The following is a 99,316-nucleotide window of genomic DNA, read 5'->3' on the forward strand; positions in this document are numbered from 1 at the left end:
ACGGGGGCGCTACCCCTACATTAAATCCAAATCTTTTATATAATTAATTTTGCCTGCCTACTTATCTATTTACCAATTAAAAGCGTACTATGATTATCAATTAAAGCCGTATTCCCATCATTAACCGCACTATATTCTTCAATATAACGACGGACATGAATTGGAAAGTGTGGATATTCTAACATAGCATCGCCATCGGCAATAGTCGCCCAAAAATCCCGTAAACCGGGGGCTAGGGTTTGTGCCTGTGCTAGTGGTAAACTTAAAGGTGGTAAAGTCAATAATTTGAGGACAAAAGGATAAGAGCGATCGCCCATCCATTGCCGTGATAATGTTTGTAAGTTGGGAAAATCTGGAACTGATTCCACACGATGAGAAACAACTTGTAAAGATTCATTACCCAATTCATCGCGGTTAAATTCCAATACCCGATAAGGATGAGGATAGCTAACTAAAGAACCTGTGGTAATATCATATATTCCTTCTGCATAAGCCACATCTTGAACGTGCAAATGCCCTGTAAATACTAATTTAACTCCATATCTTTGTAACAATGTCCGCAGTTCTGGAGCATTTTCCAGCATATAACGATTTGCCATCGGATGATTTGATTGATTAGGTAAATGTTCAACCACATTGTGATGGATCATTACTAAAACCAATTCATTATCAATTGCTGCTAATTCCCGTTCTAACCACTGGAATTGTTGACTATCTAACCGTCCTATTTGCTGACCTTGATCATCAAATGAGTTAGAATTAAGACCGATTAACCTCACTCCTGGGAATATCTGCCGATTGTAATAATGTTGTTCAGGATTTTCATAACCAAATTGTTGGTAATAATGGGGAAAATCTGCAAAGCCAATTGATTGTTCATTAGCCATTAAAACAGGAACATCATGATTACCAGGAATAACATAAGATGGAAAAGGTAACTGGGATAACCTGTTTGCTAACCAACTGTGATTTGCTGCTTCACCATGTTGGGTTAAGTCTCCAGGGATCAAGATAAAATCTAAATCTAATTGGGTTAAATGTGCTAATACACTATCAAAAGCCGGAATACTCACTTCCACCAAATGAAACCGACTAGGGTGATTCCAGATTGTTTCAGGAAGCGCAATGTGTAAATCGCTAACGATAGCAAAACGAAAATTAAGTTTCATTGATTTTAAGAAAATGTTAAAAATGAAATTGCAAAAATTCTTATTCTCAAAGTATAACTCTCACTGTGTATACCTGTGTAGTAATATTTAGACTTAACAATATTTGTATACATTTGTTTAGAATTGTTGTTTTTTAGGAGAGTAAATTTTGTCACCTGTTCGAGTTCGTCAGCACGTTAACCCCCTTTCCAGTAAGTTTCAAACCCCAGCCGCTTCTCCAGAATGGGAAAAGATTTATATCCAACAAAACCTACCTTTACATTTAGATATTGGTTGTGCGAGGGGTAGATTTGTCCTCAAAATGGCACAAGTAGAACCAAATTGGAATTTTTTAGGTTTAGAAATTCGAGAACCGCTAGTAGTAGAAGCAAATAGAATCCGCGACGAAATGGAGTTAACAAATTTGCATTATATGTTTGCAAATGTGAATAATTCCCTGGATTCCTTATTATCAACATTACCTGTAGGAAGCTTACAAAAAGTTACAATTCAATTTCCTGATCCTTGGTTTAAAAATCGTCACGCAAAACGTCGAGTAGTACAACCGGAATTAGTCACAGAATTAGCAAAATATATAGCGGTGGGTGGAGAAGTTTTCCTCCAATCTGATATAGAATTTGTAGCAGTGGAAATGTGCGATCGCTTTGATGAAAACCCCACATTTGAGAAGCTGGGAACAACCACATGGTTAGCTGAAAACCCTCTTCCTGTCCCCACAGAACGAGAAATAGCAACTCAGAATAAAGGTGAACCAGTTTATCGGGCTTTATTTAGAAAACTGAAATCTGATATCCCCGAACTCTCAGATAAATTGTGATTAAATGGGAAGATTGGGAGAGGAAGTCGGGAATGTTTAAACTAACGAATTAAACCAGCCCGTTGAAAGATAGCATTAGGAGTAATTTCTAATCCTGGTAATATTTCATGGCTGATAATTTGATTTCCTCGAAAAGTTACAGGAAGAGAAGATGCTGTAAAAACAGTGATAGTTTGAGATATTGTATCTACTATCCAAACTAATAAAATCCCCGCTTGCAGATAATAAGTAGCTTTATCAATCATGTCTCCAAAAGTCTGACCAGGAGAAATAATTTCGATAACTAATTCTGGTGTTATAGGACAAGCTTCATCTTTAAGCCAGTCAGCAGAAAGACGGTTATAAGAAATGTATGTTAAATCAGGTACGGGTATCCAATTTTCTTGATTTCTGGTTAATTTGATTCCCCATTCCACAACAACACGACCTTGATCTTGCGCCCATGTAGATAATAGTATAAATAATGCTCCTGTCGTTGAGCCATGAAAAAATTTAGGAGACATTTGATCATTTTTATATTTAGGTACTGCTTCACCGTCAACAAACTCATAGGCAGTATCATTTTCGGGAAGTGCGAGAAATTCTTCGACAGTAAGCTGATTTTTTAGTTGAGTCATAGTTAGTTTTCAGGGATGAATATTCCCGACTTTTATGATAACTAAAGCTGGGGATCTTTGGGTTTGTGAGATCCCCTAATTTGTATTTTGACTGTGTTAATTCCTGCTTTCAAGGAAGTTTATATTTAATTTTAGTTATCAAAAAACAATCCTTGAAGAACAAATTAAGCACCACGTCTTAAGGATGCTTCTACTTGTTTGAATTCTGTATCTAAACGTTTTTTCAGCTTTTCAGGAACGGGACGATTAGGATAAGAACTGTAGTGTCCTGCAAGGGAGTTAAGGGCTGTTCGCATAGTTGTAAAAGAGCCAAGAGTCGCAACAGAGGTATTCCGCTGATAGCGAGCCGAAAAGTCATTGATTTTTTGACGGGCTTCTGCTTGGAGGGCGGCTTTATCAGGAGAATCTTGTGGTAATTCTAGGGCTTGTCTCAAAGTATTGACTACAGCTAAGGTATCTTGACGATAATCTCCAGTTAAACTATCTGGACTACCATTACAACCAACTAAGCCGATAACTAACACTAAAACTAGAGAAAGCAGACGCGACCAATAGCTTTTCATAAGCATTAAGTAAAAAAAACAAGTAAATCAAAATCCATCCTATCTTGAATCGGTATATGGGGGAAACAAGGCAAATCAACTCAAAATTGAAAATTCCAGAAAACTCTTACCCATTACCCATTACCCATTACCCAGTCCCCAGTCCCCAGTCCCCAGTCCCTAGTCCCCAATCCCCATTACCCGATATAAAGTATCCCGTTGTTGGTAAGGTCTTTCTAAAGATGCGATCGCACTTTGTAAAGTTTCCACTTCCATACAAGTACCACCTACAGCCCCGGCCATGGTGGTAATGTGTTCTTCCATTAATGTGCCACCGATGTCATTACAACCCCAATTTAAGGCTTCTTTAGCACCGTCTAGCCCTAATTTTACCCAGCTTGGTTGATGATTGGGGATATAATTTCCGAGGTAAATTCTGGCTATAGCCGTTAATAACAGGGAATCAGCGAGAACCGGTTGATCTCGTCCTACCCGTCTCCGTAAAGATTTGGGTGCTTCTTGTCCCACAAATGGTAAGACAATAAATTCGGTGATTCTCGCAGGATATCCTTTTTCGATGGCGGTTTGTTGGAGCGATCGCAATTTTTCTAAATGTCCAATTTGCTGTTCTGGGGTTTCAATATGCCCAGATAACATTGTGCTGGTAGTGGGTACACCTAATTGATGGGCTGTACTGACAATTTCTAGCCAAGTTGCGGTATCAATCTTTTCGGGACATAATACCCGTCTAACTTCATCATCTAAGACTTCTGCCGCTGTTCCGGGCATAGAACCGACACCAGCATCCCGCAAAGCTATAATTACATCAGTATAGGAAATTCCATCTAATCTGGCGATAAATTGGATTTCCTGGGGTGAAAAAGCGTGTAAATGTAAGTGAGGAAATTCGTCTTTGATGGTTTTTACCAGCTTGAGATAATACGGTAAAGACTTACCATTGATTTGCGCTTGTGGGTGTAATCCCCCTTGCATACAGATTTCTGTTGCACCTCGATGCACCGCATCCGTAGACTTTTCTAAAATTTGCGCCCAGTCTAACCAGTAAGCATCAGTATCACCATCATCTCGCCGGAATGCACAAAAACTACAATGCTGCTCACAAATGTTAGTAAAATTAATATTCCGATTAATTACGTAAGTGACCGTATTGCCAGCTTGTTTTTGCCGTAGTTGATTTGCTGTAAACTGAATTTGAGCGATCGCTTCTGGGTCAGTTTGTTTTAGTAAAAATACTCCATCATCAGGGGATATATTATACTCTGCCAAAGCCGATTGAAGAATAGATTCTAAAGTTATATTAGTCACAGGTCATTAAATATAAACGACTTATTTAAGTTTCATAATAAATTGAAATTTGTAACCTTTAAATATTATTTTGCTGATAAATATTTATCAATTGTTTCTATCATACCAAGAGTATTGTACTCTATGGATAGTTAACTTTTATATAGACGATTTAGCAATTTAAAATTTACTACTGATTTTATGAATATAAACTCATCCAATTCTTTGTTAGCAGTTCCTATTGGTGCATTGAGGATTTCTGAATTTACATCCAAAGAAATAGCCCAAAACAATCTCATTCTCCTATCTTTAGTAATTCCTACTTATAAAGAACGTGACAATATCAAGAATGTGGTCAATATATTAAGTGAGTTATTAGATAAGGCTATTCCTGGTAATTATGAACTTATTATAGTAGATGATGATAGCCCCGACCGGACTTGGGAAGTAGCACAATCTCTGATTTCAGATTATCCCCAATTACGGGTCATGCGTCGTCAAGAAGAACGGGGACTATCTTCAGCAGTAATACGTGGCTGGCAAGCGGCTACAGGGCGTATATTAGGCGTGATTGATGGCGATTTGCAGCATCCTCCAGAAGTATTAACACAACTGTTGCAGAAAATAGAAGAAGGGGCAGATTTAGCCTTAGCTAGTCGTCACCTAGACGGTGGTGGTGTCAGTAGTTGGAGTGTAATTAGACGCTTTTTGTCCCGTGGGGCCCAGGTCTTGGGATTGGTGATTTTACCAGGAGTATTGGGTAGAGTTACTGACCCAATGAGTGGTTATTTTATGGTGCGACGGAGTGCAATCTCTGGGGTAACACTTAATCCTGTAGGGTATAAAATTCTCCTGGAAGTCATTGGCCGGGGACAGGTAGGAGAAATTGCTGAAGCAGCTTATGTATTCCGTGAACGCACAGAAGGTGAAAGCAAAGTCACATGGAAGCAATATGTAGAGTATATTCAACACTTAATCCGCTTACGGATATCTACTGGTAGGTTAGGAAAAATTACTAGAAAAGTTAACTTTCCTGTTGGTCGGTTTCTCCGTTTTGGTGCAGTGGGATTTAGTGGCGTATTTGTGGATTTAACGATATTTCACGTCATGCGTACCGTGATTAATTTGGGTTTGACTCGCAGTACAATTCTCTCTGCCGAAGTAGCAATTCTCAATAATTTTCTTTGGAATGATTTGTGGACTTTTGGTGATATTTCCCGGAAACAGATAGGAAAGCGGCAGCGTTTTAAAAGATTCTTGAAATTTAATATGGTCTGTTTAGCTGGGATAATCATCCAAACCTTAGTAGTCAATTTTCTTTTTAATAGTTTGGGTATGAATCAGTATTTAGCTAAATTAGTAGCGATCGCAGTAGCCACAATTTGGAACTTTTGGGTTAACTTAAAACTAAGCTGGCGAGTAACTGAAGTCAAATAAAATTATCAGCAATTACCTATTTTCAAATAAATAACCTGGTAGTTATTCTCAACTACCAGGCTTTGAATTAATCAAAAATTATGTTACAAAAAAATTACAGAATACCCCAGAAGTGAAGAAAACCTTGACCAGAAAATAGTTCAATCAAAGCTGCTGCTGAAAAACCGATCATTGCTAAACGTCCGTTCCAGATTTCTGCTTCGGGTGTAAAACCCCAGCGCCAACCGTTGCGGTCTGTGGCTACAGGTGCGGTAGCTGTTTTTGTTGCATTAGTCATGGTTAGCACTCCAATTAGGATTTACTAAGCTTTATTGCCTTATGTAAATAAATATAACAAGTTTTTGCAAAAAAAAACATTTATTTATATTTTTTTTTCAACTATGTGTATATCAGTTGCAAATATTAGGCTTTTTCAAACAACGTGGTCTGGTTCTAAAGCACAAGGATAAGCAGAATCGCCTGTTTCTACCTGAATAGTAGAATGTTTGATTCCGAAATGGTGTTCAAGTTCCTGAGTAACTTCCCATAGAAAAGCATCACCAGGATAGCCTCCGGGCATGACTAAATGAACCGTGAGTGCTGTTTCTGTCGTACTCATAGCCCAAATATGAAGATCGTGGATTGTGGACACACCAGGACATTCAATTAAGTAATTTTTTACAGCCCTGGGTTCAATTCCTGCGGGTACGCCATCAAGTGCCAAATTTACGGAGTCTCGGAGTAAGTGCCACGTCCCAACCACGACAACAGCCACCAGCACCAAGCTAACTAATGGGTCAAGCCACAGCCAATTGGTAAATAAAATGGCAATTCCGGCTACCACAACTCCCAAGGATACCAAGGCATCAGCAGCCATGTGTAAAAATGCTCCCCGAATGTTTAAATCAGTTTTGCGTCCTGACATAAACATGAGTGCAGTAGCAGTATTAATGATAATACCGACCAGGGCAACACCAATAATAGTTTCTCCTGATACTGGAGCAGAATTATTGAAGCGGCGAATAGCTTCCCAGGCAATCGCACCCATAGACAAAAGCAGAACTACAGCATTTACTAGAGCAGCCAAAATTGAAGAAGCACGCAATCCATAGGTATAGCGGTGGCTGGGAGGACGACGGGCTAGGGAACTTGCACCCCAGGCTAGGAGGAGTCCCAAGACATCACTCAGGTTGTGACCCGCATCAGCAAACAAAGCCAGGGAGTGCGCTAAGTAGCCATAGGTTGCTTCAACAATGACAAATCCTATATTCAGTGCAGTCCCAATGGCAAAAGCCCGGCTAAATGTTGCTGGGGCATGACTATGATTGTGGTGTCCATGTTCGTGGTGATGATGATGGTCGTGTGTCATAGTGATGAATTGGGAGTAAAGAATGGATTATTTTCACTTATTAGCAAGTTACGAATCAAAAATAATCTGGTTTAATAAATTTTAAACATTCATCGCTTTTAAAGCTCGATTTATTAGTTTTACTCATTTTCTAACTTCTTTAGGATGCAAATTAATTGCTGTTTGCAGATTTTCAATTGCTTGTTCAAAATTACCTTTTAGGGGATTTATTGTACCAAGCTAGGTGATAATCTGGTTTAATTTGAATTGCTTTTTCATGAGACTGTAAAGCTTTTTCATACTGTTCTAATTTTTCAAAACAGTAACCCCCTCCTCGCTTGCGGGGAGGGGGTTGGGGGTGGGGTTCTTATACCTCACTCAAAACCCTACTCTACCTCCACCACACCGATAATCCTCTCATCCCTGTTGAGTTGACAGACACTTTCACCCTTACTATCCTTACTGAGATTAGGAACTGCATCTACCGATACACGAATAACTCGCTCCTTATTTGTCAGTAATGCAACTTCCGAACCTGGTTTTGCTGCTACCATAGCCGCTAAATTGTCGGTTTTATTATTAAATTTCACAAGTTGTACCCCTAAATCCCCCCGACTAGCCGCCCTCAACTGATTTGCTGGCATAATTTTGCCATATCCCTCTTCAGTCACTAGCAATAATTGGTGATCTTTGCTGACATTGACACAACCAACCATTTGCTGATTTTTCAAAAGCCGGAAAGCTTGTAACCCCATAGCAGCCCGACCCATGATCGGTAGTTGTTCATCATTAACGGGAAACCTTAACAAACGACCGCTAGAACTCGCCAAAATTAAATGTTCCCCGCTGTTAAGTAATTGGGTAAACGCTAACTCATCCTTATCTTTAAGCTTCAAAATTGTAATTCCTCTGCGGGAGAGATTCACAAATTCTGATAAAGATAGGCGTTTAATCCGTCCTTCCTTCGTTAACAAAACCATTTCCCCTGTTTCGGGTTTTTCTGGCAGCAAGAACCGGGTAATGATACCTTCCGTGTTACCTTGGGCGGTACTGGTAAGCATCGTAATCAATGGCGTTCCTCGCGCTGAACGTCCAGTAGTTAGAGGGATATCTCCCACGGTAATCGGATAGACTTTACCACCGCTAGTGAGGATTAACAGGTCTTTGTGAGTATTAGTTAATGCGGTTTGGATCAGGAAATCATGATCTAGCAGTCCGTTTTCCCCTTTTGTTTTTTTACCGTTGGGGGAAATCCGCCGCACATAACCCCGGTGAGTAACTTCTAAAATGGTTTCCTCTAGAGGTTGTTCCGGTTTAGGAGTGGGAATTTTCGCTGGGGAAGTTTCCTCTGTGGCTACTGCTGTTTTTTTAGATTTACCCTTATCTTCGGAAACTGGTTTTTCTGTAGTGTGAACTATTTTTGTGCGTCGCGGATCATTGTATTTACGTTTGAGAGTTCGCAAATCTTTTTTCAAAGCTTTGAGTAATTCCCGTCTGTCTTCCAGTAATGTCCGCAATAGGGTAATTTCCTGGTTAAGTTGGTCAAATTCCTGTTGTAAGTTTTGCTGTTCTAACCCAGTGAGACGACGTAATGGCATAGACAGAATGGCATCTGCTTGGACATCAGTTAAATCTAGCCGGCTACAAAGTGTCATCTTGGCGGTACTGCCATCGGGAGCTTGCCGTAAAATAGCAATGACATCATCCAAACTTGATAAGGCTTTTAGCAATCCTGCCAGGATATTTACCCGATTTTCCGCTTTTCCTAATTCGTAACTGTAGCGACGGTTGAGGGTATGTTCTCGGAACTTGAGAAATTCCTCTAATAGTTGTCGTAAGCTTAATTGGCGAGGTTGGCCATCAACTATAGCTAAGAGAATCGCGCCAAAGGTAGTTTGTAAAGCGGTTTGGTGATACAAATGCTGGAGCAATTCCTGGGGATTGGTATCGCGTTTGAGTTCAATAACTACGCGCATTCCCTCCCGATCACTCTCATCTCGAATGTCAGAAATTCCGTGTAACCGACCTTGATTGACTAAATCGGCGATTTTTTCAATCCAACCAGCCTTATTAACTTGAAAAGGCAGTTCTGTGACTATTAATGCTGTGCGGCGTTTAGTTCCCCTGGTAGCAGGAATTTCTTCCATGGTGACTATACCGCGCATGACAATACCACCTTTACCAGTGGTATAGGCTTCCCTGATGCCGCCATGATCAACAATTTCCCCACCAGTAGGAAAGTCGGGACCGGGAATTAATTGAAATAATTTTTCATCCGTTAAATCTGGGTTGTCAATTAAGGCAATTAAGCCATCAACGATTTCTCCCAAATTATGGGGGGGAATGTTTGTAGCCATCCCTACGGCAATTCCTGCACAACCATTCAGTAACAAAAATGGTAATTGAGCCGGGAGTACGGTTGGTTCTTGTTGGGAATTGTCGAAATTGCCAGTAAAATCCACAGTCTCTTCGGCAATTTCTGCCAACATTCCCTCATGTCCCACTGGTGCGAGACGGGTTTCTGTGTAACGCATGGCTGCCGGGGGGTCATTATCCACGCTACCAAAGTTACCATGTCCCCCCAGTAAGGGATAACGGCTAGAAAAGTCTTGGACTAACCGAACTAAAGCATCATAAACTGATTGATCACCGTGAGGATGATATTTACCGAGAACATCTCCCACCACACGGGCGCATTTTCGGTAAGGTCGGTCTGGCGTTAAACCCAGTTCGTGCATGGCATATAAAATCCGCCGATGTACTGGTTTTAACCCATCTCGAACATCTGGTAAAGCCCGCCCCACAATCACACTCATGGCATATTCTAGGTATGACCGTTGCATTTCGGTGTGCAGGGCGGTGGTGATGACCTGTCCCTTGGAGAGAAGGTTTAACTGTTTTGCCATGAGGTTTTTCCCTGAATTTTCACTACACAACAGCCGCTAGAAGATAACACGCTCTGAAATCACAGCATAACGGATCAAATAGAAATACTCACACAATCTTGATACTTACGAATATAAAAAGCAGTAGTATTATCCTTGATGTTATCTATGCTTATGGACTATTAAAAATACAATAGATATTGATCAGATGTTAGCCCTATTAGTATAAAGTCTCATGAAAACTGTTCTAATTGTCGAAGATGATTTAATTAATGCTCGCGTTTTTTCTAAAATTTTGACTAAACGCGGCGGTTTGGGGGTAAAACATACGGAAAATGTAGACGAGGTCATGGAAATTGCCCAAGCCCATGAAATTGACCTGATTTTAATGGATGTGTCTCTTTCCCGTAGTGTATACCAAGGTAAGTCCGTTGATGGTATCAAAATTACACAAATGTTAAAATCTGACCCCCAAACAGCCAACTTACCGATTATTTTAGTGACAGCACACGCTATGGAAGGGGATCGGGAGAATTTTTTGAAACAAAGCGGTGCTGATGGTTATATTTCTAAGCCTGTAGTTGATCATCAACAGTTTATTGACCAAATTATGGCTCTTTTACCACAAGAATAGTTGGGAAATTCAATTTTGGATTTTGGATTTTGAATTTTGGATTAAGGGAAATTCAATCTAAAATCTAAAATCTAAAATCCCCTCTTAAGGTGTTGGTGCTTCCTCCAGCGGCTGTGAAGCTGATTTAATTTCTGGTATTTCTAAGAATTTTTTAGTGTCTGCAAGTAAGCGTTCACCCCAAAGATTCTCTTTCAGAAAATCTAAATCGGCATAACGGGAATCTATGCGAAGTGCAGATACTCCCATCTGTAAACTTTTTTGTCTATCGCCTTTATTATAGGAAGCTACGGCTAAAGCTAATAGAGGTTCTGCTGCTTTTTTGTCAATACTAACTGCTGTTTGCCATTGCTGAATTGCTCCTCCCACATCACCCTGTTCGTATTTGATTAAACCAATATTGTTAATTGCTGGCCAAAACTTTTTATCTTGCTTGACTGCCAAATTAAATTGAGCGATCGCATCTGGAAATTTCTGTAACATAAAGTAAGCATTGCCCAAATCAAACAACCCCCCAGAATAATTGGGTTTTAATTTCAAACCCGCTTGATAATGGGTGATAGATGCTTGGTAATCTTTTTTTTGAAACTTGGCTGAACCCAAGGCAAACTGCACTTCAGGATTTTTGGGATTGAGGGTTTGGGCTTTGTTTAAGGACGTAACAGCTTGATCTAATTCTTTATTTTGTAAATACAAACTTCCTAGTAACCACCAGACTTTATCATTCTGCGGAGCTAGTTTAGCTGCCAACTGCGCCCTGATTAAAGCTGGTTCAACTTGCTGAAATTGAGCTAACTGAGCCGCTTCCTGCGCTAAATTTAAGCCCTGCTTCTCCAACTGTGCATTATCAATTTGCACAGTATGGGGGATGAATGCTTGAGCATGAGCAGCTTTGGGCAAACTCCATAAACTGATTGCTACTAACAGAGAAATTAACCGAATATGTTTTAGCACACTACCACCTCCTAGTTCAAATATGGGAATCTTATGGCTAATGCCACATTACGCTATCAGATAGCTTAACAAAATCAAAGGGATTGGTCATTGGTCATTAGTCAGTTGTCAGTTGTCAGTTGTCAGTTGTTAGTTGTTAGTTGTCAGTTGTCAGTGGGTGATTTTCTTCTGACTTCTCACTCCTGTTATCCGTCGGACATTGGGGGCTTTAGGGGCAGAATGACGGTGAAAGTAGTACCTTCACCCGGAGTGCTGGCTACTTGAATTTGTCCTTGATGATGTTCGATAATGGCTTGAGCGATCGCTAATCCTAATCCTGAACCAGTAGTTGTGGTTGTAGCCGTTTTCCCAGTTCTATGAGTCCGTGCTGGATCAACTCGATAAAAGCGGTCAAATAATTTTGGTAGCGCATCCGTGGGAATACCAATTCCCGTATCACTGACTTTAATTTGTAAATGAGAATTTGTGTAACGTATTCCTGTAACTCGATTTATACCCTCTATTCTTTCTAACTCCACTTTGATTACTCCTGCCGCTGGAGTATATTGCAAAGCATTACCAATCAAATTTGTAAATAATCTCACTAATTGCTCCCAATTTCCCATGAGAGTAAACCAGTTTTCTAGTAATTCGGGATTAACTTCTGTCAATGGAGAATCAACTAAATTCAAAACCAGATTAATTTGCTTTTCCCTAGCTACAAATTGTTGTTCTTCTACAACTTCCATTAATAAAGCATCAAGAGGACAAGATGAAAATAAATCTGTGCTAATTCCGCTATCTTGCCTAGCTAAAAATAGTAAATCATTAACTAGTTTTCCTAATCTTTGGGTAAGTCGTTCTACTACTTTTAATTGTTGTTTATATTGAACTGTATGGTTTTCCTCGGCAACTAAATCTAAATCAGCCAAGGCAATTTGGACATTAGTTTGAATTAACGCAATGGGACTTCTTAATTCATGGGAAGCATCAGCAGTAAATTGTTTTAAGCGTTGGTAAGATTCCCCTACCGGTTCCATGGCCTTTCCCGATAAAAACCAACCACTGGCCGCTACTGCCAATACCATTAAACTAATACCTAAAGCCAAATCAAAAATTAATTGTCGGCTAGGTTTTGTCACCTCAAACCAAGGATGACTTACTCGCAAATATCCTAAAACCTGTCTTCCTATTTCTATCCGTTTCGTAACTTGTCTCAATAACTGTGCAGATTCTCCCCATCCTCCCATGCCCTCTATTCGCACAGTTTCACCTGTATGATTAGTTTGAATAGGAATATCTAATCTTTCCGAAAAAGTTGACCATAGTAATTCACCATTAGGACTAAACCATTCTAAATCAATGCGATCATCTTCGGCATTTTCAGAATTATTAGGAAAACTAGCTGCTACATTTACTCGCAGTTGGGTAGGTTGAAATTTTATTGGTTCAATGACTAAAGAACGCTCGACAACTTCCACCACATGATATAGTGTATCGTCAATTCTTTCAATTAATGTACTGCGAACATATAAATATACTCCACTGGCAAATAGTAATAGTAAAATCGCAGTTATAGCCGTGTACCAAATTGCCAAACGGCGACGAGTAGATTGAAATAGGTAAATGGACATATAGGCTATCCTCCCCAAAATTTCTTCAACCAATTTTGACTAAATACTTGTTTTAAAGTTTTGCTAATTGTCCTAACTGTTATTTTTAAAGTCAATTTGGTATTTGAGCTTTTCCAAGGAGGAAATATTAGCATACTTCTAATAATTAATAGCAACCCCCAAGTATGTCCCCAAATATATCCTTGATGCCAGTAGCTATTAGCTAATGTTGCTAATGCTAATGCTTTTAGTTGTTGATCACCAGTTTCATCAGCGATCTCCATAGCCTGTTTAGATTTATAAATTGCTCTCTGGTGGTCTTTTAGACAGCCGTGGCAATAAGATAAATTGATTAAAATTATGCCTACACTGGATTTTTTACCAATTTCACTGTTGGTAATTAAGGCTAATTGAAAACAATTAATTGCCTCTTTATAGTCTTTTTTAGATATATAAATATATGCAGTACCCAAAGACGCTAGTATGTCAGCCTCTTGTTGTTTATTATTAATCTTACGAACAAGATTTAAGGCTTCCTCGAAGGAATTAATTGCATTCTGATAATCATTCAATAAGATATAGCTAGTACCTAAATTCCTTAATGTATTACAGTATTTATAATGGTTGTAACTGGTATTAATTATTTTTAGTTGTAATCGAATATATTCTATACCTTTATAAGGTTCTCCCATATTAATATAATTAGCTGCTATACCACCTAAAGCATCATATTCTATATCTTTATCACTAATTTCTTGTGCAACTGTTAACGCATCTACATGATATTTCATTGATAATTGATAATTATATGGTGGAAGAATATTGTAACTATATCCTAATCCATGTAGTGATTTTCCTTCTATTTTTCGATTATCAATTTCACGAGAAATTTTCAACTGTTCCTTATAGTGAGTAATTGCTTCTTTAGCTTTTTCTAGACAATAAGCATAAACCCAACCCAAACCACCGTGTGCTTGAGCTTCTGCTTTGCGGTTGTTGATTTTACGAGCAATTTCTAATTGTTTTTCATGGTAATCAATAGCAATCTGAGCTTTTCCTAAATAAGAATAAGCAGTACCTAAGCCATCTAACCAAAGACAATCTAAATCTAAATTAAGCTTCGTTAAAAGTCTGCTGTATATTTCAATTTGTTCATTGTGGTAGCCCCAAATACCTAATTGTTCATGTAGTTCTTTAGTATTGGTAATAGTTAGACGAATAAGTTTACAAGCTGTTTCCCATGCTTCTACTTCACAGAGATGGTGAAACACTTTCAGGTAATGTTTTACCTGTTCTAGGTTAGAAGCATTAAGTTTAGGTTTATACATTAACCAGTTTTTTATCGCCATGTAATGAGCAAATTCCCAAGGAGAGCTATCAGCTAATAGAGATGTTGCTGATTTGATGCCTAATTGAGATAACACTAATTCTCCAGATTGTGTGAAATCAATTGTTTCTAAAGGCTGTTGAGTTTTTAACTCTACTTTATTAAAGTTATTAGTCATACTTACTTTTCATTTTTTGACTTTTTAAGGTGTTCTAAAGCTACAGTACGAATTAAATTATGTTGTCTCAATAAATAATCATTATTGCTATCAATCATTTCTTCAATTAGATAACGATCACGTAATGTATTTAACACTCCATATTGATCTTCTTCTCCTAAACCTAAAGTTTCCAAAGTATTAAGATAAAAATTCTCTCCTACTGGACAGGAATAAACAGAGCCAAATATAAGCATAAAATAAGCATTTGGCACATCATTAGCTAGTCGTTTAAACGTCTTTTCAACGCGCTCTTTTACAGCCCTCTGTAAACTGCTAGTATATCTATCTAGCCTAATCTCATCATGATCTGACTTAACTTTTTCTTCTTCCTGACTTTGTTCAACTTTTTCTACTTCATGTCCATATTTTTTCCAGTAAGCTAAAATATTTCCATAAAAAGGATGACTGATTATTTCTCCGGTAATTACTCTCAATGCTAAGGGATGCCCTTCATAAGCAGCACCAATTCGTTTTAGATAGGTTATACTATCTGACTTATCTAAATTTGTACCAATATCTATCCCTGCTTGTTTAAAAAATTCTAATTGCTCTGGATCAGTAAATCCTTTGAGCGGTTTACAATCCCAATAAGTCGGATAACGCGAGCCAATAATATATAATTTGTTCGGTAAATCCTGAGAAGTAATGATAATTCTACTCTTCCAAGAGTTTGCAGACAGCAAATAATTAAAGAACTTCTCCCAATACTCATCGTGAAAATCACCATTTCCCTTGAGGATGAATTCCAAAGAGTCAATCACCAGCAAATAGGGATTATTTTCTAAGCGGCTAACTATCCAGTTGAACAATAGCTGTGAATTGTTGCGGTCTTCTGGTGTGAGTATTTCGCCCGAACCGGTGAGTATTAAAGCCGCTACACTTGCAAAATCTGTATTTTGGTAATGGTCAAAATTAATTTTAATAGATTTGGGGAAATTCCCTAGCAATTCTACTGCCAATCGGCCAGCAAAAGCAGTCTTACCAATACCGGTTATCCCAGTGAGTATTAATACTCGACAATCTCCCCGAAGTTTAGCAATTAGTGTAGCGATCGCACTTTCCCGACCTACAAAATGATTGTCAATGATAGGTGGGGGTGGTTGTAGATTCCACCTTCTCTCAAAAACCACTTTAAAATTTTCTTGGGTAACTTGTTCTCCTAATGCGGTTTCAGCACTTAGTATTTGCCATAGTTTGCTTCCCACCTTTTTGATGTAATCGTTACTATAGCCACTAAGTAATGCAATATTTTGATAAGTAAGTTCACGATTTAACCACAGTTTACGAATAATAAGAGTTTGAGGCGTGCTTAAAGGTTTATTTGTTTGTTGATGAACTAACCTATTTGCAAAGTTAATAGCGTCTTCTACATTCATGTCTGATTTCACACTGGGTAATCTAAGCTGTAGTTTATCTTATTTTTGAGTCCCAATGTTACTTAATATCACTTCAAGTTACTTGATATCACTTATTAGATTAATTCAACGCAACACTTTAAACCACTGACACACTGAATACACGGTATTAAACTTTAGACATAGAAAAAGGGAAAAATCAGTCAATTAAGAGACAAATCATGAACAAGTTTAATGTTCTTGTATTATTTACGATAGTTAGTACCTTTATTGGTTAAGCAATAAATAAAGGTAAAAATCATGGCTAATAAAGAATCATCAGACATTCACAATACTAACAATGCCGATCTCAAAGAACAGAAAATTGAATGTTCTTCCTGTCAAGGTACAGGGAGAATTCAACCTTACGGTTCACGAAGATCATCCAAATGTCAAAAATGCCAGGGAACAGGTTTTTGTTAAAGTCAAAATTGATCATTAAATTCAGAGATTAATGAACATGAAAAACACAAAACAAACTATCACAGTTCTACATCATTGGGAGATTTAGCTTGGAATGATGCTTATTATGCGCCCTACAACAGTTCATGGACATCTAATCCTGTTCCTAATGTGATTGAATCTGGTAATAAAATCGGTGATATTACCATGTTAAATAGTGCAGAATTAGCTGCTGCTGGATTTGATTTAAGTTCTTTAGGACAAAAAGGTTCTGAGACATTTGGCTTTAAATTTGCTAAATCTCTTTTACCTATTGGTCAATATCTTGCAACTTTGATTTTGGAATGTAATAATGATGCGATCGCTCTCAGAGGAGAAACAACTAAAATTATTGTAGAACCACCCAAAGAAGTACCAGAACCTTCTTCTATTTTCGGAATAATGACAACAGCTTTAATTTTGGTAGCGAATAAATTTAGTAAGCGTTATCAAATCAAATTTAGCAAACATAAAAATTAAATTCAGGGAAAATTAGATACAAATTTAGTCGGGGTAAAGCGCAATGCTCAACCCTTACTAATAAATATCCAGAAGTGTTTAATTTTGCAACAAAACTTTACAAATTTTGAGTTTCTCGCTGAGAATAGAGTCAGTAGCTGATAGAACTTAGTATCACCGACGATGCACAACTTGGCTAATCTCCTCAAAATCGTAACATTCAACACTTCTACTCAAAAAAATAATTATTTTTGATAAAAATAGCAATTACCAGTCAGATACAATATAATCGAGTACGGGTAAACCCTGCCCCTACAGGTTTTGCGATTTACTGACTGGATCTCACTCAAGTACATATCGCTATAAAAGCACTAAATTGAGAACTTATCAGATTTATATACCAAGAATAGTAAAAATCTATGCAGTAGCAATTAAGATATTTATATTCATGCTTTATAGGCAATATTTGCCTTAATCTAGGTGATCATGCCGAAACCAAAAAAAAATTCTGCTCCCATTAATCTGAGTGATCCACAATATTACATTAACCGTGAATTAAGTTGGCTAGAATTTAATAATCGGGTACTACATGAAGCTTGTGATCCCAGAACACCTCTGTTGGAAAGGCTGAAATTTTTGGCCATTTTTAGTTCCAATCTAGATGAGTTCTTTATGGTGCGAGTAGCAGCTTTAAAGCAACAGGTAGAAGCCACTGTTAATTTACTAACTCCCGATGGCCGCACACCAGAAAAACAGCTAGATGATATTCGTCTCCATCTAAATCCCCAACTCAAAAGACTGAATACAGAATTTGAGGAAGTGCTTCGACCACTGTTAGTACAACAGGGAATCTATATTCTCGATTATATAGAACTGAATCAAAAACAGCGAAATTACTTAGATAACTATTTTGAAGAACAGGTTTTTCCGGTTCTGACTCCCCTCGCTGTCGATCCTAGTCATCCCTTTCCCCACATTTCTAATCTCAGTTTAAATCTGGCAGTGGTGGTAAAAAATCCTGATACAGAAGAGGAATTTTTTGCCAGAGTCAAAGTTCCCAAAGTCTTACCAAGATTTTTGCCCATACCCCCAGAGTTGGGAATTCAGGAAGATGGTAAAATTGCTCACTGGACAGGAGTTCCCTTAGAACAAGCGATCGCTCATAACTTAGAATCCCTCTTTCCAGGGATGAATATTCAAGAATATCACCCCTTCCGCATTACCCGTGACGCTGATCTGGAATTGGAAGAAGACGAAGCCGATGATCTGTTATTAGCTATTGAACAGGAACTTCGTAAACGGCGTATGGGTGGAAATACCGTCAGGTTAGAAATTCGCTCCCAAACCCCTGCCTCAGTTCGTTCCCGTCTCTTACAGGATTTGGGATTAACCGAAAGCGATATTTACGAAGTTGATGGTCTTTTGGGACTCCGGGATTTAATGTATTTTATTGCATTACCATTACCAGAACTCAAAGATCACCCCCGTCAATCCGTCGTTCCTTTTCGCTTGCAACGGCTGAGAGAACCCTGTATTGATACTGATGTTCCTGAACTAGAAGAAGGAAAAGACTTCTTTTCTGTAATTCGAGAAAAAGATTTGCTAGTCCATCATCCCTATCAATCCTTCTCTGGTACAGTGGTGCGCTTTATTACTAATGCTGCCCATGATCCTCATGTCCTAGCGATTAAAATGACTCTTTACCGGACTTCTGGAGACTCACCCATAGTCAATGCTTTAATTGCTGCGGCGGAAAATGGTAAGCAAGTCTCGGTATTAGTAGAATTGAAAGCCCGGTTTGATGAAGAGAATAACATTTACTGGGCAAGACGGTTAGAAAGAGTTGGGGTTCATGTTGTCTATGGTTTAGTCGGCTTGAAAACCCATAGCAAAATTGTTCTGGTAGTGCGTCGGGAAAAAGACCGGATGCGCCGTTATGTACATATTGGCACTGGTAATTACAACCCAAAAACCGCACGACTCTATACAGATTTAGGTTTATTTAGTTGTCGGGAAGAATTGGGCGCAGATTTAACAGATGTGTTTAATTTCTTAACAGGCTACTCTCGCCAGAAAGCTTATCGAGAAATCATGGTAGCACCTGTGAATATGCGCGATCGCTTTCTGGAATTAATTCGGCGCGAAATTGAAAATGTCCACAATGGATTTTCCGGCCGCATAGTTGCCAAAATGAACGCCCTTGTTGATCCACAAATCATTTCTACACTATACGAAGCTTCCCGTGCAGGTGTACAAATTGACCTGATTATTCGGGGGATATGTTGTTTGCGTCCCGGAATACCAAATCTCAGCGAGAATATTCGCATCATCAGCATTATTGGCCGCTTTTTGGAACACTCCCGAATATTTTACTTCTACAACAATAGTCAAGAAGAAATATATATTGGTAGTGCGGACTGGATGCGTCGCAATTTAGATCGTCGAGTCGAAGTTATTACCCCCATTAAAGACCAAGATATTGCTAAAGACTTGCAAGAGATTTTAGGAATCATGTTGGCAGATAATCGTCATGCTTGGGAATTACAACCTGATGGTAGTTATATTCAAAGATGTCCTTGTGATAACTGTCCAGAAGCTAATTCGCAAAAAACTATTATGTCTATGGCATTACGCTCTGCTGGCATAAATTAAATTATCATTAGTTGCAGCAAAGGTGAATAATAACTTTAAATTCTGAACTTGAATTTACATACTCTTCTGTAAATTTTTCTTCAGTCAATAGATATATATAGCAATGTGATTTAATTTATAAATTTATTGTCTAGGGAGGTAACGGAAAATAAGGAAAACAAGGTACGAATATTTGTACCTATCTTATAAAAATCAAATGGAATTTCTATCCATTTTAAAATTTCAATAATCCATCGCCATCTCATTATGCAAAAAAATACTTTTTTAATGAATTTTCTGCATCAAAATCACTTTTTAGTAGCTAAAATTCACCCATAAGATAGAGTGAATCATTTCACTTGTACTCATAAAATATAAGAAATCATACCATTTTGGATGTTAGATTTTTCGGAAACAGGGATTGTCAAAGACTTACTAAATAACCTTGACAATTTTCTATCTGTCACAATCATTTTTCAAATTGGTATTATTTTATATTTATTATTTTCCTGGAATGTTAATGTTGTCCTGTGAGTCTTCTAACTTGCGTGTTTTAGTAGTTGATGATCATGAACTCACTCGTTTAAGCCTACAATTAGTTTTTTCTGTCCAAGAAAATATCCACGTTGTTGGTTTAGCTAGTAATGGTCAAGAAGCTATAGAAATGGTTCAATGCTATCAACCTGATGTGATCATTCTCGATTTACAAATGCCAATTATGGATGGTTGGTCAGCATCTCATTACATTAAAGCTATATCTCCAAATACTCAGATTCTGGCTTATTCCTCAGTAGATGAAGTGTCTTTTGGGCAAAATAAAACTAAGCATAATTTTGATAAAGTTTGCAAAAAAGATATTCCCACAAAGGAACTCATTGCTTTAGTCAGACAGTTAGGGCAGCGACTTGGATATTCTTCATTTCCAGAAGAAATATTTAAATCTGCCTAATAACAAATTTATGTAGGTTGGGTTGACCCTCGGAAACCCAACATCATTAATAATTTAAAAAGTGCAAATTAGATCAGGCAAAAGGCAATTGACAATTATCAATTACCTTTTTTCCTGTCTAAATTTAGATAACTAACAACTTAGGTTAATTATTTCCCGCTTCAGGAAGAGTGCGTTTAAATTCATCAATTAAATCATCTAATTCTTCCAAAGCTTGATTGACATCAACTCTTAAAGTCCCTAAGCTGGGTTGTTCTAATAAACTTAGTAACCGCTCACGTTTACCTTGAACAGTGCTAATTCGGTCTTTAATTGCCTGAATATCCATTTTTTTGCTTCCAATTTTGAAACACTTCAAATCTAAAGTTAACGCAAAAAGGAAAAATCTCCATATCCCCTTTCCCAATCTGTCACCAATCAGCGATGATAAGAAAAGATGAAAATAAATTATACTAAGCTTAAATTATGCTGGGCAAAATTTCTTTGGGAACACTTGGTTTAACAATAGGTAGTATACTCACCATCACAGGTTTTGTTGCCTACTTTGCGGATAACGCTACCCTCAATTTAGTGGGATTTTTCTATGGTTTTCCGCTATTACTGGGAGGTTTAGCCCTGAAAGCTAACGAACTTAAACCTATCCCCTTCAGCCAACCCACCACACCATCAATCCTCGAACTCAGAAAGCAACAGGCAACCGTCACACAGACTAAAATCCGCAAGGACATCACCCGGAACTGTTATGGGCAAAAAGCTCACCTAGATGTAGCCCTTGCTTACTTAGGTTTAAGTCCCACTGACGAAGAAAGACCAATAGTAACGGGTTTGCGAGAAACCGAAATCAACGGTGCTTATACCCTAATCCTAGAATTCGATTCACCACTAATCACCTTTGATACTTGGCAACAAAAACAAGAAAAAATGACTAAGTATTTTGGCCCTGGTGTGGAAGTGAGCATTAAACAACCCAGCGAAAACTACATCGAACTGTCTTTAATGAAGCAGTAGGGGCGGGGTTTCCCCGCCCATTTTGAGGGTTTCCCCGCCCATTTTAAAAATCATCAATCATCACTAACAGCGTACTCAATCAATAGAGACAGACGCTGACGCAGAGTTTCCAGTCCTAACCGCTGACTAGCAGAAATAAACACTGCTAAAGGAAACTCTTCCCTAGCCAAAGCCAGTGTTTCACTACTAACTTGATCAATTTTATTAAAAGCTACCAACGCCGGTCCTGGTGTAATCGGCATTTGCGCGAGTATATCCCGAACTGCGCGAATATGATTCAACCAAGCAGGATGAGATAAATCCACCAAATGCAATAAAGCATCCGCTTCTGTCACCTCTTCCAAAGTTGCCCGAAAAGCATCCATTAAAGATGCGGGTAACTCATGGATAAACCCTACAGTATCCGTCATCAAAGTTTCCTGGGGTGCGCCAGTTTCTGCATGAGGAATTATTAATCGTCGGGTTGTTGGGTCAAGGGTAGCAAACAGTTGGTCAGCCGTATATACTTCCGAATTGGTAAGGGCGTTGAGTAAGGTAGATTTACCAGCATTGGTATAACCTACCAATGCTACCGAGGGAACTTGTCGGTCTTGTCGTCTTTGACGTAAGCGACAACGATGAGCTTGTAATTGATTAACTTCATGTTGCAGTTGGGAAATCCGTTTTTGAATAGCCCGACGTTCTGTTTCTAGCTTGGTTTCACCAGGCCCCCTTGTGCCAATACCACCCCCTAATCTGGACATCCCCTCACCTTTGCCGGTCAGTCGTGGCAGCATATACCCTAATTGTGCCAGTTCCACCTGTAATTTACCTGCACCAGATTGAGCGCGTTGGGCAAAAATATCTAAAATTACTTCGGTGCGGTCAATTACTCTGACACCAATTTGTGCTTCTAAATTGCGAACTTGGGAGCGAGAAAGATCACGATCAAATACTACCAAATTAGCACCTAGAGTTTGCACAGCGATCGCCACTTCTTGGACTTTACCTTCACCAATCACTGTTTGGGGATGAATACGCGATCGCTTTTGTTGTAAGGTTTGTAAGACAACACCTCCAGCCGTATCCACTAATCGGCTCAATTCTACTATGATGTCCTGGAATTGTTGCGGCGTGATATTTTCTGTTAATACCCCCACAATTAACACCCGATCATGGTCTGCGTCTACTTTTTGAGCTACAAACTCCCGACTAAATTCCTCTTCCAAACCCTCCACTAAGTCTAGAAAATCCTGGTCGGCTAAAGCATCTAAGCTCAGAGGTGGTGATATGTGGGAATAAATCCCCCCATCTGGAATACTAATGCCAGAGGATTGAGTCGCAACTAACTGTCTGCTATTAGCTACCAGATGCGCTAAATAAGCTTCTTTCACGTACCCAGTTGAACCACCACCACGCTTTGTAAATCCTCCCCCAGTAATATTTAAAACTACTAAAGCATCCAATCTTTGTAAAGCCATCGCCGTCAAAGCCGCTTCATTTGGTGGTTCTGACTTGAGATTGGTAGATAAACAACGAATACCGCTCAAACGTTCTGCACCATAACGAGGCAGTTCTAGGGGCGGAATTTGGGTTTGACGCGGAGTACCTACACCCACTCGAATCACTTGTCCGCGACGGTTAATATAAGTACAAACAGGTTGATTAATTTCTGTACTAACTGCTGCCAAACGTTGAGCAAAATCAGTTGTAGTAATGTAATCACCTGATATCCGCTGGTGGTACAGCCGCTGGAGTTGTTTTAGCTGGCTGGACTTTAAACCTTGAACATTACCAAAGATAGTCTCTATAGGCGTTTATGACCAGTTACCTGGTTCCCCCTGAATCCTTACACTGTCTATTTTACAACAGCAATTGGTTAGTTGTCAGTTGTCAGTTGTCGGTTGTCAGTTGTCAGGTAAGAGTTTTTAAATTATTAATTAATTTTGAATTTGTTTGTAGTTATTATTTATAATGAGTGAAATTTATAGACTTGCAGGCGATTATAGATTTATAATTAACGATTGTGAGTTTTTTCAAAAAACATAAAAGTAATGAACGCGCAAGAAATTATCCGCTCAATTGAAGCGGAACAGATGAAATCTGATTTACCCGATATCTATGTCGGTGACACAGTCAAGGTAGGAGTCAAAATTCAGGAAGGCACTAAATTCCGTGTGCAACCTTACGAAGGTGTAGTTATAGCTAGACGCAATGGCGGCATCAACGAAACTATCACAGTCCGTAAGGTTTTCCAAGGTGTGGGTGTGGAACGAGTATTTTTACTCCATTCTCCCCTAGTTGAAAGCATTAAAGTAGTGCGTCGTGGTAAGGTTAGACGAGCTAAATTATACTACCTACGCAATCTCGTCGGCAAGGCAACCCGCATTAAACAAAGATTTGACCGCCCTCTATAATTCTCAATAGTGAATTAATAGACAAAACCCAGTCTGCAAGCGGCATCCGCCGCTAACTTGCCAAAAGAAAAAAAATAAGTTACAATTAGAATCGAAATTGCGTTAGACTATAAAAGTTCAGCGCAATGACTGTAACAAGAAAAGCTTGTGCGCTCTTAGTTCAGTTGGTAGAACGCAGGTCTCCAAAACCTGATGTCGGGGGTTCAAGTCCTCCAGGGCGCGCTGAAAAAAGAAAAATACTGCCCGAAGCAATAACGTCACTGCCAAGACAGCAGAAAACGTCAATTATTTCGGGTATAATTTTTTTAAAATATAGCTTGACTGTTGCCAGTTAATTGAGGCCGAAGCTGTAGACCTTGAGAAAATCACAGGGTTGGGCTATTTAAGAAACGGGGGTATAACGACTGTGGCCAAAAAAAATGAAGCAGAAATGCCAGAAACCGAAAATGGGTTTAACTTAAACAATTTTTTCCAAGGAACAAAGGAAGAACTTGAAAAAGTAATTTGGCCCAGTCGGAAACAGTTGGTGAGTGAATCAGCCGCTGTACTATTAATGGTTACACTCTCCGCATCTTTGATATATTTGGTCGATGGATTGTTCGCTTGGGCAGCAAAACAGGTGTTCTGATGACTTCTGCAACAGACGAACCACGCAACTCCGAGTTACAGTTAGAGGAAACACTCTTAACAGCGATTAAAGAAGCCCGCTGGTATGCAGTGCAAGTAGCCTCTGGCTGTGAGAAACGGGTAAAGACAAATTTAGAGCAACGTATCCAAACTTTTGATGTCGCTGACAAAATCATCCAAGTGGAAATTCCCCACACCCCAACGGTGAAAATCCGTAAGGATGGTAAACGTCTCCCATCAGAAGAAAAGGTTTTCCCTGGTTATGTGCTAGTCCGAATGGTGATGAGTGATGATACATGGCAGGTGGTAAGAAACACCTCCCACGTTATTAACTTTGTGGGCGCAGAGCAAAAGCGTGGAAGCGGCAGAGGCCGTGGTCACGTGAAGCCAGTTCCCCTGAATCCTTCGGAAGTTGAACGCATATTCAAACAAGCCTTGGAACAAGAGCCAGTAGTCAAAATTGATATGGCTACAGGTGATAAGATAGTTGTGCTTTCTGGTCCATTTAAGGATTTTGAGGGCGAGGTGATTGAAGTTTCCCCAGAACGGAGTAAACTAAAAGCTCTACTCTCTATCTTTGGACGAGATACACCAGTAGAATTGGAATTTAACCAGGTTCAAAAACAGAGCTAATTACAAATGGCGAAGAAAGTAGTAGCGGTCATTAAATTGGCCCTGAATGCTGGGAAAGCCAACCCAGCACCACCAGTTGGTCCCGCATTGGGTCAACATGGTGTGAACATCATGATGTTCTGCAAAGAGTACAATGCCAAAACAGCAGACCAAGCTGGAATGGTAATACCTGTAGAAATTTCTGTTTATGAAGATAGAAGTTTTACATTTGTACTCAAAACCCCACCAGCATCAGTGTTGATTCGCAAGGCAGCGAAGATTGAACGAGGCTCAAATGAACCCAACAAAAAGAAAGTTGGTAGCATTAGCAGAACGCAATTACGCGAAATTGCTCAAACCAAGCTTCCTGACCTCAACGCTAATGATATTGATGCAGCCATGAATATCGTGGAAGGAACTGCTAAAAATATGGGCGTAACAATCACAGATTAGGTGACAGGTGACAGTAAATAACAACTGACAACTGACCAATAACAAAATTTTATCGGGGGAGAAGCACGACTTCGAGATTACCCCAGGAGAAAAAAATGGCAAAAAAAGTATCACGCCGCTTACAGGCGTTACTAGAAAAAGTAGAAGATAGGGATTATACACCCTTAGAAGCATTAGCTCTGTTAAAAGAAACAGCAACCGCTAAATTTGCGGAAGCGGCTGAAGCTCATATCCGTTTAGGTATTGACCCTAAATATACAGACCAACAGTTGCGGACAACGGTAGCACTACCCAAAGGCACAGGACAGATAATTCGGGTAGCAGTTATCGCCAGAGGTGAAAAAGTCACAGAAGCAACTAATGCTGGTGCTGATATAGCTGGTTCTGAAGAACTCATTGAAGATATTCAGAAAGGCATGATGGACTTTGATAAGCTGATTGCTACACCAGATGTGATGCCACAGGTAGCAAAGCTTGGTAAATTATTAGGGCCACGGGGTTTAATGCCTTCACCCAAAGGTGGAACAGTGACATTTGATGTTGCTAGTGCGATCGCTGAATTCAAAGCTGGTAAATTAGAATATCGGGCTGATCGGACTGGGATTGTCCATGTTATGTTTGGTAAGACTGCTTTTTCATCTGAAGATTTATTAACAAATCTGAAAGCATTACAAGAGTCAATTGACCGTAACCGTCCTTCAGGTGCGAAGGGTCGTTATTGGCGGTCATTGTACATATCCTCGACAATGGGCCCATCAATTTCTATTGACATAAGCGCCCTAAGAGAGTTAAAACTAACTGACGCTGCATAGTTTGGTAATGGGTAATTGGTAATTACTGATTATATTCATCTATTACCAATGACCAAAATTAAATAGGCAAGGCCGGAGACAGCAGGTGCTAATAGCTTAATACCCTGCCGAGGTTGTAATTTTAACCGTCTGAAGTTTGAACAGTGAAACTGTGACAACTACAGCATTAAAAATACCACTTTGAAACCCTGGCTAAGTTAGCTGGGGTTAATTGTTTTCGGTAAATCAGTAAAAAGGTGACAGGTAACGGGTGATAGGTGACAGGTGACAGGAAATAGAGTAACAACTAACAACTGACCACTGACCACTGACCACTGACCACTGACCACTGACATTGGAGGTGAGATAAGTATGGGAAGAACGTTAGAAAACAAAAAAGAAATAGTTGCTGATCTTAAAGTTTCTTTGAGTGAATCAACTTTAGCACTGGTAATTGATTATCAGGGGCTAACAGTTGCTGAAATCACAGATTTACGTCGGCAACTCCGTCCTAGTGGTGCTATCTGTAAGGTGACAAAAAACACCTTTATGGGCATCGCTATTAAGGATCAGGAACAATGGCAGCCAATGTCAGAATTACTTAACGGTTCTTCTGCATTTTTGCTAGTTAAAGAAGATTTATCTGCGATCAAAGCTTACCAAGCATTCCAAAAAGCCACCAAGAAATCAGAAATTCGCGGTGGTGTCATGGAAGGTCGTGTCCTGAGTGAAGCTGATGTCAAGGCTCTAGGAGACTTGCCATCTAAGGAACAACTCATGGCTCAAATTGCTGGTGCTATCAACGGTGTGGCTACCAAGCTGGCTGTTGGTATCAACGAAGTTCCCAGTTCCTTGGCTCGCGCTTTGCAAGCTGTCGCTGAAAAAGAAAATAGCGATAGTTCTGAAAGTGCTGCTGAATTAGCGGTAGTTAGTGAAGATTAATCACTGACAACTCACAACTAAAAAACTAACAAATCAAAAATTCTTTAGGAGTTATATCCATGTCTGCTGCAACCGAACAAATTTTAGACCAGTTGAAATCTTTGACCTTATTAGAAGCTTCTGAATTAGTTAAGCAAATCGAAGAAGCCTTTGGTGTTAGTGCTGCTGCTACTGGTGGTGGCATGATGATGATGGCTGCTCCTGGTGCTGCTGCTGCTGAAGCAGTAGAAGAGAAGACCGAATTTGATGCAATTTTGGATTCCGTACCAGCAGACAAGAAGATTGCTGTACTGAAAATCGTTCGTGAAATCACAGGTCTAGGTCTGAAAGAAGCTAAGGACTTGGTAGAAGCCGCTCCTAAAGCAGTTAAAGAAGCTGTAACTAAGGAAGCTGCTGAGGATATCAAGAAGCGGATTGAAGAAGCTGGTGGTAAGGTAACAGTTAAGTAATTGTTATTAGGTGATTGGTGATTGGTGATTGGTGATTGGTGATTGGTGATTGGGAAGAATTTTTACCCAGTCCCCAGTCCCCATTATCATCGCTTCAAAACTGGTAGTAAATATTGAGTTAGTGTGAAAGCATCAACTCCTAATTCTGTTCTCGTTTGTGCTGCTAAAATTCCTGCTTGGGAATGCCACCAAGCCGCAGTTGCGACTATATCTTCTATAACAATTTCTTTATTCATAATTTGCGCTAATAGTCCACCTAATAAACCAGTTAATACATCTCCGCTGCCTCCACGGGCTAATGCCGGGGTGCTTTCGGGATTTATCCAAACACCACCTTGAGGATTAGAGATAGCCGTTCTTGCCCCTTTTAATAGGACTACAGCCCCACTTTCTTGGGCTGCTGTTTGTACGGCTTTGATTCTATCTGTGTGGTCAATATTCGGAAATAACCGCTGAAATTCTCCAGTATGGGGTGTGAGTACGGTGGATGATTTCCGTTGTTTCAAGGTGGGGATAGTTCCTAATTGTGCCAAAATATTTAAGGCATCAGCATCAAGAATTAGGGGACATTCACATTTAATTATTTCGGGAATAATAGATATATTATCTTTAGTTAAACCAGGTCCGCAAGCGATTGTCGTAAATGAATTTAAATCTGTATTTTCTGGTAATTGTAAATTAGCAATTGCTCCTGTTTCGGTTTCGGGACAACCAATAATTAAGGCTTCTGGTAACTGGGAAACTAACAACATTTTCAGAGATTCTGGGACAGCAATTGATAGCATTCCTATACCAGAAGCTCGCGCACCTAAACCTGTTAAAATTGCTCCACCGGCATAACGTTGAGAACCACAAATTAATAGTAAATGTCCTTGTTTGTATTTGTGGGTAATGAGAGGACGAGGTAAAGGTAAAGTTGATAATGCTGTGGTTTTAGTAATACGTTTGATTTTGGGAATATCACCGATAACAGCATGAATATCTGCTAAAGGAATATCAAAGTCAATTAATTCAACTTTACCAACATAAGGTAATGCTTGTTCTTGTAATAAACCTTGTTTCCATAAACCCAAGCAAAATGTATAATTTGCCTGAATAGCTGTTCCTAAAACTTCTCCTGTATCTGTATGTAAACCCGAAGGTATATCAATACTAATAATAGGTTGATTTTTGCCATTAAAATAATTAATTGCCCCAGCGATAGAATCAGTAATTTCTCTTTCTAATCCAAAGCCAAATAAACCATCAATTAAAAAATCATAACTTGGTAATTGGGAAAGTTCTTGATAACAGGGAATTCCTAAATTTTGAATATATTGAAAATGCTGGGAAGTTAATTCTTTTAACTTAGCAAAAGGTTGATAAATCCAAACTTCATAACCTCGAAAATGTAATTCACGGGCTACTACTAAAGCATCTCCTCCATTATGACCAGGACCAACTAAAATTCCCACACATTTTCCTGGGGAAATAATAGCCTGTAAGCGGTGGAAAATTAATCCTGCTACCTTTTCCATTAAAGCTGCTACAGGCATTCCCGCACTAAATATCCTGGTTTCAATCTCCCGCATTTGGGTTGCGGTAACAACAAATTGTTCTTTAGTCATTAGTCATTAGTCATTAGTCATTAGTCATTAGTCATTAGTCATTAGTCATTAGTCATTAGTCATTAGTCATTAGTCAGTTGTCAGTTGTCAGTTGTCAGTTGTCAGGATAAAGACAAATATTTTCTCCAATTACCAATTACCTTATTTTCCATAATAAACTCTAGCATTGCCATAACCTGAATTTTTTAAATAGCTATTCCATTGTTCTGCTTCTAATTTATCGCTAAAAGGGCCTACAGCTATATGCGGTCCTCTTGGTTGATTTCTCCTAAATACATTAATGTTTATGTTAACCTTCTGACGAATTTCTGTACCCAAAGAACGTAAATTATTAGCATTGCCAGGAATAACTATATAGTAATATTTACTTCTTTGCTCTTGAAAGTTATTTGTATAGTTCTGCGGATTATATACAGTGCTATTATCAATTATTACTTGTGGGGAAGAACTAGTTACTTCTATATTATTAGAATTAACAATTCTCGCGCCAGGAATACCATTGAACTCCAATTCTCTTACCCGTCTTTGAGCATTGGATTGTCCATTAAAAACGCCAGATTGAATAACATTACGTCCATTATAATTGCGAATATATGCACTACTTTCAATCTGGCGAACTTGTTGTAACATTTGGGAATTACTGCTATCAACATAAACAAAATAACGATCAAAATCTGGGTTATTTTGACTATATTTTCTGCCCTGAGAAGGCTGATTATATTGATTAAATTCCACTGATTGGATTTGTTGTAACTCTGTTAATGGCTGCTGAGTGGCGGAAATATCATAGAGATATGGCAGTGTTGCTTGTGCCAAGAATAGATTATTTTCAGGTATTTGAGCCTGAACTGGAATATATTCTGACATTAGCACCCAACATCCACTCACAAGCAAGGAAAATATGGGAAAAGGAGTAAAGTGATTTATTCTTAAATTAGGCATATTTGTCCCCAGTTTTGGCAAAAGTTTTTTACTAGCTATTATTGTAATCAGTTAATTGAACATTACGAATATATAATCAGAACCCAAAAAGGAAAATTCCTGACTATTCAGGCTGGATGCGTATGTGTGCTACAATTGGACAGTCTTGCACCTTGTGGTCAGATAAAAAACATCGTTGTCGCAAAAATAAGCCGCAAGCACTTTGAAAAGTGTGAATTATGAAAAAAGTTGTCGTTGGTCTTTCTGGTGGAGTTGATAGTTCTGTAGCCGCTGCTATTCTACATAATCAGGGGTATGATGTAATTGGTTTAACCCTTTGGCTGATGAAAGGCAAGGGGCAATGTTGCTCTGAAGGAATGATTGACGCGGCTGATATTTGTGAACAATTGGGCATTCCCCATGAAATTGTGGATATTCGGGATGTCTTTCAAACAGAAATTATTGACTTTTTGGTAACTGGCTACAGTGTGGGAATTACGCCGTTGCCTTGTTCCCAATGTAACAAAACGGTGAAATTTGGTCCAATGGTGGAATATGCACGGGAAAAATTGGCATCAACAAAAATCGCCACAGGTCATTATGCCCAAATTTGTTACGACGGGGCTACTAATCGTTACCAATTGTTACGAGCAGTTGATCGCAACAAAGATCAATCTTATTTCCTCTATGACTTATCCCAAGACTTATTAGGGGCGACAATTTTTCCCCTGGGTGAACTAAATAAAACCGATACTCGCAGAATTGCTACTGAATACAATTTAAAAACCGCCGATAAACCAGAAAGTCAAGATTTATGCTTGGTGGAAAGTAACGGTTCCATGCGGGCATTTTTAGATAAATATTTAGCTCCCAAACCCGGTGATATTGTTGATGAAACGGGTAAAGTCTTGGGACAACATGATGGTGTTCATCATTACACCATTGGTCAGCGAAAAGGCTTAGGAATTGCTGCGGCTGAACCCTTGTATGTGATTGAACTGGATGCAGCTAATAACAGGGTAGTTGTAGGCGATCGCACCAAAGGAACTCAATCAGAATGTACAGTAAACCGGATAAATTGGGTTTCCATTGCTGAACCCGTTACCCCCATTCGTGCAGAAGTGCAAATTCGTTATCGTTCTCAACCCGTACCCGTGACAGTAATTCCCTTAGCAGATTCCCGCGTCCGGTTAGTATTTGATGAACCTCAGTTCAGTATCACACCTGGACAAGCTGCGGTTTGGTACGACGGAGACAAGGTATTAGGTGGGGGAATTATTGAACAATTTAGTTAAGTTTGCTCGTATTCCTACTTACTAATTAGCAATTTGTGTTATTAGTTGAAAAGCAGATCATGGTAAATGTACTAGGGCATCTCCAAAAATCCGTATGAAAAAACAACTTTTAACAGCAGGGTTTGTTCTCCTGTCTTTCATGTTACCCGTGAAAGCTTCCGCCGCTAATTTTACGCAAATTTATGCTTTCGGTGACAGCCTTGTTGATAATGGTAATGTGTTGGCAGCAGCTACAGCCGCTGATGTCCCTTTTCCGCCATATTACTATCAAGGACGATTTTCCAATGGTCCTGTGTGGACGGAATATTTAGCCCAGGATATGGGTGTACAACTCAATAATTTAGCTTTCGGTGGTGCTACTACAGGTACTAATAATACAATATCACCCGCATTTCCAGGACTAACTCAGGAAATTCAAGGTTTTGTAGCAACTAATCCATCTGTTGATAATCAGGCGCTATATATAATATCAGCCGGTGCTAATGATTATTTGAATGTTACTGATTTTAGCCAAGCAATTAATAATGCAGTTAGTAATTTAGCAAATGCAATAATATCTTTATCTGCTGTCGGTGCTAAAAACTTCTTAATAGCTAATTTACCTAACTTGGGAGGTATTCCTGCTAATAATCAGACTTCCATAGTTAATGATCTCAACTTTTTAACTGGAATTCATAATTCAGCTTTGAGTCAAACTGTCAACGGTTTGAGTCAGCTACAGCCAAACCTCAATATCAAAGTTTTCGATGTTAATTCTCTTGTCAGTCAGATTATAGCATCACCAGGAAAATTCGGTTTCACAAATGTCACTGATGCTTGTCTAAACATTGTTGCACAAACTATTTGTTCTAACCCCAATGAATATTTATTTTGGGATGACTTGCATCCTACAAGTTATGCTCATAGTATAGTTGCCAGATCAGCACAAGCAACTATTCCTGAACCTTCAACAACTTTAAGTTTGTTAGGAATTGCGGCTTTAAGTGCAACAGGAGTTATCAAACGCAAACGCAAGACATTTAATCCAGAAAATCTGGTTCTTGCCGGACAATCATCTCATACAAAGGTTGAAAACTAAACCAACCCAACTCATGAGAACCAACTTGACTATGAGCTATTTTCGCATATTCTGGCTTAATCGGGCTAGGTTCTCCGGCCGCTTCTGCTAATAGTTGGGATTGACAAGAACGCTCCATTGTGATAAACCACCAAGCAGCCTCATCAATAGTATTACCGACAGTCAGTAAGCCGTGATTTTTGAGAATGACGGCTTTATTTTTCCCCAAAGTTTGAGCAATGCGCTTACCTTCTTGGGTATCTAAAACAACACCTGTATAATCAATAAATATACTATGGTCTTGGTAAAAAGCACAAGCATCTTGGGTGAGAGGGTCAAGGAGACGGCCAAGACTCGACCAGCTTTTACCATAGATAGAATGGGCGTGGGCAGCGGCTACTGCGTCAGGACGGGCGGCATGAACTTGAGAATGAATGGCAAAAGCTGCGCGATTTACTGGAAGATTACCGTAAATTACATCACCTTGCTGATTAACTAAAATTAGGTCACTAACTCGAATTAAACCAAAGTGCATTCCAAAGGGATTTACCCAAAAATGTTCGGGGTTTTCGGGGTCACGGGCTGTAATGTGTCCAGCGACACCTTCATCAAATCCAAATCGGGAAAATAGCCGTAATGCTGCTGCTAGTCGCTGTTGACGGTGCAATCTTTCTGCGGTAATTGAAGTGAAAGTGGGAATTTGGGGAATATTTGGCTTTTCTATGGGTTTTTCTATCATATAAAAATCCGATTTATAGGTTATTCTAGCAAATTACCCAAATTAGAAAAGAAAAACCGCAAAATATTACATTTCACGGTTTTAAGTATGGTGTGAGGAGTTAAACTCTCTATCATCATAGAGTATTAGCCCGATAAAAATGCTCTCGTAACAGTTTTAGTAACAAGATTTTTTATTTCTTACTTTTTACTTATAATTACCAACGCAAATTATACCATTTGTGAGATTTTTGATCTTACTAACATGATTAATTATCCTAAAAAATAGCCATAAAAAAATAAAAACCGTGAAAAAACAAATTCACGGCTTAATAAAAATGTGGTGTGAGGAGACTTAACTCTCACTTCATCATACTTCACCTGACAATTAGAACTTCAATTACCCCAAATTTCTTTACAAGATAGTTATTTGATGACATATATATTTTCTTAATCTTTGTTAATTTATACTAATAGCACCACCACAACTAGAACCACAACCCGCAGTACAACCATAGCAATATTCAGCAGTTTGGATTTCATAAATTATATCTAAACTACCAACTTCTAACAATTTGCTCACAGTCAACTTTTCACCATTGCTAGTTTTTGCAGGTAAATTCATCATTTGGTTAAAGTCACAATCATAAATATTCCCTAAATAATCAATAGAAAGTTGCTCACGACACATTAAACCATCAATTGTATTTGCATTAAAGTGAGACTCTAAAAAATGCAAATAGCTAGAATAAAGCTGTTTTCGTTCTAAATGAAACTTTGTTCTTCCCACAGGTATATTAGTAATTGTGAAAAGATGATTAAATCGAATATCAAACTTTTCCACCAAAAAGGTTTTATAAGCCTTTTCTAAATTTTCCTGTGCAGGAGTTAAAGAAAAATCCTCACCATTTGGTAATGGAGGATTATACACCAAATCTAAAACTAAATCTGGGTTTTGACCATAACCAATTTTATTTAACCATTGTAAAGCTTTAATTGATTGATCAAAAACACCATCTCCTCGCATTTTATCCACATTATCTGCCAAATAACAGGGAAGAGAAGCAACAATCTTCACTTGATGTTGAGCAAAGAAATCTGGTAAATCTTCAAATCCCTCCACAAAATAAATTGTCAGATTTGATCTCACAATTACCTGTTTACTTGCCTTTCTAGCAGCTTCTACCAATGGCTTAAATCCATAATTCATTTCTGGAGCGCCACCAGTTAAATCAACAGTTTTGATTTCTGGAAACCTCTCAATTAACGTAATTAACTGTTGACATATTTCCGGTGTTAGTTCCTCAGTTCTCTTGGGACTAGCCTCTACATGGCAATGGTTACAGGCTAAATTACAACGTTTTCCCAAATTAATTTGTAAAACGTTAATTTCTTTTTTTGTTAAAGGTGAATTTAGCTGCTGATGAAAAGGTGTAATTGCTGTTTGTAACATAATAGATATAAATATCTCTTCCTCTCTGTGTCCTCTGCGCCTCTGCGGTGATGCCTCCGGCACGCTGCGCGAACGATAAAAAAATCAACAACATCCCCCACCATCATAATACCATGTAGAATCAGTAATAAAAATTTCTTCGGAATTTGAATTTGCTAAATTACCCGCTGTTTTATCACAAACCGCTGCAGGAATTCCTCTTTGTAAAATATGTCCAGCATGATCATCAAAAAATGCTTCCTTACCCGCATAAATCGCTGTTTTACCAGTGAAGATACAAGCACCGTCGGGGGGAATATCCACTTTAAAAGCCACAGAATCCAGACTTTCTAAAAGCAGATTTTCTGCTAATTGATAATTGTGTTTATCTAATAACCGATAAGGACGACGAGCGCGAATTTCAATTTGTCCAAAACCAGCATTAATAATTAGGTTAGTATACTCTTGATATGTGAGTGCGCCAGATAAACACAAAGCGCGTAAATGTTCATTTTGTTGTAAATGAGCAGGAATTGGACTTGTAGCAATTGGGTCACTCATCTGCAAGCGTCCACCTGGTTTCAATACCCGATATGCTTCCTTTAAAGCGCGAGTTAAATCTGCTGGTTCAAAAATATTAAACAGGCAATTTTGCGCTACTACATCTACAGAAGCATCCGCCACAGGTAAATTAAAAGCATCTCCCGGATGAATCTCGACAAAGCTCGTATCAAACCAAGGATTTTCCTTTGCAGCAATTTGTAAATTACGTGTTGCAGCTTCTCTCATGGCTTCCACAGGTTCAACAGCAATAATCGCACCAGGGCGACGAGAAAAATAAGCAAATTGCAAAGCTTCTAAACCACCACCAACACCAACATATAAAACTGTAGGTTCATTATTAAGTTCATTATGATGAACTGTAGTTCCACAACCATAGTTCATTTCCTGCATAGCCAGAGGAATTTTCAGCCCTGGTAATTGTAAAGGTGTACTTTGGACACAACAAAGACCTATTTCTGGTGTTTGGGCAACTTGGCTGTAAAATTGGGCTGCGGTTTCTAAATATGTCATAATCTTAACTTAGGGTTTCTGCCTTGACTTTTAATATCAAAAAGAGTATTATACATAACTAATAGAAGGGGAGTAGCTGCTGACAGTAAAATAAAATTTTCTGTTCAGTATATCTAAGTCAACATACTGGTGATGAACCTGGTTTAGATAGCGAATAAATAAAGTATTTGAAAGCGAGACCTTCACTGACTACACATTTAACTATGTGGAGTTCAGTGAGGTTTGATTGCTCTCATTGATACTCCACACAGGTAAAAAATCCTTTAGGAGTTTGAGAGAGTGTTAACAGCTTTTACCGCAGGTTTATTACTAATTACCATTTCCGAACTAGGTGATAAAACATTTTTTATTGCTGTAATATTGTCCATGCACCACTCGCGGCGCTTGGTATTTGCTGGTGTGGTGGCTGCTTTGGCGGCTATGACTGTCTTATCTGTAACGTTTGGGCAGGTATTATCTTTTTTGCCAAAAATCTATATTCATTATGCCGAAATAGTTTTGTTTATTGCCTTTGGTTTGAAGTTAATTTATGATGCCAATAAAATGGCTGTATCTGCTACGGAAGAAGTCGCAGAAGAGGCACAAGAGGCTGTAGAAAAAGCAGATTTAGATAATTCCCAGCAAAAAAGCGTTTGGTCAATTTTACTGAAATCCTTCGTATTAACATTTATAGCAGAATGGGGCGATCGCACACAAATAGCCACCATAGCTTTAGCTGCTGGAAATAACCCCATTGGTGTGACAGCCGGCGCAATATTAGGACACGCAATTTGTGCAGCGATCGCCGTTATCGGTGGTAGATTAATTGCAGGTAAAATTTCCGAACGGCAAATTACCTTTATCGGCGGCTTCCTGTTTATAATTTTCGGTATAGTCGCCGCCATAGAAGGAAAATAATTAACATTGAAAACAGATGTTAGAACCCCGATTTCTTTAAGAAGTCGGGGTTCTGGGTTTTTGTGTGTTTTCTTGGTCGCTGAATGTTAAGTGTATTACCCCCCACTATTTATGTTCCTATAAAGTAGGAAAAATATAATTACCTTTTGGTAATACTATGCAAGCTGAAAAACTTTCCATTTCTTTACCATCCTCTTTGGTGCAGTTTATTGAAAATTATAAATTGACTAAAGGCTGTAAATCTCGTTCTCAAGTAATTGAGTTAGCCATAGAATTACTGCGTTATCAGGAGCTAGAGCAAGCTTATCGGGAGGCTGCGGCAGAATTTAACCCAGAATGGGATTTAACTGTAGGAGATGGGCTAACAGATGAAACGTGGTGAAATATACCTTGCAAATCTCAGTCCCGCAGTGGGGTCAGAAATGGATAAACGCCGTCCTGTACTCATTGTTAGCAATGATGCTAATAATAATGCCTCTACTACGGTGACGATTTTACCGATTACATCTAATATGAGTCGTGTATATCCTTTTGAGGTTTTATTAAATCCAGAAGATTCCGGTTTATCTAAAACTTCTAAAGTACAAGCGCAACAAATACGGACAATTTCTAAACAGCGCATTTTAGGATATATGGTAGGGTGTTTAAGTCAAGAGTTGATAGATTTAGTCAATGATGCTATTAAGTTACATTTAGCGTTGGAGTAGCATGACTTCCTGTAATTTCCGCATCTACACGCAATTTATGCTGCGATCGCCGTCATCGGTGGTAAATTAATAGCAGGTAAAATTGATATTAGATTCCCGACTTCTTAAAGAAGTCGGGAATCTGGGTTTTGTGGGTTTTGTGGTGTTTATCCTTCTATAATTTTAATCTCTTCTGCTGTTAGTTCATAAAGTTGATAAACAAGTTGATCAATTTCTGTTTCTAATGCGGTTGTATCTGCATTGGGATCTGATTTTTTTGCTGTGAGAATTTTCTCAACTAATAAAATGATAGGTTTTTGATCTTGTTTGTTTATATCTTTGATTGGTAGTTGTTCAACCTTATATTTTAGCCAGCGATTAGTTCCCATTCCTGAACTTGTGGAAATTTCATTAAAATACCACTTTGCAACTTGAGAATTAAGAATGGCTAATAAATATTTGAGATTATTTCCTGTAATAAAAAAGATAGTATTATTTGAATAATATCCCTGATCATCAAAAGCAAACTTTTGTTGATCTGATAATTCTCCCCAAATTATTTTCTCTTGTTCAAACTCATCATAATACGCGCATGATCTTAACTCCCACCAATAGTTACCTTGATCATCTCTTGCAAATAGTCCTTTTCCTTTACCTGTGATAGATTCACCTATCATTTTTAAGTGTTGATATATTTCTGGATGTTGTTGACTAAAAAAAGTTTCAGCATCAATATTTCCCCGATTGATATTAGTCCAACCTGTTTTTATAATTATGACCCAAATATCTTTCCATAAATAACCATACTTAAAAATATCTTTACCTCTTATTGCTGGTTCAATGAAATTAGCACTTTGAGGATTTTTATGAATTATGTTATTTCTCTGTTCTGTGTTGATATAAAATGCTTCGTTAAACCCAGTTTTTAAGCCATAGTTTATTTGAATATTTAAATCCTTAATCAGCTTTGAATCAGTTTCAAGTTTATGCTTTAAACTTACGACTGATTGAGTTCCTATTGTCCAACCTGTGTCGGGAAGTTCAGAAATAGTATTGGCATTTTTGGAAATATATTTTTCTAAAGAAATGCTAATTATAAATCCTTGGGTAATTGCAGCAGCAATAAGTTTTTTTCCCCAATCGGCCTTTTCAACTATAATAATATTCGATTCTACAGTAGCTTCTTTGAAAATTTGAGCATCTTCAATATTTAATAATAAAACAGGATTAGCTTTTGTAGTTAGAAATTTTCTGAGTAGATTTCCATATTGAGTTTTTATCCATGAGTTAGATGTAATATACGTCAATAAACCTTTATTTTTTAGAATCTGTAGTCCTTTTTCATAAAACAAGCAATAAATATCTGAACCTTTTGTATAAGTTTGATATTTATTTTCAAAATAAGTAGTTTGATATTTATCTTTAATTTTAGATAGTGAAAAATACGGAGGATTACCAATAACCACATCAAAACCAACAAAAACACCATCATTATTCAAAACTTCAGGAAACTCAAATCTCCACTCAAAAGCATTTTCATAAATCTTACCACTTACTATATCTTCAATCTCAACCCGTAACTTATCAATTTCATTATTTAACTTAGCAATCTTTTTCTCCCGCGCTTTCTTCTCAGCTTTAGTTTCCTCAAATAAAGAAGTTTGAGTTTCCAAATTCTCAACCTCACCCTCTAACTTTCTTAACTTAGTTTTATTTGGATCACTTGATCCCAATATTGTCTTTAAATTCCCTTTAATATCATTAATAAATCTTTCCATTTCCCGCTTTTGCTCCTTATTTTCAGCATTGCGGTAGGTTTGTACAGCATTTCTATAACTTTCTATAGTGCATTTACTTCTATTTAAAGCAACTCGCAAATCAGTATCTAAAGAAAAACGACTAATTAAAGAATTACCACATTTGATATTAATATCAATATTAGGTAAAGTCTCCAACTCCAACTCTTGCATTTTCTCTTCTTTGTTCCCCTCTCCTCCCAGGAGAGGGGTTAGGGGAGAGGTTTTATAATAAGCATTTTTTAAAAGTTCAATCCATAAACGCAATCGACATATTTTGACAGAATTGGGGTTAATATCCACACCAAATAAACAACTTTCAATAATCGTCTGTTTTTCATGAAAGAGAGTTTCTTGTACTCGTTGACTTTCTTTGCTTTTGGGATTATATTCAAATAATAAACCATCTTCATCAAGAATAATTAACTCATCATTGACAACTTCAATATCATATTCTTTTAATCTTTTACCTTCCCTATCAAGTAAAATCTTCAATTCGCTTTTTATCGTAATAATTTCATTCAAAGCAGAAACTAAAAAATGTCCTGAACCCACAGCAGGATCACATATTTTTAAACTATTGATAATAGTATTAGCTTCTTTTCTATCTTCTATTTTTTCATACAAATCATTAATATTTTCACAACTCCAATTTTTAACATCATTAAACTTCTGTACAACCGCTCTTCTAATGGTTTCTCGACACATATACATAGTAATGAAACCAGGAGTAAAGAAAGAACCATCTTTATAACCATTGATTTTCTCAAAGATTAAACCCAGTACAGCAGCATTAATTAATCTTTTATTCTCTTCCTGAATTTCCTCCCCAGTTTCACTACTAAAATCATAAGCATTGAGAAATTCAAACAGATATTCTAAAGCATTAATTTCACCAATACGTTTTTTTCCGTTGCTATCTTTTAAGATAGTAGAAGAGAAAATTTGCAGATTCTCATTTCTAAGATTATTAATACAAATAGTTACTTGTTCATTATCCGTCAGTTCAAATAGAGAACTATTCAAATAAGGAACATGAGAGAATATATTTTTTACAGATTCGATTCTTTCTTCTTGCTTGCAAGCTAATACGCTGACGAAAAGACTGTTTAGATCATCATAATTTTGGACTTTCTGCAAATTCAAAAATCCCCAAGATAGATCATTTTTGTGATATTTAATTAATTGCGCTTCTAATAATTTCAGAAACAGGATTCTATTTACCCAAGTAATTGCTAATTCTAAACCAACGTTAAAAAGTTGTTCTTGATAGGTTTCTCCAAATAGTTCTGGTTTTGGTAAACGGTAAATTTTGTCTGAGCTATGAAGTTGATTAATAGCATTTTCTATCAATGAACCGATATTTCTCTCATTTTCTTGTTTGCGTTGAATGAGTTTTTTACCACCTTCCTTAGTTTCCGTTAAACCGATAATATGTAATAACTCGCTATAAAATCCTTTATCAAGAGTATTACTATCATTTGCAAAAGGTAACTTTAATAAATGTTCTGGTGAAAATAACTTAAACAGAGGAATTAATTTATGATCATTAAGATTTTCCCCAGGTTGTAAATATTGCTGATATTCTCGAATATCAAAATGTGTAAAAGTGATGTTGTCTACAATTTCATCAATAGCAGGTTTAGCAATTTCCTTATAAAAAAAATCAGTTTTTCTATTGCTTAATCTTCCAGCTTCAAAATCCGTGAATTGCTGAACTAGGGTTTTATTTTCTACAAATGCTTTCTCAAAACTATTAGCATCAAAAATAAACCATTCATAAATATTAGTAGCTATTAAATATTTAATTTCTAAATTTTTCTCTGTTAGACGTTCCCGCAGAAAATATAAAACCAATTCTTGCAAAGCTTTGGTATTTAAATTATCAGCTTTAAGCATTTCGCTTTTATTGGTGGGCTTTTTAGCTTCTAGAATCACACCAACTTTACTTTTAGCATCTTTACCATTATGAATAACAAAATCATTTCTGCCTTTAGTATTAATAAAATGATTTGCACCATAATATGTACCCTTTAAAAAATCCCCAATCAGATTTTTATGAAACTCTTCTGATTCCGATTCATTAATTTTCTCAATTAAACTATGCAGATTTTTTTTAAAATTCTCAATATCATTTCTATTAGGTTTAACTTTGAGAAAAGCCTTATTTAATGATTCTCTAGGTTGCATTTTATGAAAATTCATTATTCTCAACTCAAACGTGATAAAGTGTAGGTAATAATTGATAATTACTCGCACTTTATCACAAATTCTTCCGTAATGTACCGTTAAAATTAAAAAGGTCTTATGGAGTAGGTGAAGGTGTAGCAGATTCCGTTGGTGATGAAGTGGGAGTAGGATTAGATGCTGCTGCTTTATTGATTTCGTCCTTATACTGAGCCGGTGCTAAAGCCGTCGCACTATCAAACAAAGGTTTTGCTTCATCAAGCTTACCTTGTTCCTTAAACAGCATTGCTTTTGCTAAAACGGGACGAAAATCTTGAGCATCTTTCTTAATTGCTTGATCATAAGCAGAAATAGCCAAAGTGTCATTTTTTTGGAAAGCATAGACACTACCCAAAAGCACTTGCACAGCAACCACATCCACGCTGCCCGGCTGAATAGTATTAGCTTGGGTAGCAGCAGCCAAACTTTCTTGTAATAAACCAATAGCTGCTTCTGGACGCTTTTCGCTTAATTGCAAATTCACCATTCCCTGCAAAGCCTTCAAATCGCCGGGTTTTGTGGTTAAAATATTTCGGTAAGTTTGGGCTGCTCCTTCCTTATCGCCAATTTGTTGTTTAGCTTGTGCCAATAAAACCCCATACTCTGACTGTTGGGGATTGAGTTTAGCAAGTTTTTCCAAAGGTTCAATCACAGCTTGAATATCCGCTGGTTTAACTTCCCCTTGTCCTTTTTGACTCAACAGCCCTAAACGCGCTTGTAAAACTCCCTTGAGTGCAGTTTGATTTTCTGGGTCCTTTTGTAAAACTAATTCATAACCCCGGACTTGATCTTCCAGTTTTGACTTTTGCTCCGATGAAGATACTTTAGTGTCACCGTTGGCCTGATTTTGTGGTGATGATTCCGGTTGATTAACCGCTGTAATGATGGGCATAATAGAAACACCCAAAAAAGCAACCACAGCGAAAGCTAACACTACTCGGACTATCCAGCGATTACGCGATTCAGACACAATATTATTCTGCTCCTAAATGGGAATGAGATAAATTGCAAAGTTAAAAATTTCCAAAACTTTGCGGAATACGGTCATTTGTCTGTGAATTTTATAACAAATAAATATCTATCCTGCTAAAGTAAGTGATGACTTTAGGAAGATCCGTCAGAATTATCGCTATGCTATGCTTCCGATAGCGTAGCTTGGCGTAAGCCATAACTGGATTAAAGACGCTAAATTACACATTTAGTGTATAAATGTGAGATTTTGCGTCTTGATTTTCGTACAGAGCATCAAGGGAGTGGCCAGATTAAAAGGAAATATACTTTGATCAGCCACACACTTGCTCTTTTCAATCGCTTTATTAAATCCCACAATGGGGTATGTCTTGTGCCGCAAGGAGTTTTTATGAATTCCGACCTGATGCCGTCTTCTGAATCCGCAAATTTAACAGCCTCTAACCAAGGCATAAAAGAGATTGAATCCCCTGTTAATGCTAATACATTAGCAGACCAATCCTCTAAACTGGAAAAATCCCTGACTGACTCTAATGGGCATTTGCCTAATCGAGAACAACCAATTCCACCTCCCAGCGAACCGACTCAATACCGAGCTATTGGGTTAATTCGGGGATGTTACCATGCTAGTGATGAACAGTTTACCCAAGGAACACTGATCACCGCTGATGGGGTTGAACTTAATGCCGTCCTCTTAGGTCGGATTATGAGTTTAGTCAAAAATCACTTAGACCTAGAAAAAGAACATCTATGGGTAGTTTATCCCCGCACTAGACAAGAAAATGACGCATTGCACCTGCAAATTGTTGGTGTTTGGGAACCAGAAAATCTGGCAAAATATGAACTAGATGAAGCTGGTACAGATTCGACAGCAGTTTCTGATAACGGTAGTGTAGCGTCAACCATTCATCCAAAACCTTCATCAGCAGTCCCTGATGGTGGTTTTTCTGTGCGTGGTGAGGTAGTTTACCAGTCTTTTGACGAAAAGAGTTTGGTTGTGAAAATCAAACAAGCTCCCCGTAAACCTACTGATAAAGCTAAATATTTTAAGTTGAAACTCAAGGGCGTATTAACCACCAAAGCTGTAGGTAAGTTCTGGGACTTCAATGTTAAACGGGAAGATGACGCATTAGTAGTAATTAATGCCGAAGCGATCGCCGATTTACCCAAAAAACGCAAACCACCCTTCAAAGGAGCGCCTCGTGGTGCCGGTGGTGGTGGTGGTGGTAGAAGGCCATTCCCTGCCAGACGCAATGCAAATGGAGATGCCCCACGTCCCATTAGAAAGACAGCGGGTGATCCCACAGTCATCACCAAACCCGTACCAAAAACCCCCACTCCTATGCCAGTTAAGAAGCCTAAACCTGCTGGGGAATAGGTAATTGGTGATTGGTGATTGGTGATTGGTAATTGGTAATTGGTGATTGGTAATTGGTAATTGATAAAAACTATTACCCAGTCCCCAGTCCCCAGTCCCCAGTCCCCAATCTCAAAACTCCGTCCAACGGTCTTGGGGTAGAAAAGAACGTTCCATAGGAATTGGAGCTACTGGTTCAGTTAGAGTAAAGATCCCTTCTGTAATCCATTGTTTCAACTCTTGGGCTACCTGTCGGGAAAGAAATAAACTAGCTAAAGAAGCTACTCGTACCGTCCTGCCGTCAATAGTGATGCGTCCAGATTTAAGTTGAGCGTAACTCACTAAACCGAAGGTAGGACGGACACGACGAGGAATCGAAAAATCTACAATTGGTGCTACTAAGTCCTTATCTTGGACAGCACAGCGTTCTACCACACCAGCATTTAAAACTGGCAATGGTACACCCACACCCATCATTAAAGATGGGCCATAGCTTTTAAAATAACAGCCTCGTATCCATCGGGCATCCATTTGTTTAGCATCACCAATTAAAGCTAAAGTTGCCGAAGGTCCAATAGGTGTCCGATTTTCCAACCGCTTTTGCAAGGGAAAATGTTGTGTCCCTTCCCAAGCCACATAACCAATACCCCCAGCTAAAAAAATCTTTGTCCCAATACCAACGAGTTGTAAATCGGGGTCATTGAGCAGGGGTGACAGCGAACCGGGGTTAGAATAAACCGCATTTCCTAAGCGGGGTTGCAATGGGCCTAGATAGGTATGCAGTGGGCGATCGCCTCCATTCACACCAACAATAAAATTTTGATAAAGATTGCGCGGATTAAATAAATAAAACTGATTGATAGTATCACGGGTAACGGTGGTTTCAAATGTGGCTCTGGGGTAGCAATCGGTAACTTGTCCCACAGCGCGAACTTGGATAGATTTACCGGCAATTAAATCCTCAATCACATGACCACCACCACGTTCCCGCACGTCTTCCCCATCCAGGGAGTCAACTGGACAACTAGCACCTAAGTATAAATCCACCGCCCCAAAACCAGCATAAGCGGGGACTCCATCTAACCAGCAACGCCGAATTTTAATCGGTGGGTCAGTATGTCCTAAGTTAATAATTGCACCACTTGATTCCATTGGCTCAAATGTGCCAGTGGTAATTACATCTACTTCCTTGGCAGCTTTACTAACACCAATTTCGGCAACTCGCGTTTTTAACTCTTCAGCAGTCCAGACTACCGCCCGTTTTCGGCTGATTTTCTCATTAATTTCCGCAATTGTTCGCATTTTAAATTTATTTGAAGGACTATCGGTACACTGGGGGCGTTGACGATAGCCTGCGTAACGACGGAGGAGTAATTTTAAGACCGTATTTTCAACCTAAGTGTGTCAATCCTCTACCCTGAGTTTAACGGAATCAGCATGAGAAGGTAAACCCTCCGTAGTTGCTAAGATATCAATGGCAGATGCCACTTTTTCCAAAGCAGTTTGTGAGTATTGGATAATACTTGAGTGTTTTAAAAATGTTTCTACCCCTAAAGCCGAAGCATAACGGGCGGCACCAGAAGTAGGTAAGGTATGGTTAGGACCTGCTAAATAATCTCCTACAGCTTCTGGTGTGGAACTACCCAGGAATATTGCCCCTGCATGACGAATCTGGTTAATTAAAGCCCAAGGATCGGCAACTTCTAATTCTAGGTGTTCTGGTGCAAACTCGTTGGAAAGTTCGGCGGCAGCTTCCAGGGATTCCACCACGACGATTAAACCATAATGGGCGATCGCTTTTTCCGTATCTATCCGGCGCGGGTGATCTACCAATTGTCTTTCCACCTCAATTTGCACTTTTTTTGCCAAACCAGCGTCTGTTGTCAGCAGAATTGCGGCAGCCATGGGATCATGTTCTGCTTGAGCTAACAAGTCCGCCGCCACATAAGCAGGATTGGCTGTTTCATCAGCAATCACCAGCACTTCGCTAGGACCTGCTAAAGAATCAATGCCCACAGTTCCGTAAACTAACTTTTTCGCCAAGGTGACATAAATATTACCCGGTCCGGTAATCACATTCACCTTGGGGATAGTTTCTGTGCCATAAGCTAAAGCCGCAATGGCTTGAGCGCCCCCTATACGGTAAATTTCCTGAACTCCTGCTTCTTGGGCCGCTACCAAAACCGCAGGATTCACCATTTTACCGTCTCTAACTGGTGTTACCATCACCACACGAGGGACACCTGCCACTTTTGCCGGGATGGCATTCATTAACACTGTACTGGGATAACAAGCCCGACCGCCGGGTATATATAAACCTGCACGGTCTACGGGGGTGTAGCGTTTGCCCAAAACTACTTCATCATCGCCAAATTGTACCCAGCTTTTGGGAACTCGCTGACGGTGAAAAGCTTCTATTTTTTGGCAAGCTAGGCGAATTGCCTGGAGCAAATCCTTGGATACCTGTTGGTAGGCTGCATCCAGTTCCGATCCTGTTACCTTGAGTTCTTCTGGTTTGAGAATTTGGTGATCAAATTCGGCTGTATAATGTAGTACAGCTTTGTCACCTTGGCGCTTCACCGCTTGCAACACTTCGCGGACTGTTGCTTCTTTATGAAGTACCTGTTCATCCTGGGTGCGTTCGCAGATCCGTTGAAGTTCTGATCTAACGTCTGCCTGCTGAGTAATGATTCGCAGCATGGAGTAATGACAATGCCAAATTTTACAATATTCACAAGACAAGAACTACTTGGGCTTTTTACCTGCTAGGGTATAAAGCTGAATGTAATTCTCTTCTCTAGCTTAACCTGGATTTTTTTTGATACTACTTCATAAAACTCAGACAACCCTAGAAATTTAATCATCCCTGTGTCTGAATTGCTGGAAACTGGTCTGTTTTCCTTGTCAATAAATCATTCTAATCTATTTTTTGAGCCGCAAGCATCAGCTTTTACGCCCAAATAAAATATTTTTCTTCAAAAATTATCACATCAGCAAAAATAATGCTATATTTAGTAAACCTAGTAGTGTGTGTACATAATTAATAGTCTTTTTTGGAATTACTGTGGCGAATACAAAATCTGCTCTTAAACGCGCTCAAATCGGAGAACGAAACCGACTGCGTAACAAAGCGTATAAATCAGCAGTAAAAACGCTGATGAAGAAATACTTTAGTTCTGTGGAAGCTTGTGCTGCCAATCCGACAACAGAACTCAAGCAAGAGGTGGAAGTAAGAATGTCCGAGGCTTACAGCAAAATTGATAAAGCTGTAAAAAATGGCGTGCTTCATCCCAACAATGGAGCCAGGAAAAAGTCAAGTTTGGCTCATAAACACAAAACCCTTACCGCTTAGTCAATAGTTCAGTGGTTTGTTTACCACTGACCACTGACAACCGACAAGCTATGCAACTTATAGATACCCACGTACACATTAACTTTGACATTTTTCAGCCAGATTTAGCAGCCGTTCGTTCTCGGTGGCAAGAAGCAGGAGTAGTCCGATTAGTCCACTCCTGTGTTCACCCCCAAGAATTTGCGAGTATTAGCTGCATAGCCGAGCAGTTTCCTGAACTTAGCTTTGCTGTGGGGCTGCATCCTCTAGATGCTCATAAATGGGATGACCAAACAGCCACCCAAATCAAGTCTTTAGCCAGTTCTCATTCTCAAGTGGTAGCAATCGGAGAAATGGGGTTGGATTTTTACAAAGCAGATAATTATGAGCATCAGCACGAGGTATTTGCATCACAATTAGCGATCGCTTGTGAACTGAATTTACCAGTGATCATCCATTGTCGTGATGCTGCACCTGCGGTGAGAGATGTATTGCAAAAATGGCGGGATTTGCATGGGGAAAGGGTACGGGGTGTCATGCACTGTTGGGGAGGGACACCAGAAGAAACTCAATGGTTTCTAGATTTAGGTTTCTATATTAGCTTTAGCGGAACTGTGACATTTAAGAATGCTCAAACTATTCAAGCAAGTGCCGCCATGGTGGATAGTGATCGCCTACTTATAGAAACAGATTGTCCATTTCTGTCACCTGTTCCTAAACGGGGTGAAAAACGCAATGAACCTGCCTATGTTCGCTATGTAGCAGAAGCACTAGCAAAGCTACGAGAAGAAACTATCGAGGAAATTGCCCAGAAAACCACCCAAAACGCCTGTAGATTATTCGGTCTATCATTGTAAACGACAATCAAATCCACAAGCTTTAGTGCTGATTTAAGAAAGAAGATCCGAATGGATGATAAAAATGTGCTAAAATTATTCCCTCCAAAACATTTAGGTCAAGCCATAATGGTAAAGGAAGGATAATAACTTCTAAAACTCAATTTGTGCTGTTATCAAGCTGATACTAGCCAGTTTGAGAATTTGTGGTTTTAGCCCGCTTAATGAATCGAAGCGACCCAAATCTAAAATCCAACATTGTCTGCCCATCCACTTAAATCTCTACAAACGGATGCTCTCAATAGATAACAAGCAGTGGCAACCAAGGTTTGACTAGAAAAAATTTGAAAAGGTGAAAACAGCAATCCTTTGGTATATCAAACCTATAGAAAATCGTTAAAAGTAATTGTCTTGCCTGTGACAATCATAGCAATATCAAATCCATAGTGCAGCATTAAACGCAACGTTGTGCTATCAAATCCTCCGAAGAGTCCCAATTCCCAGTTTTGGGATCTGACAGCAAGGATCAAGTATCAGGCAGAAAGTGTGAAGTGTGAAATATGAAGAAGTGTGAAGTAGAAAGAAACTTTATGGCTAACGCTATTGCAGCACCATTAGTCAGAAACCTAGCAGCAGATGATTGCCTCTTTCTTATGGACTTCATCACCTGTAAATTCATATTTTAGCACAAAGCCCTTATGGCAGACTCTCAGCTATGGCTGCGCCACGCAAGCTATCGGCTTCCCCAAAGTTTAACCAGGTTGATAAAGGTAAAGGCATGACTAACGACGATAAATACATGGAATCCGCCTTTCTGTTACCCGACTTGATTGAAATTCAGCGTTCTAGTTTTCGCTGGTTTCTAGAAGAAGGGCTAATAGAAGAACTGAACTCCTTTAGTCCAATTACAGACTACACTGGCAAACTAGAACTGCACTTTTTAGGCAATAACTATAAACTCAAAGAACCTAAATACAGCGTTGAAGAATCCAAGCGTAGAGACAGCACCTATGCAGTGCAGATGTACGTCCCTACTCGTCTACTGAACAAAGAGACAGGAGACATTAAAGAACAAGAAGTATTTATTGGCGATTTGCCCTTGATGACAGATAGAGGCACCTTTATTATCAACGGAGCCGAGCGCGTCATTGTCAATCAAATTGTGCGATCGCCTGGAGTTTACTATAAATCAGAAATTGATAAAAACGGACGACGGACTTATTCTGCCAGCTTAATTCCTAACCGGGGGGCATGGCTGAAATTTGAAACAGATCGTAATGACTTAGTTTGGGTACGGATAGATAAAACCCGGAAACTATCAGCCCAGGTACTGCTGAAAGCCCTAGGATTATCAGACAACGAAATCTTTGATTCCCTGCGCCATCCAGAATACTTCCAAAAAACCATTGAAAAAGAAGGGCAATTTTCCGAAGAAGAAGCCCTGATGGAATTATATCGGAAACTGCGTCCAGGTGAACCGCCTACAGTTTTGGGTGGACAACAGCTTTTAGACTCCCGCTTCTTTGATCCTAAACGCTATGACCTGGGTAAAGTTGGTCGTTATAAACTCAACAAAAAACTCCGCCTTTCCGCCCCCGACACCATGCGTGTCCTCACTCCGGGGGATATCCTCGCCGCCATTGATTACCTGATTAACCTAGAATACGACATCGGTAGTATTGATGACATTGACCACCTCGGAAACCGCCGAGTCAGAAGCGTTGGTGAATTACTGCAAAACCAAGTCCGAGTCGGGTTAAATCGTTTAGAAAGAATTATTCGAGAACGGATGACAGTATCCGATGCTGAAGTTCTCACCCCTGCATCCTTAGTTAACCCCAAACCCTTAGTGGCAGCCATCAAAGAATTCTTTGGTTCTAGCCAACTCAGTCAGTTCATGGATCAAACCAATCCTTTGGCAGAATTGACCCATAAACGCCGCCTCAGTGCCTTGGGACCAGGTGGTTTGACTAGAGAAAGAGCCGGGTTTGCAGTGCGAGATATTCACCCCAGCCACTACGGACGCATCTGCCCCATTGAAACTCCCGAAGGACCAAACGCCGGACTCATCGGTTCACTGGCTACCCATGCCCGCGTTAACCTCTATGGTTTCCTAGAAACACCCTTCCGACCCGTAGAAAACGGCAAAGTCTTATTCGATGTTGCGCCTGTTTACATGACAGCAGACGAAGAAGATGACCTGCGGACAGCCACCGGCGACGTTCCTTTAGACGAAAATGGTTACATCAAGGGGCCCCAAGTTCCAGTGCGCTATCGCCAAGACTGGACAACCACCGGACCCGAACAGGTGGATTATGTGGCAGTTTCCCCAGTGCAGATTGTCTCAGTTGCCACCAGCATGATTCCTTTCTTGGAACATGATGACGCTAACCGGGCGTTGATGGGGTCTAATATGCAGCGCCAAGCTGTACCGCTGTTGAAACCAGAACGCCCCTTGGTGGGAACTGGTTTGGAAGCCCAAGCCGCGAGAGACTCCGGTATGGTCATAGTTTCCCGGACTCATGGCGATGTCATCTATGTGGATGCCACAGAAATTCGTGTCCGTGTCAGTGGTCAGATATCCGCAGCCAGTGGCAGCCAAGTGATTGAAAAAGGGCAAGAAATTAGATACACCCTGTCTAAGTACCAGCGTTCTAACCAAGACACCTGCTTAAACCAAAAACCATTGGTGAGAATTGGCGAAAAGGTCGTGGCTGGTCAGGTATTGGCTGATGGATCTTCCACCGAAGGGGGAGAACTGGCCTTGGGACAAAACATCGTTGTCGCCTATATGCCCTGGGAAGGCTACAACTACGAGGATGCGATTCTCATTTCCGAACGGTTGGTGCAGGAAGATGTCTATACTTCTATCCACATCGAAAAGTATGAAATCGAAGCCAGACAAACCAAACTGGGGCCAGAAGAAATCACCAGAGAAATTCCCAACGTCGGTGAAGATGCCCTCAGACAGTTAGACGAACAAGGCATTATCCGCATTGGCGCATGGGTAGATGCTGGGGATATTCTCGTTGGTAAGGTAACACCCAAGGGTGAATCTGACCAACCCCCCGAAGAAAAACTCCTCCGGGCTATCTTTGGGGAAAAAGCCCGCGATGTCCGCGACAACTCCCTGCGAGTTCCCAACGGTGAAAAAGGTCGGGTAGTTGATGTCCGGCTGTTCACCCGCGAACAAGGTGACGAACTGCCACCAGGGGCAAATATGGTTGTCCGGGTTTATGTGGCTCAAAAGCGCAAAATCCAAGTTGGCGACAAAATGGCAGGGAGACACGGTAACAAAGGGATTATTTCCCGGATTCTCCCCGCTGAGGATATGCCCTATTTGGCTGACGGTTCACCAGTGGATATAGTTCTCAATCCCTTGGGTGTACCCAGCCGGATGAATGTTGGTCAAGTATTTGAATGTCTCCTCGGTTGGGCAGGGCATAACCTGGGGGTCAGGTTCAAGATTACTCCCTTTGACGAAATGTATGGGGAAGAAACTTCCCGCCGCCTAGTTCATGGCAAGCTCCAAGAAGCTAGGGACGAAACTACTAAAGACTGGATATATAACCCCGACAATGCGGGCAAAATCATGGTCTACGATGGTCGGACTGGTGAACCCTTTGACCGGGCTATTACCGTCGGTGTGGCCTATATGCTCAAGCTGGTGCATTTGGTTGATGACAAAATTCACGCCCGTTCCACAGGTCCTTACTCTTTGGTGACTCAGCAACCTCTGGGTGGTAAAGCCCAACAAGGTGGTCAAAGATTTGGAGAAATGGAAGTTTGGGCATTGGAAGCCTTCGGCGCAGCTTACATCTTGCAAGAACTGCTCACGGTGAAATCCGATGATATGCAAGGACGCAACGAAGCCCTCAACGCTATTGTTAAGGGCAAAGCTATTCCTCGTCCTGGTACTCCCGAATCCTTCAAAGTATTGATGCGCGAGTTGCAATCTTTGGGCTTAGATATTGCTGTTCATAAGGTGGAAACCCAAGCCGACGGCAGTTCCCTAGATGTGGAAGTAGACCTGATGGCAGACCAAGCCGCCCGCCGCACTCCTCCCAGACCTACCTACGAGTCACTGTCTCGTGAGTCCTTGGAAGAGGAAGAGTAACAATTAAAAATTATCAATTAAAAATTAAAAATTTAAGAGGTTTTTCGCTCTTCATTTTTAATTTTTAATTCTTAATTAATTTGTTCTCCTTTTTTAATTTTTAATTTTTCATTTTTAATTCTCATGAGATCCCCCCAAACTAATCAATTTGACTACGTAAAAATTGGTATAGCCTCACCAGAACGCATTCGCCAATGGGGTGAACGCACTTTGCCTAATGGACAACTGGTGGGTGAAGTTACCAAGCCAGAAACTATTAACTACCGCACCCTCAAACCAGAAATGGATGGGTTGTTTTGTGAAAGGATTTTTGGACCAGCGAAGGATTGGGAGTGCCATTGCGGTAAATATAAACGGGTGCGCCATAGAGGTATTGTTTGCGAGCGCTGCGGTGTGGAAGTTACTGAGTCCCGCGTGCGTCGTCACCGCATGGGCTTTATTAAGCTGGCTGCTCCGGTGGCTCACGTTTGGTATCTGAAAGGGATTCCTAGCTATATTGCTATTTTGCTAGATATGCCTTTGCGGGATGTGGAGCAGATTGTTTATTTCAACTCCTACTGTGTTTTAGCACCGGGGAATGCGGATACTCTCAGTTACAAACAATTGCTGAGTGAAGACCAGTGGCTAGAAATCGAGGATGCTATCTACAGCGAAGACTCTCAGCTAGAGGGCGTGGAAGTTGGCATTGGGGCTGAGGCACTGCTACGGCTGTTGGCTGATATTAACTTGGAGCAGGAAGCCGAAACCCTGCGGGAAGAAATCGAAAAAGCCAAGGGTCAGAAGCGGGCAAAATTAATTAAACGGCTGCGGGTAATTGACAACTTCATCGCTACCGGTTCCAAGCCAGAATGGATGGTCATGGAAATTATCCCCGTCATTCCCCCAGACTTGCGCCCCATGGTGCAGCTAGACGGGGGCAGGTTTGCCACTAGCGATCTCAATGATTTGTACCGGCGGGTAATTAACCGTAACAATCGTCTGGCTAGGCTTCAGGAAATTCTCGCCCCAGAAATTATTGTCCGTAACGAAAAACGGATGTTGCAAGAAGCTGTGGATGCCCTGATTGATAATGGTCGCCGGGGACGGACTGTGGTGGGGGCTAACAACCGTCCCCTCAAATCCTTGTCCGATATTATTGAGGGAAAACAGGGACGGTTTAGACAAAACCTGTTGGGTAAACGGGTGGACTATTCGGGACGGTCGGTAATTGTCGTCGGTCCCAAGTTGAAAATCCACCAGTGCGGACTACCTAGGGAAATGGCCATTGAACTGTTTCAGCCCTTCGTGATCAATCGCCTAATTCGTTCGGGCATGGTCAACAATATTAAGGCGGCGAAAAAACTGATTTCTCGCAATGATCCTAGTGTGTGGGATGTGCTAGAAGAGGTGATAGAAGGGCATCCAGTGATGCTAAACCGTGCGCCCACACTGCACAGGTTGGGAATTCAGGCTTTTGAACCAATTTTGGTAGAAGGAAGAGCAATTCAACTGCATCCTTTGGTCTGTCCGGCTTTTAACGCTGACTTTGACGGTGACCAAATGGCGGTTCACGTACCCTTGTCCTTGGAAAGCCAAGCTGAGGCGCGGCTGCTGATGTTGGCTTCTAATAATATTCTCTCACCAGCAACAGGTAAACCCATTGTCACCCCTAGCCAAGATATGGTTTTGGGAGCGTATTATTTGACAGCGGAAAACCCCAATGCCACCAAGGGCGCGGGTAAGTATTTCTCCTCTTTGGATGATGTAATTATGGCCTATGAGGCGAAACAGGTGGAGCTTCATGCCTATATTTACGTCCGGTTTGATGGGGAAATTGACTCTGGTGAACCAGATACAGATCCTTTGGAGGTGATTGAAGACAAGGACGGTAAGGGCAAGTTAATCAGTCGGACCTTGATTTATAAATTCCGTCGTGTCCGGGAAGATGCCCAAGGAAATTTAATTTCTCAGTACATTTATACGACTCCTGGCAGGGCAATTTATAACAAAGCGATTCAGGAAGCGATAGACGCGTAGAGAAAGGAGTCAGGAGTCACCGAGTCAGAATGAAGAATGAAGAATGAAGAATGAAGAAGGAGGTAGGGGCGCAGGGCGTGCGCCCAGTCAGGAGAATGTTTCTTCTTTATCCTCTTCTTTCCTCTTTCTCCTCTTTTTTCCTCTTCTTTCTTCTTTATTCTCCTTCTTTCTCCTGACTCCTGACTCCTGACTCCTTCTACTAACAACTAACAACTGACAAAATTATGACTAAAGCAGTTTTTCGCAATCTGGTGGTGAACAAGGCTAAACTAAGAGACTTGATTTCTTGGTCTTTTACCCATTATGGTACGGCGCGGACGGCGGTAATGGCGGATAAACTCAAGGAGTTGGGTTTCCGCTATGCGACTAAGGCGGGGGTATCTATTAGTGTGGATGACTTGATGATTCCTCCTTCCAAGAAGGAATTGTTGGAGGCGGCGGAAACGGAAATTCTGGCCACAGAGGAACGTTACCAACGGGGGGAAATTACTGAAGTTGAACGTTTCCAAAAGGTAATTGACACTTGGAACAGTACCTCAGAGGCCTTGAAAGATGAAGTAGTTGTCCATTTCCAGAAGACAGATCCCCTCAACTCTGTGTACATGATGGCTTTTTCGGGAGCGCGGGGGAATATTTCCCAGGTGCGGCAGTTGGTGGGGATGCGAGGACTGATGGCAGATCCCCAGGGGGAAATTATAGATTTACCAATTAAAACCAATTTCCGCGAAGGATTGACGGTTACAGAATATATTATTTCTAGTTATGGAGCGCGGAAAGGGCTGGTGGATACGGCGCTGCGGACTGCGGACTCTGGGTATTTGACCCGGCGGTTGGTGGATGTATCCCAGGATGTGATTGTCCGGGAGTTTGACTGTGGAACTACCAGGGGTTTGACCATTGGGGCCATGGTGGAAGGCAGCAAAACCCTGATTAAACTAGCCACGCGGTTAATGGGCAGGGTGGTAGGTGAGGATGTGGTGCATCCGGAGACGGGAGAGATGATTGCACCGAGGAATACACCCATTGATGATGATTTAGCGATCGCTATTCAAAAAGCCGGGGTGAAAAAGGTGACAGTCCGCAGTCCTTTGACCTGTGAAGCTGCCCGGTCTGTGTGTCAGCATTGCTATGGTTGGAGTTTAGCCCATGCCAAGATGGTGGATTTGGGGGAAGCGGTGGGGATTATTGCCGCCCAAAGTATTGGCGAACCGGGAACCCAGTTGACCATGCGGACATTCCACACTGGAGGTGTATTCACGGGGGAAGTGGCGCAACAGGTGCGGTCTAAGGTGTCAGGAACAGTGAAGATTCCTCGCAAGTTGCAAACCCGTCCCTATCGAACTCGTCATGGTGAGGACGCGCTGTATGTGGAAGCCAACGGGACATTGATGATTGAGGGCGATAAAAAGCAGGGAACGGGGGAAAGCCAGGAGATTGCTGTTACCCAGGGTTCAACTCTGTATATTCACAATGGTCAGCAGGTATTGGCGGAGCATTTGGTAGCAGAAGTAGCACTGGGAGGCAGAACTACCAGAACCAATACAGAAAAAGCCGTGAAGGATGTGGCTTCTGACTTGGCTGGTGAGGTGAAGTTTGCCGATGTGGTGGCAGAACAAAAAACCGACCGTCAGGGCAACACGACGGTGACAGCATCGCGGGGGGGTCTGATTTGGATTCTGTCGGGAGATGTTTATAATTTGCCACCTGGAGCGGAGTTGATTGTTAAAAATGGCGATGCCATCGCTACCAATGGAGTATTGGCTCAAACCAAGCTGACTACGGTTCATGGTGGTGTGGTACGGTTGCCAGAGGCGATTCCAGGGAAGGCCACCAGGGAAATTGAGATTATTACGGCTTCTGTGGTGCTAGACCAAGCGGCAATTACAGTGCAAAGTTCCCAAGGACGCAACAGCTACCTCATTACTACGACTAATAACCAAGAGTTTAACCTGCGGGCAACTCCGGGAACCAAGGTACAAAATGGTCAAGTGGTGGCAGAACTGATTGATGACCATTACCGGACGACCACGGGGGGCTTGTTGAAGTTTGCCGAAGTGGAAGTGCAGAAGAAGGGTAAGGCCAAGTTGGGCTATGAGGTGGTAACTGGAGGAACTCTGCTATGGATTCCGGAGGAAACCCACGAAGTCAATAAGGATATTTCTCTGTTGCTGGTGGAAGATGGGCAGTATGTGGAAGCGGGTACGGAGGTAGTTAAGGATATTTTCTGCCAAACCGGTGGGGTAGTGGAAGTTACCCAAAAGAATGACATTTTACGGGAAGTAGTGATTAAACCCGGTGAACTGTTGATGGTGGATGATCCGGAAACAGCGATTCCTACGGAGCGCTTGGCTATCGCCCATGATAATATTTTCCTGAAGCCAGGGGAAGAGTTGCAAGGGATGGTGGCGACGGAGTTGCGGTATATCCAGTATGTGGAAACTCCTGAAGGCCCGGCGTTGTTGAGCCGTCCCGTAGTCGAGTTTGCTGTGCCAACTAATCCAGATGTGCCGGCGACTACTTCTGTGAGTCAGCACACGGGGCGTTCGATTCAACTCCGGGCGGTGCAAAGGATTCCTTACAAGGATTCGGAACGGGTGAAGTCTGTGGAAGGGGTGGAACTGCTGCGGACACAGATTGTGTTGGAAATTGAGCAGGAGACAGACGGTGAGCATGGGGCTTCGCCTTTGGCGGCAGACATTGAACTGATTACTGATCCTGACAATGAGGAAATTCAGCGGTTACAGTTGGTGATTTTGGAATCTTTGGTGGTGCGGCGCGATATTGCTGCTGATGCGACTCAAGGCAGTACGGAAACTAACTTAGAAGTTACCGATGGTGACACAATTGCGCCGGGGGCTGTAGTTGCCCGCACCAAGATTCTCTGTAAGGAAGGGGGAATTGTCAGAGGTGTGCAGCAGGGTGCAGAAACGGTGCGCCGCTGTTTGGTGTTGCGACCCAATGATTTGGTAACGGTAGGGACAAATGTTGCGCCTAAGATTAAAGGGGCAGATTTGGTAGTGGAAGGTAGCGAAATTGCGCCGGGGGTATTTGCTGCTGAATCGGGGCAGGTGGTGGAAGTTGTCAGTGGTCAGTTGCCAGCGGTCAGTGGTCAAACAGCGGACAATGGACAACTAACTAAGGACAATTACTCTATTACTCTCCGGGTTGGTCGTCCGTATCGGGTCAGTCCGGGGGCGGTGTTGCAGGTAGAGGATGGGGATTTGGTGCAGCGGGGTGATAACCTGGTGTTGCTGGTGTTTGAACGGGCGAAAACTGGAGACATTATCCAAGGTCTGCCACGGATTGAGGAGTTGCTGGAGGCACGGAAGCCGAAGGAAGCTTGTATTTTGGCCCGTCGTCCTGGGGAAGTGAAGATTGTCTATGGTGATGGGGACGAGATAACATCTATTACCCGTGAGGCATATTCTATTAAAATCGTGGAGGCCAATGGAACGGTAACAGATTATCCCCTTGGGCCTGGGCAAAATCTGATTGTTCCTGACGGGGCGCAGATTGTGGCGGGACAACCAATGACAGACGGACCATCTAACCCCCATGAAATCTTGGAAATATTCTTCAGTTTAGGCTCGGAGGATGGGGTTTATGCCTGTGCCAGCCATGCTTTACAGAAGGTACAAACTTTCTTGGTGAATGAGGTGCAGATGGTGTACCAATCTCAAGGGATTGAGATTTCTGACAAGCACATTGAGGTGATTGTGCGGCAGATGACGAATAAGGTACGAATTGACGATGGTGGCGACACTACTATGCTACCGGGCGAGTTGGTGGAACTACGGCAAGTGGAGCAGGTGAATGAGGCGATGTCTATTACTGGTGGAGCAAGGGCGGAATATACCCCCATGCTGCTGGGGATTACGAAGGCATCGTTGAATACAGACAGTTTCATCTCTGCGGCATCGTTCCAAGAAACTACCAGGGTATTAACTGAAGCTGCCATTGAGGGTAAATCTGATTGGCTGCGAGGTTTGAAGGAAAACGTGATCATTGGGCGATTAATTCCAGCGGGAACTGGGTACAATACCTATGAAGAACCTGGGGTAATTGAGGATTACGTCACAGATATAGGCAGTGGTGTATTGGATGAGGTTGATGATCCTCTGGACATGGTATTAGATGACCGCACTGCAAAACTCTATAATCTGGATGCACCCGGAATGGGAGACGGCGGTTTTGGTAGCAAAATAGGAGAACGTCTGATTTTAGATGATGATGATGATGATCTCATTGCTGATGAAATTACTGATCTCGTTGTCGAAGATGATGAATTCGAGGAAGATGATGACGAAGAGGAAGATGATGATGATTTTGATGATGAATAAAATCTAATCATCAGGTAATGGGGACTGGGGACTGGGGACTGGGGACTGGGGACTGGGGACTGGGGACTGGGGACTGGGGACTGGGGACTGGGGACTGGGGTGGGGAATCAGAAGAAAAATATTCTCCCCTACACCCCTACTTCTTCTGTTCAATTCTTAAAAATCACCAAGTTTGATCTTAATTCCTGAATCAAGGGAAGGTACTTTTAGATACTCAACTGGCTCATACAGTCGGCGATTTGAGTTATTTTCGTCTTGACATGATTGAAAGAAAGATTCTGGATTATTGATGTAATTGAGAGGATTTATTTTTTGACATTTGGCCATGACTCCGCTGTCGTTACCCAGGCTATCGTTTATGCTTAAAGGTGATTCAGTATTTAGTTTAAGCGTATGATTCCAATAGCTGTTAATTGTGACGGGTTGTGTAATTAGATTCGCTGCTTGATTCTGTTCAACTATGATGTTAGAAACTGGCTGTGGTTTAGCATTTGCACTCTTATGGTATAGAGATTCACATAAGAAAAAAGTCAGGATGATAAAAGGTAATTTCATGGTATACCAGTGAATAGGGTTGAAAGTTTTTTGGTTTCTGATTACAGTTCTATCTATAAAAATTTTCCATCCTCCTAATCCTCATTAATATATAACATTTCACTTGATGGTTAAAAGTTAGTAAAACTCCAAAGTTCTTAATTTTACTCTTTGACTATAATCTAATATACTAATTCTCAGTAAACATATAGGAATCATCTTTGATTTTGAAAATATGGGTAAGATGAATATTGCCCACCCTAGGCTGCTATACTCAATTATCAATCACTATCTTTAACCACAATGTCTTTAAAAATAGTTGAAAGTTTTGATGCCAGTTTTACCCTAGAACCTCAATGGCAAGAGTCTCTATTTATATTATTAAGGGGTGAGGTGTTTTTAAGCCAAGTTTGCCAAAATTTACAATGGCAGAAAGTTGAATTTACAGAACTACTATTTCAACCAGTTCCCTACAGTTTAATTACCCCTAAAGGAATGCCAGCAGAGTTTGAACAATATCACGAATCGGTGGATTACGCCATTATCAATGTCCCACCAAATTTCATGTTTAATGCTAAAATATTTAAACCGAGTCGTCTGTGTGCAATTTACAAGAAACTTGGGTAAGTAATCATTACTATCACTAAATCTTTAATTCATTTATGACACCAGAAATAAGTTTACCAATCTTAGCTAGTCTGGAATACTATGCTTATATTGATGATTATGGTGAGGTAATAGCAGATTTTCAGGGGAAAATTGGAGTTTATGCTATTTTTAATCAAGATAAAATTATCCAATTTGTTGGCTATTCCCGTGATATTTATCTGAGTTTGAAACAACATTTAGTCCGTCAACCTCAAAATTGTTATTGGGTAAAAGTCCAAACTATAGACCGTCCTAACCGCACAATTTTAGAAAATATTGAAAATGCTTGGATTAATGAAAATCCTCATCCTCCTCTGACTAATGCTGATAGCCTGGGTGGCGTAGCCATGGATAAACAAAAGTGGATTAATGCCATTGATGTGAAAGGATTAATGACACCAGAAGAACAAAATAATTATCAGAACATAGCAATTGATGAATTTGCCAAAAGCAAAGTCTTGAAAAATGTGGCGCGACGCGTTGAAGAAGAAATTTTAGCTATTCTAGAAGCACGAGGCGTAAAAACACAAATCCGCTTTAACCCTAAATTAAAAGAAGCGGGATTATTAGATTTGAAGTGAATGGGGTAAGAGTGACAAACTGTAATTTTTCTGATTAAGAATACTGACAATTGAGACATTAAGGCTGTACACTGTATAACAAAATATCCTTTCCCTGACTGGCGCTAATTTATGCAAACTCTGCTAAATAATCGCTATCAAGTTATTCGTACACTAGCATCTGGTGGATTTGGCGAAACCTTCCTCGCCACAGATTCGTATATGCCATCTAAGCGGATGTGCGTGGTCAAACAGTTAAAACCAGTCCACAATAATCCCCAGATTTATCAGTTAGTACAAGATAGATTCCAACGGGAAGCAGCTATTTTAGAAACACTTGGTGGTCATTGTAACCAAATTCCTGCTTTATATGCTTATTTCTGTTCTGAAGGACAATTTTACTTAGTACAAGAATGGATTGAAGGTGATACTTTAACAAAAAAGTTCCAAAAACAAGGATTATTTACAGAAACTGCGGTTCGAGAAATATTAATAAATATATTACCTATTCTGGATTATATTCATTCAGAACATATCGTTCACCGCGATATTAAGCCGGATAATATTATTTTGCGTCATCATGATGGTAAACCTGTGCTGATTGATTTTGGTGCGGTGCGAGAATCTATGGGAACGGTTTTGAATACCCAAGGGAATCTAACGAGTTCCATTGTTATTGGGACACCTGGATTTATGTCCAGTGAACAAGCAGCAGGTAGACCGATTTATTCTAGTGATTTATATAGTTTAGGGTTAACAGCAATTTTTTTATTGACTGGGAAAAGACCACAAAAATTAGAGACGGATTCCCAAACAGGTGAGATATTATGGCGACATTATACTAGTAATGTAGATCCAATTATAGCCAGAGTAATTGATAAAGCGATCGCCTATCATCCACGCGATCGCTATTCTACGGCCAAAGATATGCTTATTGCCTTGGAAAGTCCAGAAAATTCTCTTTCTATCAGCCAAGTACCATCTATCGTTAATAACCTCATATCTACAGTACAACAATCAACTATTTCTCACTCCAATAACAGTCAAACTCATACTCAACAGACTATTATTCTGGGTAGTTTAATTGCAGGTGGGTTAATTGGAGCATCGGTAATTATTAGTCAATTATTAACACAATCTTTTCAATCTACAACAGAAACTGAGATGTCAAATTCTGCAATCAGAACGATACAAACACCAGCAGTTACTGATACTCCTGTGGTTGTATCAACTGGAGAACCACCGACAAATCCTGAATTCATCGCACCAAGTCTTACCCCACAAGTAACACCAGAAACTAATCCAACTGTCAATAATTATGCTTGGCTATCAGAAAGACCAGTAACAGATATAGATTTAATGAATAAAAATGGTTATGAATTAGATATTATGCGGAACACGATTTTTGCTATCTATGGTCGTCGTTTTGAAAATCCAGGTTTACAAGATTACTTTAATAAACAGTCTTGGTATATTCCCCAATATGCACCAGAGGAATTTCCCATAAATAAATTATTATCAAAGTTAGAAATAGATAATATTGCCTATATTGACAAATTTCAAAACCAGTATCAATTGAGATACTTTCAGAAATGAGTTTTCTATTAATTAGTGGTGGGTATGAATCCCCCACTAATTTATTTTGACTCCTTCTTCAATCTATTAGTTTAAAATTTTCTCAATCATCCGATTAGCTTGAGAAGCATAACCACCACCAAATAAATTAAAATGATTCAAAACGTGATATAAATTATAAAGTGTTTTTCGTGTTTCATATCCTTTATCTAAAGGAAATACTTCTTCATAACCTTCATAAAAAGTTGGTGGAAAACCTCCAAATAATTCTGTCATTGCAATATCAACTTCTCTATCTCCAAAATAAGTTGCGGGATCAAATATTACTGGTTCACCTTCAACAGTACAACCAGCATTTCCTCCCCATAAATCTCCATGAACTAAAGAGGGTTGAACTTGATAATTTGCTAATAATTTGGGAATAGTTGCTAATAACTGATCTTCTAACGGAAAACTACCACCGCGTTTTTTTGCTAACTTAAATTGATAACCTAGACGGTGTTGAGTATAAAATTCAATCCAAGACTTAGATAAGTTGTTGATTTGGGGTGTAGAACCGATGGTATTATTCACATCCCAGCCAAAACCTTGATTACTGGTAGTTTTGTGCATGGCTGCTAATTTACGCCCCATTTCTTGCCAAGATTTGTGATTACCAGTTGTCATTTCCAGCCATTCCAGAACTATATAGCTAGAATTTCCTGTAGTTCCCCAACATAGTGGTTTAGGAACGCGGATAGTTCCCGTGCTATACATTTGCTGTAACCCCAGCATCTCTGCTGCAAACATTGACGCTTGAGAAGCTTGATTAAGTTTGACAAAGTAAGTCAGTTTACCATCACTGACAGCATAACCTTGGTTAATACATCCACCACTGATAGATAAATGCTGCTGACTTACAAATTTTTCGTCAGTAATCTGAGTAATATGGGTATCAATTTCAGTCCAAATCATAGTTTGTCAATGGTTAGTGGTCAGTGGTCAGTTGTTAAGAATAGATTACCAATAACTAATGACTAATAACTAAACAGGTTTAATGACAACGACAGCATAAGCATCAGTCGAAAGATAGTTTTTTGCAGCTTGCATTAAATCAGTTGCTTCCTGTGCTTGAATATATTGGGGGTAATTAAAAGCTGGTTCTAAATCACCAATTAATGACTGATAATAACCATACAACCCAGCGCGATCACTTGGTGTTTCATTCCCAAATATAAACCGATTAGCTACACGTTGTCGAACACGGGCAATTTCTGATTCTTTGACTAATTCTGTTTGTAATCTGCGAAGATGTTGAACGATAACTTCTTCCACAACAGCTAAATTTTCGACATCACATTTAGCGGAAATCGAAAAAATACCCTGCAATAAATTACTCATATTACTCACAGAAACTGAAGATACCAATCCTCGTTCTTCCCGTAAATCCTGCACTAGTCTAGATGTTCTGCCATGTCCTAAAATTCCGGCTAAAACATCAAGTGCATAAGTTTCATCCAATTCCATTAATCCAGGTACTCGCCACATTATCATTAATCTGGCTTGTTGGAGAGTTTCGTCAACAAATTCCCGGCGCACAACTTCTGTAAATGCAGGTTCAGGAATTGCTGCTATTGGTGTTAGTTTGTTGATTGTTTGTTGATGATTTTTACTAAATTCTTCCGCAATAATTTCTACTAATTCTTCTACTGGTAAATTACCTACAGCTACGGCTGTAATTGATTGTGGTTGATACCAATGAGCATGAAATTCTCGCATTTGTTGCGGTTTAACTTGAGAAATAACTGCTTCAGGTCCAAGGACAGCACGACGATAAGGTAAGGAATCAAAAGCGGTTTCCATAGCATGACGATAAATCCGTCGGCGGGGGTTATCCTCAGAACGCCTAATTTCTTCCAAAACTACTAAACGTTCTCTCTCAAAAGCATCATCAGGAATACTAGGATTACAGACAACATCTATTTGTAAAGGTGCTAATTCTGCAAAATCTTTAGGGGCAGTTGTGGTATAATAGTGAGTATAATCTTGGCTAGTGGCAGCATTAGTTACAGCCCCGCGCTCTTCAATGCGGCGTTCAAATTCACCACTAATTAGTTTCTGTGTGCCTTTAAAAATCATGTGTTCTAAAAAGTGAGCCATGCCGTTAATAGCATCTGACTCCATTGCCGAACCAGTTTTTACCCATAAGTTGAGATTCACCGCGTCTATTGGCATTTGTTCGGCGATAATGGTTAAACCATTTGGTAAATGGTGCAGCGTGGGTGCGTTAAGACGCGGAAAATTTAGCAGAGTTGATGTCATTGCTTGTGGTGAGTGAAGAGCTTTGTTACTTCCTATATCTTACAACTTTCTTGATGGTGTAAACATTGTCAAGACTTTTGAAAGAAGTTAAGAATCTTATTGATTAGTTTTTTCCTTAGTCTCAAACCTCATTTATTTTCTCTATAAATTGTTGTATATAGTAAGTATTATTCCCTGGATTCTCCGAAACTAATAAACCGTTTCTATTTTCAAATGTAACTTTTTGTTTTTTAGTTGTTCCCTCATTTGGTATCTGACGACATGAAAATAATAATCCTCTAAATTCAACTTCGGTATTGATTTTATCAAAGATATGAATGCGTTGTAAAACAAAATCAACTAAGCTCTTACCTGCTTTTAATTGATTTAAGTAATTTCCGAGATTTGTAGATTTCATTTCTATCAACAAAACATAAACTTTATTTGATTTTTGCAAAAATAAAATAGCATCATTTTTAGAACAAATACCTTGATATTTGGGATTAAAGAAAGGATATATAGGATCAGTTTTTCCGCCTTGTGTGTGTTTATCTATTGAAAATCCAAAATAAGATATTGATTTCTTTAAATTAATCTTGACAAAACGACATTGTGCTTGTTCATGTTGTTCTTCAATCACAATACTCAAATCATCTTCATTGGTAATTAAATGTAGATCTTCTATAATTACATCCTTTACTATATCAATTAAAGTTTTACTCGGCATCCCCATCTTCCTCTTCTTGAGAAGCATAGTAAATTTCATTGGAAGATTGGTTAAGATTATTAATTACATTATCAAAAGTTTCTGCAATAATACCTTCATTATTATCAACTTCCATTTGTTTGATAGTATTATCAGCAAATAGATAAGCAGATACTTTTTCAGGGTTTAAACACTCATCAGCTTCATAACCATAACGCTGACGCAATTCATCAGATTTTTCAAAAGATTTGCTTAACATAATCAGATTATTTAATTCCCGGACAAAATAAGGACTATGGGTACTTACTACTACTTTAACACCACTATTCACCAATTTCCCTAAGACTCTTGCTAGATTACGTTGATTATCTGGATGTAAACTTAATTCGGGTTCATCAATCATCAAGTAATCTCCTGGTTGAGCCAGATGTTCCAGATAAAAAACTAAGCTGAATAGAGTTTTAACAGTAGATGAAGTAAAATGTAAAGGCATTTTTTTCTTATTACTTTGATCAGGTAAGAAAAATATATCTCCATCACTATCTATTTTATATTTACCTTTAATGATATTTTTTTGAATGGATTGTGCTTGTATTTGATAATTACTTTTTTTCTTTTTAGAATTATTTAAGTCATTCAGAAACTCAAGATAATCAGAAATTGGTTCTGCATAACGAGATTTAACAATATCTTTTAAAACTTCCATCGAATTAATATTGTCTTTCTGTGCATCATGTATTAGACGATTACGAATACTTGACAATTCTTTAAAAAATAAATTGAGTCCCGCACGTTCAGCAGGAATTAAAAAACAATTGTGATTATTAATTCTATCATTTTGGTTTAAAATAAAAAGAGCAATATGGGCAGATATCAACTCTATTAATAATCTAAGGGGAATACCTTTATCTCGCATTGTAAAAGTTATATTAGGATCATTTTCTGATTTTTGAATATCTAAAAACCAGTCTGATTCTTTATTTCCTAAAAATAAGCGATGTTGCCATTTTTGATTAGTTAGATTGGTTAAAATTAAATCAATATCAAGTTCTAATTTAATTTGAGTTTTATTAAATTCATCAAGGTTAGTTCCAAATATATTTGGTAAGTTTTTGTTAATTCCCAGTGTTATTGCTTCTAAAATATCATCTAAATTATCGCCGATTAGATTTTTAATATTGTATTGATAAACTGGTTCTTGACTCAATTGATTAACAAGATTCTCTACAAAATTAAAATTTACTTCAAAACTATAATCAATTAGTCCGTATAAAGAATACATTACATAGGTTTTCCCTGTATTATTAGCACCACAGAGTAACGTAAAATCATTTAGTTCTAAGTTTCCTTTTTTTATAACTCCAAGATTATTAAAAAAAACTTTTGTTTTTAACATAACAAATAACTTCCTCTCATAAACAACCAACCATTGTACCATGTTTCACCGTTTTTCAACATACACTTAGGTAGGGCTTATAGCCCAGGAAACCTATCTATAATGGGCATCTTGACCGCTAGATTTATAAAAATTAAATGCACAAAAACTTATCATTTATCAAGCCTAATTAATAATTAATTTTAGGACTTACGCAAGACTCATGGAATAACGAACCACAGAAGCACAGAGGTCACGGAGAAATGAGAATTTGAGAGATGTTTTGCGTAAGTCCTGAATTTATTCAAGAATAATTAGGTCGGGACAAATGCCCAACCCACACAATAGAAAAATAAGAAATGTCTCTACACTACTTATTTACTCATTTTGAAAATACTGAAGCACTGATTTGTTGTGCTGGGGAAGGGGAAGATGATAAGAATTTCTCGACTAACAATTGCTGGAAAATGTTGACATCATTTTGCCAATTAGCAATTATTTGTTGTAAGTCTTGTATTCTTTCCTTAACGGTATTTCCGGTGAGAGGATAATTCAAGTTACCGGAAAATAAAATAGCTGGTGTTACCTGTTCCCCAAACTGAACATTTACTTGATTAATAGCTAAATTCAAAACTCCTCGTTTTAAGGGATAACTTAATTCCAAAGCGGCATTAACTTTACTACCTCCGAATTCCTGCCATGAGCCAGGGGCTAAAAGTTTACCGCATATATACTGATAAGCATCCGCTTCTGATGGAAAACCCACAAATGCCTTGGGGTTGATTCCCACTGCTTGATACTCTACTTGGGATAACTTTTCTATCAATTGAAGTGCAACTGCTGCTAGTTTAATTTCCGTCGCTGGTTTTTCCCCTATCATTTCTAATACATTGAGTCGGTTAGGTTGAACAATGATTCCCACACCATTTTTATAAACCAACTGGACTAAATTATTGTTGTAAACTGGTTGGTTTGCTAGTTCCCAGTCAGCAGGAATAATCCCTGTATATTTGAGGAAGTCTGGGTTTAAAACTGCGGGATTGAGATTTTTGGCGACAAGAGAAATCGCTACTTCTGTGAGTTGTAAACTATTACTCATAAACTCCTGGTTATGGCTGAATTGATTAGCAGTATAAACACTGTCTAAATTAGTATAAGTAAAAATCAAGCACTTTTAAGTGTGTTGGCAAGAAATAAATTTTTTATTGTAAAATAATAATTAGTAATATTAAGAATTATGACAAATCCTACTCCTACAAAAAATCAATCCCGCGTCATCGTCATTGGTGCGGGTATAGGTGGACTCACAGCCGGGGCATTATTAGCCCATAGAAGTTATAACGTCCTGATGCTTGACCAAGCCATAGTTCCTGGTGGTTGCGCTTCCACATTTAAACGTCAAGGATTTACCTTTGATGTTGGTGCGACGCAAGTTGCAGGTTTAGAACCTGGGGGAATTCATCACCGCATTTTCTCAGAATTAAATATAGAGTTACCCGCAGCTATACCTTGCGACCCAGCTTGTGCGGTATATCTTCCCGGAGAGTCTACACCAATTAATGTCTGGCGTGATTCGCAAAAATGGCAAGAAGAACGCCAAAAACAGTTTCCGGGAAGTGAACCTTTTTGGCAATTATTAGCAACTTTATTTAATGCTAGTTGGGAATTTCAAGGACGTGATCCTGTTTTACCACCCCGGAATTTATGGGATTTAGGACAATTAATTAAAGCAGTGCGTCCGAGTACATTAATTACCGCACCTTTCACCTTATTTACTGTTGGTGATGCTTTGCGATTATGTGGTTTAGGAAATGATCAAAGACTGCGGACATTTTTAGATTTACAACTGAAATTATATTCTCAAGTTAGTGCGGAAGAAACAGCTTTACTTTATGCAGCCACAGCCTTGAGTGTATCCCAATTACCCCAAGGATTATTTCATCTCCAAGGAAGTATGCAAGTATTGAGCGATCGCTTGGTAGAATCATTAGAAAGAGATGGTGGTAAATTATTAATGCGCCACACCGTCGAAAAAATCCAAGTTGAAAATAACCAAGCTAAATCCGTAAGTATTAAAAATCAGAAAACCGGGGAAACTTGGACAGAATCAGCAGATCATATCATTGGTAATGTCACCGTTCAAAACTTAGTCCAATTATTAGGAGAAAATGCGCCATCTGGATATAAACAAAGAGTAGAAAAACTTCCACCAGCTTCCGGTGCATTTGTAGTTTATTTAGGTGTAGATAAAAGTGCAATTCCCCCTAATTGTCCACCGCATTTACAATTTTTATATGATATTAATAAACCCATTGGAGAAAACAATTCCCTGTTTGTATCTGTGAGTCACGAAGGAGATGGCCGCGCACCATTAGGAAAAGCCACAATTATCGCCTCTTCCTTTGTTGATTTTACTCCCTGGTGGGAAACTCAAAATTATGAAGAGTTAAAACAAAAATTTACTCAAGAAGCAATATCCAAACTTTCTGAATATTTCTATTTAAAGCCAGAAACTATTATTTATGTAGAAGCAGCCACACCTCGCACCTTTGCTCATTATACAGGTAGAGAAAAGGGAATTGTTGGTGGTATTGGTCAAAGAATTCCCACCTTTGGCCCCTTTGGTTTTGCTAATCGGACTCCTATTAATAATTTATGGTTAGTTGGCGATTCTACACATCCTGGAGAGGGTACAGCCGGGGTAAGTTATTCAGCTTTGACGGTAGTTAGGCAAATTCAGGCTTAAGAGTAGATTTTGTCTCACGCAGAGGCGCAGAGAACACAGAGAGTAAAATCTACAGAGTGATATTGTCCAAAATTAATTAGGACTTGCTAAAGGCTGAGATTCTTCAACTGTCGGTGTTACTTCCGGTGTAGATTCCACAGATGGAATAGGTGGTGATTTAGGAGTCATAAATTGCCGCCAAGTTTTAATTTGTTCTTTGGCATCAGTATAAGCACTACTACCACGGGGAATTAACTTGGCTGTATCAATGGCTCTAGCAACATCCACTTCACTTTGAGAACGTGCCATTTGCAACAATTGTTGACTCCATTGGTCAATAGCAATATTCACATCTAAACGTAAATTGTTACGATCAGATACCCGATTTGCTAATTGAATAGCTTGAACTAAAGCTTCTGGTGTGCCAGTAACTGCAACTTGCTTGGCTTTTTGCCAACTGTCTTTAGCGCGAATTTGTTCTTGCCAAGTATCTATAGATGTTTGGGCTTCACTTGATAAAGCCCGTCCTGATGAGGCAATTTTTTGGGCTTCACTAATAGCCGTTGTCAAATTACCATTGTCGGCTAATGCCTTGGCTTGATCTAAGTACGGTTGATCTTGAATCCGCTCAATTTTTGCTGTCCATAGTCTAATCTTTTTCCTCGCTTCTGGATATAATGCTCGTCCAGAACGAATTTGATTAAGTTCAGCGATCGCTGTTTGTAATGAGTTAATATCTTCACCGATGGCTATTTGTTCAGCCCTTTCTAAATATGGTCTGTCTTCAATCGTCTCCACTTGGCCGCGCCAACGTCCCACTTCTTGACGGGCTTCTGTACTGCGAGGATTATTCCCAGGAATTAGCTGTACTTCCGAAATAGCTGCTGTTAAATCATTAACAGTACCTTGACTGGCTAAATTGCGGGCTTTTTCTAACCGAGAAACATCTTCAATTTCTAATTGCCAACGGGCAATTAATTGTTGGGCTTGATTATAAACATCCCTAGAAGCATCTATTTGTTGAGCTTGGGAAATCGCGGTTTCTAACCCAGCCACAGTACCAATAAAGGCACTTCTTTGGGCTTCACCCAACAGCATAAAATCATCAACTTCTGCCTGTAATTCAGGAATAGGGGGGATTTGTCGGGCAATTTCCAAAGCTGTATCGGCATCTCGCTCTTTCATTTTCACTTGTGCCAGGTTCAGCATTTTTCGAGCAAATCCAGATATTAACTCTTGGGCTTTTTGATATAGATAACTTTCTGGTTTAATGGCTTCAGCTAATTTAATAGCTTTGAGTAAATTATCTACATTGCGACTTTTCGCTAAATCTTCTGCTTTGTAAAGTCTATCCCCATCTTCCCGCGCCGTGACAATAATGTTATTTAATTGATCATATTTAGTGCTTGCCCAGTATTTATTATCTACCCGCAGCAATTTAGCTGTAAGCATAAAAGCCGATTGCCAACGTCGCTGACGCAGTTCCTTCTCGGCTTCTTGGTAAATTCCTTCAGCTTTTGACCAAATCGTCTGCCATTTTTGAATTTGCTCTTCTACCAGTTCACTAACCTTTACATCAGTAGGAATTTTCCGGGCTGTAGTGATAGCTTCCTCCAAATTCCCCGATTGGAAACTTTCATCAGCCAGCTTGAGAATATCCCGTGACCATTCCTCCAAAAGACGATTAATTTCGCCCCGCAAAGGATGATTGTCTGGTAGTTGTTTGACGAGAGTAATTGCTTGGAGCAAATCATTAATTGTTTGCTTAGAAGCCGCCAACTGAGCGCAGTGCAACCTAACTGACGCACTAGCCAAAGGCCAGAAAATTTGTGGACAATTAGGTGCAGAGGGAAGCTTAAACAGCATGGATATGGACAGAAAACCCATAGTACCAGGAATCAAAGTGAGAATGACTGCCCACGGAACCCAGCTTTTAGTCCAGCGCGGCATTCTCTCAATTAAAATATTGAGATTAAAAGTAGGTTCTGAATCATTATTTATAGACAAACCTGCGCCATCTTTCTTTTTACTTTTATTCACGGACTGAGAATGAGAACTCATCGCAGCAGTATCAGCAGTTTGATTATTTGGTATATAGTTGGGTTGAACCCCAATTGGTTCTCCTACTTGGTCTTGAGACCAATTATCTGGAATATCCCGCTCTGTCATTGCTCACACCACACTAATTGAATAGCGATATGAAAGTAGGTAGATCAATATCAATATAGATAATTTTATGTTTGCTATCCTAACTTTCCCATCTAGAAAAACCAATCTTGACATTCACCACCCCCACCAATAACATTACTGTTTTTTGATTTGAGTGTGACTGGTTACATTAACCAGAAATTGAAGATTCTCCTTGCAAATCTCCAATTAACTGGGTTAAATCATCACTACTTGCCTGATAAACATTACCGCAAAAGTCACAAGTTGCTTCAGCACCATTATCTTTAACAATCATGTCTTGCAGTTCAGCTTCTCCTAATATTTTCAGCGCTCCTAGCACCCGATCAAAAGAGCAGCCACAATGAAAGCGTAACATCTGAGTTTCAGGAAATATGTTCAATTCCATATCTCCTAACAAATCGTTAAAGATTTCTGTCAGTGTTTTACCCGCTTGCAGTAATGGGGTAAATCCGGATAAAGCCGAAACCCGTGATTCTAAGGTAGCCACTAGCTCCTCATCCCTAGCCGCTTTGGGTAGCACTTGGATCAGTATTCCTCCCGCTGCCGTTACGCCCTGTTCTCCCACAAATACACCTAAAACCAAAGCTGAAGGAGTTTGTTCGGAACTTGCTAAATAATGAGCAACATCATCACCTATTTCCCCTGAAACCAGTTCTACGGTACTAGAGTAAGGGAAGCCATGGCCAATATCGCGGACTACATAAAGAAAGCCTGCACCCACTGCCCCCCCAACATCTAATTTACCCTTATGATTAGGTGGCAATTCCACAGAGGGATTACCGACATAGCCCCTGACGGTACCATCTAAGCCCGCATCTGCCAATATACCACCTAAAGGACCATCTCCCTTAACTCGCACATTTACCCTAGAGCCTACCCGTTTCATACTGGAAGCCATCAACAAACCAGCAGCCATGGTTCTTCCCAATGCTGCTGTGGCCACATAGGATAGTTTATGGCGTTGTCTAGCCTCTTCTGTTAACCGGGTGGTAATCACGCCTACAGCCTTAATACCACCATCCGCCGCAGTCGCACGAATTAATTGATCTGCCATGAAAAACCTTACAATTCTTTACAAGATGACTTTTATATTTTAGGCGGTTTCGTGACTGAAGGGAGGAAAGGGGCAGGGAGAAGGGGGCAGGGGGCAGGGGGCAGGGAGAAATAATTACCAATTACCAATTACCATGCTAGGAAGATTTCAACAAAGCCAAATCCGCATCGAAATCGCAGCATCAGCCGATGCTATTCATGACAGTATTTTGCATCCTGCACAGCTAAAAAAATGGCTATTGGGGCAAAGTTTCCCCCCAGAAATGCCCACAGAATTACCCCCAGGATTTGAATTTACTACTCACACAGGACCCATATCCATTCATCATCGAGTAGACGTAGTAAAACCCAATTGCTTACGTTTACTACTGAGTGGAGGCATTGATGGCTTTCACGAATGGTACTGGGGAGAAGGCTGGATACAATCCCGATTAGAAGGGATATCCATCTTACCACTAAACTTAGGACAAACCCTGAGCTTAGTCAGCTTACGCCAATTCTTAACCGCAACCAAATAACCTCTCCTCTTCCTCCTCTCTGCGCCTCTGCGCCTCTGCGTGAGAAAAAGATTATCTAGCAATTACAGATACCCATAAAAGCACTCCCCCCGTTGCTAAAACGCAAATAATTCCTGTTAACCCCGCGAGGGGTTTTTTATTGATACCCGTTACCCAGGTCGAAACTTGATCTGTGTAGGTGATTAATCCTACTGTATCTATAGTAGCGATCGCCCATACCCAACCAGCATGAAGTCCCCAAGCTATCCCTAAACTATTACCATCAGCTAATCTGGCTAATACTAATACCATACCCATTAGCCATAATCCAGGCAGTTGAGGAAGAGTTTCTTTTTGTTCCCAGACCAAATGTAAGACAGCAAAAACCAAGCTAGAAATAATTGCAGCTAACCAAATTGAATAATTTTGTTCTAATTGAGTGAATATAAATCCCCGAAATACCAGTTCTTCGATTCCCCCCACAAACAAAGCCACTAGGGAAATTGTCAATAAACTAGATGGTATTAACTTGAGATGAGATTTTTCTAAATAGCACCAACCGGCGCAAATTTGCCCAAAAAACACGATAGCTAGACTGAAAACGCCCAAGCTAAAACCTAGCAATAAAGACGTGAAAATAGAAACTTCCCCTACTAATCCATAATCAGCAAAAGATCCCAAGTTCAACCATTGAAATCCCCAGAGAATCAGGGGGATTAATAAATAGAGAGATACCAATAAAGGAATTTTTTGCTCTGGTTGTAAAGATTTATGTATTTGCCAATTCAAGGTAATGGCTAAAATTGCTACCAATGGCAACCAGCAACCTATCCAAACAATAAAAAAAGCCATGACCAAAAATACTGGTGTATCTTTGAGAAACTCCAGCAAAGTATTGGCCGATAACTTTAAAAATGACAGCGCAATAGACATAAAAAACATGACTAACTTCCTGCAACAACAGATTTCTTGATGAATAATCAAGACTCTACTAGAATTTGTGACTAATGGAAGAGGCCAAAACGTTTTTTATGTCTTATGCCACTGAAATTATTTAACTACAACTACTAATTAGCGGTAGCTTTAGGGATAGATTTTTCAGCATTAACGGAAAAACTACCCCTGATAGGTGAAAAAATTTATTCTTCTGCGTCTGATTCATCAGCACCATCATCTGACTGGGTTAATTGTTTGTCACCTTCACCAAGTTGAATTAAGTGAATATGTTTGTAACCTAGTCTAATTTCAAATTCATCACCGGGCTTTAGGTTCATCGCTTTGGTGTAAGTTGCACCAATCACAATTTGACCATTTTGATGAACACTAACCCGGTATGTCGGTTCGCGGCCACGTCCATCTTTTGGTGCTTCTGGGCTGAGGGGAATGCCTCTAGCTGACAGCAAAGCATCATAAAAGTCTGTTAAATTAACGCGAACCTGGCTATTTTTAGTAACGGTGTAATAACCACATTGCTTTGCTCTTTCCCGACGTGGTAAAGTGGAAAGTTCTTTAACTTTCGCCAGTAATGTTTTTCCAGTTAATGGGGCAGTTGCAGTTTCAGTCATTATGCTCTAATTTTCCTTAATCTCTTCAAATTGATAGCGTAGCATGGCGTTAGCCATTTAAAAATTTTCTTGTGAGTCTAGTATTGAGCAATCAGCGCAACTGGACTTCAGAAATAAACAAAACATGAGGGTGATGGGTGAATTCCTGCTGATATGGAAGCAACCAGTGAATCTATTATAGTTATCTATAATAGGTTTCTAAGTCATAGTTACCACAAACATTTATTTCAGTAATTTTACTACGCTTTTAACCATCATTGGCCATCAGAAATTAAATTATTTTCTCTTTGGGCGCTGTTGTATCGGTGTAACTTCAAGCCACCTTTACAAATCAGGTTAGTTCTACTCCAAAAAAGTTAAGGCAGTCCGGTCTTGGGGTTTCCCCAAATAGAGAAACTGCCGCGTAGAGCCAATAAATTACAGGTTTTTCACATTCACTGCTAATCTTACTTGCTTTTGAGTTATCGGTTTGCACCTAATTCTCATCTTTAGCTGAAGATAGCATAGTATTTGTATGTGGTCTAACGGACATACACCCTTTTATTCTGCCAGTAGAGACATGAATTTTCCAGTCTCTACATTACGAGTAAACTTAGAAGTGTTAGTCGTGCTTATGCGGCTATTGTTTCTAATTTTGTTAGTTCGTAATTTTCTATTAAATACTAGCATGAAATAATAATAGCAAAATATTTTTTGAATTTAAAATTCATATTTCAGTTAAATTTTGATCTCACGCGCTGGAGTTGAGGAGGTAAAATGCAGTAGAGATTTTCCCAAGGCTTCATACTGTCATGAGGAGAATGTCAAGACTTTTATAAAAGTTAATCTGATTTCCACTAGCTTTCTTGGAGTGAATCAGTTAAATTCTACAGTTTCTATGGCTTCTCTACGCCAGCTATCAGTGACTAGAAACGAGAAACAGGGTGGAAAATCCCCATTCCATTATTGATCATCGTCAGATTTAAAGCTCTGATTAGATTATCTACGTCTGTCTAGGGGAAGAATAAATTTACCACATCTATTGGGTATTTGATAGCCATGAGGAAAGATATTCACTGGCTTTAACACTTCTATATATTTAAGGATGTAGAATTTTGATAACTAGGGCTTGACGAAAGAAGTCTTAAGTGTAAAGGATCAAGAGTGAAGGCTGCGGTTAAGTCAAGCATAAGAGAAAATGTATTTTTATACTTCATGCTTTGGACTTCATCCCTCCCTAGCTTCATGATTTTGAGGTGGGTAAGGCAGAGAGAAGATTTGAACCCAAGATTTGGATTGATAATAATGGAAGTTATTTTTAAAATTACTCGACAACAAGAAAATTCTCACCCTGTTTTCAAATCCTACGTTTTGGAGGTAGAACCAGGGAATACTATCCTGGATTGTCTCAATCAGATTAAGTGGGAACAAGATGGAACTTTAGCATTTCGCAAAAATTGCCGCAATACAATTTGTGGTAGTTGTGCTGTGCGGATTAATGGGCGTTCTGCTTTGGCTTGTAAGGAAAATGTGGGCAGTGAACTGGCTAGACTGGAGAAAATATCATCATTTGCAAATCAGTCTCAGGCTACTCCAGAAATTACAGTTGCACCTTTGGGGAATATGCCTGTAATTAAAGATTTGGTTGTGGATATGAATGGTTTTTGGAATAATTTGGAAAAAGTTGCCCCTTATGTGAGTACAGCAAGTAGACAAGTTCCCGAAAGAGAGTTCTTACAAACGCCACAAGAGCGATCGCTCCTTGATCAAACGGGCAATTGTATTATGTGTGGAGCTTGTTATTCTGAATGTAATGCTCTGGAAGTCAATCCTGACTTTGTTGGTCCCCATGCCTTAGCTAAAGCCTATCGCATGGTGGCAGATTCCCGCGATAGTGACACAGAAGAACGATTAGAAAACTATAGCGCAGGAACTCAAGGAGTTTGGGGTTGTACTCGTTGTCTTTATTGTGATTCGGTTTGTCCCATGGAAGTTGCCCCATTAGAGCAAATTACCAAAATTAAACAGGAAATTCTGGAACGCAAAGAAGCGAGTGATAGTCGCTCAATTCGTCACCGCAAAGTTTTAATAGACTTAGTAAAACAAGGTGGTTGGATTGATGAACGTCAATTTGGGATTCAAGTAGTTGGTAATTATTTCCGCGATTTGCAAGGTTTACTCAGTCTTGCACCTTTAGGTTTACGAATGCTAGTTAAAGGCAAATTTCCCCTTTCCTTTGAACCATCTGAAGGAACTCAGGAAGTGCGATCGCTCATCGAATCTGTACAAAATACTGATTAATTGATTCTATATTCTGGGCGCAGGCCTTGCGTCCATACTTGACTCTTTATTCTTCCTTCCTTCTTCTTTCTTTTCTCCTGACTCCTGACTCCTGACTCCTTGATTAACTTGGATCTTGAGGAATATTCAATTTTCGCCCAAACCGGTCATAAACTAAAACATCCCATTGTCCATTATTGCTATATTCAAACGCAATTCTACTACCATCAGCACTAATAGTAGGATTGCGGACTTCTCCTTGGATATCACCGGCTAAATTCCGTGATTGACGGACATCTCGATCATAAAAAACAATTTGTGTTCGTCCTTGACGACTAGCAGCAAAAACAATAAATTTACCATTATCAGAAGCCGCAGGATGAGAAGCAATCGTATCAAAGGAATTTAAACCAGGTAAATCTACCAAATTCCGAGTCACCGTATCAAACATATATACATCTTGACTCCCTCTGCGATCGCTCGTAAACACCATATATCTCCCCGAAATTTGCGGATTTAATTCCGACGAAAAACTATTAAGACTCCTACCCCCTGAATCAAAGGGATAACTGAGTAAACGCGGATAGCCAAAACACCCAGTTAATAGAGTTGAGCAGAAAATTAAAATAATTGATAATTTATAATTCATTTAGAAATGAGGAACAAGGAACAAAAGCCAAAAGCGTTAATAAATCAATTAATTACCAATTATCAATTACCAATCCTGTTAATCCTTAAATCCTGGACATCCTGATTCTGACAATATAAATTTTAATTGATATTCACCGTTGCACCATTAGGAATATCTAACTCAATAGTTGGACCTCTATCGAGAACTTCAATATCCCATTGTCCACGACTAGCGGATTCAAAGGCAATATAACGCCCGTCAGGACTAATAGTAGGATTTCTCACCCACCCACGAAAGGTCGGAGTCAGAATTTGTGAATTTTGCGAAGCCCGATCATAGAGTGCTACAACTGGTCTACCTTGATCACTGGTAATATAACAAATATAGCGTCCTGTATAACTCAAACTAGGACTTTCCGCAATTACCGATTGTCGGTTTAAGCCCGGTGTGGGAATAAAACTTTGATTTTCTAAATCGTATACCAACAACTGCTGATGACGAGAACGATTGGAGATAAACGCCAAAAAACGGCCATTTCCACTGATTGACGGTTGTTCCTCAGTATATCGGCTATTCAGAGAAGTTACTCCCATCGGGATATTATCAGCAGCACAAGATATTAGTAAACTTGTCAAACCAAAAATTAGGCTCCAATAAATAGACTTTTGGAGCCAGAAGCTAGGTGTAAATGTTTTCACATTACTGTTTTCCGTCGTCCACCCCAAATGTTCTAAATGTCATCATCAAAATCGGAATTATCTGGCTCATTATTGGGCTTATTAATGGGATTGTATGGTACATAATCCGTTGGTATAGCCTCATCATCATCCTGTCTTCTCGGAGGAACTGAGTCTCTGGGAGGACGACGTTTTCTGGGTCTAGGAGTAGGAGCAACATCATCCTCACGGCTTTCTGGGCGTTGGGGGCGATTATTACCGCTATTACTGTTATTACCGCTATTATTGCGACGTGGTGGTTTTCTTACCTCATCTTGGGAATTTGAACTTTCCCAATCATCAACTTGTCTAGGAGCAGAACCCCAATTTTCATCTTCATAACTATCACTGGGACGACTGACTGAACGCCCGGAATTAGGACGACGCTTTCTTTCTCCTGAATCTGGTCTTTCCCTGTTCCGTGGGTTTTGTGAACTGCGTGGTGCTTGATTTTCGTAATAGTCATCACGGGGAGAACGTTCATCTCGACTACCGCGAATTCTTGGACGTTGAGGAGCTTCTTCCTCTTCTTCATAAGGTAGCGGTTCTAAATCTGCATCCATCTCAGCTTGATAATTGCGGCGCTCAGAATAAGAATATTTTCTGCTGACTTCGCGCTCATCATCCACAATGGGAGTATTGCGTTTAGCTTGTTGAGTAGCGATACTCCGCAGACGAATACTTTCAACCGCAAAAAATACCGTAGAACCGACCAAAAGCAACTGACCAAATTGTAAAATTGGATCAAGTCGCCATCCTTGGAAGACAAGAATAAACCCGCATAATAAGCCAACCGCTGCAAAAAAGATGTCTTGGTCTCTTGACAGTTCTGGCCGGACAGTCCGAAGAAAGTACAGTGCTGCTCCAGCTACAGCCAGGAAAATTCCCAGAATACTGGCTGAGTTCGCTCCAAAATTTACCTGAGCTAAAACACTGGCTGAGTTCAGCCCAAAATTAACCATTGGCGTTTTCCTAATATCAAATCTATATTAACGAGTTACACTTACTATCACTATTTTAACCAGTCATAATATTGTAGAAGCAGAATACTGGAGTCCAGAAATTCGGGAGAAAGGAGAAGAAAGCAGAAAATTCTTCCCCAGTCCCCAATCCCTAAGAATTAAAAACGTTGGATTTTATCTTTTTGGCTAATGAAAATTAGACCAACAGTAGCAGGGATAACAACAATCGCAGTACCCCAAACCAGACTCCAAAGAAAATTTGCTAAAGAGGGTGTCATAGTTCTCAACCTTTTATTACACAGTTTATCCTTATCTTAATCTTGGATTACTTTCTTGAAAAGTAGAACAGGATTATCTATCTAACTTGGTATCTACTTGATGGATGATCCCAAGTCAATAACTTTGTTTTTCCATTCTCACAATAAAATGGCACTATTTAGTTAAAATTGAAGAAAGAATGCGTTACAAAACTTAAAGTTTCTCAACTTAGGCATAAGTTGAGGATGTTCTCACAAATATTAGCTAAACAAAATGACTGGTGTTAACTTGACTACTTGGATTCTTGGCCCCTTTTTGGGAGTGATGACGTTTTTATTTATTTTCCGCATTATTCTGACGTGGTATCCCCAATTCCATCTCAATCGTTTGCCTTTTAGTCTTATCGCTTGGCCGACTGAACCCTTTTTAATCCCGTTGCGGAAGTTTGTACAACCCATTGGTGGTGTAGATATTACCCCGATTATTTGGGTAGGGATTTTTAGTTTTATCCGAGAAATTTTACTAGGTCAGCAAGGGTTACTGACTATGTTATATAGGTAATGGGTAATGGGTAATGGGTAATAGTTTTTTCCAATCACCAATCACCAATTACCAATCACCAATCACCAATCACCAATCACCAATTACCAATCACCAATTACCAATCACCAATTACCAATCACCAATTACTGCATTTTCATATCCTGAACAAAGCTGGTGTAAATATTACCCTGCAAAAATTGGGAGTTTTCCATGATTTTTTGATGAAAGGGAATGGTTGTCGGGACTCCAGTAATGGCACATTCTCGCAATGCGCGTTTCATGCGGGTAATGGCTGTAGCTCGGTCTGGTCCCCAAACAATTAATTTACCAATCAGGGAGTCGTAATAAGGGGGAATGTTGTAATCTGTGTATACGTGGGAATCAATCCGCACCCCTGGTCCTCCAGGTGGTAGATAACCAGTAATTTTACCGGGGGCTGGGCGAAAATCATGATCTGGATCTTCGGCGTTAATGCGACATTCAATGGAATGACCTCTGAGAACCACTTCTTTTTGTGTCAGATTGAGTCTTTCTCCTTGAGCAATGCGAATTTGTTCAACTACTAAATCTATACCAGTAATCATCTCTGTAACTGGATGCTCAACTTGTATGCGGGTATTCATTTCCATGAAATAGAACTTACCGAATTTGTCTAAGAGAAATTCGATAGTTCCAGCGCCGCTGTAGTTAATAGACTGGGCAGCTTTGACGGCTGCTTTGCCCATTTTTTGCCGTAAATCTGGATCAAGAGCCGGACTAGGGGCTTCTTCTAGGAGTTTTTGGTTACGACGCTGAATTGAACAATCTCTTTCACCTAAATGGATCACGTTGCCGTAATTATCCGCTAAAATCTGAAATTCAATGTGACGGGGACGTTCAATAAATTTTTCTATATAAACGCCTGAATTACCAAAAGCTGCTCCTGCTTCCCCTTGAGCCGCGAGGAATAGTCTCACAAATTCATCTTCGGAGCGGACAAGCCGCATTCCTCTACCACCACCACCGGCGGTAGCTTTAATCATTACAGGATAACCAATTTTTTGAGCGATCGCTAATCCTTCTGCTTCTGATTCTACTAACCCTTCACTACCGGGAACTGTGGGAACACCAGCTTTTTGCATGGTTTCTTTAGCAGTGGACTTGTCCCCCATTAATCTGATAGATTCGGGAGTAGGCCCAATAAAAGCAAGATGATGGTCTGCACAAATTTCGGCAAATCTGGCATTCTCTGATAAAAAACCATACCCTGGATGGATGGCACTGGCATTGCGCGTTAATGCAGCAGCAATAATGTTGGGAATGTTCAAATAACTTTTACTGCTGGCAGGTTCACCAATACAAACGGCTTCATCTGCAAGTTGGACGTGCAGCGCGTTTCTGTCAACAGTGGAGTGAACAGCAACTGTGGCAATTCCCATTTCTTCACAGGCACGGAGAATGCGAAGGGCTATTTCTCCTCGATTGGCAATTAATATTTTATCAAATTTCATTTTCGAGTTGCGATATCAGTACCAGTAGATTGACATTTTCTCCTATCCTGTTGACATAAAGCGGTTGCATTACTGCAAATCGTGACAGGAGATTCCCAAACCTCATTCTTAGCAGACTATTGGATTATGTGGCATCTTTGCTAGACCTCTTAATATGACTTGTGCTGTAACTATATTTCTGTTAGTCTCATACCCATTCAAAAAATATTTGGGAAATATTGGAAAAATATTGTATTTGAGAGATTTTTTTATGTTATACTGCAATCTGTGTTCAAACCGCGCGGATGTGGCGGAATTGGTATACGCGCACGCTTGAGGTGCGTGTGGGCATAGCCCTTGCGAGTTCGAGTCTCGCCATCCGCATTTTTGAATATAAATAACCCGCTGTTATGTCAGAAACATGATTATAGCAGCGGGTTTACATTTTTTGATCAAAATCTATATTTTTGATTCTTTGCCAGCGTCCCTAATGATGCTGGTTTTTGTGCTATTGATAGAAATATATATAAATTTTTGTAAAGAACATTGACTACTACTTTTAATTCCACAAATGACTTAATCCTACCCAGTCCTTGGCATTGTCTAACTCCCATTTGGGAAGGTGGGGAGGAAGTTGTTAAACGCGGTTTACCTCATACTCAGTTAGCACCAACTTGGCAATTATTACTTTTGGGTGATGGTTCTCCGACTCGGCACGTCCAACTACTTACGGGTGAACCAACTGAGGTAGATGTGATTGATATGTCAGCAATTGGCATGAGTTCCGATCATGCACCAGCTATGATGCAGATGCTACCAGGTCCAAGAGTGCGCCGACAGGTGTGGGTGCGAACTGCTTCTGGTCAGCGGTTATATTATGCTGCTTCTTGGTGGGAAGCAAGTCATGTAGATGAGTATTTACAAAACAAGTCTTTACCAATTTGGGCAAGTTTAGCGCGGTTACGGACTGAATTATATAGAGATGTTCAAGGTATTTATTATGGTAACTCAGAAGCGTTAGAGTCGGGTTTTCAAGAAAAGGGGCCTTTTTGGGGTCGCCATTATTTGTTTTGGCATCATGGACAACCGCTGACTTTGATTTATGAGGTTTTCTCGCCTTTTTTAACTAAATATTTGGGTGCTATGAATTATGAAGGTTAATCTTGCCAATGACTAATCCCCAAAAGCAGATAGGATCAATGTTACATCTATAGCAGTTGCGGAAACTAATAGACTTTTAATGTCAAATTTGTGTCATAATCAACCCTAACTGGGGGGAAAATGACTTTTTGACTAAAGGGTGAGTCTAATGATAGGCACGATTATAGACCAGCGTTATCACATTATTCAAAGTCTGGGACAAGGTGGATTTGGGACTACCTTTTTAGCGAAAGACACCAGAAGATATAAAAACAGGAGAAATTATTTGGCGTAAATATGCAAATGTTAGTCCCAAACTAGCTACAGTTTTAGATAAAATGGTAAGTTATGATTTTCGTCACCGTTACCCTACAGCAAAGGAAGCTTTACAAGCAGTTAAAAAGTTATTACCGCAGCCTATAGATTGGAAGTTGCTGCTAGGATTAGGAATGACAATATTTATCAGCTTAACTATTTTCTTTATTACCAAAAAAGATAATTTTAATGTATATGAAAATTCTCAATATAGGATAAAGGTAAAATATCCAAAAACCTGGGAAAGACAAGATTTAGAAAACCCAATTACAGCCGAAATTGTGACTTTTATCTCTCCTAAACAAAGTGATACAGATAATTTTCAAGAAAAGGTGACAATTAGCATTGATAAGTTTTCTGGCAGATTAGATGATTTACAAAAATCTAGTATTCAGGAAATTAATAATACTGTATCAGGTGCAAATATTGTTGATAAAAGTGTAACGACTTTGGCAAATAAAGAAGCTAGTAAATTGGTGTTTACGGGTAAAAATGGTAAAGATAGTTTGAAGAATATGCAGGTTGTGACTTTAAAAGGTGATCAGGCTTATACGATTACTTATACTGCAAAAATAGATGATTATGATCAGTTTGTGGAAACAGCAAACAAGATGATTAATTCGTTGGAAATTAATTAATTGTCAGAATCAGGATATCCAGGATTTGAGGATTTTCAGGATGAAATTAATATTCTTTTCGTGTATTCCTGTGTGTTAATTGTCTGAATCAGGATGTCCGGGATTTGAGGATTTTCAGGATAAAATTAATATTCTTTTTGTGTGTTTCGGTGTGCTATGTTTCGCGCAAAGTCGCAAAGGAGGAAAGACGCAAAGAAGAAATTAACTGTGAGAATAATAGAAAATTCCTACAATCTCATCATTCAATTACAATTAAACATCCTGTTAATCCTTTAATCCTCGACATCCTGATTCTGACATTCTTTGTTCCTTTGCGTGAAATAATTATTAATTAGTTTAATAAGAGATTTAGTCTTTAGGACACTCTCGAACTTTATTTGATACCCAGCGACGGCAACGAGAGAAAAAACCTTTACCTGGTTCTGCACAGTATCCTTTATCTCTCTCTGTTGCCTCTCGGCTAATTTCTGATACTGTAGAACTTCTGTTCACAAAAGCAGAAAATTGTCCTCTTTCAACTACGGAATTCTCTTCTCTAATGCTGAATAAATGCGATCACTACCCCAATAATTACTGTTACTATTCCATGCTTAAGTCTCATGGTTTCACCTCCATTTATCTTTATATAACCAAGGATAATTATGCTTGTTTTCAAATTTCCCCATGATTTGCACAACTTTATCTATCGGTATAGCCCAACTCAAATGCACAATTTCCTGATGTAACTTTTCCTCTGCTTGCGAACCATCAACAAACACAGAAGGAGCATCCCATAAAGGATAAGCGTGCATTCCATTTACACCCACAACCTCACCCTGTTTATTCAATAAAGCACCGCCACTCATCCCCTTTTCTAAACGATTTGTATAGCCCACCTGATAACCAGCCTCTAAGGCTTTTAATAATACCAAAGATACCTTACCACCAAGAAATATAAAGTTGATTTTTTCGCTTTCTTCCTCCACAGGAAACCCGGCAATAAATACCTCATCTCCTATTTTGGGAACAGTACCCAAATTTGCGACAGAATAAACTTTTTTAATACTCGAAAATTGCAATATTGCTAAATCATAATTCTGAAAGTTCACATTTTTTGGAACATCTGCTTTGTATATTTCTCCATCTGGTGTTTGAATGTGATAAGGTGGATTATCTGCTCGCAAAACATGGGCATTTGTTAATACTGTATAAACTGAATTTTGTTTATTTAGTAATATTCCCGAACCTAAAAAATCTGTTGATAATATCTTGACAGTAATAGCCGCCGCTTTTTCCTGCAACTGTGCCACTGATAATGGAATTAGCGGTTGTATAATGCTATTTTGTCCAGCATAAATACTGATACTTACTGCCGAACTTGAAAGCAACATTGACAAACCGCCAATACAGGCGACAAATTTTAATATCCGCCAAATCATGTTAATTTAATCCGGTTCAACAGTGGCATTATCCAGGTAAAGCTGGAAGTCAATGTTAATTGTGTCACCTGCACTTTCATTGAGTGTATTACCAGCAGCCAAACCCCGACGGTCTAAGAGTCTGCGGAGAGTTGCACTGGGATTAACTCCACGTTTGAGGGTAAATAATAAATTATTACTTGTACAAGCAGTATTTTGGCTAGTACCAGCACAAACAACAGATTCACCTCTCAGCGTCCCCGTGGTGATATTTTTCAGAGTACCGTTGTCATTACTCCTTTGAAATCTGCGCGATACTTCGTCACAACGACGTTGAGCCGTCCAAGGTGGTGGAAAGTAAGCATTAGAAGTCCAGCGAACTATTGTTACTTTTCTACTATCTTGAGTACGGACAAAGGTAACAGGTATACCTTTACTTTTGCCACAGTAAAAAGTTGCCCCTTCAGCATAACTGGGCTGGTTGATAGTCGCAATTGTTGTTAATGCTGTCAGGGAAGCTAGGGTGACAGTTTGTGTTAACCCTATCCACGGTTGACTAAATAACCTTTGTTTCATAACTTTAGGTAATTTTTATGATATTAATTTGATACTGTTCTTATAATAAATTATATGTAAACATGAGCAAGTTTGGGCAACTCACGGACTAATTTATATTCAAAACGTCTTAACCATGTAGTTCCATAGTAGGGGTTTAGCACTGCTAAACCCCTACACATCTCGGTTTTTATTTAAATATTTGGGCGCTATGAATTATGAAGGTTAATCTTGCCAATGACTAATCCCCAAAACCAGTTAGGATCAAGGTAATCGGAATTGATATTTTCAAGCATCCACTGGAGAGAAGTGTTTATGAATCTGGTTGTACTCCAGAACTGGCTAGATAATGCCTCTTTTGCTGTCTTATTCTGTACGATGTTGGTGTATTGGGTGGGGGCGGCTTTTCCGAGTTTATCGGTGACAGCGGCTTTGGGAACAGCCGGAATGGCGATCGCTAATTTGTGTATGGCGACTTTATTAGGGGCAAGATGGATCGAAGCGGGTTATTTTCCCCTGAGTAATCTCTACGAGTCTTTATTTTTCCTCACTTGGGGAATTACTGCTGTCCATTTAATTGCCGAAAATAGTAGTCGTAGCCGTTTGGTGGGAGTTGTGACTGCACCTGTGGCGATGTGCATTGCTGCTTTTGCTACTCTGACTTTGCCATCAAATATGCAGGCATCAGAGCCTTTAGTCCCTGCTTTGAAATCTAATTGGTTGATGATGCACGTTAGTGTCATGATGTTAAGTTATTCCGCTTTAATGGTAGGCGCATTGTTAGCGATCGCTTTTTTAATTGTAACTCGCGGACAAAACATCCAATTACAAGGTAGTTCCGTTGGTAATGGAGGTTATCGGAGTAATGGCTATAAACTACTTAAAGCTGGTGAGTTAGTTACATCCACACCCGCTGCGGAAACTAATGGTTTTTCTCGTGTGGAAAGTAATAACAACGGAAGTGGAACTGCGGTTTTGGATTTAGTCACAACCACTCCTATTCAAACCACTGAAATTCTTTCACCTCAACGCCTAAACTTAGCTGAAACTCTCGATAATATCAGCTATCGCATCATTGGTTTGGGATTTCCTCTCCTCACAATTGGGATTATTGCTGGTGGGGTTTGGGCTAATGAAGCCTGGGGTTCTTACTGGAGTTGGGACCCCAAGGAAACTTGGGCGTTAATTACTTGGTTAGTTTTCGCTGCTTATCTGCATTCTAGAATAACTCGCGGTTGGCAAGGGAGAAAACCGGCAATTTTAGCTGCTGCTGGTTTTGTGGTGGTTTGGATTTGTTACCTGGGTGTGAATCTTTTGGGTAAGGGTTTACATTCTTACGGTTGGTTTTTGTAAGTACATTTCTTTTTCTCCCTTTTCTTTTGAGAGGGGGGAATTTTTTTATCTCACGCTCCAGGCGCGGAGAGAATTTTGAGCAAATTGTATACAATGTACTATACTGAGATTGAAGAATTTAGAAAGATTGTATATGAGTCATCAATTTGACAGATTAGATGAAAATGATGTGATTTCTATTAATCCCGAAAATTTTGATAGATTAGACGTATCTAAAACTTTAACAGCAGTGGAATTAATAGAAGCCATTAAAGATTATATAGGTGCTGACGATCCGGACGCAAAATTATTTACAGCAGGTATAGAAGCTAAGGTACTCAGACCTGGTGATAGCTGGAAAAAGGGGAAAATTAGAGTTGCTATAGAATTTTTATCGGATGAACCAGAAGTAAAAAAAACCATTGTCAATAATAATTTAGGAGTAAATCAAGAAACTTCTCCGTTAGATGATTTACGCGACAAACTCAAAGATATTGAAAGTTAATACTCAATTTTTTATAACCAGCCCTTATGCTTCCTAGTCTGACGCAATTTGGTATCTCCAGTTTGTTTATGTTTTTCGTTCTTTCGACAAGATACCTAATTGTATCTTCGCTGCTTTATTGGTTGCTTTGGGTTCGTCGTCCCCAGTCTTGGGAGGTTCGTCGTCTTCATGATCTGGATAGACGGAAGAGTAAAATGAAGAGCGAAATTAAATGGTCCATCTTTTCCTGTCTTATTTTTGCTTTACCCAGTGCTTTTATCATGGAAATGATTGCATTAGGACAAACAAAAGTTTATGTTAATCTTACAGAATATGATTGGTTGTATTTACCTTTGAGTTTATTTATATATTTGTTTATCCACGATACTTATTTTTATTGGACTCATCGCTGGTTACATATCCCTAAAATATATCGTCGCTTTCATCAGGTGCATCACGAATCTATTAATCCTACTCCCTGGACTTCTTTTTCTTTTGATCCAGTTGAGAGTATAATGACGGCAATTATTATTCCCATTCTGGTTTTTATCATTCCCATTCACATTAGTATGATCCTTTTATTACTAACATTAATGACGATATTTGGCGTTGTTAATCATACAGGTTATGAGGTTTATCCCCGTTCCTGGATGCGTGGTTTTTGGGGTAAAAATTGGATTACACCAACACACCATACTCTTCATCATCATAAGTTTAATTGTAATTATGGTCTTTATTTTCGGTTTTGGGATAAGTTGATGAATACAGATGTAATGACAAAAATATGGCTTAAAAAATGACATGGACTTTACTTCACGCCCAAATACATCGTACCATCCGCGCCCGTCATCTATTTGAGCGCAATCAACAGTTATTAGTCGCGGTTTCTGGTGGACAAGATTCTTTATGTTTAATTAAATTACTATTAGATCTACAACCTAAATGGGGCTGGGATTTAGCCATAGCCCATTGTGATCATTCTTGGCGCGAGGATTCCCAAGCTAATGCTCATCATGTTGAAAATTTAGCACGAAGTTGGAATACGCCCTTTTATTTAGAAACGGCTAATCAACCTGTTAATAGTGAAGCTACAGCCAGAAATTGGCGATATCAGGCTTTAACGAAAATTGCCCAAGTTCATAATTATCAATATATTATTACCGGACACACTGCTAGTGACCGCGCGGAAACTCTATTATATAATTTAATTCGTGGCACTGGTGCAGATGGTTTACAAGCTTTAACTTGGCAGCGTCTACTAACTGATAATATTATGTTAGTGCGTCCATTATTAGAAGTTAACCGTTCCCAAACAGAACAGTTTTGTCAAGAGTTTAATTTACCAATTTGGGAAGATTCCACTAATCAAAATTTACAATATGCGCGAAACCGGATTCGTCAAGAATTAATCCCCTATTTAAAAGCAAATTTCAATCCCCAAGTAGAAGCAAATTTAGCGCAAACAGCCGAACTTCTACAAGCAGAGGTAGAGTATTTGGAACAAACAGCCCATCAGTTGCGTCTAGAAGCCTCAGTACAGGGCGAGAAAGGTAATTTAAAGGTAAACCGCTGTATATTAAAAAAAGTACCCCTAGCTTTACAACGTCGGGTCATGCGTCAGCTACTTCAAGAAATACTTCCTGATGCCCCTAATTTTGAACACATTGAAAAAATCACGGCTTTAATTACAGCCCCCAATCGTTCCCAAACAGATCCTTTCCCTGGGGGTGCGATAGCAATAGTAGAAGGAAACTGGATTTCCATGAATTACAGCAGGATTTAGGAGTCAGGAATGAAAATATTCCCTGTTCCCTGTTCCCTGCTATAGTCAATCCTTCTTTTTTGCTAAATCAATGCTTCGGGTAAGTTGATCAAACTTTGGAGAGTCTGACGCATTTCACTAATAGTCTGAAGTTGAGAATCACCAGTTGCTTGCACTTGAGTTAAAGATTCAGCAACCTTTTGTAATTGATCCCGTAATCCATCAATAGCATCCTGAATAGGTTGCAGTGCTTCTTGATAAAGATTGACTCTCCCCCAACATTCTGCAGTAGCAATTCGTAAATTCAGCAATTTCTCCTCTAGGTTGTTGACTTCTTGACGCTTTGCTGCGATTTCCTGGGTTTGATGATCAATTTTCCCTTGTTCTGCGGCAATAGCAGTCAGCATTTGGGCTATATCACCCTCTAGCTTTTGAAGTTCCGCAGAAGTTTTCCGTTTCTGGGCTTCAAGCTGCAAAACCATTGATTCTAAATTGCTAGATTCACCGCTGACAACAACTGGAATACCTTTTCTTTGCGACAATACAACTTGGTTTTGGTGGAGAGTTTTTTGCTGTCCAACTAAATTGCGTCTTTGTCCGACTAAGCTTTCATTTAGCATCTGGTAAAGATCCTGTTCGTCAGCTAGTTCCGATTCTAAATTGATCTGTTCTTCCCCAAAGCAATGTTCAATTTTTTCTTTGAGTTCTCCTATAAGTTCTTCCTTGTATTTGAGTTCTTGTTCTTGTTCTTGGACAAAGTCAGAGTCCCTATCTAATTTCTCCTGCCAGTCTTGGACCATTTTTTCCAATTCTGCCAGAGGCATTCGCTGCAAGGCTTCTACATCAATTTCTGGTTCGGTAACTTCAGTGTCTGTATTAGCTGCTAAGGTATGAAGCTTTTCGTAAAACTTTTCCTCAGTTTCCAAATGCTGTTTGAATATGGCAGTCAATTCCTGCTTATTGTTAACTATGGCTGTCTTTAATTGCACTTGGGTAATTTGTTCTGCTAAAGAACTTTGTGCCTGTTGCAATTCGTTTTGGAGGTTGCCCAAGGTTTGAGCAAGTTCCTCTCCCCCCTGCTGCTGTTGATTAGCTGCATGAAGTTGGATCTCTAACTTTTGCCAGTGTAGGTTCAGTGTATCTTGTTGCTTTTCGGCTAATTCAAAAGCATACTTGAGAATTTCACTAACTGTTTCAGTGGGAGTAGCTTGACTAGATAAACGATCAAGTAAACCACCCAAGAACTGAATACGCGCTTCGTCTACAGCCTGAGACTGTCGAGAATCCGATTTTAGTTCTTCCAAACGGCGTTGTTCACCTCTCAGATGCTCCCAAGCACCTTCCATTTCATGACGATTGCGTTCAAGCTCTGCCCGTAGCTGATCAATTTCCGTTCTAGTTGTATCAACTTCCTGTTGTTGTGTGTCTAAACGTTCAAAATCATGCTCCAGTTGTTGTACTTGTTCCCAACGTGATTCCATCTCCATTTCCCGACGATTCAGTTCTTGAACCTGAATCATCAGTGACTGTTTCCACTGATCAATTTCATCTTCCTTGAGCTTAAACTTTTCCACCTGTCGGGAAAAATTCTGCAAAATATTTACCAGTGGCCGACCTGCATCTTGAATCCGCTGTACTTGACGATTCGGACTCAATTCCACTAGTACCAAGGAACCATCATTTAATTTGCTGGCTTCATCAGCAACAATCACTTCGTCTGGGATGGGACTCCAATTCTGATCATTGCGTTGACAAGCGAGCAGTTTGAGTTCGCTTTTGCCACCACCACTGAGTAAGCCGCCTTTTTGTTTTTGTACTTCTGCTAAATACAGCACACCGTCAATCCTTTTGATGTACTTCGTGTCCGTGTTTTAGGATATACCTTAGATTATTCTATTAACTTATTTTCTCAAAACCAGTTTATCAGCACAATCAAAATAAAACTATTTTCTTAGATATAACAGATTACCTCCCTAATATATATTTTCAACTAGTAGACTGATAATAACTTCCGTGTAATTACTGCCCCTAACCTTATGATATTACAATATCTTCATCTTTTTCCCAAATAATTTTTCTTTTTGGACTACTTGTATACAGAATCATTTTGCTACTTAACTAGTTTATCCATATTGACCCCAATAGCACTAAGATCAGCACAAATTCTGAATATTTAGGGATAAGCACCAGAAAAGTGCGCGTCAAATTTAGAAAAAGCGAGTTAGTACAAGTTATCCTTTCCTTTCCACCCAGTCCAGGCAAGGGTTTCATCTGAACTGAGTCTTATTCACCTTTACCCCTGTGGAAACATGAGAAAAATAAATGACAATACAGGAGTCAATATCAGGGTGTAGGGAGTAGAATCAGCCCATCAATAAATTTCATAGGTTCTATTTTGAATATGCTTAATTCGGATTCCTGCTGCGAGCAATGTCAAAATTTATCAAGTAATCACACTGGAATGACAAGGAGTATTTTGTAGCTAAATGCAGGGAAACTTAAACGAGATTGATATTTACAGCATCTTACAACTGATCGAGTTAGGACAGCGGACTGGACAGTTATGGGTAGAAGCTCACACATCACATCAAAGCAACAAACTCAGTGGAGAAGAAAATTTCAAGTATCGGCAAGGGGGGGAAAGTAAACCACAGTCATGGTTTGTATTTTTTCTAAATGGTCAAATCGTCTACTGTCAAGCAGGTGACAGTAGTTTATTGCGGATTGATGATTATTTACGTCACTACCGAGTTAAAAAGCGACTTGAATCCAAACAAATTGCATCCCTAACATCTACTAATTCTCCAGAGTATGCTTATATCTGGGCGCTGTTGGAGCAAAACATTATTACCCCAAAAATTGCTCGAACTATTATTTATGGTCTAGTCCAAGAGACTTTGTTTGATCTTTTGAGCTTACACCAAGGCAGTTTCATTTTTGATTTAGGGACAGCACTAGTACCACAATTAACAACCTTAGAAATTGCTCCACTAGTTGCCAAAATCACCAAGCAGGTGCAAGAATGGAAGCAATTATACCCACACATTCAATCAACAGAACAATTACCTACTCTAGCTGACATCGCTAAATTAGGTTCTTCATTACCAGAAGCTACAGTAAAAAAGTTACACAACTGGGCTGATGGAAAAACTTCTTTGCGTCAACTAGCTCGCTATCTAAACCGTGATATTTTAACAGTGGCAAAAGCTATATATCCTTACGTGCAGCAAGGTTGGCTACAGCTAGTATATTCAGATACCCGTAGACTCAACAAACAAAAACAAAACTCGGAAGTAAAAAATTATAAGGGAAGGATAGTATGTATTGAAGATACACTAGTGATTTGTGAGACGATAGAGTCAATTTTAAAATTACAAGGGTATGAAACGATTTCTATCACTAATCCCTTGCAAGCCCTGAGTCTCGTTTTTCAACTTCAGCCAGATTTAATTCTCTGCGATATTGCTATGCCGGAATTGGATGGTTATGAAATTTGTGCCATGCTAAGGCATTCCACAGCGTTTCGGATTGTCCCAATTATTATGCTAACTGGCAAAGACGGATTTATTGATCGCGTTCGTGCCAGGATGGTAGGAGCAACAGATTACCTGACTAAACCCTTTACAGATCAAGAATTACTAATGCTGGTAGAGCAATATCTCAGTCCAGACTATTATACAGGGATACAAATAGGATACAAGACTTGTTGATTGGGTACAAGATCAGGTAAAAGATGTTATCACAAGAATAAAATCAGTTCTCTCACCAACTTCCATATACAGTAAAGTAGTGAAACAATAGACTTAATTTATACAGTTAATCTTTGTCGTCAGCGTAAGTTATGTTTCCCAAGGGAACGTCTAAATCAGGAGGTAAATAGACATTTATGAGCACAGTTCTAATTGTTGAAGATAGTATCGCCCAACGGGAGATGATTACAGACCTCCTCAAAGCTAGTGGCTTAAAAGTCACCCATGCAGGCGATGGCGTGGAAGCTTTAGAGGCGATTCAAAACACACCTCCCGATTTAGTGGTTTTGGATATTGTCATGCCCCGCATGAACGGATATGAACTCTGCCGTCGGTTAAAATCCGATCCCAAAACCCAAAATGTCCCTGTAGTCATGTGTTCTTCTAAAGGTGAAGAATTTGATCGCTATTGGGGGATGAAGCAAGGGGCAGATGCCTACATAGCTAAACCTTTCCAACCAACTGAATTGGTGGGAACAGTCAAACAACTGCTGCGAGGATAAGGATGAAAATAATATGGTTAGCAAACCAGACTTTTTAAGTGGCAGTGGGCAAGATCAATTCCGTCCGGAATTGCAACTAGAAAGTCCTGAAGGTGAGTTACATTTGCGGTTTTATCTACCCTCACGTCAGGAATTTGCATTACAGGCTACGGGAATTCGGGAAGTAATTGAACTTAGTCCTGATCGGATTACACCAATTCCTAATACATCTCCCTTACTTTTAGGGACACTAAATTTACGGGGACGCTTGATTTGGGTGGCTGATTTGGGGCAATTTCTCGGTGAAACAACCCCATTAAACACGGATTGTGCAGAAATCCCTGTGATTGCCATTGAAGATCAAGACACGATAGTAGGTTTAGGAGTAGAAGAAATCTGTGGGATGGACTGGCTTGATGTACAGTATCTAATGCCACAAAATAACGTACCAGATGCTATGGCTCCGTTTTTACGTGGTGAGTGGTTATTTGATACGGAAACACACAAAAAATATCTGCGACTATTAGATCAAATAGCAATTTTACGAAGTGCGCGGTGGGCAGGATGAACTTGGGAGGGAGGAAATGGTAACACGTATAGAAGATGATCAAGATCCAACTTATGATCAGGCGAGAATAGCCTATGAACAACAGGACTATGAATTAGCTGCGATCTTAATTAATAAGTTGGTGCAGAATTTACCAGATGACCCTGATTCACATTTGTTAAGGGGACACATATACTATGTTTTGCAACAATACGATGTAGCAAAAGAGGGATATAAAAACGTATTACATCTAACAGATGATCAAGAACTGATTCGTCTTGCTAATGATTGTCTAGGAAACATTGATCAGTATACGCAGCCTTTTGGCAATAACGAAGCAATGGATGCCTTATCTTCTGAACTGGTAACAGAGGATTTGAATAGCAACAGTTTTGAACTGAAGTCCTTTGCAGAATATGAACCACTGCTAGATACTCTAGAAAATCCGTCTTTATCTAGTCCTTTTGCCAGTCATCCAGATAGTATGGATTTCGACAGCAATTCATTGGATATATCTGCTGATATGAGTGATGATCCCTTTGCTTTATCAACTGAATCTGCCACCAAGGATAATGATCTGATATCAGATCAACTAGAGTTACCTCCTTTTTGGCAAGAAGAGATTTCTTCAGATCATAATCATGGGGGTATTAGTGATAATTTAGCTAATGGCAGTTCAGTAATTACTGAGCAGGCTGAAAGCTATTCACCTTTTACAGAAACTAACTTCTCAACTCATGATGACTCAGAATATGAGCCGGAAATGTTGCTGGAGGAAGATATAGATGATCATTTTGGAGACTTAAACCTCAGTCAAAAAGATGACTATTTAGGGATTAACGACCAGGCTATCAACAATAATATAGAAAATAATTGGCAAGATAGCCTAGAGGATGATTTGTCCCTGATTGACGAAAATAGTTGGGTAAATGAGATTTCTGATAGTCAAGCTGAAGCACTTCCTCAAGCTATGAACATAGCACCTGTAGAAAGGAGAGAATCAAATCAGCATCAAAAAATCTCACCATCCTTTACCAACAATTCTGCGCCACCAAAACAGCAGTTTAATTTCAACTCTGCATCAGAAAAAACTAACTTTAATGATGATAGTTTTGACTTAGACGCATTTGAATCCGCTTTTGGTGCAGAAGATGATGCAGATTTTGGTTCGGAAACCTTTATTTCTACTGGAAATACCAATAATATTTTAAGTGGAGAAAGTAATAAGAATAATATAGAGTTTTTAAACGACTTTGATGAATTTGATGATCTCGGTGATATACCAGGATTTGAACTCACCGAAGATGGCACTTTTAGCAATGGGGGAATGCTATCAGAAGCCCTAGATAGTCGAGGCAATTCGACAAGTCAATTTGCTGATGACTCATCCAGTGATGACATGGGTGATCGAGATGAAGAACTATTCACAATTACCGGCGCTCAAGAAGTAGTTCCCGTCTTCACTCAATCAGACGTTGCCAAAATAGAACCTAACGTAGCTTTTGAACAAGGGGTATTTGCATTCTTTGAAAATGCCTCCTTAGACAAGAAGCAATGGTATATAGCTGGAACTGTAGGTTTGGCATCAGCCGTGATTGTTGCCCTGGTTAGCTCGGTAGCAACGTTAATTTCACCGGCTCAACAACGGGAATCAGTCAGAAACACAGGCTGGTTAATGGCCTTAGCCGCAGGAGCTACAGGTGCAGCTACCGCTGGGTTTATGGGTAATCTCACCCTTAAACAAATTCGCCGCACTACCAAGGATCTGCAAAATCAGTTTGATTCTGTGCGTCAAGGCAATCTGAATGTAGAAGCTACAGTCTATTCCGAAGATGAATTAGGCTACTTAGCTACTGGCTTTAACGATATGGCACGGGTAATTTTTACAACTACCAATGAAGCCCACCGTAAAGCCATTGAACAAGAAGAGGCTAAAGAAAACCTGCAACGTCAGGTAATTCGCCTTCTAGATGACGTAGAAGGGGCAGCCAGAGGAGATTTGACAGTTCAAGCCGAAGTCACAGCCGACGTACTCGGAGCCGTAGCTGATGCCTTTAACCTGACAATTCAAAACCTGCGGGATATTGTCCAACAGGTAAAAGTGGCAGCACGGGACGTAACCAAAGGTTCAACTAATTCAGAAACCTTTGCTAGAGCCTTGTCTGGGGATGCTTTACGGCAAGCAGAAGAGTTAGCTGTCACCTTGAATTCCGTACAGGTGATGACCGATTCTATCCAACGGGTGGCAGAAGCCGCTAGGGAAGCAGAAACTGTAGCCCGTGATGCTAGTAAAATCGCTCAGAAAGGGGGAGAAGCGGTAGAAAATACGGTAGCAGGGATTTTGGAAATTCGAGAAACAGTCGCAGAAACTACCCGAAAAGTGAAGCGATTGGCAGAATCTTCCCAAGAAATTAACTCTATCGTCGCCATAGTTTCCCAAATTGCTTCCCGTACTAATTTATTAGCTCTTAATGCCAGTATTGAAGCGGCAAGAGCCGGAGAAGCGGGTCGAGGATTCGCCATTGTAGCTGATGAAGTGCGACAGTTGGCAGATCGCTCGGCTAAGTCCTTGAAAGAAATTGAGCAAATCGTGATGCAAATTCAAAGCGAAACTAGCTCAGTAATGATGGCAATGGAGGAAGGAACACAACAGGTAATTCATCAAACTAAATTGGCTGAAGAAGCCAAGCGATCGCTAGATAACATTATTCAAGTAGCCGATCACATTGATCTTTTGGTAAGATCAATTACCAGTGATACCGTAGAACAAACGGAAACTTCTCGTGCGGTAGCACAAGTAATGCAATCCGTGGAACTAACGGCACAAGAAACCTCTCAAGAAGCACAGCGGGTTTCTGGAGCCTTGCAACATTTAGTGGGAGTATCCCGCGATTTGATTGCCTCCGTGGAACGCTTCCGAGTGGAAACAATCGAATCAAGGTAGGAGGCAAAAGTAAAAAGGCAAAAGTAACAATCAATGTCTACCTCTATGCCTCGTTTTTTACCTTTTTTGTTTGCTATACGCCTTTTCTTTAACCTCTTACCTTTAGTATCCTGATTTAACTTATGACTATGCAGCCGGAACAACAACAAAGGATTTTAGGTTATTTTCTCGAAGAAGCTAGAGAACACCTGAACACCATTGAACAAGGATTACTGAATCTCCAAAGCACTTTGGAAGATTCAGAAATGATTAACGAAGTCTTCCGCGCAGCCCACTCCATCAAAGGTGGTGCGGCTATGCTAGGTCTGAGTAGTATTCAGCATACATCACACCGTCTGGAGGATTGCTTCAAGCTTCTGAAAGAACATCCTGTTCAAGTAGATCAAAAATTAGAATCTTTGCTGTTAGATGTCTGTGACACCTTAAAAGCTCTGATAGACCATCTTGGTAATCCCTTCGGTTTATCAGAGGAAAAAGCTCAGGCTCTGATGTCTAAAACTGAACCAGTGATGCAATTGCTCAATGATCATGTAGAACAACTGGTAGGTCAAGGAAATACGGTCAGCACAAGCTTTGAAAACACATCTGTAATCCATTCACAACCAAATATACCCACACAAGTACAGAAAACACCTGTAACAACTAGACAAAATCAGGATTGGACAGAGTTTCAAAATCAGGTTTTACAAATCCTCCGGGAAATGTTGCAACTGTTTAAACAAACTAACTTATCGTCTTCACGGGAAAATCTGCAAAACTGCTGTCATCAATTAGTTTCAATTGGGAGAGACTTAAATTTATCAAATTGGTGCAGTTTGTGTGAATCTGCTGCTCAAGCTATATCCAATCCCAATAATAGTTATCTGACTTTAGCTAAAATCATTATTACTGAAATTAAACAGGCTCAAGAATTAGTTCTCCAAAATAGAGACGGAGAAATTGCTATTAGTCAACAACTAGAAACTCTTTTTCCTTTACCAGAACTGGAGTTATTGGAATTTGACGAACCAGAAACCAGCCTACCTTTATTTGCTGACACAGCAGAACTAATTTTAGAACCGTCAACACCAGTAAATGTTACTAATAAAAATGGTTTTGCTGATCAACCTTTGCTTAATCATGATCACCATCACCCGATAATCTTTACCAACAATAATATTGATCACAATGGGCCAGAAGTAGGAATTTCTGAATTAAATACCCTGGCAGATTTATTTGAAGGTGATACACCTGATTTAGATGATAATTGGCAACAAGAAGAAATCATAGGAGATATCACTAACTATCAACTGCCAATTACTGATAGTGAAACTGAGGATAATAATCAAGATTTAGATGATTTTCTCTTCTTTGAAGATGACAAAAAATCTGAGCCAACTGCAAGGAATGAAGAAGATTTAACTCTCTTGTTTGATGACGATTTATTAGAAATAGATAATATATCTCTATCAGAACTGGAAACTGAAACAGTTAATTCTCAACCTATAGAATCTAGCAATCTGTTGCCTCATGATCCAAGTTTACAATTCCCAGAAGATGATGTATTGGCAGAATTAATTTCAATTTCTAGAGAATCTCGTCAGGATAATCCAGAAAATGCGGCAACCATTACTAATACCTTAGAAGAATTATTGACATTTGCAGAAGACGATGAATTCAATGAATTGTCGTTTACTGCTGAAACAATTGAACCAGAAAATGTTGCCATTGCTGAAACAGTTGAACTAGAAAATATTGCCATTATTGAAACAATTGAATTAGGAAATGTTGCCAGTGCTGAAACTTCTACTGAACCTGAAACTAATTTTGATAGTTTGTTCTCTGCGGATGACAGCTACTCCAAGGATATCAAAAATGAAGATGCTAATTCTCTAACGGAAATTATTCCCACAATAGTAGAAACAGCAAAAATAAAACCATCAGCACCAGAAAGTTTATCCTTAGATAATCTATTTACAGAAGTAGAAGAGGATATACCTCTGCTCACAAATGAAATTGATGATTTATTTGGTATACCAGAAAAAACACCTAATATTTCTAATTCAATAGATAATTTAGATAACTTCTGGGATGATTTAGAAACATCAAGCTCGCAAGTCCCAGCTTCAGTTAATCAAGATGTAGCTCAAGAATTAGAGGAAAGTTTATTTAGTGCATCCGTTGAAATTGTTAGCAAAAATCAGAAATCAACTACCAATAATAGTTTAAATGGAGCAGAGTTTGATCTGGTTCTCCAAGAGCAAGAAGAATCTTTTAATCTATTCTTCACCTCAAATACTAATAACGAGGTGCAAGACATAGATAATTTATTTGGTGATCTTAGTGATATTCTAGATTTCAACTCTAGCAATGTTCCTAATGTTGAATCTAGGGAATTGTCTTTATCAGAAATTAATCACTTTTCCCAAGCTCCAGAAGAACTCGATTCCATACCAGAATTTACGGTTCAGTCTACAGAAACAACTGCAAATCTACAACTGACTGAGACTGTTGAAGACATCAGTGACAACAACTTATCTTTGTTTGTAGAAGAAATAACATTGACTTCAGATAGTGTTTCTGAAGAATTAATTCCGAACATTGATAGTAGTGAATTGTTAATATTGGGCGATGATTTAGAAACAACATTATTTGCAGCAGAAACTGATTTAGATTTTCATGCTACCTTTGCTGATTTTAATTTAGAATCTAGTCCAAATTTACCAACAGAACTATCACCAGATATTTTGGCTGTGGGTGAAACTTCTCCACAATTAGAGTTGGAAACTACAACTGA

At 39.5% G+C, this 99,316-nt stretch carries 84 protein-coding genes, 2 tRNA genes, 1 pseudogene and 1 other annotated feature; of the genes and pseudogenes, 46 read left to right on the plus strand and 41 right to left on the minus strand.

All coding sequences use genetic code 11. The features are described from left to right. Positions 1 to 65: 65 nt before the first annotated feature. Complete coding sequence (locus FJR11_RS13380; RefSeq protein ID WP_168504445.1) at positions 66 to 1,169, minus strand: metallophosphoesterase; 1,104 nt, start codon at positions 1,167 to 1,169, stop codon at positions 66 to 68. Between the two features lie 148 nt (positions 1,170 to 1,317). On the opposite strand from FJR11_RS13380, the gene trmB reads away from it, so the two are divergent. After that, on the plus strand, positions 1,318 to 1,986 hold the full coding sequence (gene trmB, locus FJR11_RS13385) for a tRNA (guanosine(46)-N7)-methyltransferase TrmB (protein WP_168504447.1): 669 nt from the start codon (positions 1,318 to 1,320) through the stop codon (positions 1,984 to 1,986). 41 nt (positions 1,987 to 2,027) lie between these two features. Here the strand turns inward: trmB and FJR11_RS13390 are convergent, their stop codons facing one another. From FJR11_RS13390 to cofH, 3 genes are all read right to left on the minus strand, one after another. Next, on the minus strand, positions 2,028 to 2,603 hold the full coding sequence (locus tag FJR11_RS13390; protein ID WP_168504449.1) for a Uma2 family endonuclease: 576 nt from the start codon (positions 2,601 to 2,603) through the stop codon (positions 2,028 to 2,030). Positions 2,604 to 2,767: 164 nt separating this feature from the next. Beyond that, the gene (gene psb27, locus FJR11_RS13395; RefSeq protein WP_174763045.1) at positions 2,768 to 3,172 is read right to left on the minus strand and encodes a photosystem II protein Psb27; all 405 of its coding nucleotides are present in this window, start codon (positions 3,170 to 3,172) and stop codon (positions 2,768 to 2,770) included. A 153-nt stretch (positions 3,173 to 3,325) separates the two neighbouring features. Beyond that, the gene (gene cofH, locus FJR11_RS13400; RefSeq protein ID WP_168504453.1) at positions 3,326 to 4,471 is read right to left on the minus strand and encodes a 7,8-didemethyl-8-hydroxy-5-deazariboflavin synthase subunit CofH; all 1,146 of its coding nucleotides are present in this window, start codon (positions 4,469 to 4,471) and stop codon (positions 3,326 to 3,328) included. Positions 4,472 to 4,651: 180 nt separating this feature from the next. Between cofH and FJR11_RS13405 the strand changes: the two genes are divergently transcribed. After that, complete coding sequence (locus FJR11_RS13405) at positions 4,652 to 5,887, plus strand: glycosyltransferase family 2 protein (RefSeq protein WP_168504454.1); 1,236 nt, start codon at positions 4,652 to 4,654, stop codon at positions 5,885 to 5,887. A 94-nt stretch (positions 5,888 to 5,981) separates the two neighbouring features. Here the strand turns inward: FJR11_RS13405 and FJR11_RS13410 are convergent, their stop codons facing one another. The 4 genes and pseudogenes from FJR11_RS13410 to gyrA all read right to left on the minus strand — a co-directional run bounded on the left by FJR11_RS13410 (position 5,982) and on the right by gyrA (position 10,120). Continuing rightward, complete coding sequence (locus tag FJR11_RS13410; protein WP_168504456.1) at positions 5,982 to 6,164, minus strand: chlorophyll a/b-binding protein; 183 nt, start codon at positions 6,162 to 6,164, stop codon at positions 5,982 to 5,984. Between the two features lie 135 nt (positions 6,165 to 6,299). Beyond that, a complete protein-coding gene (locus tag FJR11_RS13415) occupies positions 6,300 to 7,235 on the minus strand; it encodes a cation diffusion facilitator family transporter (protein ID WP_168504458.1) in 936 nt (311 codons plus the stop codon). A gap of 190 nt (positions 7,236 to 7,425) precedes the next feature. Further along, positions 7,426 to 7,530: pseudogene (locus tag FJR11_RS23900) on the minus strand (tetratricopeptide repeat protein); the annotation flags it as partial. A 70-nt stretch (positions 7,531 to 7,600) separates the two neighbouring features. Beyond that, positions 7,601 to 10,120 carry a DNA gyrase subunit A gene (gyrA, locus tag FJR11_RS13425; protein WP_168504460.1) on the minus strand — a complete coding sequence of 840 codons (2,520 nt, stop codon included), beginning with the start codon at positions 10,118 to 10,120 and terminating at the stop codon, positions 7,601 to 7,603. Positions 10,121 to 10,334: 214 nt separating this feature from the next. On the opposite strand from gyrA, the gene FJR11_RS13430 reads away from it, so the two are divergent. Then, positions 10,335 to 10,733, plus strand: coding sequence for a response regulator (locus FJR11_RS13430; RefSeq protein WP_168504462.1), 399 nt, complete (start codon positions 10,335 to 10,337; stop codon positions 10,731 to 10,733). Between the two features lie 84 nt (positions 10,734 to 10,817). On the opposite strand, the gene FJR11_RS13435 is transcribed toward FJR11_RS13430, so the two are convergent. The 4 genes from FJR11_RS13435 to FJR11_RS13450 all read right to left on the minus strand — a co-directional run bounded on the left by FJR11_RS13435 (position 10,818) and on the right by FJR11_RS13450 (position 16,199). Then, positions 10,818 to 11,684, minus strand: coding sequence for a tetratricopeptide repeat protein (locus FJR11_RS13435; RefSeq protein ID WP_168504464.1), 867 nt, complete (start codon positions 11,682 to 11,684; stop codon positions 10,818 to 10,820). A gap of 185 nt (positions 11,685 to 11,869) precedes the next feature. Further along, positions 11,870 to 13,297, minus strand: coding sequence for a cell wall metabolism sensor histidine kinase WalK (locus FJR11_RS13440; RefSeq protein WP_168504466.1), 1,428 nt, complete (start codon positions 13,295 to 13,297; stop codon positions 11,870 to 11,872). A 5-nt stretch (positions 13,298 to 13,302) separates the two neighbouring features. Then, positions 13,303 to 14,781: a tetratricopeptide repeat protein gene (locus FJR11_RS13445; protein ID WP_168504468.1), complete on the minus strand. Its 1,479-nt coding sequence runs from the start codon at positions 14,779 to 14,781 to the stop codon at positions 13,303 to 13,305. Positions 14,782 to 14,783: 2 nt separating this feature from the next. Beyond that, on the minus strand, positions 14,784 to 16,199 hold the full coding sequence (locus FJR11_RS13450) for an ATP-binding protein (RefSeq protein ID WP_168504470.1): 1,416 nt from the start codon (positions 16,197 to 16,199) through the stop codon (positions 14,784 to 14,786). Positions 16,200 to 16,478: 279 nt separating this feature from the next. Here FJR11_RS13450 and FJR11_RS13455 point away from each other — a divergent pair, with 279 nt between their 5' ends. From FJR11_RS13455 to FJR11_RS13470, 4 genes are all read left to right on the plus strand, one after another. Next, entirely contained in the window at positions 16,479 to 16,640 is a 162-nt protein-coding gene (locus tag FJR11_RS13455; protein ID WP_168504472.1) for a hypothetical protein, read from the plus strand. 75 nt (positions 16,641 to 16,715) lie between these two features. Next, positions 16,716 to 17,138, plus strand: a complete 423-nt coding sequence (locus tag FJR11_RS13460) for a PEP-CTERM sorting domain-containing protein (RefSeq protein WP_168504474.1) — start codon at positions 16,716 to 16,718, stop codon at positions 17,136 to 17,138. A 465-nt stretch (positions 17,139 to 17,603) separates the two neighbouring features. Continuing rightward, positions 17,604 to 19,769, plus strand: a complete 2,166-nt coding sequence (gene ppk1, locus FJR11_RS13465; protein WP_168504475.1) for a polyphosphate kinase 1 — start codon at positions 17,604 to 17,606, stop codon at positions 19,767 to 19,769. A 493-nt stretch (positions 19,770 to 20,262) separates the two neighbouring features. After that, on the plus strand, positions 20,263 to 20,697 hold the full coding sequence (locus tag FJR11_RS13470) for a response regulator transcription factor (protein WP_168505544.1): 435 nt from the start codon (positions 20,263 to 20,265) through the stop codon (positions 20,695 to 20,697). A 145-nt stretch (positions 20,698 to 20,842) separates the two neighbouring features. Here FJR11_RS13470 and FJR11_RS13475 read toward each other — a convergent pair whose 3' ends face one another. After that, entirely contained in the window at positions 20,843 to 21,025 is a 183-nt protein-coding gene (locus tag FJR11_RS13475; RefSeq protein ID WP_168504477.1) for a hypothetical protein, read from the minus strand. 137 nt (positions 21,026 to 21,162) lie between these two features. Here FJR11_RS13475 and FJR11_RS13480 point away from each other — a divergent pair, with 137 nt between their 5' ends. Further along, complete coding sequence (locus FJR11_RS13480; RefSeq protein WP_168504479.1) at positions 21,163 to 21,705, plus strand: DUF2854 domain-containing protein; 543 nt, start codon at positions 21,163 to 21,165, stop codon at positions 21,703 to 21,705. Between the two features lie 53 nt (positions 21,706 to 21,758). On the opposite strand, the gene hflX is transcribed toward FJR11_RS13480, so the two are convergent. Then, positions 21,759 to 23,495, minus strand: coding sequence for a GTPase HflX (hflX, locus tag FJR11_RS13485; protein WP_168505546.1), 1,737 nt, complete (start codon positions 23,493 to 23,495; stop codon positions 21,759 to 21,761). A gap of 243 nt (positions 23,496 to 23,738) precedes the next feature. Here hflX and rplS point away from each other — a divergent pair, with 243 nt between their 5' ends. The 8 genes from rplS (at position 23,739) to rplL (ending at position 27,975) form a co-directional block, all read left to right on the plus strand. After that, complete coding sequence (gene rplS, locus FJR11_RS13490) at positions 23,739 to 24,101, plus strand: 50S ribosomal protein L19 (protein WP_168504481.1); 363 nt, start codon at positions 23,739 to 23,741, stop codon at positions 24,099 to 24,101. 149 nt (positions 24,102 to 24,250) lie between these two features. Then, a tRNA-Trp gene (locus FJR11_RS13495) sits at positions 24,251 to 24,323 on the plus strand. Between the two features lie 184 nt (positions 24,324 to 24,507). Continuing rightward, the gene (gene secE / locus FJR11_RS13500) at positions 24,508 to 24,729 is read left to right on the plus strand and encodes a preprotein translocase subunit SecE (RefSeq protein ID WP_015078220.1); all 222 of its coding nucleotides are present in this window, start codon (positions 24,508 to 24,510) and stop codon (positions 24,727 to 24,729) included. Continuing rightward, the gene (gene nusG, locus FJR11_RS13505; protein WP_168504483.1) at positions 24,729 to 25,361 is read left to right on the plus strand and encodes a transcription termination/antitermination protein NusG; all 633 of its coding nucleotides are present in this window, start codon (positions 24,729 to 24,731) and stop codon (positions 25,359 to 25,361) included. Before secE ends, nusG begins: the two co-directional genes overlap by 1 nt. A gap of 6 nt (positions 25,362 to 25,367) precedes the next feature. After that, positions 25,368 to 25,793 carry a 50S ribosomal protein L11 gene (rplK, locus tag FJR11_RS13510; RefSeq protein WP_168504485.1) on the plus strand — a complete coding sequence of 142 codons (426 nt, stop codon included), beginning with the start codon at positions 25,368 to 25,370 and terminating at the stop codon, positions 25,791 to 25,793. 95 nt (positions 25,794 to 25,888) lie between these two features. Then, positions 25,889 to 26,605 carry a 50S ribosomal protein L1 gene (gene rplA / locus FJR11_RS13515; protein ID WP_168504487.1) on the plus strand — a complete coding sequence of 239 codons (717 nt, stop codon included), beginning with the start codon at positions 25,889 to 25,891 and terminating at the stop codon, positions 26,603 to 26,605. A 54-nt stretch (positions 26,606 to 26,659) separates the two neighbouring features. Continuing rightward, positions 26,660 to 26,827, plus strand: a sequence feature (ribosomal protein L10 leader region). Positions 26,828 to 26,956: 129 nt separating this feature from the next. Then, positions 26,957 to 27,526 carry a 50S ribosomal protein L10 gene (rplJ, locus tag FJR11_RS13520; RefSeq protein WP_168504489.1) on the plus strand — a complete coding sequence of 190 codons (570 nt, stop codon included), beginning with the start codon at positions 26,957 to 26,959 and terminating at the stop codon, positions 27,524 to 27,526. A gap of 59 nt (positions 27,527 to 27,585) precedes the next feature. Next, positions 27,586 to 27,975, plus strand: coding sequence for a 50S ribosomal protein L7/L12 (gene rplL, locus FJR11_RS13525; protein ID WP_168504491.1), 390 nt, complete (start codon positions 27,586 to 27,588; stop codon positions 27,973 to 27,975). Between the two features lie 86 nt (positions 27,976 to 28,061). On the opposite strand, the gene FJR11_RS13530 is transcribed toward rplL, so the two are convergent. Further along, the gene (locus FJR11_RS13530; RefSeq protein ID WP_168504493.1) at positions 28,062 to 29,582 is read right to left on the minus strand and encodes an NAD(P)H-hydrate dehydratase; all 1,521 of its coding nucleotides are present in this window, start codon (positions 29,580 to 29,582) and stop codon (positions 28,062 to 28,064) included. A 141-nt stretch (positions 29,583 to 29,723) separates the two neighbouring features. Beyond that, positions 29,724 to 30,449 (minus strand): hypothetical protein, encoded by a 726-nt coding sequence (locus tag FJR11_RS13535; RefSeq protein WP_254444750.1) that lies wholly within the window; start codon positions 30,447 to 30,449, stop codon positions 29,724 to 29,726. 293 nt (positions 30,450 to 30,742) lie between these two features. On the opposite strand from FJR11_RS13535, the gene mnmA reads away from it, so the two are divergent. Next, positions 30,743 to 31,798: a tRNA 2-thiouridine(34) synthase MnmA gene (gene mnmA / locus FJR11_RS13540; protein ID WP_168504497.1), complete on the plus strand. Its 1,056-nt coding sequence runs from the start codon at positions 30,743 to 30,745 to the stop codon at positions 31,796 to 31,798. A gap of 94 nt (positions 31,799 to 31,892) precedes the next feature. Next, the gene (locus tag FJR11_RS13545) at positions 31,893 to 32,876 is read left to right on the plus strand and encodes an SGNH/GDSL hydrolase family protein (RefSeq protein ID WP_168504499.1); all 984 of its coding nucleotides are present in this window, start codon (positions 31,893 to 31,895) and stop codon (positions 32,874 to 32,876) included. Here FJR11_RS13545 and FJR11_RS13550 read toward each other — a convergent pair. The 3 genes from FJR11_RS13550 to arsM form a co-directional block, all read right to left on the minus strand. Further along, the gene (locus FJR11_RS13550) at positions 32,818 to 33,594 is read right to left on the minus strand and encodes a class II aldolase/adducin family protein (RefSeq protein ID WP_168504502.1); all 777 of its coding nucleotides are present in this window, start codon (positions 33,592 to 33,594) and stop codon (positions 32,818 to 32,820) included. The genes FJR11_RS13545 and FJR11_RS13550 overlap by 59 nt on opposite strands. A 438-nt stretch (positions 33,595 to 34,032) precedes the next feature. Continuing rightward, positions 34,033 to 35,025 carry an arsenosugar biosynthesis radical SAM (seleno)protein ArsS gene (gene arsS / locus FJR11_RS13555; RefSeq protein ID WP_168504504.1) on the minus strand — a complete coding sequence of 331 codons (993 nt, stop codon included), beginning with the start codon at positions 35,023 to 35,025 and terminating at the stop codon, positions 34,033 to 34,035. A gap of 84 nt (positions 35,026 to 35,109) precedes the next feature. Continuing rightward, positions 35,110 to 36,078, minus strand: a complete 969-nt coding sequence (gene arsM / locus FJR11_RS13560; RefSeq protein WP_168504506.1) for an arsenosugar biosynthesis arsenite methyltransferase ArsM — start codon at positions 36,076 to 36,078, stop codon at positions 35,110 to 35,112. Positions 36,079 to 36,357: 279 nt separating this feature from the next. On the opposite strand from arsM, the gene FJR11_RS13565 reads away from it, so the two are divergent. The 3 genes from FJR11_RS13565 to FJR11_RS13575 all read left to right on the plus strand — a co-directional run bounded on the left by FJR11_RS13565 (position 36,358) and on the right by FJR11_RS13575 (position 37,682). Next, complete coding sequence (locus tag FJR11_RS13565) at positions 36,358 to 36,975, plus strand: TMEM165/GDT1 family protein (protein WP_168504508.1); 618 nt, start codon at positions 36,358 to 36,360, stop codon at positions 36,973 to 36,975. 157 nt (positions 36,976 to 37,132) lie between these two features. Continuing rightward, positions 37,133 to 37,357, plus strand: a complete 225-nt coding sequence (locus FJR11_RS13570) for a CopG family transcriptional regulator (RefSeq protein ID WP_096666814.1) — start codon at positions 37,133 to 37,135, stop codon at positions 37,355 to 37,357. Next, a complete protein-coding gene (locus tag FJR11_RS13575; RefSeq protein WP_168504510.1) occupies positions 37,344 to 37,682 on the plus strand; it encodes a type II toxin-antitoxin system PemK/MazF family toxin in 339 nt (112 codons plus the stop codon). The genes FJR11_RS13570 and FJR11_RS13575 overlap by 14 nt, the downstream gene beginning before the upstream one ends. 146 nt (positions 37,683 to 37,828) lie before the next feature. On the opposite strand, the gene FJR11_RS13580 is transcribed toward FJR11_RS13575, so the two are convergent. Both FJR11_RS13580 and FJR11_RS13585 read right to left on the minus strand, forming a co-directional pair. Further along, positions 37,829 to 41,662 carry an Eco57I restriction-modification methylase domain-containing protein gene (locus FJR11_RS13580; protein WP_168504512.1) on the minus strand — a complete coding sequence of 1,278 codons (3,834 nt, stop codon included), beginning with the start codon at positions 41,660 to 41,662 and terminating at the stop codon, positions 37,829 to 37,831. Positions 41,663 to 41,762: 100 nt separating this feature from the next. Further along, a complete protein-coding gene (locus FJR11_RS13585) occupies positions 41,763 to 42,653 on the minus strand; it encodes a Tfp pilus assembly protein PilF (RefSeq protein WP_168504513.1) in 891 nt (296 codons plus the stop codon). A gap of 390 nt (positions 42,654 to 43,043) precedes the next feature. On the opposite strand from FJR11_RS13585, the gene FJR11_RS13590 reads away from it, so the two are divergent. Next, on the plus strand, positions 43,044 to 44,030 hold the full coding sequence (locus FJR11_RS13590; protein WP_168504515.1) for a hypothetical protein: 987 nt from the start codon (positions 43,044 to 43,046) through the stop codon (positions 44,028 to 44,030). Positions 44,031 to 44,141: 111 nt separating this feature from the next. On the opposite strand, the gene FJR11_RS13595 is transcribed toward FJR11_RS13590, so the two are convergent. Both FJR11_RS13595 and hisD read right to left on the minus strand, forming a co-directional pair. Continuing rightward, positions 44,142 to 45,311 carry a homocysteine biosynthesis protein gene (locus FJR11_RS13595; RefSeq protein WP_168504517.1) on the minus strand — a complete coding sequence of 390 codons (1,170 nt, stop codon included), beginning with the start codon at positions 45,309 to 45,311 and terminating at the stop codon, positions 44,142 to 44,144. Positions 45,312 to 45,413: 102 nt separating this feature from the next. After that, a complete protein-coding gene (gene hisD, locus FJR11_RS13600; protein ID WP_168504519.1) occupies positions 45,414 to 46,709 on the minus strand; it encodes a histidinol dehydrogenase in 1,296 nt (431 codons plus the stop codon). Positions 46,710 to 47,073: 364 nt separating this feature from the next. On the opposite strand from hisD, the gene rpsT reads away from it, so the two are divergent. From rpsT to FJR11_RS13625, 5 genes are all read left to right on the plus strand, one after another. After that, positions 47,074 to 47,361, plus strand: a complete 288-nt coding sequence (rpsT, locus tag FJR11_RS13605) for a 30S ribosomal protein S20 (RefSeq protein WP_168504521.1) — start codon at positions 47,074 to 47,076, stop codon at positions 47,359 to 47,361. 50 nt (positions 47,362 to 47,411) lie between these two features. Continuing rightward, on the plus strand, positions 47,412 to 48,197 hold the full coding sequence (locus FJR11_RS13610) for a TatD family hydrolase (RefSeq protein ID WP_168504522.1): 786 nt from the start codon (positions 47,412 to 47,414) through the stop codon (positions 48,195 to 48,197). Between the two features lie 757 nt (positions 48,198 to 48,954). Continuing rightward, entirely contained in the window at positions 48,955 to 52,293 is a 3,339-nt protein-coding gene (gene rpoB, locus FJR11_RS13615) for a DNA-directed RNA polymerase subunit beta (RefSeq protein ID WP_168505548.1), read from the plus strand. 123 nt (positions 52,294 to 52,416) lie between these two features. Beyond that, positions 52,417 to 54,309 (plus strand): DNA-directed RNA polymerase subunit gamma, encoded by a 1,893-nt coding sequence (locus FJR11_RS13620; RefSeq protein ID WP_168504524.1) that lies wholly within the window; start codon positions 52,417 to 52,419, stop codon positions 54,307 to 54,309. 224 nt (positions 54,310 to 54,533) lie between these two features. Further along, positions 54,534 to 58,649: a DNA-directed RNA polymerase subunit beta'' gene (locus FJR11_RS13625; RefSeq protein ID WP_168504526.1), complete on the plus strand. Its 4,116-nt coding sequence runs from the start codon at positions 54,534 to 54,536 to the stop codon at positions 58,647 to 58,649. Positions 58,650 to 58,805: 156 nt separating this feature from the next. Here the strand turns inward: FJR11_RS13625 and FJR11_RS13630 are convergent, their stop codons facing one another. Then, a complete protein-coding gene (locus FJR11_RS13630) occupies positions 58,806 to 59,204 on the minus strand; it encodes a hypothetical protein (RefSeq protein ID WP_168504528.1) in 399 nt (132 codons plus the stop codon). A 282-nt stretch (positions 59,205 to 59,486) separates the two neighbouring features. Between FJR11_RS13630 and FJR11_RS13635 the strand changes: the two genes are divergently transcribed. The 3 genes from FJR11_RS13635 to FJR11_RS13645 all read left to right on the plus strand — a co-directional run bounded on the left by FJR11_RS13635 (position 59,487) and on the right by FJR11_RS13645 (position 61,987). Then, a complete protein-coding gene (locus FJR11_RS13635; RefSeq protein ID WP_168504530.1) occupies positions 59,487 to 59,810 on the plus strand; it encodes a hypothetical protein in 324 nt (107 codons plus the stop codon). A gap of 35 nt (positions 59,811 to 59,845) precedes the next feature. Next, positions 59,846 to 60,412: a GIY-YIG nuclease family protein gene (locus FJR11_RS13640; RefSeq protein WP_168504532.1), complete on the plus strand. Its 567-nt coding sequence runs from the start codon at positions 59,846 to 59,848 to the stop codon at positions 60,410 to 60,412. A 111-nt stretch (positions 60,413 to 60,523) separates the two neighbouring features. Beyond that, the gene (locus FJR11_RS13645) at positions 60,524 to 61,987 is read left to right on the plus strand and encodes a YARHG domain-containing protein (RefSeq protein WP_168504534.1); all 1,464 of its coding nucleotides are present in this window, start codon (positions 60,524 to 60,526) and stop codon (positions 61,985 to 61,987) included. A 66-nt stretch (positions 61,988 to 62,053) separates the two neighbouring features. On the opposite strand, the gene FJR11_RS13650 is transcribed toward FJR11_RS13645, so the two are convergent. The 5 genes from FJR11_RS13650 to FJR11_RS13670 form a co-directional block, all read right to left on the minus strand. Further along, positions 62,054 to 62,920 (minus strand): fructosamine kinase family protein, encoded by an 867-nt coding sequence (locus tag FJR11_RS13650; protein WP_174763046.1) that lies wholly within the window; start codon positions 62,918 to 62,920, stop codon positions 62,054 to 62,056. 69 nt (positions 62,921 to 62,989) lie between these two features. Further along, the gene (locus tag FJR11_RS13655) at positions 62,990 to 64,267 is read right to left on the minus strand and encodes a pitrilysin family protein (protein WP_168504536.1); all 1,278 of its coding nucleotides are present in this window, start codon (positions 64,265 to 64,267) and stop codon (positions 62,990 to 62,992) included. Between the two features lie 121 nt (positions 64,268 to 64,388). Continuing rightward, positions 64,389 to 64,973: a hypothetical protein gene (locus tag FJR11_RS13660; protein ID WP_168504538.1), complete on the minus strand. Its 585-nt coding sequence runs from the start codon at positions 64,971 to 64,973 to the stop codon at positions 64,389 to 64,391. Then, complete coding sequence (locus FJR11_RS13665; protein ID WP_168504541.1) at positions 64,963 to 66,348, minus strand: AAA family ATPase; 1,386 nt, start codon at positions 66,346 to 66,348, stop codon at positions 64,963 to 64,965. Before FJR11_RS13665 ends, FJR11_RS13660 begins: the two co-directional genes overlap by 11 nt. Positions 66,349 to 66,709: 361 nt before the next feature. After that, positions 66,710 to 67,426 carry a hypothetical protein gene (locus FJR11_RS13670; protein WP_168504543.1) on the minus strand — a complete coding sequence of 239 codons (717 nt, stop codon included), beginning with the start codon at positions 67,424 to 67,426 and terminating at the stop codon, positions 66,710 to 66,712. A gap of 138 nt (positions 67,427 to 67,564) precedes the next feature. On the opposite strand from FJR11_RS13670, the gene crtD reads away from it, so the two are divergent. Further along, entirely contained in the window at positions 67,565 to 69,073 is a 1,509-nt protein-coding gene (crtD, locus tag FJR11_RS13675) for a C-3',4' desaturase CrtD (RefSeq protein WP_168504545.1), read from the plus strand. 72 nt (positions 69,074 to 69,145) lie between these two features. On the opposite strand, the gene FJR11_RS13680 is transcribed toward crtD, so the two are convergent. After that, positions 69,146 to 71,221 carry a chromosome segregation ATPase gene (locus tag FJR11_RS13680; RefSeq protein ID WP_168504547.1) on the minus strand — a complete coding sequence of 692 codons (2,076 nt, stop codon included), beginning with the start codon at positions 71,219 to 71,221 and terminating at the stop codon, positions 69,146 to 69,148. Positions 71,222 to 71,390: 169 nt separating this feature from the next. Next, entirely contained in the window at positions 71,391 to 72,296 is a 906-nt protein-coding gene (hslO, locus tag FJR11_RS13685; protein WP_168504549.1) for an Hsp33 family molecular chaperone HslO, read from the minus strand. Positions 72,297 to 72,429: 133 nt separating this feature from the next. Between hslO and FJR11_RS13690 the strand changes: the two genes are divergently transcribed. Then, the gene (locus FJR11_RS13690; protein ID WP_168504551.1) at positions 72,430 to 72,813 is read left to right on the plus strand and encodes a hypothetical protein; all 384 of its coding nucleotides are present in this window, start codon (positions 72,430 to 72,432) and stop codon (positions 72,811 to 72,813) included. 51 nt (positions 72,814 to 72,864) lie between these two features. Here FJR11_RS13690 and FJR11_RS13695 read toward each other — a convergent pair whose 3' ends face one another. Together FJR11_RS13695 and FJR11_RS13700 are read right to left on the minus strand one after the other, a co-directional pair. Further along, positions 72,865 to 73,734 carry a CPBP family intramembrane glutamic endopeptidase gene (locus tag FJR11_RS13695; protein WP_174763047.1) on the minus strand — a complete coding sequence of 290 codons (870 nt, stop codon included), beginning with the start codon at positions 73,732 to 73,734 and terminating at the stop codon, positions 72,865 to 72,867. A gap of 197 nt (positions 73,735 to 73,931) precedes the next feature. Then, the gene (locus FJR11_RS13700) at positions 73,932 to 74,357 is read right to left on the minus strand and encodes an AbrB family transcriptional regulator (RefSeq protein ID WP_168504553.1); all 426 of its coding nucleotides are present in this window, start codon (positions 74,355 to 74,357) and stop codon (positions 73,932 to 73,934) included. A gap of 1,284 nt (positions 74,358 to 75,641) precedes the next feature. On the opposite strand from FJR11_RS13700, the gene FJR11_RS13705 reads away from it, so the two are divergent. After that, complete coding sequence (locus FJR11_RS13705) at positions 75,642 to 76,637, plus strand: succinate dehydrogenase/fumarate reductase iron-sulfur subunit (RefSeq protein ID WP_174763048.1); 996 nt, start codon at positions 75,642 to 75,644, stop codon at positions 76,635 to 76,637. A 103-nt stretch (positions 76,638 to 76,740) separates the two neighbouring features. Here FJR11_RS13705 and FJR11_RS13710 read toward each other — a convergent pair whose 3' ends face one another. The 4 genes from FJR11_RS13710 to psbX all read right to left on the minus strand — a co-directional run bounded on the left by FJR11_RS13710 (position 76,741) and on the right by psbX (position 79,203). Further along, positions 76,741 to 77,265: a PD40 domain-containing protein gene (locus FJR11_RS13710; RefSeq protein ID WP_168504557.1), complete on the minus strand. Its 525-nt coding sequence runs from the start codon at positions 77,263 to 77,265 to the stop codon at positions 76,741 to 76,743. A gap of 122 nt (positions 77,266 to 77,387) precedes the next feature. Next, on the minus strand, positions 77,388 to 77,945 hold the full coding sequence (locus FJR11_RS13715; RefSeq protein WP_168504559.1) for a PD40 domain-containing protein: 558 nt from the start codon (positions 77,943 to 77,945) through the stop codon (positions 77,388 to 77,390). 32 nt (positions 77,946 to 77,977) lie between these two features. Continuing rightward, complete coding sequence (locus FJR11_RS13720) at positions 77,978 to 78,925, minus strand: Ycf66 family protein (protein ID WP_168504561.1); 948 nt, start codon at positions 78,923 to 78,925, stop codon at positions 77,978 to 77,980. Between the two features lie 158 nt (positions 78,926 to 79,083). Continuing rightward, entirely contained in the window at positions 79,084 to 79,203 is a 120-nt protein-coding gene (gene psbX, locus FJR11_RS13725; RefSeq protein WP_028083398.1) for a photosystem II reaction center X protein, read from the minus strand. A 253-nt stretch (positions 79,204 to 79,456) separates the two neighbouring features. On the opposite strand from psbX, the gene FJR11_RS13730 reads away from it, so the two are divergent. After that, the gene (locus FJR11_RS13730) at positions 79,457 to 79,744 is read left to right on the plus strand and encodes a YggT family protein (protein WP_168504563.1); all 288 of its coding nucleotides are present in this window, start codon (positions 79,457 to 79,459) and stop codon (positions 79,742 to 79,744) included. A 125-nt stretch (positions 79,745 to 79,869) separates the two neighbouring features. On the opposite strand, the gene accC is transcribed toward FJR11_RS13730, so the two are convergent. Then, on the minus strand, positions 79,870 to 81,216 hold the full coding sequence (gene accC / locus FJR11_RS13735) for an acetyl-CoA carboxylase biotin carboxylase subunit (protein WP_168504565.1): 1,347 nt from the start codon (positions 81,214 to 81,216) through the stop codon (positions 79,870 to 79,872). 280 nt (positions 81,217 to 81,496) lie between these two features. On the opposite strand from accC, the gene FJR11_RS13740 reads away from it, so the two are divergent. The 3 genes from FJR11_RS13740 to FJR11_RS13750 all read left to right on the plus strand — a co-directional run bounded on the left by FJR11_RS13740 (position 81,497) and on the right by FJR11_RS13750 (position 83,288). Further along, a tRNA-Leu gene (locus tag FJR11_RS13740) sits at positions 81,497 to 81,579 on the plus strand. Between the two features lie 162 nt (positions 81,580 to 81,741). Further along, positions 81,742 to 82,356 carry a chorismate lyase gene (locus FJR11_RS13745; RefSeq protein WP_168504567.1) on the plus strand — a complete coding sequence of 205 codons (615 nt, stop codon included), beginning with the start codon at positions 81,742 to 81,744 and terminating at the stop codon, positions 82,354 to 82,356. A gap of 317 nt (positions 82,357 to 82,673) precedes the next feature. Next, the gene (locus tag FJR11_RS13750; RefSeq protein ID WP_174763050.1) at positions 82,674 to 83,288 is read left to right on the plus strand and encodes a PsbP-related protein; all 615 of its coding nucleotides are present in this window, start codon (positions 82,674 to 82,676) and stop codon (positions 83,286 to 83,288) included. Positions 83,289 to 83,893: 605 nt separating this feature from the next. Here the strand turns inward: FJR11_RS13750 and FJR11_RS13755 are convergent. Both FJR11_RS13755 and FJR11_RS13760 read right to left on the minus strand, forming a co-directional pair. Beyond that, on the minus strand, positions 83,894 to 84,706 hold the full coding sequence (locus tag FJR11_RS13755) for a serine protease (protein WP_168504569.1): 813 nt from the start codon (positions 84,704 to 84,706) through the stop codon (positions 83,894 to 83,896). 6 nt (positions 84,707 to 84,712) lie between these two features. Further along, positions 84,713 to 85,261: a COP23 domain-containing protein gene (locus FJR11_RS13760; protein WP_168504571.1), complete on the minus strand. Its 549-nt coding sequence runs from the start codon at positions 85,259 to 85,261 to the stop codon at positions 84,713 to 84,715. A gap of 294 nt (positions 85,262 to 85,555) precedes the next feature. On the opposite strand from FJR11_RS13760, the gene ccsB reads away from it, so the two are divergent. The 4 genes from ccsB to tilS all read left to right on the plus strand — a co-directional run bounded on the left by ccsB (position 85,556) and on the right by tilS (position 88,839). Continuing rightward, positions 85,556 to 86,593 carry a c-type cytochrome biogenesis protein CcsB gene (gene ccsB / locus FJR11_RS13765; RefSeq protein ID WP_168504573.1) on the plus strand — a complete coding sequence of 346 codons (1,038 nt, stop codon included), beginning with the start codon at positions 85,556 to 85,558 and terminating at the stop codon, positions 86,591 to 86,593. A gap of 133 nt (positions 86,594 to 86,726) precedes the next feature. Further along, a complete protein-coding gene (locus FJR11_RS13770) occupies positions 86,727 to 87,077 on the plus strand; it encodes a KGK domain-containing protein (RefSeq protein ID WP_168504575.1) in 351 nt (116 codons plus the stop codon). Positions 87,078 to 87,145: 68 nt separating this feature from the next. Further along, the gene (locus tag FJR11_RS13775) at positions 87,146 to 87,856 is read left to right on the plus strand and encodes a sterol desaturase family protein (RefSeq protein WP_254444752.1); all 711 of its coding nucleotides are present in this window, start codon (positions 87,146 to 87,148) and stop codon (positions 87,854 to 87,856) included. After that, positions 87,853 to 88,839 (plus strand): tRNA lysidine(34) synthetase TilS, encoded by a 987-nt coding sequence (gene tilS, locus FJR11_RS13780; protein WP_168504579.1) that lies wholly within the window; start codon positions 87,853 to 87,855, stop codon positions 88,837 to 88,839. Before FJR11_RS13775 ends, tilS begins: the two co-directional genes overlap by 4 nt. Before the next feature lie 62 nt (positions 88,840 to 88,901). Here the strand turns inward: tilS and hmpF are convergent, their stop codons facing one another. Then, positions 88,902 to 90,653: a pilus motility taxis protein HmpF gene (hmpF, locus tag FJR11_RS13785; RefSeq protein ID WP_168504581.1), complete on the minus strand. Its 1,752-nt coding sequence runs from the start codon at positions 90,651 to 90,653 to the stop codon at positions 88,902 to 88,904. A gap of 651 nt (positions 90,654 to 91,304) precedes the next feature. Between hmpF and FJR11_RS13790 the strand changes: the two genes are divergently transcribed. The 5 genes from FJR11_RS13790 to FJR11_RS13810 all read left to right on the plus strand — a co-directional run. After that, positions 91,305 to 92,528, plus strand: coding sequence for a response regulator (locus tag FJR11_RS13790; RefSeq protein ID WP_168504583.1), 1,224 nt, complete (start codon positions 91,305 to 91,307; stop codon positions 92,526 to 92,528). Positions 92,529 to 92,704: 176 nt separating this feature from the next. Next, entirely contained in the window at positions 92,705 to 93,070 is a 366-nt protein-coding gene (locus FJR11_RS13795; protein WP_168497908.1) for a response regulator transcription factor, read from the plus strand. A 13-nt stretch (positions 93,071 to 93,083) separates the two neighbouring features. After that, complete coding sequence (locus FJR11_RS13800; RefSeq protein ID WP_168504585.1) at positions 93,084 to 93,617, plus strand: chemotaxis protein CheW; 534 nt, start codon at positions 93,084 to 93,086, stop codon at positions 93,615 to 93,617. A 16-nt stretch (positions 93,618 to 93,633) separates the two neighbouring features. Continuing rightward, positions 93,634 to 96,540: a methyl-accepting chemotaxis protein gene (locus tag FJR11_RS13805; protein ID WP_168504587.1), complete on the plus strand. Its 2,907-nt coding sequence runs from the start codon at positions 93,634 to 93,636 to the stop codon at positions 96,538 to 96,540. Positions 96,541 to 96,668: 128 nt separating this feature from the next. Beyond that, positions 96,669 to 99,316: Hpt domain-containing protein (locus tag FJR11_RS13810; protein WP_371417554.1), on the plus strand; the 2,648-nt coding region annotated here is incomplete at its 3' end.

Origin of the sequence: Anabaena sp. UHCC 0187, from assembly GCF_009712035.1 — a bacterium.
In the GTDB taxonomy this organism is placed as follows: Bacteria; Cyanobacteriota; Cyanobacteriia; order Cyanobacteriales; family Nostocaceae; genus Dolichospermum.

What these genes read in the sequence shown, in the direction of transcription:
- hslO (WP_168504549.1), bottom strand. Translation starts at nt 72,296, where the DNA reads ATGGCAGATCAATTAATTCGTGCGACTGCGGCGGATGGTGGTATTAAG.
- FJR11_RS13695 (WP_174763047.1), bottom strand. Translation starts at nt 73,734, where the DNA reads ATGTTTTTTATGTCTATTGCGCTGTCATTTTTAAAGTTATCGGCCAAT.
- FJR11_RS13530 (WP_168504493.1), bottom strand. Translation starts at nt 29,582, where the DNA reads ATGACTAAAGAACAATTTGTTGTTACCGCAACCCAAATGCGGGAGATT.
- FJR11_RS13650 (WP_174763046.1), bottom strand. Translation starts at nt 62,920, where the DNA reads ATGATTTGGACTGAAATTGATACCCATATTACTCAGATTACTGACGAA.
- arsS (WP_168504504.1), bottom strand. Translation starts at nt 35,025, where the DNA reads ATGTTACAAACAGCAATTACACCTTTTCATCAGCAGCTAAATTCACCT.
- FJR11_RS13775 (WP_254444752.1), top strand. Translation starts at nt 87,146, where the DNA reads ATGTTTTTCGTTCTTTCGACAAGATACCTAATTGTATCTTCGCTGCTT.
- FJR11_RS13405 (WP_168504454.1), top strand. Translation starts at nt 4,652, where the DNA reads ATGAATATAAACTCATCCAATTCTTTGTTAGCAGTTCCTATTGGTGCA.
- FJR11_RS13660 (WP_168504538.1), bottom strand. Translation starts at nt 64,973, where the DNA reads ATGCCGAGTAAAACTTTAATTGATATAGTAAAGGATGTAATTATAGAA.
- mnmA (WP_168504497.1), top strand. Translation starts at nt 30,743, where the DNA reads ATGAAAAAAGTTGTCGTTGGTCTTTCTGGTGGAGTTGATAGTTCTGTA.
- FJR11_RS13380 (WP_168504445.1), bottom strand. Translation starts at nt 1,169, where the DNA reads ATGAAACTTAATTTTCGTTTTGCTATCGTTAGCGATTTACACATTGCG.
- FJR11_RS13760 (WP_168504571.1), bottom strand. Translation starts at nt 85,261, where the DNA reads ATGAAACAAAGGTTATTTAGTCAACCGTGGATAGGGTTAACACAAACT.
- rplK (WP_168504485.1), top strand. Translation starts at nt 25,368, where the DNA reads ATGGCGAAGAAAGTAGTAGCGGTCATTAAATTGGCCCTGAATGCTGGG.
- FJR11_RS13670 (WP_168504543.1), bottom strand. Translation starts at nt 67,426, where the DNA reads ATGAGTAATAGTTTACAACTCACAGAAGTAGCGATTTCTCTTGTCGCC.
- FJR11_RS13750 (WP_174763050.1), top strand. Translation starts at nt 82,674, where the DNA reads ATGGTAAGTTATGATTTTCGTCACCGTTACCCTACAGCAAAGGAAGCT.
- FJR11_RS13430 (WP_168504462.1), top strand. Translation starts at nt 10,335, where the DNA reads ATGAAAACTGTTCTAATTGTCGAAGATGATTTAATTAATGCTCGCGTT.
- FJR11_RS13755 (WP_168504569.1), bottom strand. Translation starts at nt 84,706, where the DNA reads ATGATTTGGCGGATATTAAAATTTGTCGCCTGTATTGGCGGTTTGTCA.
- hisD (WP_168504519.1), bottom strand. Translation starts at nt 46,709, where the DNA reads ATGCTGCGAATCATTACTCAGCAGGCAGACGTTAGATCAGAACTTCAA.
- psb27 (WP_174763045.1), bottom strand. Translation starts at nt 3,172, where the DNA reads ATGCTTATGAAAAGCTATTGGTCGCGTCTGCTTTCTCTAGTTTTAGTG.
- FJR11_RS13795 (WP_168497908.1), top strand. Translation starts at nt 92,705, where the DNA reads ATGAGCACAGTTCTAATTGTTGAAGATAGTATCGCCCAACGGGAGATG.
- FJR11_RS13595 (WP_168504517.1), bottom strand. Translation starts at nt 45,311, where the DNA reads ATGCGAACAATTGCGGAAATTAATGAGAAAATCAGCCGAAAACGGGCG.
- FJR11_RS13440 (WP_168504466.1), bottom strand. Translation starts at nt 13,297, where the DNA reads ATGTCCATTTACCTATTTCAATCTACTCGTCGCCGTTTGGCAATTTGG.
- ccsB (WP_168504573.1), top strand. Translation starts at nt 85,556, where the DNA reads ATGAATCTGGTTGTACTCCAGAACTGGCTAGATAATGCCTCTTTTGCT.
- ppk1 (WP_168504475.1), top strand. Translation starts at nt 17,604, where the DNA reads ATGCCGAAACCAAAAAAAAATTCTGCTCCCATTAATCTGAGTGATCCA.
- FJR11_RS13580 (WP_168504512.1), bottom strand. Translation starts at nt 41,662, where the DNA reads ATGAATTTTCATAAAATGCAACCTAGAGAATCATTAAATAAGGCTTTT.
- FJR11_RS13730 (WP_168504563.1), top strand. Translation starts at nt 79,457, where the DNA reads ATGACTGGTGTTAACTTGACTACTTGGATTCTTGGCCCCTTTTTGGGA.
- FJR11_RS13470 (WP_168505544.1), top strand. Translation starts at nt 20,263, where the DNA reads ATGTTAATGTTGTCCTGTGAGTCTTCTAACTTGCGTGTTTTAGTAGTT.
- FJR11_RS13790 (WP_168504583.1), top strand. Translation starts at nt 91,305, where the DNA reads ATGCAGGGAAACTTAAACGAGATTGATATTTACAGCATCTTACAACTG.
- gyrA (WP_168504460.1), bottom strand. Translation starts at nt 10,120, where the DNA reads ATGGCAAAACAGTTAAACCTTCTCTCCAAGGGACAGGTCATCACCACC.
- FJR11_RS13630 (WP_168504528.1), bottom strand. Translation starts at nt 59,204, where the DNA reads ATGAAATTACCTTTTATCATCCTGACTTTTTTCTTATGTGAATCTCTA.
- FJR11_RS13390 (WP_168504449.1), bottom strand. Translation starts at nt 2,603, where the DNA reads ATGACTCAACTAAAAAATCAGCTTACTGTCGAAGAATTTCTCGCACTT.
- FJR11_RS13590 (WP_168504515.1), top strand. Translation starts at nt 43,044, where the DNA reads ATGAATTCCGACCTGATGCCGTCTTCTGAATCCGCAAATTTAACAGCC.
- FJR11_RS13450 (WP_168504470.1), bottom strand. Translation starts at nt 16,199, where the DNA reads ATGAATGTAGAAGACGCTATTAACTTTGCAAATAGGTTAGTTCATCAA.
- FJR11_RS13410 (WP_168504456.1), bottom strand. Translation starts at nt 6,164, where the DNA reads ATGACTAATGCAACAAAAACAGCTACCGCACCTGTAGCCACAGACCGC.
- FJR11_RS13535 (WP_254444750.1), bottom strand. Translation starts at nt 30,449, where the DNA reads ATGTCAGAATATATTCCAGTTCAGGCTCAAATACCTGAAAATAATCTA.
- FJR11_RS13640 (WP_168504532.1), top strand. Translation starts at nt 59,846, where the DNA reads ATGACACCAGAAATAAGTTTACCAATCTTAGCTAGTCTGGAATACTAT.
- FJR11_RS13655 (WP_168504536.1), bottom strand. Translation starts at nt 64,267, where the DNA reads ATGACATCAACTCTGCTAAATTTTCCGCGTCTTAACGCACCCACGCTG.
- nusG (WP_168504483.1), top strand. Translation starts at nt 24,729, where the DNA reads ATGACTTCTGCAACAGACGAACCACGCAACTCCGAGTTACAGTTAGAG.
- FJR11_RS13805 (WP_168504587.1), top strand. Translation starts at nt 93,634, where the DNA reads ATGGTAACACGTATAGAAGATGATCAAGATCCAACTTATGATCAGGCG.
- rplL (WP_168504491.1), top strand. Translation starts at nt 27,586, where the DNA reads ATGTCTGCTGCAACCGAACAAATTTTAGACCAGTTGAAATCTTTGACC.
- FJR11_RS13445 (WP_168504468.1), bottom strand. Translation starts at nt 14,781, where the DNA reads ATGACTAATAACTTTAATAAAGTAGAGTTAAAAACTCAACAGCCTTTA.
- crtD (WP_168504545.1), top strand. Translation starts at nt 67,565, where the DNA reads ATGACAAATCCTACTCCTACAAAAAATCAATCCCGCGTCATCGTCATT.
- arsM (WP_168504506.1), bottom strand. Translation starts at nt 36,078, where the DNA reads ATGACATATTTAGAAACCGCAGCCCAATTTTACAGCCAAGTTGCCCAA.
- FJR11_RS13550 (WP_168504502.1), bottom strand. Translation starts at nt 33,594, where the DNA reads ATGATAGAAAAACCCATAGAAAAGCCAAATATTCCCCAAATTCCCACT.
- FJR11_RS13710 (WP_168504557.1), bottom strand. Translation starts at nt 77,265, where the DNA reads ATGAATTATAAATTATCAATTATTTTAATTTTCTGCTCAACTCTATTA.
- psbX (WP_028083398.1), bottom strand. Translation starts at nt 79,203, where the DNA reads ATGACACCCTCTTTAGCAAATTTTCTTTGGAGTCTGGTTTGGGGTACT.
- FJR11_RS13570 (WP_096666814.1), top strand. Translation starts at nt 37,133, where the DNA reads ATGCAAGCTGAAAAACTTTCCATTTCTTTACCATCCTCTTTGGTGCAG.
- FJR11_RS13645 (WP_168504534.1), top strand. Translation starts at nt 60,524, where the DNA reads ATGCAAACTCTGCTAAATAATCGCTATCAAGTTATTCGTACACTAGCA.
- FJR11_RS13545 (WP_168504499.1), top strand. Translation starts at nt 31,893, where the DNA reads ATGAAAAAACAACTTTTAACAGCAGGGTTTGTTCTCCTGTCTTTCATG.
- rplJ (WP_168504489.1), top strand. Translation starts at nt 26,957, where the DNA reads ATGGGAAGAACGTTAGAAAACAAAAAAGAAATAGTTGCTGATCTTAAA.
- FJR11_RS13770 (WP_168504575.1), top strand. Translation starts at nt 86,727, where the DNA reads ATGAGTCATCAATTTGACAGATTAGATGAAAATGATGTGATTTCTATT.
- FJR11_RS13480 (WP_168504479.1), top strand. Translation starts at nt 21,163, where the DNA reads ATGCTGGGCAAAATTTCTTTGGGAACACTTGGTTTAACAATAGGTAGT.
- FJR11_RS13475 (WP_168504477.1), bottom strand. Translation starts at nt 21,025, where the DNA reads ATGGATATTCAGGCAATTAAAGACCGAATTAGCACTGTTCAAGGTAAA.
- FJR11_RS13680 (WP_168504547.1), bottom strand. Translation starts at nt 71,221, where the DNA reads ATGACAGAGCGGGATATTCCAGATAATTGGTCTCAAGACCAAGTAGGA.
- FJR11_RS13625 (WP_168504526.1), top strand. Translation starts at nt 54,534, where the DNA reads ATGACTAAAGCAGTTTTTCGCAATCTGGTGGTGAACAAGGCTAAACTA.
- FJR11_RS13665 (WP_168504541.1), bottom strand. Translation starts at nt 66,348, where the DNA reads ATGTTAAAAACAAAAGTTTTTTTTAATAATCTTGGAGTTATAAAAAAA.
- FJR11_RS13415 (WP_168504458.1), bottom strand. Translation starts at nt 7,235, where the DNA reads ATGACACACGACCATCATCATCACCACGAACATGGACACCACAATCAT.
- FJR11_RS13610 (WP_168504522.1), top strand. Translation starts at nt 47,412, where the DNA reads ATGCAACTTATAGATACCCACGTACACATTAACTTTGACATTTTTCAG.
- FJR11_RS13620 (WP_168504524.1), top strand. Translation starts at nt 52,417, where the DNA reads ATGAGATCCCCCCAAACTAATCAATTTGACTACGTAAAAATTGGTATA.
- FJR11_RS13800 (WP_168504585.1), top strand. Translation starts at nt 93,084, where the DNA reads ATGGTTAGCAAACCAGACTTTTTAAGTGGCAGTGGGCAAGATCAATTC.
- FJR11_RS13720 (WP_168504561.1), bottom strand. Translation starts at nt 78,925, where the DNA reads ATGGTTAATTTTGGGCTGAACTCAGCCAGTGTTTTAGCTCAGGTAAAT.
- accC (WP_168504565.1), bottom strand. Translation starts at nt 81,216, where the DNA reads ATGAAATTTGATAAAATATTAATTGCCAATCGAGGAGAAATAGCCCTT.
- FJR11_RS13690 (WP_168504551.1), top strand. Translation starts at nt 72,430, where the DNA reads ATGCTAGGAAGATTTCAACAAAGCCAAATCCGCATCGAAATCGCAGCA.
- FJR11_RS13700 (WP_168504553.1), bottom strand. Translation starts at nt 74,357, where the DNA reads ATGACTGAAACTGCAACTGCCCCATTAACTGGAAAAACATTACTGGCG.
- FJR11_RS13455 (WP_168504472.1), top strand. Translation starts at nt 16,479, where the DNA reads ATGGCTAATAAAGAATCATCAGACATTCACAATACTAACAATGCCGAT.
- rplS (WP_168504481.1), top strand. Translation starts at nt 23,739, where the DNA reads ATGAACGCGCAAGAAATTATCCGCTCAATTGAAGCGGAACAGATGAAA.
- FJR11_RS13705 (WP_174763048.1), top strand. Translation starts at nt 75,642, where the DNA reads ATGGAAGTTATTTTTAAAATTACTCGACAACAAGAAAATTCTCACCCT.
- FJR11_RS13635 (WP_168504530.1), top strand. Translation starts at nt 59,487, where the DNA reads ATGTCTTTAAAAATAGTTGAAAGTTTTGATGCCAGTTTTACCCTAGAA.
- rpoB (WP_168505548.1), top strand. Translation starts at nt 48,955, where the DNA reads ATGACTAACGACGATAAATACATGGAATCCGCCTTTCTGTTACCCGAC.
- tilS (WP_168504579.1), top strand. Translation starts at nt 87,853, where the DNA reads ATGACATGGACTTTACTTCACGCCCAAATACATCGTACCATCCGCGCC.
- rplA (WP_168504487.1), top strand. Translation starts at nt 25,889, where the DNA reads ATGGCAAAAAAAGTATCACGCCGCTTACAGGCGTTACTAGAAAAAGTA.
- FJR11_RS13575 (WP_168504510.1), top strand. Translation starts at nt 37,344, where the DNA reads ATGAAACGTGGTGAAATATACCTTGCAAATCTCAGTCCCGCAGTGGGG.